This window comes from Segetibacter sp. 3557_3 (genome assembly GCF_004354985.1).
Taxonomy (GTDB): domain Bacteria; phylum Bacteroidota; class Bacteroidia; order Chitinophagales; family Chitinophagaceae; genus Segetibacter.
In genome coordinates, this window is the sequence record NZ_SMSK01000005.1 from 288,358 (window position 1) to 403,700 (window position 115,343).

The window sequence follows — 115,343 nt, forward strand, 5'->3', positions numbered from 1 at the left end:
TATCTGAAGTTGTTTATCACTTAACACCATATGCTTGTTTGAGGGAACAAAACTAAACAAACGTTTAATTAAATCAAACAATTGTTTAAAGATATCTTTTAGGTGTCGATCATCAAATAGGTTTGTGCTGCACGGCAAGTAACAAAACAGGAAGTTGGTGCGGAGCTGATAAGAGCTATTAAAGAAGATTAACGGCAATAGATTAGATGAAAGGAATAGGCAGGAAAACAAGATAGCTCCGCTGTCCCAGGCAACAGCGTGAGGCTGTTAAATGGTTGGGAATAGCCAATGCTGCACAGGAGGGCTATAAACAGGAAGCTACGGAGCTCAACATAACCCAGTCGGCGCTAAGCAATCGGTATGGATTACGGGTTTAAGCAGGCATAAGTTAGCAGTTTGTTCTTGGTATGGCTGATAAGCTTCGATTAGCCTGAAGCAAATCGTTTAACGATATCGGGAGTTCACGCCCGGATAGCATTGTTTCATGTTCAGCGGAGTGACGGCCATGTGAATGGGTTCTATAGGCAGGCTCCAAATTGCTATTGCCCGCAGGCAACAATAGCCAACCGGGATGGCAGCAGCCATGCACCTGATTGAACGATAGACCTTGCAATGCAGGTAGCCGTGCCGGTCCGATCACCTCGCCCCTACAGATTACCTGGGCCTTTTCCTGTTTAGGTCGTCGACCAGTCTTGCCGCTATTGTATCACCCTGTATCATTGCTTCCATCAGTAGCCTGGATCCCCGAACCGGGTTTCTTGCGAGATTACACCGGTCATAATAATTGGACTGGCGGAGGGTCTCCGGGTCGTTTGCATAAGTAAACAGGAACCCCGCTGTCCGCTTTGCAGGTGCATATCCCTTTGAGGCTGTTTCGAGCAAGAGATCAAACGCCTGCCTGCATGTTAATTCAGGATTGCGGTTTTTTAATGCGAGGGTGCTGTACATATACATTCCTTCAGGAACTTTCTTTTCTGCAAGCCTTTTATAAATGGTGAGTGCCTGCGACATCTTGTTACTCGCAAGGTATACTCTTGCTTCTGTAAGTTGAACGCTGGACTCATCATCAACAAGTTCAGGGTCTGGTGCAGGCGTCTGCGGGCTGTTATCAGCAATTGCCGGTTTCTGCTTGTTTACGCCAGCGTCAGACAAAAGCACATACACCAATCCGCCTATGACAATTACCACAAGCAGGGCCAACAAAACCGCACCGATAGTGATCCCCTTTTTGCGCGAGTCAGGAGGAGGGGCAACAGCGGCTGCCGATGTCTGTACATTTTGCACAGGGGTTGTTACGGAACCGGCGGTAACTGGTGCTGACTGCAGTTGTTTGCGGTAACGTTCGTTTTCGCGGAGCAAACGTTCGTTTTCCTGTTGCAGGATCTGAACCCGCTCCAGCCATTCGGATTTATTATCACCCAATATGCTGTTGCGTACCATATGAGCATGCAACTCCATGCCGTTCGGAAACCTTTTTGCCGGCTGCTTTTCAAGGCAGCGATAAATCATATTTACCAACCATTGCGGAACCTCCATCGCCTCACAGCGTTTTTCATCACTCCAGTCTTTCGGCAGTGCGGCTTTTCGCAATTGGAGGAGGTCAGGTGGCGGTGTTTCCATTTGAGCCATCCGAACCACATTGCGTGATGTTTCGCCATTGTCTTTTAAAGGAAAAGGAACACTGCCCGCCAGCAACTCGAAGAGGATAACACCAAAACTATACACATCGGTTTCAAACAGCATGACCCCCTCATTTTGTTCAGGTGCCATAAACTCTATGGCTCCTGCATGACGCATGCTTGTACGGCGCTGTTCGTCGGACATAATTGCAAGCCCGAAATCGAGGAGCACATAGTTGCCCGTACGCTTGTTGTATTTAACGTTATTGCTTTTGATATCTCCATGCCTTACACCAACCTGGTGGCAATGGGCAAGCGCGTCAGAAAGTTGCATGGCCACTTTCAAAGTTTCCTTAACGGTAAACACAGGTGGATGTGGAGGTTGAAGCAGGTCCGCAAGATCCGGTCCTTCTATAAACTCCATTTCGATATAAGGAAAGTTTCCCGACTCGGTTATGCCGGAGTTGAGGATAGTGGCAACGTGTGGATTATGGTGTTCATTAACTTTCCGGAGTTTCTGCACCTCGTTTTGAAACTGCAGGTAGTTCTTGTCGGCCGTAGTTTCACTGTGAATTGGGGTAGGTAAAATTTTGATGGCAGTAATGATCTCACCCATTCGCCTTCCCCTGTATACTGAACCCTGACCGCCAGACCGAAGCGCCCCCATGTTCTCCAGGCCTTCGGCTATTGTAAATATCTTCCCCATGGATCAAATTAAATTAAAGATAGCAGATTAAAAATCGTTCCCGCTGTGCAGAGATACGTGTAATGGTTCATGGATGGATGGGCATTGATCATCTCTTGATGCTTGTTCCCTTTTGATTCGTTCTGATAAGGATAGGAGCACCATTAAATGTGTTCAATAAGTATCCTGTTGAAAGCAGATCTATGATTTGCAGCATTGGTGTAGTGGGTATCCTAAGTATTGACTAATGTGTACGCGTATATTTCAACATTAGGTCGGGCTTTACGGAAGAACAAACCAGTGGTATTTTCGGGTTCATGCGCCAGGGATTGAAGCCCCGCCCGGATGGCCGGTCGGACGGGGCATTGTAGCAGGGGCTTGTGGCGGAGTAGTGGCGAAAAGCCCAACCTCCAGGTGGCGCACTAACGAAAACTATCTCAGCAGCAGATACAGGAATGCTTTATCGGATCGGCACAACATCACGCAACAACTTTCGTCTGACAAGGCGGGATGCTCAGCTAATTGTACGAAGACAACGTTTGTACCACTGGAACAATTGCGCAAAGGGGTGACCAGGTGAGCCTGGAAGGTTGCTGCAAAACGGCTTATCCGCAGGTGCTACTCCTCTATTTTATTCAGGTCTTTTTTTCGCAACCAGCCTTTTGAAGTCTGCCCCAGGTTGTTGGTAAAGACGACGTATACAAAATCGTTTTCTTCGTTTAACCCGTTTAGTGTTGCGTTGTTCCAATGAACGATATAAGCATTCCTGCGGGTCTCTTCCCGCGGCTGATCGTAGAAGTAAGCCTTTGAGATCACCTTGTAGCGGCCGGTAACTTCTGTTTCGACATCCGTTGTTACGGGTGGCGGCTCTGTTCGCTCAACCTTTTTTGTGTTTGTATCCGGCAGGGGTTCTGTAATCGTTTCCTGCGGACGGGTGACAGGCTTTGGCATTTCAGCTTTGGGGGTATCTGCTGGAACCGTTTCTTTCTTTTCCGGCCTCCCCATCCGATCATCGTCGTTGCGTACAGGTTCACGTCTCACCGGTTTCTGATCTTGAATACTTGCCGACCGTGCCGGCCGTTTTGCCTGGTAATAAAACTTGTATGCTGCATAGGCACCAAGACCGAGGATGGCGAGGAGCAGCAGTACAAGAATGGTTGAACCAGTTTTTTTTCCGGAAGCCGGTGCGTAATCAGGTCCGGAAGACCGCAATTCTTCCAGTTCACGATCTTTGTGATGCACGAGTGCTTTCAGGTTGTCCAACTCCTTTTCGCGTGTCTCGTATTTCTGGCGAAGTGCCAGCAGTTCCTTTTGTAGTGCTTCTTTCTCGTGGTATACGTTTTCAGTTTGCTGGTATAAATCGTCGCCGGGAACAGCCGGTTTTCTTCCTGAAAGCGAACTGTTTAAGATAACATAGTCGTGCAGTTCAATGCCATTTGCAAATCGTTCGCCTGTACCTTTCCTCAGGCAGCGATAAACCATTTGTACAATCCAGTCAGGAACATCCTTTTCATGCTGCTTTTTATCGTCACTCCAGCTTGCAGGTATCTTCATCCGGCGTAATTGCAGCAGATCCGGGGGAGGCGATTCCATATGTGCAAGTCTTACCTGGTTTCGCGCCGACTCGCCTTTATCGGTCAAAGGAAAAGGAACTGTGCCCGTAAGTAGTTCAAAGAGGATGACCCCAAAACTATACACGTCGGTCTGAAACATCATGAGCCCTTCATTTTGTTCAGGAGCCATGAACTCAATCGCCCCCGCATGACGTAGGCTGGTGCGCCTTTGTTCGTCGGACATTGCCGACAAACCAAAGTCGAGCAGGATGTAGTTGCCGGTGCGGGAATTGAACTTAACGTTGTTGCTTTTGATGTCGCCATGTTTTACACTCAGCTTATGACAATGCGCTAAAGCATTGGACAGCTGTTCGGCAACCTTGATGGTTTCTTTTATTGTGAAAACAGGATCGTGTGGAGGTTTCAGCAAGTCCTCGAGATCGGGCCCTTCGATATACTCCATTTCGATAAACGGAAAGTTGCCTGAGTCGGTAATGCCCGAACTGAGTATGCGCACAACATGCGGGTTTGGCACCTCGTTTACCTTACGGAGTTTTTGTACTTCATTCTGGAAGTCGGTGTAATTTTTATCTTCCGTGCTTTCGCTGTAAATTGGGGTTGGCAAAAGCTTGATAGCAGTAATAATTTCGCCTACTCTTCTTCCTTTATAAACAGAACCCTGCCCCCCGGTTTTCATTGCGCCCAGGTTCTCGAGTCCTTCTGTGATGGTAAACACCTTTGCCATTATTACTGGTGATTTTCAGGCTGATGTAAGGTAAATTCCAGCACTGCCGATTCACCCAACATAATCTGGTCACCTTCTTTAAGCTGGTGACCGATCTCAATCGTTTGAATCTTAGTCACATCGCCTTCGGCATCCCTGACCTTGGTTTTATTTAAAGGGGGAATGCCGCCCTCATCGGCATACAAAACGAAACCTGCCGACTCTGCATCCCACTCAATATGCGCATGTTGCCGGCTAACCGAACGGTTGCTGGCGTCGGTACTTGAGTTCGTGAAGGCGATATTGTTCTCGCGGTAAAAGCCGTCGGCAGTTTGAACCTTTTTCTCCCTGCCGATATTCAGTTTGCTTTTAACCGACCTGATGGGGTAAACATCTTTTTCTGCTATGCCATTCAGCACCCTGATGTAGGCCGTAAATTCTTTATGTGTAAGCTGCTTTTTATTCGTTGCGATAAATAATGCCGCGTCGATGTTAGGAGCAACAATGGCTTCGGCAGGCGCGGGTTCAAAAATAAACTCCAGTACCCAGGCTGCAGGAAGCGAAAGGTCGAAGTCGTCAGCAATGCGCTGAACCTCTTCGTCCCTGAAGCGATCCTGTTCAGCCGCAAAAACAGCTGATTCATAGAGGTGACGATCGGCCTCGCTACAAGTCAGGTAGAGGTAAAGTCCTTTGATATTTGCGCCTTCCCCACCCTCAACCTTTTGCAATTGTTCCTTAATAAACTGGAGCAATGCACTGCGTATGCCTTTAACATCCTCCGGCCGTTTGCTTTTGAAAATACTGAGCATGAAAAAATGAGTTGTGTTCTTTATCTAAAGTGTTGTAAAAATACCATTTAGGCGTGTCGTTAAAATTGTTTTCCAAATTGCCTCCGGTTTTTAACAAACCCCTACCGAACCGTATCCGGACCGGCCCGTTCCAAAACAGCACCGAGTGCTGCATCAGTCGGAATTTGCTTCGGGGTTTTGGCCCCGGGGATTGGAAAACCTTTGATATACCCGCGCTTCATCAACTCCGGAATAACATACAATCCAGCATACTTAACCGCTTCGCTTGATCCTTTTGCATTTTCAATCCTCACACAGGTTACAATATGACCGGGGCCATTTGCCTTTGGGGCGAAAAATACATACCACCCGTCATTGATCACCTCGCTTCTTAAAATTCTTTCCGGAGTACCGGTTTTACCTGCTACACTTATGCCCAGGCGATGCACTTTTCCAATGCTTTGCTTGATCATATACCCTTTTACGATTTCTGCATAGCGGGGCTGTTTCACAATCGGGATACCCGCAAGGATTGGCGTAGGGGTTCCACTCACATTTTGTACGTACCTGTTAGGCATCAGGGTTCCGTTGTTTGCAATACCGGCTGCAAGTCTTGCAACGGATGCGGGTGTAGCCACGAGTTCTCCCTGTCCCCACGACATACCAGAGATACCACGGCCACGGGTGCGCCGGATATTGTTTGGATTGTAGATACGCTTACTCAATGCAAATTCTGTTTTCCGCCAGGTATTGCGCCAACGTTCCTGTTGGGCCGTGTTGTTTTGCTCATAATTGTAATAATATCCACCTACCCCATGTAAAAACATTCCTGCCTTCATATAAAGGGTCCCCATCTCTTCTTCGAGGTGTTCGTCATTTGCAAGCTTGATGAAAAACGAATTATTTGAACGAACCAGTGCCCGTTCGATACCAATATTACCAGCCTCATCGGGTTCAAACCCTTTAACCCTGATCAGTTCGCCCCTGCTTATCGGGATAACCTTGTTTGCTGCCGCATCGCCCAGCTTATTAAAGGCTGCAAGTGTAGTCACGAGCTTTGCGGTACTACCAGGTTGGGTGGCAAGGGTAAACCCGATATCACTATTCACGTTCCAACCCGGCAACTTGTTCAATTGAGATTCGCTTAGTGTAAGCATATCCCAGTTGTTGATTGGAGGAAGCGGGTAAGCTGCTGAAGCAAGAACATCGCCGGTACGATCTTCCATGATTACGATGGAGGTTCTCTTCAATTTCAAAGAGTCGTCGAGGGATATTAACCGCTGAAGGCTGGTCTGGAGGGCGGCATCCATGGTTAGTTGTACGTCGCGGTTTTTTTGTTTAAACGCCATCACTTCGGGGCTGTTTATCCCAGCCAGCAGTAAAGGCGTAAGCGCCGAATAGTCGCGGCGGACCACAGTCATTTCACGCGTAGTTCTCGGGAGAAAGCGATCGTGCCGGAACCTGCTTGCACTTACCTGGAATTTTGTTACCGGTGTGGGAAAACCCCGCAGTTCAGCATCGTGTTCGTATTCGGCAAAGTAGCCGTTTGGTGAACCATTGAAAACTCCCGTATTTGCGTCACCTGTCCAGAAGAACATCTGGTCACCAAATGGATAATATCGTTCCAGTCGTTTATGTGATAATGCCTCAAGTTCGGGCTTAGAAATGCCGAGTGCAAGCAGGGAGTCCTGTTGGCTTGCAATCATTTCCGGTTTACTGGTTGCGAGTATCTTCCCTTTTCGGTCGAGCAGGTTTCCTGCCTGAAGCCGGTTGATTAAAATCGATATTCTCGGGTTGTAACTGAACATTCTGGAGCCGCTGCGGTCGGCAACCAACGCGGGCTCTACCACCCACCTGTCGTTATTCAGGAGGTACCGGCCAATGTTAACGGAGAGCAGGACAATGGCCACCAGGGCAGCCACAAGTGCCGGCATCAGGTTGCGATCCTGTTGCCGCATGATAAACTTCATTTGCGCGGGTGATCCGTGTATATGAGAGGCCGACAAAAGAATACCTGCGGCCATCATGTTACTTAAAAGCGATGACCCGCCATAGCTGATGAAAGGCAGTGCAACCCCGGAAAGCGGTAACGCACCGGTGGAACCGCCTGCTATCAACAGAAATTGTACAAACGTACCTATACCAATACCGGCGCATGCATAAAACAGGAACGGCCTGCCCGTTTGACGACCGATAATAATTGCCCGGTGTAGAAATATCAGGAACAGGATAAAGATGCACAGGATACCAGCAAGTCCAAACTCTTCACCAATGGATGGTAAAATCATATCGGTATGGGCCTCGGGGATGGTCTTTGCAAACCCTTCGCCAATACCCTGGCCGGTTGTGCCGCCCGCAGACATGGCCCACATGCCATTGGCCACCTGGTCGCCCCCAAACACCTCGTTGTTCCACGCGTTTTGCCAGATTGCTTTGCGGTCAACAAGCCGCTGTACCGGTCCGGGAAATAATTGATCCAGATAAGGCACCTGGTCGAGCAACATGAAGCCCGCCATAATTACCAGGGCCATCATAGCCGATTCGCTCAGGCGTTTCTTTTTTACCAGCATATACAACCAGGTCAGGCCGAGTGTTACACCTGTAGCGAGCCAAACGTTATCGAGAAGCCAGTTACAAGCAATATAAAGCACCACCGCACCTGCCATAGGAAAAAAGTCACCCCTGGAAAATGAGAACAGAATGATGAAGGTAAAGCAACATACCATTGCCGGTCCAAGGTCGCCGAGGATTAGAAACAACAGGATAGTAGACACGATCGCGACAAGTGCAAAGCCAAAAAAAGACCACCGCTTGTGCCAGGATGCATACTCGGAGATGAATTTTTCGTTGGTTGAAAAATAGCCCGCAAGAAAGATGATCACAACAAACTTGACGATTTCACTCGGCTGAAAACCCAACAGGTTTACCTTAACCCCGCTTCCCTCTGGACCTGTTCCAAAGAAGATGGTTAGTGCAAGCAAGCTGACTGCAACAATAGCCCAGGGCCATCCATTAGCGGCCCTTCGATCGCTTTTAAATACAAACAACCGGTAAAGGCCAGAGTCGGTTGTAAATTTCTTTAGGTCAAATAACAGTAAGATCAAAATACCGCCCATGCCTGCGGCAAAATAAGTAAGGGTATTTTTTGCCAAAAAGCGGTCGCGCAACGGATCCTGTAAACTAAACAACGTAATAAACGAAAAGCCGGTAAGGAGCATAAGTACCGGCAACAGCATTTGATCAGCAGAACGAAAGCGATAGCTGAGCAGGATATGCAACAAGAAAAAAGAACCAAAAAAAGTCGCCACGATGATCCAAAACCAACGGGTCACTTCTTCCGGGGTTCGTACGATAAAAGCCTTTTCTTTTTTCAGGTTAGAGAAGTCACGTCCAGAAAACAACCGTAGGGTTTGTGGAGCCTGCGTAAAGCTCATTACCATCTCCTGCTTTAGTTGTTGAACTCCCTGGGAAGAGCCATATTGGTATCCGGGCCGAAGCGGTAAAACTTCGAAAGATTTATCTAATGGAAGACCATTAAAGGAAAATTTGCCCTGAGCATCGGTTCGTGCGTAAGCGGTGAAACTTTCCAGTGTTCGTTTGCCAACTGAGTCAACCAGGTAAAGACGGCGGATGCCGTTGCGAAACTCCACCTTCTTATTTTCAATTTCAGAAGCCAGGTCAGTATACACGCTATCGGGTGGTACCACCAGTTGCAAACGCACCAAAACCCCAGAAACACCAACACTGGTTGCCTCACCCACAGTACCGGAAATCCTGCCCTGGCCCAGGCCTATCGATTGCGAAGCCGGCACCTGGATGGGATTACGCTTCTCTTTTTCGAACATTTCTGCATCGCTTTCGGAAAAGCCTAAAACCAGGCGCGAAACCGTAACCCTTTTTTTGAATGACTCTCCGCCACTTGCAAAGGCTTGCTCAGCCGGAATGTTGTACCGCGACTTGTTCAACTCTCCAATGTTGTCAATGTCTTCTCCCGAAGCTGCGCTACCACGCTCAACTGCAGCACTGATGAGTGCAATATCCTTTTGATCCTGGAAATAAAATCCCCTTGTCAGCAGGGAACGCATGCGCTCGCCGGGGCGGTCGGCATTCAGGTTCATAATACTGCCATCGCGTAACCTGCGCGGCACGTCTGAAAAGTCTTTCTCCAGCACCTTAAACAGCTGGAAAAAACTAAAAGCCATTACAACGGTTATCAGAGCCAGGAAAACCCGTTCTATGTTTCGATTGCCTGATTCGTTAGCAGTTAAACCCATACTTGCCCTCGTGATTATTGTGTTAGTGAGTCGGTAACGATCGGCCATTCAGAAAGATTGCCTGATACCGGTAAACCTTGTGGAAACATAAACTGGTATTGAACAGGAATACGAACGTTTTTAAATTGTACATTCTTCAGGTGAAGGCCCTTATTCTGTACCAAAACACCGACGTCAAAATTCTCCAGTGTAAGACTATCCAGCAATACATAACGGCAGGATGTGCCCAGTGTAAAAGCGGGACCGGTGTAGCTGCTATCACCAACCAGGGTTGCCCCATTTCCCATTATATGTAAGGAATCGTTGTTTATAAGTACTGAGTCGGTTATGGTCAATGGCGGTGCACCTGCAGCCGCAATCACAAAAACTTCTCCATTACTCGCGGCACCAATACTGTCTACAAAACGACGTTCCTGTTCGTTTCGGTCTTTTTTTACAATGATGTTTGAAGACTGTTGCTGGTACACCCTCTTATTGTGATAACCCTTATAGAGCAACCAGAGAAAGGCGCCAAGCAGAACCAGGCAAAGTATCGATAGGATTGGTACGGTGCTGCTTTTTTTGGGTTCGGTGATGATGGTTTCAGTAGCGCTCAGGGGTTTCAGTGAAACTTCGTCTTCTACAGGATCCTCGGTTTGCTTCAGGCTTACCGCCGGCCTGAGTGCCTCCTGCTTGACCGGCGCCTTATCGTTATGCACCAATACAACGGTAATATTATCCTTACCGCCAGCGTCGTTCGCGGCCTTGACAAGCGCTTTTCCTTTCTCTACAAGGGAGCTGTTGCTATTAAGGATGCTAATCATTTGGCCATTGCTGATCATATCCGACAGGCCATCGCTGCACAACAGGAGGTAGTCACCTGGCAGAAAGGGCGAGTCAGCTGTTTCCAGGTACTCATCGGCATTAAACTGTGCATCAAAGCCAAGTGCTTTATTGATTTCATTGCGCTTAGGGTGCCGCATTGCTGCATCCTCGGATAAACGGCCATTGTCCTCCAGGAAGCCCACGAAGGAGTGATCTTTCGTAATTTTTACCAGGGAATTATCGCGAAGCAGGTAAAGTCGCGTATCTCCCACATGACAGTAATAGAACTTGTTTTCTTTGATGTCGACCAGTGCCAGGGTAACCACACAAGCCATTTGCGCGTTGTTTGGCTCACTCTTACGTTGCTGCTGAATTTTTTCATTTGCAGCAACAAACGAGCGCTTCATAATCGCAAACACATCGTCTCCTCCCTTCTTCAAATGCTCAAGAATCATGTCGCGGGCAATACGTGCCGCCACTTCACCCCCGCTATATCCGCCGACCCCGTCGATCACGCAGGCTGCAATGAAACGTCCATTTGAAACGGGTTCAACTAGAAAAGCGTCTTCGTTGTTGCCGCGAACCTTCCCGGTATCGGTAATTCCAAAATAGTTACTCGCCATTACGATGGGATTTTTTGATATCTAAAAAGTTTGCCACCAACAGCAAAACGCAGATGATAAAAATGGCAACTGATAAGAATACGTGCATCGACATTATGCTTTAAATATGTTTATTCCAACGATCCCGTTCAGTACAATTCGCGAGTTGACCGGGAGTTCTACCCAGGTTGGTTTACCAGGCTCGCAAGCCGCCACTTCCTGCTCGTTTAAGACGGTCTTTTCGCCAAATGAAGCAAGTTGAAATTTGTTGTCCTGCTGATTGTGCCGTATTTGTAGATGCGGAGAGTTGACCCAATCGGAAGGTATCCTGAAGATATTTGTACCAGTGCGCTGTTCATCCTTACCTGATACCGTAATTTCTTCATCTTTCATCAGGTATTCAATCTTTTTACCGGCGTACTCCTTATCCGGTACAATCGTTTCCAGGCGCGCCAGCACTGCCGGTTCGGTGTTGGTAATGTTGCCTTCGTCTACAACCAGGTCTTCACGGTAAGTAACTTCATAATACCCCTCGCTATAGAACGTAAATCCGTCAAGAATGTCGGGATTGATGTCGAAGGTTTGCGCTATGCCCGTCTGCCTGGGGATGTACGTCACCCGCAGGTTTTCTTCCTTTTGCTGCGCGTTGCCGGGGAGCAGTTTGCCAATAAAGCTTTTGTCGCCCCTGGGATAGTCGGGGTGTGAAACAAAACGGAAAACCCACTTATTGCTGGACGGCTGAACCGTTTTCCCCTGTGCCCGATATCCTTTTAGAATGGTGTAAAACTGGTTGACGGACTCATGAATAATTAATCCAAAAATGCCCTTTTTATTGGCCATGAAGCCATTGTAATCCTCGGGGTTGAAACAAATGATAAACTCATGAAAAAAAACAATCCGGTTTGCAAACGACAGCTGGCCTATCGACTCCTTGAACTTTTCTATTATGTATTTATAAACATCGTCAGGGGTTAAAACAGGCACCTGTTCCCTGGTAACGGTTGCCTCCTTTTTCAGAAACCAGTCGTGCAATCCAATGCGTTGCCAAAAAGAAGTGTTACTCATTCAGTCGTCTTGTTTTGTGGATTAGGTAATATCGCGGGTTACAACAAAACTAGTCGGAACCGTCATTCCTTTTTCTTCTTTCCAAAAAGCTTGTCGAAAAATTTCTTTAGGCCACGTTTTTTTTCCTTTTCTTCCTCAGGCTTAGCTTTTTCGCTGTCTGACTTTTTAGGCAGCTTTCGCTCGGTAATCGTTGACATACCAGCGGAGTCGGTGTTTGAAACAAGATTATATACTATGGCATTGTACGACTGCCGGTGCAATTTGTTTTGGGCATAAAATCGTGTGGGCGGATTGGTGATGACCGTTCGGGAGCCGAGTAATAACGGGTCCTGGTTGCCGGGCACCCTAAGGCTGTCCCAGGTTCTGCCGGCATTTACCGAATAGTAGTAAAAGCGATTTTCGGGATTGAAATAGACGTTTTTATCAGGGTAGAAATGAACCTCTGTTTGTTCTTCACCGGGTTGGGTTGAGCAGCCTGCAGCTAATAATAAAACTGGCAAAAGCAGGCTGGCTAAACGAAATTCGGGTGACAACATAAGGGGTAAAATTTGGGTTAGAATAGTCAAAGACCATTCCAGCTGAAAAATTACCATTTCAACAGCTAAGTATAAGCAAGCGAAATCTTAAAGTTGCGGAATTGGTCACCTAGTCAGAAGAAAGCAAGCCTGGGAAGATCGATTGCAATGCGGTCGCAGGTTGACATAACTCTGCGGGAAGGCTTGTATTTGATTGGTATACCGGGCAGGTAATGCCTGTGTAAGTTGGGTGGTCCCTGGAGAATGATGAGATGGAAAAAGGGGTTGCTAAAACAAGGGTTTGACAAAACCTGCATTTACGCCGGCACTCATAAGACGCATATTTCCGATGCCAATACCGGTCAACGGGAGTTTCACATATGGCTCAACCCTGAACTGCCAGTCGCCCTGGAACTTACCACTATAACCGATACCCAAGTTGGCCATTGCCAAAAAGTTGTTGGTACTGTTCCGGTAAGTTAACCGGCGTTGCATAATCTGCCAGTTATACCGGTAGGTATAATAATAATCCTCCTTTTTCATGATGTATGAGGAAACTCCTGCGGTAACAAACCAGTTTGCCTGTGGCCGCACGATCGCATTATATCTGCCATTGAGCGAGATGTCGATCATGTTACACTTACCCCAAACATTTTCAATTTTGTAATTGGCAGGAATGGAGGTGCGCTGCTTGTCAAAGTATTCGCCGGTGCTGAAATAGGATTTTTTCTCCAGGAATGCAGACGCTTCCACCGCAAGTCGTTTGTTTATGGCATAACCGGCAACCAGGCCAATGCTAATACCCGGATCTTTTACTTTTTGAAATTCGATAAAGCTGATGTCGGTGCCAACCAGCACCCCCGCATAAAACCGTTTTGTTTTGTTTATCTCCGGCATAAGACTGTTGCCTGCGATTACAACTTCAGCAGCAGCATTGGAGTCGACCGGTACAGGGGTGTTCCCATTGTTCTGGTTGAGGATCGTGTCTGTTGCTGGTTTTGCTGCACCCGCAATTTTGTCGTCCTGCTTGATTTCGATTGGCAGGGTGTTAGCTCCGGATGGCCGGATACTTCCCTTTGCAGCCGGCAGCGCGGGTTGTTTGTTGCTATTGAGCGCCATCTGAGCCGGCAGTTTGTTGCGGGAAGACAAGGCTTGATGGTGAGGTCCCGGTTTCTGCTGTTTGATGGTGTAGGTTCGAGCGTTGTTTATTGCAGCCTTAGCGGGGGACCGGTTTGTGTTAGGGTTGACTGGTTGCGACACCGGGGTGTTTTCTGCTGGAACGGGGTTCGATTTAACTTCGGTTGTTTTCGATACCAGCTGATCAGCCCCCTTTTCACCAGGCTCCTCATTGCATAACCACGGTAATGGAAGCAAGAGCAGCAACCATAAGAAGTGAAGAAAGTTTTTGTTATTGCCTCTTTTATGACCGTTGTCGTCCTGATCACCTTCCATTCGGGTCATCACCTTATTAAAATCAGCCCCGTCGGTATTGAGGGGATAATCTTCGGCTGCCCGCCTGAATAAGTCATCTATATGGTCATCTACATGTAGCATATTTCCGCTTCACGGTCATTATTCTTTATAAAGTTCTGCAACAAAGTTCTTGCCTTGGAAAGGTTCGACTTAGACGTTCCGACTGCTATGCCCAGCCGGTTTGCGATCTCCTGGTGGGTAAACCCATCGATAACATACATATTGAATACCACCCGGTATCCCGGCGGTAGCTTCTTAATTTGCTGTACAAGCTCCTTGTATAATAGCGATTGATCCGCAGACTGGCTCTTGTCCTCTATCCAGATGCCTTCGTTGGTAATGCCGATCTCGGGTAGGAAGTTGTCTTTGCGAAGTTGATCAATAGCGGTATTGATCATGATGGTTCGCATCCATCCCATCAGGATTACCTCGAGATTGGCTGCGTTTTCATAATGAAACGTGTTCAGCTTTTTAAATACCTTAACGAAGCCGTCATTTACCACGTCTACAGCCCTGTCGTAACGGTAGATGTAGCGAAAAACGATTTTAAGGCAATAGCCATAGTAACGTTCATAAAGATGCCGCTGATCTTTTTGCACGTTTTGCATGCAGCCTGCTATGGTATGTTGCAAACTCTCCAGCTTCTAAGGGGGTTTGGGAATGAATACGTGAGGGTATGCTTTGTGGTTGCTTACCCGGGTACAAATTATTGAATTTTGAGTATTGTTGTGAGGTGGGTGTTGAGGGATTGGGTATTTAGATATTAAGGTATTGGGTATTGAGGTATTGGGTATCGGGAGGAAAGTTGATTGGTTGATAAGTGGATTGGTTGATTGATTGGGGATTGAGGTATTGAGGTATTGGGTATTTAGGTATCGGGAGGAAAGTTGATTGGTTGATAAGTTGATTGGTTGATAAGTTGAGAGGTATTGGAGGTTTTGACTTTTGGCTTTTGACTTCTGACTTTTGACTTTGCCTCCCAACTTTTGGCCTTTGACTTTTTACTTTTGATTTAATTGGGCATGATAGTACATGATGCCATGGTACTGCATTACTTTTACTTTTAGTGCATTGATTGAATAGCCATATAGAAAAAAACTGCTCATGGGTGTTATTTTAGGGGTGCTTTTCCATTTCATAGGCGGTTTCGCCTCCGGGAGTTTCTACATACCTTATAAAAAAGTTAGAGGTTGGGCATGGGAAAGCTACTGGATCATTGGTGGCCTCTTTTCATGGCTGATCGTTCCACCCCTCGCTGCTTACTTAACCATCCCCAATTTTTCTGAAATCATTTCCAGCCAGGGCTCCAGTGTGCTGGGAACCACTTACCTGTTTGGCCTGCTTTGGGGTATCGGCGGACTTACCTACGGATTAGGGGTTCGTTACCTGGGTGTTTCACTGGGTAGCAGTATCATCCTCGGCCTGTGTATGGTATTTGGCTCTATATTACCTTCCATCTATTACGATTTCTTTCCGCAGGATGGAAAAGATACGTTTACCACTTTCATGAGTACGACCTGGGGGCTTACGGTTATGGCGGGCCTAGCGGTTTGTGTGATAGGAATTATTGTTTGTGGTAAAGCCGGCACTATGAAAGAGCGCGAGATAAATGCCAGCGGAACAGATCCCCATGGTATGACCGTGGCAACCGAGTACAAATTCGGACTGGGTATCTTCGTCGCTATCGTTTCAGGTGTTTTAAGTGCTTGTTTCAATTTTGGGATTGAAGCAGGAAAACCTATGGCGGATACGGCTAACGAATTGTGGAAAGCAGCTAATCCGGCAGAAACCGGCAATTTTCTGTACCAGAACAATGTAACGTATGTTGTAGTTTTATGGGGCGGCTTAACAACCAACCTGATCTGGTGTATGATCTTAAACGCTCGCAATAAAAGCTTTGGGGATTACACCAATAAAAACACCCCGCTTTTAAGAAATTACTTCTTCTCTGCGCTTGCAGGTGCTACCTGGTTTTTACAATTTTTCTTTTACGGTATGGGGGAAAGCAAGATGGGCAATGGTGCAAGTTCATGGATACTTCACATGGCCTTTATCATCCTTATTGCCAATTGCTGGGGTCTGGCGCTGAAGGAATGGAAGGGTGTGAGCAAAAAAACGTTTTCAACAGTAGTTGCGGGTATCCTCATCATCATACTCTCTGTACTGATTGTAGGATATGGCAACTCGATCAAATAATTCATAATTTTAAAACATACCTGATATGGCAGTGAATGCATCAACAAAGTTTAAGCATGTAAGCTACTTGTGGGATGACGCCAAGGCTTCCGCGCTTGAAGGTGACGAAGTAGCCTTATTGATTTACCGGTCGAACCTGTTGGGCGCCGACTTGAGGCTCACCAACTATGGCGGTGGCAATACTTCGTGTAAAGCAATGGCGAAAGATCCATTGACCGGGGAGCAAAAAGAGATCATGTGGGTGAAGGGCTCGGGTGGCGACCTTGGAACACTAAAAAGAACCGGGCTGGCAGCTTTATACGTTGATCGTCTTCGCAGCCTTGCCAACGTATATCGGGGCATTGAACACGAAGATGAAATGGTTGAGCTTTTCAACCATTGCATTTACGACCTTCAGTCAAAAGCACCTTCTATTGATACGCCTCTTCACGGCTTCCTGCCTTTTAAACATATCGACCACCTTCACCCCGATGCTGCAATTGCAATTGCCGCTGCCAAAGACGGAAAGCGCATAACCGAAGAATTGTTCAACGGAACAATCGGTTGGGTAGAATGGCAAAAACCAGGCTTTGATCTTGGTTTGAAAATGAAGCAATGCCTTGATGCAAATCCTGGCATTCGCGGAATTATGCTGGGTAGCCATGGTTTGTTTACCTGGGGCGATACCGCTTATGAAAGCTATATGAACACGCTTGAAGTAATTGAGCGTTGTGCAGAATACCTCGAAGACAATTACGGCAAAAAAGGACCTGTTTTCGGTGGTCAGAAAATAGAGAGCCTTGCACCTGAACAACGCAGGAAACAGGCTGCTGCGCTTGCACCAATTTTACGTGGTTTCTGCTCCAGCCAAACCCGGATGATTGGTCACTTTACCGATGATGATCGGGTACTCACTTTTATCAACTCGAACGACCTGGAGCGCCTCGCGCCAATGGGTACAAGTTGTCCCGACCACTTCCTGCGTACCAAGATCAGCCCATTGGTGCTGGAACTGGAACCCAACCAGGATCTGAGCGATGTAAACAGCATTAAGCAAAGCCTGGCGCCCCACTTCGAAGCGTACCGCAAGATGTACGGCGAGTATTACAACACCTGCAAACACGATAACAGCCCTGCAATTCGCGATGCCAACCCCGTGGTGATCATCTATCCCGGTGTGGGTATGTTTACGTTTGCAAAAGACAAGCAAACTGCACGTGTTGCAAATGAATTTTACCTGAACGCCATAAACGTGATGCGCGGCGCCGAAGCGATATCCGAGTATACCTCCCTGCCCCGCCAGGAAGCATTTAACATTGAATACTGGTTATTGGAAGAGGCCAAGCTGCAACGTATGCCAAAGCCAAAAGCGCTTTCCGGCAAGATTGCACTGGTAACCGGCAGCGCCGGCGGTATTGGTAAGGCAATCGCAAAGAAATTTGCAGAAGAAGGTGCTTGTGTAATTATCAACGACATCAACACCGAAAGAATGGAAGGCGCTATGAGCGAGTTCCAAAAAACCTTTGGTCGCGACACTGCTGCCTCTACCCTGCTTGACGTTACCAACGAGCAAACCATCGAAGCCGCTTTCGAAGCAGCGGCGCTTGCTTTTGGCGGTATCGACATTATTGTGAACAATGCGGGTATCAGTACGTCGAAACCACTGCAGGATCATACCATCGCAGACTGGGATAAACTTTATGACATATTGGTAAAAGGCCAGTTCCTGGTATCTAAAGCCGGAACCAACATCTTGCGCAAACAGGCACTTGGTGGCGACATCATCAACATCGTATCAAAGAACTCTGTAGTTGCCGGGCCAAACAATGCCGGTTACGGTTCTGCCAAAGCCGCACAGGCACACCTTACCAGGTTGCTTGCAGCCGAACTTGGCGCCGATAAGATACGCGTGAACACAGTTAACCCCGATGCCGTGATTGCCGACTCAAACATTTGGGCAGGCGGATGGGCCGAGGGTCGTGCAAAAGCTTACGGCATTACCGTTGAAGAACTCCCTGCTTATTATGCCAAGCGCACGCTGATGAATGAAACCATTCTGCCGGACGATATCGCAAATGCATGCTTTGTATTCGTAGGCGGATTGCTCAACAAGTCCACCGGTAACATTTTGAATGTTGACGGTGGTGTTGCGGCCGCTTTCGTAAGATAATCTACTCCTGGTCTCCGGCCCGGGGCCGGAGACCTTAATTTTATAGCTGTCTCTATGTATCGGATTGCTTTTAAAATGCAGTTGTTTCCCGGGTACGAAGAAGAGTACAAACGGCGCCATGATGAACTGTGGCCCGAACTTGCCGACCTATTGAAAAAAACCGGCATTCACGAGTATTCGATTTTTCTTGACGAAAGCTCGCACAGCCTTTTTGGTTTTATGAAAGCAGAAGATCCTGCTGCGCTCGACGATCTTCCGAACCATGAAGTAATGCAACGTTGGTGGAAGTACATGGGTGATATCATGGCTTCAAACCCCGACAACTCTCCCGTAAGCACCCCGTTGAAAGAAGTATTTTACTTACCTTAAACATTTGACTATGCCATTTGAAAAATATAAGATCGAGGAACATAATGCCGACCTGCAGAAGGAACATAAACGCAGGTTTGAATTTGCCGCAGAGGGTGTAAAAGATCTTAAAACTGTTTTGAAGAAGCTGGAAGTATTCCAGGTAGCAATTCCGAGTTGGGCGCTTGGCACCGGCGGAACCAGGTTTGGTCGCTTTGCAGGCGCAGGTGAACCCCGAAGCCTTGAAGAAAAAATTGAAGACGTAGGTTTACTACATGCATTGAATAAATCGAGTGGTGCCATATCGCTGCATATCCCCTGGGATATTCCGGAAAACGCCAAGTCAATAAAGGCGCTTGCTGCCCAACATGGCTTACGCTTCGATGCAGTAAACTCAAATACCTTCCAGGATCAGCAAACCCAGGAGTTGAGTTACAAATACGGCTCACTTCAACACGTTGACAAAGGGGTACGAAAACAAGCTATCGAGCACAATATACAGGTGATTAAACACGGTATAGAGTTGGGCTCCGACTCATTAACGGTTTGGTTGGCGGATGGCTCCTCTTTTCCCGGCCAGCTAAACTTTCGCAAAGCCTACCAAAACACGCTTGACAGTTTAACAGAGATATACAGTGCCCTGCCGGCCGATTGGAAGTTGTTTTTAGAATATAAGGCATACGAGCCAAACTTCTATTCTACCACGGTGGCCGATTGGGGACAGTCGTATTCGATGGTAACGAAGCTTGGTAAAAAAGCCTACACCCTGGTTGACCTTGGTCACCACCTTCCTAATGCAAACATTGAGCAGATTGTAGCCCTGCTGCTAAACGAAGGAAAGCTGGGTGGCTTTCATTTTAACGACTCCAAGTACGGCGACGACGACCTTACGGTGGGCAGCATTAATCCATACCAGCTATTCCTGATCTTTTATGAACTGGTAGCCGGTATGGATGAAAAAGGCATGAACCATGCTACCGACCTGGGTTGGATGATCGACGCATCGCATAACGTAAAAGACCCGTTGGAAGATTTGTTGCAATCAGTTGACGCCATAAAAATTGCCTATGCCCAGGCCCTGCTCGTAGACGCTGATGAACTTGAAGCAGCACGCGAAGCAAATGACGTGGTAAGGGCACAGGAGATACTGCAAAATGCATATCGTACCGATGTGCGCCCATTGGTTGCGGAGTCGCGCCTGCGTGCAGGTGCAGCGCTGGAGCCATTGAAGTTGTTCCGCAAACTCGGTGTTCGCGAAGACCTGATCAAAACACGTGGAAGAAAAACAGTTGCCACCGGACTTTAACGGGCAGATGGTTACTAAACCACTGCAATGACCTGATAAATACGAATGCCGGTGACCTTTTTTTATGGAACCGGCATTTGTTTTTTGTGGATCATCGTTGCTACGCTCAGTTCAAAGGCAATGCAGTGATTGAGCAAAAACATACACCGGAGCACAATAGTGTACTTTGATATTTTCTCCGGCTTCCATTTATTATGTTATAGCGGGAAAAAGGGCAATTCTCACGTAATCGGTAGCTGGAGCAGTGTAAATGGATTGTTAGCGATTGCTGCGTATTGAACAGGAAGTACAAGGGAGTGACACAACGATGTGGACTGATGTGCAAATGCCGGTGCCATAAAAAAAACTGCATTTGTGTACCAACCGGGAAGTCGATGCCGAACCTGCTTATTGTGCCTGCACAGCAAAAAAATAACCCTAAAAAACATAGTGCAATATGGGCTTGTCGACCAACCAAAAACAAGGGGCCGCTAAATCGCAAACGCCAAACAAAGGCGAACCGGTTATTGCGATTATCGATGTGGGTAAAACAAACAAAAAACTCTTTTTGTTTGATCAGCATTATAACATTGTTTACGAAAGGTCGGCCCGCTTTACTGAAACTGTTGATGAAGACGGGGATCCCTGTGAAAACCTCGAAAGCCTTAGGCTGTCGGTATTCGACTCGATGCACGATGTGTTTACGAAGAAAGAATACGACGTAAAGGCCGTAAATTTTTCGACCTACGGCGCCAGCTTTGTATATATTGATGAGGCCGGCAGACCAGTAGCTCCACTTTACAATTACCTGAAGCCGTACCCCGAAGAACTGAAGAAGCAGTTTTATGATACCTATGGCGGGGAAGATGACTTTTCGTACCAGACGGCTTCGCCGGTGCTGGGCAACCTGAATTCGGGAATGCAACTATACCGCATTAAGTACCAGAAACCGGAGTTGTTCCAAAAAATAAAGTATGCCCTTCACCTGCCGCAATACATGAGTTACCTGATCAGCGGTAATGTGTGTTCGGATATTACAAGCATCGGCTGCCACACAAACCTTTGGAATTTTATAAAAAACGATTACCATGAATGGGTGTACAGGGAAGGGATTTCGAATAAACTGGCGCCCATATTGTCCTGCGATCATGTGAACCCTGCTGCGTTCCCCGGAAGCGATTATTGTGTAGGCGTTGGCTTGCACGATAGTTCGGCGGCCCTCATACCTTACCAGGTAAATTTTCTTGAACCATTTGTACTCATATCTACCGGAACCTGGTGCATTAGCCTGAACCCTTTTAATGATACCCCACTTACATTCGACGAACTAAGGAATGACTGCCTGTGCTATATGCACTATCGCGGTGGTCCCGTAAAAGCATCCCGGTTTTTCGGCGGCAATGAACATGAAGAACAGGTGAAACGGATCGCCGATCACTTCAACCAAAATATGCTGGCCTACCGTACGATGGAATTTGAACCGTCGATTATAACACGGCTACAGGACAAAACGGCACCGGGTACCGCTGCAAACAGGGGCAGCCTGCTGATGAAAGAATCCATCTTTGCGCAACGAAACCTGGATGATTTCGCCGACGACACGGAAGCCTACCACCAGCTCATACTTGATATTGTACACCAGCAAAAAGCTTCTACCGCGCTGGTACTTAAAGACACCCCGGTTAAAAGGTTGTTTGTTGACGGGGGCTTTAGTAAAAATGCGATCTACATGAACCTGCTGGCGCGAATGTTTCCGCAAATGGAAGTATTTGCCGCATCTATGGCGCAGGCCACGGCTGTGGGCACGGCACTATCGATACACCAGGCATGGAACAAAAATCCGTTTCCCAACAACCTGATTGAACTTAAATACTACTCTGTTGCCGGAGTAAGCATGTAATTACCACCTATACATACCGGTATATGCAAGACTTTATCTGCACCACCTGCGGTATTCAATATGAACCTGCAGACAAGGCACCTGAACATTGCCCCATATGTGAAGACGAACGACAGTATTTAAATCCTGGCGGACATAGTTTTACCAGTCTTGAACAGGTAAACCGCCAGCACAAAAACGTGATCGAGCAGGTTACGCCAACTATTTACGCGATATACTCAACCCCAACTTTCGCGATCGGCCAAAGGGCACACCTGGTGCTTACCCCCGGAGGAAACATCCTCTGGGATTGCATTACCAATATCGACAGCAGCACAATCAGCCTGATCAATGCCCTTGGTGGTATAAAGGCTATTGCTATTTCACATCCGCACTTTTATTCTACGATGGTTGAATGGAGTAAAGCCTTTAATGCCCCTTTATATATTAATGAAGCAGACCGGGTTTGGCTGGGCCGAACTGGTGAAAAAATGATTTTTTGGCAGCAAGAAGCAACCTTATGGGATGGAATCAAGCTGGTACAGTGTGGCGGTCATTTTGAAGGTTCGGCTGTAATGCACCTGCCTGGTAACGGTGGTGCCTTGTTTGCCGGCGATACCCTGCAGGTGGCCCCCGACCTGAAAACCGTATCGTTTATGTACAGCTATCCAAACCTGGTACCCCTGGCTGCACCTGCAATAAACCGGATTGAAAAATCGCTTGAAAAGCTGGAATACGAACGGGTTTATGGTGCTTTTGGCCGCTATCTCCTGCACAATGCCAAAGCTTCCGTCGCCTGGTCGATAGAACGATACCGAAAAATCTATAGCAAGGATAACTGAGGCAAGGCAGTGCTAAAAGTGCAGCACCTGGTCTCCGGCACAGTACATATCGCCACCATTCTAAAAACATTCCAACCTGAGCATCCCACAAGCATGCTGTACTGAACTTATCCACAATTACAGCTTTTTTGCTGTATTGCACACCCTGGTTTCGGGTTTCAACGTTACTACCTGGGGGCCTGCTGCTTCACCGATAACCGTAGTAGTTTTTTGAATTCCGGATTAATCTTCAGAATTAATCAAAAGCCCTGGCTGTTTCCACGGCGGTATGGGAGCGCCATAAACGCACAAGGGCGAAAGGCAATGATCAATCATGTTTTTACACCAACCCAGTTTATGATCCATTTTAGCCTGGTACAGGAGGGACGCAGAAAACTCCTGGAGATTTACAGGATGCATCAGGATGGTTTAGCTTGGCAGAGTACTATTTTCGGTAACATCTTACTACATTCCTGCACTATTTAGCAGAACCGATTGCCTTTAGTTTCAACAACTTGCCATGATTGCAAAAACGTATTTGTCAATTACTATAGCGGAGCCTCGGACAGGTAGTTCCGTTCTTAACCGCATTCCACCACTTTCTCTATTTTACCCCATACTGCGGCGTTAAAAGCAGCGTAAAGGTTATTTATATTGACCTATAATACCCGGACGGAAATTCCGAAATCAAATCTCCTTTAATGAAGCGAACACTTTTATTCAAGAATCTTCTTATTGTCACCATTGTTGCACTCGCCCTGGGAAGTTGTCGTAAGAAAGCTTTAGATGATTATTATGGCAGGCCCGAAAACCTGGAGCCACCCATTTACCAGCAACTCGCTGCCAAAGGCAATTTTCAAAACCTGCTTGCCGCCATCGATAAGGCAGGCTATAAAAACACGCTCAGCGCTGCGGGTTACTGGACACTTTTCGCTCCACACGACTCAGCTTTCCAGGTATATTTTAAAGAGAAGGGTGTTACAGGAATTGAGCAGATTGACTCAGCGGCTTGCCGGCAGATTGTGACTTATTGCCTTGTATACAACGCCTTTAAACTGGAACGCCTCGGCGATTACCAAAATTCCAGTACCGGCTGGGTGCCAAATGCCGCTTTCAAAAGAAGGACAGCAAATTATACGTTTGTTTATAATGGCAACGATACCGGCGGCAAAGCCATTAAGGTAATTTCCTCCAACCGAAATGGAACAAACTTTTATATAGAAGCCGACAACAACAATAAGTATATCCCCTACTTCGTGCCTGGCTTTATGAGTAGCAAGGGCCTGTCTGCGGCTGACTATAACTACTTTTACCCCAATACACCTTATACCGGTTTTAACGTGGTAGATGCAGCGGTTACCGAAAAAGACATCGCTGCCGAAAATGGGATAATACACGTGATCAATAAAGTAATCACTTCCCTTCCGTCTATTGATCAATACCTGGGCAGCAAACCCGAATACAGCCTGTTTAAAAGCCTGTTTGATAAGTACCTCGTACAGTATGTGCTTAATGCGGCAATGACCTCCCGTTACCAGAATACGACCGGAAGCAGTGAACCCGTTTACACAAAAGTGTATAATTCATCTCTTGCCTTTGCGCTGAACAACGAAAATTTTCTTGCTGCCAACAACGATGGCCAAACCGATTCGTACACGATTTTCGCGCCCACCAACAATGCCTTACAAGCTTATATCAGGGATGTTCTGCTCGAAAAGTACAGGAGTCTCGACGAGATGCCAATCGGCATCATCTACGATTTTCTGAATGCTCATCTTTGGCAAAGGGCGGTGTGGCCAACCAAATTCAAAACCACCTACAGCGTTTTGAATGAGGAGGCGCGTTTTGATCCTGCTGCGGACGTTGTAGATAAGAAAATACTCAGTAATGGTATCTGGTACGGCACCAACAAGGTGCAGGAAGCAAATGTATTTACCTCAGTATATGGTAAAGCTTACCTCGATCCAAACTATTCGATGATGGTCAGGTTGCTAAACTTAGAGCTACGCGGACAGGTATCCGACATTTACCGCAATTACACCATTTTCATGATTAGCAACGACATGTTCAACAGCGCGGGTTATAGCGTTGATGCAAGTGTAAGTAACGTAATTGCCGACCAGTGGCGATACACACCCCCGGCAGGTTCAACAATTCCGGCCAGCACCGGTTCTACCACCAGGAACAGGTTAACCCGTATTTTGAATATGCATGTTGTACCAAAGCTCGTGTTGAATTCTCTCCAGGGCGAAGGTGCCGTAATGACCTATGGTGGTGAGTATATTGGCTATAAGAATAACACCGTGTTTGGTGGTGGAAACATCGACTCCAACAACGTGGCGAACATAACCGAAACAAAAACCGCGAGGAACGGGCGGGTATATTACCTCAACCGGATGATGGACTTTAGTGAAAACGTCATAGGCACCCACATCGAAAGATTAGGTACACCCACCACTTCGCAATACAACTACTTCTGGCAATACCTGCGGAATTCGGGGATATGGAACAATACCACAAAGGAAATTACAGGTGTAGCCAATGGCACTTTTTACACCTTGTTCATACCAAATAATGCCGCTATCATGAATGCCGTAAGGGATGGTCTGCTTCCCGGTGTAGTGGCTACCGGCGTTCCCAATTTTGCACCTACGCTTCCCGCCGAGAGGGAGATGGTGAACAGGTTTATCTATTATCATTTTCTCGATAAGCGCACCATAGCTGCAGATGGTGAGGAAAGCGGCTCAATAAGTACGATTCTAAAAACCAACCTGGGAGATCCCGCAGCCATTTTCGTGAATAATTCCGTTGGCTCACTGCGCTTAACCGATATGAATGGCAGAAGCGCGAATGTAATCTCCGCACCGAGTACCTACCTGAGTAACCGCCTCGTTATTCACCTTACCGACAACTACTTAAAATACATCCTATAATCAAGTATAAAGCCGCTTTATGAACACCATTTTTAAAAGTATTTGTGGTTTGATTATGCTGTCGGTTGTTTGCTGCGTGCAGGTTGCAGCGCAAACACCGGGAGCTACAGATAATCGACTCATTATACGGGGCAAAATAACCGATCCCAAAACCAAAGAGCCGATACAAGGGGCATCAGTATCCGAGCAGGATGCCGACGGGCGTATACTTAAGGGTGCAGCTTCAGATATTGAAGGCAACTATATTCTAAGGGTTACCAATTCCAGGAACAAGATTTCGGTATCGTATGTAGGTTATAAAACCACTACCGTAAATATAGGTGGACGCACAACCATCAACTTTGCGCTGGACCAGGGTGGTTCAGATATGCAGGAAGTCATTGTTGTTGCGCAGCGTGGCGACGACAATGGCTTTGGAAGAGTGTTAGATAAGAACCTGACCACCGCATCACAAAGGATCGATGCCAAGGTGTTGGAAGAGATGTCTTCTTCAAGTATCGACCAGGCTTTACAGGGCCGGCTAAGCGGTGTTGACATTACGGCAACCAGCGGCGACCCCGGTGCTGCCATGAACATCCGTATCCGTGGTGTATCTTCTATCAACTCAACGGGTAACCCGCTAATCGTAGTTGATGGAATGCCATACGAAACAGAGATACCCGGCGACTTCAACTTTGGTACTGCCGATGAACAAGGCTATGCACAATTGCTGAATATTTCTCCCGCCGATATCAAAGACATTACCGTGTTGAAAGATGCAGCTGCTACGGCTGTATGGGGTAGCAAGGCTGCAAATGGTGTATTACTGATTACCACCAAGCGGGGTACGCGTGGTAAACCAAGCATCTCCTATACATTCAAAGGCTCAGGATCGTTTTTACCAGATCCGATACCGATGCTGAATGGTGACCAGTACTCTACAATGATCCCTGAAATTTTCATGAACCGGAATGGGTCAACCCTGAACACCCAAACGATCAGGGAATTTAACTACGACCCAAATGATCCTTACTGGTTTCATAACTACAGCAATAATGTAAACTGGATTGATGCCATCAGCCGTACGGGCTACCTGCAAGATCACACCCTTTCGATGAACGGTGGTGGCGAAAAGGCCCGCTACTTTGCTTCGATCGGTTACTTCGACCAGGTTGGAACAACACTTGGCACCTCGCTCCGGCGGATCAATAGCCGGATAAACCTCGATTACACCATCTCGGAAAAGATTAAAATATTTACCAGTATTGCCTATACCCATACCGACCAGGATCGTAACTATGTTAGCGATAAGGACGGTGCCATACGCGGGGTTGCTTATATCAAAATGCCAAACATGAGCATTTTCGAGTATGATAACCTGGGTAACGAGTCGCCAAATTACTTCTCGCCTTCCTCTAACATACAGGGAAACTACAGTCGTATTTATAACCCGGTAGCCATGGCAACCCAGGCCAAATACAAGGTGCTGGGCGAACGGGTCGTTCCCCGTTTCCAGGTTGATTACTCCATTTTGAAAAACGTTTTAAAAGCTACTTTCGACGTACAATTTGATATCAACAATACACAGAACAGCAGCTTCCTTCCTCAGGTTGCCACCGGCAGACCCAACACAGAAACAGTGGTAAACCGCGCTTACAACGGCGATATCGATCTTTTCAGCGTGACCACGCGGACGAACCTTGGTTATACCCCGCGTTTAAAAAACAAAAACCACGTTGTATCCGCCAACCTGAACATTTTCACCAGCGATTTCCGGTCAATCAACCAGGAGATCATGACTTCCAACACAGCCTCTTCTTTGCTGGTTGACCCTGCTGCTCCGGGACGCACGCAAAATGCCGACCTAAGGGCGCTTTCAAACGTTTCGCAAACACGTTCTGTTGGTGCGGTCATCGTTGGCCGGTATTCATTTAAAGACAAATACATGTTGGAAGCTACCCTTCGCGGGGATGGCAACTCCAAGTTTGGTCCGGCGAATAAATATGGCATGTTCCCCGGTGCTTCATTCCGGTGGCGCGTGTCGGACGAGAAGTTCCTGAGCAATTTTAAAGCGATGAACGAGTTGAGTTTCCGTGCGAGCTATGCGCTTGCCGGTAATGTACCACGCTACGACTATACCTTTTACAACACTTACAGTACATACGGCTGGAGTTACCAGGATCAAAGCGGTGTATACCCTTCCAGGATGGAACTGAGAAACCTTAAGTGGGAAACCGTTCACGGAGCAAACGTCGGTTTCAATGTAGGGTTCTTTAACAACCGTCTTCGTGCAGATGTAGACTTTTATCGAAACCGCACAAAAGACCTGTTTTTCGACAACCTTCAGATCGCTTCTTACACCGGTTTTAGTTCAGTAAATATGAACGTTGGTACAATGGATAACCAGGGTTGGGAAGTAGCTGTTTTTACCATCCCTTACAAAACCAAATCAACCACAATCGGGTTCGATTTCAACGTGTCGTCTAATCAAAACGTCATTCGCGAGATTTCAGAGTTTTACCCGGCCACAAGGGGTAACGTGGGAATAAATGGGGAGTACATGCGTTTGCTGCAGATCAATAATCCATTCGGATCTTTCTACGGTTATAGATACAAGGGTGTATATACCGATCGGGCTTCAACCGTCGCGCAGGGTTCTAATGGCAAACCGATCAGCGGTCCAAACGGCCAGACCATCTACATGCGGTTTAACTATCCTACAGTAGACTACACCTTTCAACCAGGCGATGCCATGTACGAAGACATCAATAATGATGGAAACATCAACTATATGGACGTTGTATACCTTGGAAACAGCAACCCGAAGTTAACAGGAGGATTTGGCCCGTCGTTCACCTACAAAAACTTCAAACTCTCTTCCTTCTTTAGTTTCCGTTATGGCTATGACGTAGTAAACGCCACCAAAATGCTGACGTCAAATATGCATGGATACGATAATCAGAATACATCTGTTTTGCGCCGCTGGAGAAAAGAAGGTGATGTTACAGATGTTCCGCGCGGGATCATCGGTGGTGGTTATAACTGGCTCGGAAGCGATCGTTATGTTGAAGATGCTTCCTACGTCAGGTTCCGTACAATTACCGCACGGTATACGTTCGATCCAAAAACCGCCAGCAAGTTGAAAGTTAAAAACCTGAGTGCATATGTCACTGCAGAAAACCTGTATACCTGGACGAAATATACGGGGCAGGATCCGGAAGTAAGTACCCGTGGTGCAGATCCGTTTCGTGTTGCACAGGACAATTCGATGACCCCGCCATCAAAAACATTTACACTAGGGGTGGTCGCTGGTTTCTAATATCATGGGTATCCGCACAACCAATACGAACAAAAAAAAGCGGATGATTTTTATGGTACCGGCAGTAGGTTGATAACCCGGCGGCCGCTGCCACGCCCGTCCGACCGGAGTCATCCGGGCAGGCTGGCTTGTACGACGGGTTCTTTATTGAGCAATTTAAAATACAAAGTTCAACGCTTCACGACTAGAAGCGATGATGATAAACAATCACCGATAATGAAGAAAATTTTTATAGGGGCCTTGCTCATCGGCCTTGTTGCAGGATTGGGATCCTGTAACAAATGGCTGGAGTTAAAACCACAGGATGGTATTGTAGGCAATGAGTTTTGGAACACCAAAGAACAGGTGCAGGCAGCAGTTACGGGTATATACTCGTCGATGCAGGCAAGTACAAGCGGCGACCGTGCCCTGCCTGAATATTTTTTCCTGTGGGGAGAAGCCAGGGCCGACATGGTAGCCCCGGGTTTCAGGGCCGACCAGGACGAACAGGATATGGTAAACCTCAACATGGTGGCCACAAACAAATATGTCAACTGGCGATCTTTCTACCAGACCATCAACTATTGCAATACGGTTCTCCAGTTAGCGCCAGGAGTGCTTCAGAAAGACCCTACCTTTTCCCAGGTTCAGCTCGACCAGGCGGTGGGCCAGGCACTGAGCATTCGTGCACTCATGTATTTTTATCTTGTACGTAGTTTTGGGGAAGTGCCATTGAAACTGGATGCTACATTAAGCGATCAAAATATTGTATCAATACCCAAATCATCAAGGGATACCGTACTCAACCAGATCGTTTCAGATTTAACTTCAGCAGAAACAAAACTCCCGCTTTCATACGGCAATATTACCACCGACAAGGGTCGTGTTACCCGCTTTGCGGTTAATGCAATGCTTGCTGACGTGTACCTGTGGATGGATAAGTATACCGAGGCTGTTGCGCAATGCGACAAGGTCATCAACTCGGGACAGTTCGGCCTGGTAAACGCAGCCGTCTACTTTAACAATGTTTTCTTCAACGGCAATTCCAGCGAAGGCATATTCGAGCTACAGTACGATGTTCAGCGCCTGAATCCATTCTTCAATATGCACACGCCTCAAAACCGTCGCTGGGGAGCAGCACAACACCTTACCGACGAAGTCTACGGAGTTGATGCAACCAATGCTACCCCGATTTTTGATGTCCGAGGCGATCTTACTTCTTACCGGGGCACTGATTTTACGATATGGAAATATGTTGGTGCCGATATCAACGGGGATAATGTAAGAAGCCCTGATCAGTCATTTGCAAACTGGATTTTTTACCGTTACGCAGACATCCTGTTGATGAAAGCAGAAGCCATCAATCAACTGGATCAGCCACTCGAAGCTTCCCGTATTGTTAAAACAGTACGCAACCGTGCCGTTATTGGTTTGAACACCCAGCAAAACGCGGTTGATCTGAAAACAATGGATAGCACCAGTAAAGGTGGTATGACCCTGTTTATTCTTGAAGAAAGACAACGCGAATTTGCTTTTGAGGGAAAACGTTGGTACGATGTATTGCGGCATGCAAAGCGAAACAATTACCAACAATTAAACTTATTGCTCAACATGGCAGCAGTAAGCATTTCGGGTGAGCGCAGGCAGGCTGCTTTCAACAAGCTTCGCGATAAAAACAGTCACTACTTCCCGATATATTTCTACGAGATACAGACCAACAAACTATTGGAACAAAACCCGTTCTACAAATAACTAAAAAGCTTTTCTATGATGAATAAAATAACAACCTGGATTTGCCTGTTCGCGATCGTGGTAGTTGCGGGAATTTACCTGGCTGGTTGTAAAAAGCAGGACATTACTTTTAACACAACCAACGATGTAAACATTGTTGGCTACCTCGATAAAAACATCGACTCATTTTCGCTGTTCAGGCAAATACTCGACAGAACGGAGACCAGTTCATTCCTGAATGCTTACGGAGCATACACTTGTTTTGCGCCAACAAACAGTGGGGTTACCACATGGCTTGCTTCTGTTGGTGCGCCATCGGTTGAAGCCGCTGACCTGAATACGTTGAAAGAGCTCGTAAAATTTCACCTGTTGGTTGATACCGTGGGCACGGGTTCATTCACCGATGGCAAACTACCTGTTGCAACAATGCAGGGCCAGTTTCTCATAACCGGTGTTAGTGTCGTCGGTTCACAGGCAAGCTACAGTGTTAATCGCCAGGCACTAGTAAAGCAGTCGAACATACGGGTAGGCAACGGCCTTATTCATGTAATTGACAATGTGCTGATGCCGGCAAAAGTGACGATTGCAAAACAGCTGGAAGCGAATCCTGATTATTCCATTTTTGTGCAGGCACTAAGAGAGACCGGTTATTATGATATGCTAAACACGGTGGACCAGGACACTGCGAAAAGATGGAAAACTGTAATTGCAGAAACGAATAAAGCGCTTCGCGACAGCGGAATAACTTCTTACGCAGCCCTGAAAGCACGTTATTCAAATACCGGGAACCCGGCAAACGCATTGGATAGCCTTAACCTTTATGTTGCCTACCACATCTTGGATGGCATCAAATTTCTAGGCGACATCATTACCGCTCCTTCGCACCTGACCCTGCAACCACAGGAGGTGATCAGCGTACAACTTATCAACCAGGAAGTGGTGGTTAATGAAGATGTCTTCGACGAAAAGGTAGAACCAGGAATTCTGCTCATCAGGAACACCAGTGACAACTCTGCAACAAACGGCGTATGGCATACCGCCAACGCCCATTTTGCCGCAAAATTCCGGAAGCCGACTGCCTTGTACTGGGATGTTGCCGCATTTGATGAAATCAGAAAATTAACTGCCTACTACCGGAAACAGAGCTACCCGTTTACAAAGCAAAATGAAGCAGACCGCCCGATAAAGGATATTGACTGGGAGTATAAGGACGCCAGCAGAACGCAGACGTATGAATTCTCAAGCTCAGGATCGGTTACAAACTTTGCCAATAACCAGGATGTGTTCACCATTGCTATGGGGCCCCCAAATCGTTCAGCCTGGGTCGAATTCAAAACCCCTGTTATCATAAAAGGCAGGTATAAGGTTTGGGTATGTTACAGGGTTCGTACAGGTTCGGGAACGGTATCGTCTTGTGATGTGAAGATTAACGGAGAAACAATGCAACGGCCCGTAAACTTCACCGAGTTCAGGCCCGCCGGATCAGATGCCGAACTTGAATCATTAGGATGGAAGCGTTACATTGAAAATACTTCAGGCAATTTCACCAGCCGCATGGTAGGCATCGTGGATATCAAAACCACCGAACGCCACACCTTCAGGCTTGAGCCCAAATCAGGTTCAGGAGCCGTAACCCACATTGATATGGTACACTTTATTCCAATAGACGAAAACCAGATTTTGCCGAGGTTCAGACCTGATGGCACTAAGATCTTCATGTAGTTAAAAACAAAGCTTACCGGCTGTCAGACATCAAGTTTATTTTTTTAGATCAGGTCAGCCAGGAGGGCAGAACTCATTTCAATTTCCTGATAACTGCTGCTATCGATACAGCAACATGGGGTGGGCAAATAGCCTTTGTCTTACCGGCATGAATAATAAAAATGTGATAATGCGAAGAAAATTTTTGGGTGTACTTCAGCTTATGTTGATAACGGGCCTGCTACTGCCAGGTTGTAACAAGTGGGACGACCATAATTCGCTCACAGATCCAATGGTTGGAAAAGATCTGTTTCAGCAGATCAGCGAAAATGCAGCGCTCAGCAAGTTTGCCGAATTGCTAACCAAATCGGGTTACGATAAGGTAATTGCCTCTTCTAAAACCTATACCGTGTTTGCCCCTACAAATACGGCGCTATCAACTTTAGATCCGGCAATTGTAAATGACTCCGCGAGGTTGCGCATGTTTGTAGGCAACCATATTGCCAACCAACTTTATCAGACCACAACAACCCCGGTTCGATTGCAGATGCTCAATGGCAAGTACAATAATCTCCAGGGCAAACTCCTGGAGGACGCCAACATCACCATTGCAGACCAGTATACGAAAAACGGTTACCTGCAGGTTCTTGACAAAATGCTTCCCGCACTTCCCAGTGCATGGGAGTTTCTTGAAACAAGTCCATTGGCACCGGCCAAACAAAAGGCCTACCTCCTTTCGTTGTTTCGCAACGTATTTAATCCCGCCAACGCCGTTCAGATTGGCATCAATCCTGCAACCGGGTTGCCCATTTACCAGGCGGGTACCGACTCAATCAGGACCAACATTTTCTGGCGCGACGTACACGACCTGCGCAACGAAAGCAAGCAGTATACTTTTTTTATGTTAAGCGATGCTGCATGGGATTCGGAAGAAAATAAATACAAACCCTTCTTTATTACCGGCGATGCTGACAGTACCACCCGGTTGGCCGATTCTGCAATCGTAAAGGACCTGGCTGTAGAAGGTTATTACCCGCAATCAACTTTACCAGATACACTCTTATCGAAGTTCAACGTAAAAGTAGGCATCAACAAAAGCGCTATTGTGCAAACCGTTAAAGTCAGCAATGGTATTGTTTACATCATGCGAAGTGTTGACGTCAGGCCCAAAGACAAGTTTCAGCAATATATCATCGAAGCAGAAAGTTATCGCGGATCAAGCGCAGACCGCCGCGGTAATACTTACTTCCGCGACCGGTTCAACCCGCTCACCGGCCAGCAATTCAGGGACGTGCTGGTTTTTAATCACGGCCTGGCCATGTTCAACCTCAACTATCGTTTAACCAATGTACCTGCGCTTAAGTTCAGGGCATATTGGGTTGCGCTGCACGACAACATCAATAATAACACGGCAACATTTACACAGAAGCTTGGTATCGGATCTCCAACCTCAACAGTACTGCCCTACATTACCGTAGCAGTAAACGATTACCGCGAAATTTATATTGGCGAGTTTTCTAGCACCACCTATATGCCATTTCTCAACCTGTTCCTCACTGCAGCTAACACGACTACGGCAAATACAAACCCGATCGTGTGCGATTATATCAGGCTAGAGCCTGTTTTATAACCTTTTAATTCTTTCTGAAACCCTACCAGATAATGCTTATAATACGTAGAGATATAAAAAAGTTGCTTGCAGTGTCGATGTTCGTACTTGCGTCAGGAACGGTGGCTGCTCAAAATAGAAATGCTGGTGACACCATCAAACTGGATATCGCCAGGGCAAACAAAGGAGTGCCTGTTAACGGAGTCATTAAAGATGCGGTTACACATAAAGGCCTGTCGGGTATACGTGTACAGGTAGAAGACTTCTCCGCTTCCATCACCGATTCAACCGGTCGCTTTACCCTTAACGTTCCTTCCTATACTTCAACAGTCTTAATTGAAAGTGAAGGCTACGACACCCGCAGGGTTCCCTTGAGGGGCCTCAACACGATAGATGTTGAACTTCTGGATGAAGCCCATGAATCCATTCACGAAAATGTAACGATGCCTTTTGGCCCGGTTAGTAAAACAGCGGTTACTGCAGCAGTAGGTCAGTATACCGTTGGATCCGCCTGGACCCAGCCTTCGGAATTAACCGATGCCGTGTTACAGGGCCGCATAGCGGGACTAAACGCCATCAGGCGCTCAGGAACTCCGGGGGTTGGTGCAAACCTGGTGCTGCGCGGATACAATTCGCTTTACGCTACCAACAAGCCGCTGATTGTTGTGGACAACATGATCTACGATGCGAATGAGTATGGAGAAAGTATCATCGCAAACAACTATACAAACCCATTGGCCCTGATCGATATCAAAGACATCGATAACATTACCGTGCTCAAGGATGCTTCGAGCATTTACGGCACCAAAGGAGCAAATGGAGCCATCATCGTTACCACGGCAAGAGCAAAAACCCAGGCCACTAAAATTGACTTCGCGCTTTATACCGGCTTTAATACGGCACCATCAACCCTACCGGTTATGGAAGCTGCAGATTACCGGGTTTACCTGAGCGAAATGCTGCAAAGCAAAGGTTTAACACCTGCCCAGATACAGGCTCAGCCTTATATGAATGATGATCCGAACCAGGCTAATTATGCGCGATATCACTACAATACCAACTGGCAAAAGAAAGTGCTTCAAAACAGCTTGAACCAAAACTACTTTTTAAAAGTTACCGGGGGCGATAACATTGCCACTTATGGACTAAGCATGGGTTTTACCCGTGATGAAGGCACGATAAAATCAACTGACATCACCCGCTATAATACCCGCTTTAACGCCGAGTTTAATTTTTCGAAACAGTTTACTGGTGTTGCAAACCTGTCGTTCAGTTATAACGAACAAAACCTGAAAGATCAGGGCATGTCGGATAAAACCGCTCCCCTCTTTCTTTCCCTTGTAAAAGCCCCGTTCTTGTCTGATAAGGAAGTCAACAATGAAGGAGTAGAGTCTCCCAACCTTGCTGACCGCGACACACTTGGTATCAGCAACCCGTCGTCGATTATCGACAATATGCTTGCTTACAATAAGTACTACCGGTTTATGGGAACCTTTGGTTTTAACTACCAGGTTTCAAAGTATGTAAAGGCCAGTACCCTGTTTGGTATCGTTTACGATAAAGTGCGCGAGAACTTCTTTGTTCCGCGCAAAGGAGTTGCAGAAGACACCCTGTCGAATGCCATTGCAGAAAGCAGGATGGGAACACAGGTAAAACGGCTGTTTACCCTTTACAATGATACCCGGCTGGAATACAACAGAACGTATAGCAGGATACATAAGGTTGGTGCAAGAATAGGTATGCGTTACCAGGCGAATAAGTCTGAGCAAGACTTTTCATTGGGCTTTAACTCTGCAACAGATGACCTTGTAAGCGTTCAAAACGGATTAAATGCGTTAAGGCTTGTGGGTGGCGGAATAGGTGACTGGAACTGGTTAAACGCCTATGTTGGTAGTGACTATGGCTATCGGGACAAGCTTTTCGTAAGCCTGAACGCTGCTATGGACGGATCTTCTCGCTTTGGCAAACAGGCAGTTAATGGTATTAACATCGGCGGTAATAAGTTTGCGGTAATGCCTTCTGTTGGACTCGCCTGGCTCATTTCATCCGAAAACTTTATGGCGCATTCGCCCTTTGACCTTTTGAAGCTAAGAGCCACCTATAGCATTACCGGCAATGATGATATTGGCAACTACAGCGCGAGGCAAACCTACACCGCTCAAAACCTCCTGGGCGCACAGGGCCTCGTGCGCAAAGGCATCGCTAACCCTGCTTTACAATGGGAGACCGGCAAAAAACTTAATGTTGGCCTGGACCTCGCTTTTTGGAATGAAAGGGTTAGCCTGAGTTTGGATGCTTACAAAAACGTAACCGATAATATGTTGGTTTACCAACCCCTGAATACCACAGCGGGTTTTACTAGCATCCTTACCAACCAGGGTAAGATGCAGAACACCGGTTTGGAAGCATCCTTAAACATTCGCGCGGTTAACACAAGGGATTTTAAGTGGGATGCCGGTATAAACGCTGCTACCAATAGAAACAAAATGCTTGCAATACCCGGCAACCAGTTAACTACAGAATATGCAGGGGGCACTATCCTTACACGCGTTGGCGATCCAGCCAACCAATTTTATGGTTACCAAACAAACGGGGTTTTTGCAACCGATGCTGATGCCGCTGGTTTAACAAAAAAGAACCCTGACGGATCTTTTGTTGCTTTCAGGGGTGGCGACGTTCGCTTTACAGATGTGGATGGAAACAAGATCATCGATGAAAATGATCGCGTTGTTATCGGCAATCCAATGCCCGACTTTACAGGTGGCTTTAGTAACCGTATCATGTACCGGCGCTTTGAACTTAATGCATTGTTCACCTTTAGCCAGGGCAATGATGTATACAACTACGTTCGGTACCGCCTGGAGTCGGTAAATGGTATCGAAAACCAATTGGTAAGTGTAGCAAACCGGTGGCGCGGCAGCGGACAGGTAACCAACACCCCAAGAGCAAGCTGGGGCGATCCCATGGGCAACAGCCGTTTTAGCGATCGCTGGATAGAAGACGGTTCTTACATCCGTTTAAGGAGCCTCTCGCTTCAATACAGCGTACCCATGAAGGCCGCAGGCTTCCTGAAAAGCACAACGGTTTACGCAACCGCCAACAATTTATTTACCCTTACAAAATACAAGGGTTTCGATCCTGAATTCAGTGCAACACAAAGCATTTTTTCACAAGGGATAGATACCGGCCTCGACCCATTGTACCGCACCATAACACTTGGCATCAGGCTCGGACTTTAACCATGGGTTATTCTCTCAAACGCTTTTTGAACAACTCGTGAGATTGATAATAAGAACTACTAAGTACTTGTAATATGAAGAAATTGAACATAAAGAAACTGATCGTAGCTACGCTGATGTTTGCGGGATTGGTTTCATGTAAAAAACAATTTGACTTAAAGCCCGGCATTGACCTTGATGCAAGCCAGATGTACCGGAATGTGTATGATGCGAATGGTGCGGTGATTGGCATCTATGGAAAGTTCATGGCTCTTGCCGATCGCTACGTGATACTAAATGAACTAAGGGGCGACTTGTTGCAATATACCCAGAACGCCGACGAATATCTCCGCCAGGTGAGCACACACTCGGTCAGCGCGGATAACCCTTATGCCAACCCGCGCCCTTTTTACGAGCTCATCATCAATTGCAATGATGTACTCAAAAATTTCAACATCATGCGGCAAAAGAATGCGTTGAATGAACTGGATTATAATCAACGCTATTCGGATATTGCCTGTCTTCGTTCTTTCCTGTACCTGCAATTGGGTATACACTATGGCCAGGTTCCATATGTTACGGATGCGTTAGAGACGGTTACGGATGCGAATGACATCAGTCGTTTTCCACGGCTTACATTTGATGTGCTTCTTGATAGCCTGATCAACTTTACCGACAAGATACCTTTTAAAGAAGTGTATCCTCCAGATCCTACTACTACAACCACCAGTACCTCGCTGAACTATACACTTGATGCGTACCAGACCCAACGATTTTTCATCAACAAAAAAGTGCTGCTGGGCGATTTACATTTATGGAAAGGCAATTATAGGAAGGCTGCAACCTACTACCGCGAAGTAATGGAAATAGCAACTGTAGGTACCCAGGGTGAAAACTATTACGCACAGTATAAGCTCGGCTGGTCAGGCAATGCCAACCTGTATGTAAGTTATAGCAGGGCCGGTGATGCCTCCACACTCCTGTATGCCGATGGCTGGAGAACGATGTTTGAAGCATCGGATGACCGTTTTAGCCGCGAATGGATATGGGCATTGCCATATGACAGCAAGTTTAGTCCACAGAACCCACTCATAAGATTATTCTCGCCTATTGGTGGAGATTACCTGGTAAAGCCTTCGCAATCGATTCTAGACAACTGGAACAGTCAACAACAAGTTCCTGTTGCTGTTGCAGGTGGGCTTACCGGCATACCTTACGATGCAAGGGGATTGTTAAGCGTTCGGGATATCGGTGGTCAAAAAGTGGCTATGAAATACCTGTACAATTACATCAGCCACGCTACAAATGCACCGGTAAACCCTTTGGCAAAAAATGGTAAGTGGTTTTTGTTCCGCCAAACGCATTTACACCTGCGTTTTGCAGAGGCTGCAAATCGCGAAGGCTTTCACAAGTTGACCTATGCCTTCTTGAACAACGGGGTTCCGGGCACATTTGCACCTCCGCCTCCACCGGTAACCGTTCCCGTTACCCCGGCAATTACGGATATGACAAACTGGATGAACACATTGTCCTACCCTGCACCTTATAACTTCGACGCCCGTTTTGGTGAGATACCCCGGTACAGAAGTGACTGGTATCGCCATATTGGTATCAGGCGTCGTGCCAACGTTACCGATTTCGTGGTTCCTGCCGGTGCCGACAGTTTAATCCAATTGGAGAATGGCCTCATCAATGAAGGGGCACTCGAAAATGCATTTGAAGGAACACGTTGGGCCGACCTGTTGAGGATAGCACTGAGAAGAAATGATCCGGCTTTTCTTGCCGACAAAATTTATGATAAGCTCAGGAAAGACAATGTGGGCGATGCTTCGGCAGTTCGGGCAAAACTGATGAATAAAGAAAACTGGTACCTGCCTTTTAAATTACAGTAAGGAATATAGTAGGAATAAAAACGAGCCGCCATAACCTGGCGGCTTTGTTGTTTTCTATCGTTTATTCCAGGCCATCATAACGCCAGGCGTACGTGACATTGGTTTCACTAAATACCCAATACCTCAATACCTCAATACCCAATACCTCAATACCTTACCCCCAATCAACCTATCAACCAGTCAACTTATCAACTCTCCCCCAATACCCAATACCTCAATACCTTACCCCCAATCAACCTATCAACTCTCCCCCAATACCTCAATACCCTAATACCCAATACCTAAATACCCAATACCTCAATACCAACTCCCCAATCCCCATTTTCAGGATGGAACAGGACGACGCTTGAAAAATATTATTGTTTATTCGACATCCGTATTAATTGGACGACTTACATACCTTTCATACTTCTAAAAACGATTGCCATGTGTCAGAAAATTACCCCAGCTCTTCAGCCTTTTTATAAAGCCTATACAGGAATCATTTCCGGTATCGCTAAAGCAACTCCAGCTGGCAACCCATTGCTGCCCTGGAATAATACCGATGAACCGAGCCCATCCGAATGGCTATTGAAGCTTTCGTCAAAATTAGTTTACAGCCGGGCGGACGTGGCAACCGGGGCTGCACAAAATGTTTCTGCCGGTGCCAAAAGAATGAAAGTGCTATGCAGCGCACTAGCTTATAGCTTAGTACTTGCAGCCCCATTTTGTGCCGTGGCCCAACAAAAAGCAAACGATGTTACTACTCCCCTGCACCTGCTGAAACCCGACTATGACATTCCCTATGGTGCGCCAAAAACGGAGCAGGTAAAGGCAGTACTCGATAAGGTATTTACATATCTGGATGCTACCACACCGGCACAGTTTGTCAACAGGAAAACAGGCGAGGTTGTAACCACCGGCACAAAGGCAGACACCACCTGGGCACTCAAGCAGGGCGACTTCAGGTTAACCAGCTACGAATGGGGGGTTACCTATGCCGGTATGTTGCGCACGGCCGAAACAACCGGCGATCAGCGGTATAGCAATTACACCAAACAAAGGCTGGAGTTTATTGCCGATGCTGCGCCCGCATTTAAAAGTTTGCTGGATCAATTTCCAAGAGCATCAAATGCCCTGCGCCAGCCGGTAAGTCCACATGCGCTTGACGATGCGGGCGCTATTTGTGCAGCGATGATAAAAACACTGCGTGCTGGTGGTAAGCCCAGCCTCCGGCCAGCAATCGACAATTTTATCAACTACATCAGCACAAAAGAATTCAGGCTTACAGATGGCACCCTTGCACGTAACAGGCCATTGCCCAATACCATCTGGCTCGACGATATGTTCATGAGTGTTCCGGCGCTTGCACAGGCTGGAAAGCTCACCGGTGACAGAAAGTATTACGACGACGCGGTGAAGCAGGTGCTGCAGTTTTCAAAACGCATGTTTAACAGCAGTAATGGCCTGTACATGCATGGCTGGGTTCAGGACATGCAGGTACACCCACAGTTTCACTGGGCGCGTGCCAATGGCTGGGCTTTAATGGCCATGGTTGAACTACTGGACGTACTGCCAGAAAATCACTCAGGTAGAAAGGCGGTGTTAGAGCAGTTCCAGGCACATGCAAAAGGGCTTGCTGCTTACCAATCCGGCAAGGGTTTCTGGCATCAGCTGATCGACAAAAACGATAGTTACCTGGAAACATCAGCTACTGCCATATACGCCTATTGTATCGCACGGGGAGTAAACAACAAATGGCTCGATGCAAAAGCTTATGCACCTATGGCAATACTTGCCTGGAACGCTGTTACCACAAAGGTTAACGACAAGGGCCAGGTTGAAGGTACCTGTGTTGGCACCGGGATGGGCTTTGACCCTGCATTTTATTACTACCGCCCGATAAACGTTTATGCTGCACATGGCTATGGACCCGTACTGCTGGCAGGCGCAGAAGTGATCCAGCTATTGAAGAACAACAATATGGGTATTAACGACAGTGCCCTAATGGCCGACCAGTCGAAATAAGATACTATGTTTAAGAAAAAGGTCATTGTACCCTGGATGCTGGCAATATTGTCCACTGCAGGTTTGGCACAAAGTTCCAATAACAATGCAGTTAAGGAGCTTAGCCTTACCAAAGCTGTGGCCGAACAACTCGCTGCTTATCCGCTGAAATGTGTTGTCCAGGAATACCCGAATAAACCGTCGAACATTTTGGAAAAGCCGGCCGATGCACAGGGGCCGCAACAAATGCATCCGGCTTTTTATGGGTGCTTCGACTGGCACTCATCGGTACATGGTCACTGGATGCTTGTGCGTTTATTAAAAAAATTTCCCGACCTGTCGAATGCGGCATTGATACGGCAGGTGCTGAATCAAAACCTGAGTGCGGCAAACATCGAGAAAGAACGACAATATTTTGCGCTGCCCATCAACGCTACCTATGAACGTATGTATGGCTGGGCATGGCTGCTGAAACTTGCCGAAGAGCTGCACACCTGGAATGATGCGCAGGCGAAACAATGGGAGAAAAATCTGCAGCCACTAACCGACCTGATCATAAAACGTACAGCCGCTTTTTTGCCAAAACAAACTTATCCTATCCGGCAGGGTATGCACCCCAACACCGCATTTGCACTTGCATTTGTTCACGATTATGCCAACACCACCAATAACGATACGCTCAAACGGATCGTTGAACTAAGAAGCCGCGACTACTTTTTAAAAGACACCAAAGCACCCCTGGAATGGGAGCCCAGCGGTTCAGATTTTCTGTCGCCCGCACTTGAAGAGGCTGATCTTATGCGCAGGGTATTGAGCCGGGCTGAATTTAAAACATGGATCAACAACTTCCTTCCGCGTATCGCTGAAACAAAACCTGCTAACATCTTAAAGCCAATCGCCGTTACCGACCGGACCGACTTGCAGCTGGTGCACCTCGACGGTTTAAACTTTAGCCGGGCCTGGTGTATGTTCGGTATAGCGCAGGCTTTGCCGAAAACCGATCCACTGCATAAACTTTTTGTTCAGTCGGCACACGGGCAACTCAGCGCGGCTTTTCCCAACATCGCCTCAGGTCACTATGGGGGCGAACATTGGCTGGCGTCGTTTATGTTGTACGCCCTCGATATGTCGGCGGGGGTTGGGAATTGAGGATAGTTGAGAAGTTGATTAGTTGACAGGTTGATTAGTTTGGAGTTTGGAAAGTTGATAAGTTGAGTGGTTGATAAGTTGACAAGTGGTTTTACCTATCCTCTTGTTGCTTGGCCAAAGGTTGGGTTGACGCACTTAACGCAAAGTTCCATACCCGGTATTTGCGCATAGTTTGATCAAACGAATGTTATTGCTCAAATAAATTGCATACCGCTTTTTGTAAAAAATCTTTTGGCGACCGGCAGTGGAACAACTATGAAGCTCCGGTTGTGTCACTCACTTTTACGGTAACAATTCTATTCGGCATTTGTGCGAGTGGCCTTAGTCAAACGACATTAATTTTACATTTTTAATTTTTCATTTTTACCGCTTGAAACATCTTCTACGATTGCTGCTGGTGCTGCTGGTTTCAAACCCAGCCAGTGCACAAAAGCCGCAAGTGCTTTGGTATGAACAGCCGGCAAAAGATTGGAACGAAGCCTTACCCATTGGCAATGGCCGGATTGGCGCCATGATTTTTGGCAGACCCTCGGAGGAGTTGATCCAGCTTAACGAACAAACTTTATGGACAGGCGGCCCCGTGAATCCAAACCCAAATCCTGATGCGCCGAAATATTTACAACCGGTAAGGAACGCGCTGTTTAAAGACAGTATCGGGGAAGCGGTAAAACTTTTACAGAAAATGCAGGGTCCTGATACGGAAATGTACCAGCCGCTCGGCAACCTGGTGATCCTGCAGCCGGAAGCCGCAAATACAACAAGCTATTATCGCGACCTAAACTTAAACAATGCCACTGCAACCACACGCTTCACCGCAAACGGGGTAACGTATACCCGCGAAATGTTTTCATCGTCGCCTGACCAGGTGATGGTTATCCGACTCACGGCAAGCAAAAACAATGCGCTCAATTTTAGTGTCGGTGTAGATCATCCGCTCCAATTCAGCCGCTCCTTTGCAAACAATGAGATTGTTCTAAAAGGCAAAGCAAGGATCACCAATGATGAAAGGCGGAATACAAAACCCCTTATTTACGTGGATAGTCTTGGGCAGGATGGCATGCGCTTTCAATTTAGGATTCGGGCGATAACCAGGGATGGAAAGGTTAGTACTTCCGATAGCCTGTTAGAGGTATCCAATGCTACCGAAGTGTTGTTGATGGTTTCTGCCGCAACGAGTTATAACGGCTTCAATCGCTTCCCCGACAGCGATGGCAAAAACGAGGAGCAATTGGCCATCGATTACCTTAACCGTGCAGCACTAAAGAACTATAACCAGCTACTGTCAAATCATACGAAAGACTACCAGCATTTCTTCAACCGGGTGGAGCTTTCACTTACCGATGCGCCTGCACCTGACCTGGCGACGGACAAACGCCTGGCCGCATATAAAACCGGCAGTGCTGATCGCTCGCTGGAGGAACTGTACTTCAACTTTGGCCGTTACCTGCTAATCAGCTGCTCCCGCCCGGGAGGGATCCCCGCAAACCTGCAGGGGATCTGGAATGCCGAAATACGCCCGTCGTGGAGAAGCAATTACACCACGAACATCAACGTGCAAATGAATTACTGGCCCGCGGAGCCAGCCAATCTTTCGGAGTTAACGACACCCCTTATTGAGCAAACCCGGCGATGGGCAATAAACGGAACCGCAACTGCTAAAAACTACTATAAAATGCGGGGTTGGGTGCTTCACCACAACTCCGATATCTGGGCCCAGACAAATCCTGTTGGTGAAGGCGCGGGCGATCCCAAATGGGCCAACTGGTCACTTGGGAGCCCCTGGCTGAGCCAGCACTTATACGAGCACTACCGCTTTACAGCTGATAAAAAGTACCTGCGCGAAACAGCCTACCCATTAATGAAGAGCGCGGCGGAATTCTGCCTCGATTGGCTGGTTGAGAAAGATGGTGTACTGGTTACAGCGCCATCAACTTCTCCTGAAAACGTATATGTTTTACCAAACGGAACCAAGGGCACGGTCACGATTGCATCGGCAATGGATATGCAGATTATCTGGGACCTTTTTACCAATATAATAGAGGCCGATAGCATCCTCGGCGTAGACAAGCCATTTGCCGCATTGCTTGCAAGAAAGCGGGCGCAGCTTAACCCGCTGCAGGTTGGCAGAAAGGGTAACCTGGTGGAGTGGTACCGCGACTGGGAGGATGAGGATCCGCAGCACCGGCATGTATCGCACCTCTTTGCACTTCACCCCGGGCGACAGATCTCGCCACTGATCGATCCTAAGTTTGCCGAAGCCTCCCGCAAAACACTGGAGGTGCGTGGAGACGGCGGTACGGGCTGGAGTAAAGCCTGGAAAATTAATTTCTGGGCACGGCTGCTGGATGGCGATCACAGTTACAAAATGTACCAGGAACTCTTAAAAGGATCAACCCTCAACAACCTGTTCGATACACATCCCCCATTTCAGATCGACGGAAACTTTGGCGCAACGGCGGGCATAACGGAGATGTTGCTTCAAAGTCACCTTAACCAGGTACAGCTGCTGCCCGCCCTGCCTTCGGCATGGGGCAAGGGCCAGGTAAAGGGCCTCGTTGCCCGGGGCAACTTTGTGGTTGATATCGCCTGGAACAACGGACGTCTTAGCCGTGGTTTGCTTGTTTCAAAAGCAGGCAGTAAATGTGTATTGCGAACCAATGCTCCGCTAAACATTCATGGGGCAAAGGCGAGCACCCGGCAGGTTAAATTCAACAACGAAACCCACTATATCACCACTTTCAACACCACCCCGGGGAAAAGTTATGCTTACGAAGCATTGCAATAACCGGTGATCCTTAATCTAGTATTGACAATACCGTTATCATGTTACTACGCTTTTGCTTACTCCTTGTTTCACTGAATTCATTTTGTGTCGAATCACAATCTGTTCTAAAAGCGCCGCTGAAATTTCGGTTTGGTACCGGAAAAGAACAGGCCGGCTACCTTACCGTAAATGCGAACACCCGCTATACACCAGAAAAAGGTTACGGTATTGATCGGAATACCGGCATCATCGATGCTGCAGGCTTTGCAACCAGCGATAAGCCGTTCTACTTTTCGGTAAAACTGCCGGAAGGGAACTACGATGTAAAGGTTACGGTTGGTGATAAAAAAGGCGCATCTGACGCAGCGATCCGTGCGGAGTGCAGGCGAATGATGGTGAACCGGATTCAAACAAAAGCGGGTGAAAGTAAGACCGTTCACTTCACCCTTCATATCCGCGACTCTATCATCAGGGGTACTAACGGCAGCAGTAAAGTAAGACTAAAGCAACGCGAGATCAACTACCTGCATTGGGATGATAAACTTACCCTTGAGTTCAACGGGGAGGCACCTAAGGTCTCTGCCATCGAAATATTACCAGCTGCGAAAGATGTAATAACCGTATTCCTGGCAGGGAACTCCACCGAAGTTGACCAGGCAGAGGAACCCTACACCGCCTGGGGACAAATGATCCCGGCTTTTTTTGTACCGGGTAAAATAGCGGTTGCAAATTATGCGGAGTCCGGTGAGTCGCTCAGCAGCTTCATCAGCGCAAGGAGATTTGAAAAGCAGCTCAGCCTCATGAAAGCGGGCGACTATGCTTTTGTTCAATTTGGGCACAACGATATGAAGCAGAAGGGCCCCGGGATTGGCGCCTTTACCTCGTACAAAAGGGACCTTAAATATTTTATTGCAGAGGTGAAGAAAAAAGGGGGGATACCTGTTCTGGTTACTTCTATGAACCGCCGATCATTTGATAGTACCGGGAAGATCAACCATACCCTTGGTGATTATCCCGAGGCAGTGCGGCAAACCGCCAAAGAAGAAGGGGTTGCGCTGATCGACCTGAATGCCATGAGTAAAGTGGCTTACGAGGCCTGGGGACCGGTTGAGTCCATCAAGGCGTTTGTTTATTTTTCGGCTGGCGATTATCCCGGAGCCACAAAGGACGTTAAAGACGATACCCACTTTTCGCCATTCGGTGCATACGAAATTGCCAAACTAATGGTTACCGGTATACGGCAGAATGTTCCCGCGCTCGCAAAATTAATCAAGCCGGGTACCCCGCAGTTTAACCCGGCTAAACCCGGTACACTGGAAGCATTCTACTGGCCGCGAAGTCCATCATTGGCTTCAATAAAACCGGATGGAAATTAGGCGGATGTTCAGACGAGGAATGCCCTGACTGAACTGGTTTGGGATTGGGCGAATGTGGCGCGAACAGGTTCGTTTTCCAGGTTATCAAAATGATATGATTATCCAGCAACTCGCCGGGGCGGCGTGCCGCCCCACGGCCATGTTGGGCGTAATGCGGGGTTTAAACTGGTAGGAACGGGATTGCCCTGGGTTATTTTTAAAAATGCGCGGTATGGTTCAATATATCGCAGCTGGTGCAAGAATGCAACCCGGTTCCAAAGAAGTACAGCCATTAAGGAAAAGGACATCGGAAAGACATCGATGATAAAACGCCAACAGCTATTTCAGCATTCGCTTAACTGGCTTTAGCTTACCATCGATTGTTGAGGGATCGTATTGTAAACCGAGTATCTCTGTAATCAGCGGGTACACATTTACGTTCTCAAAGGGCTTAACCGTTTTGCCGTTTTTGAATGCCGGTCCCCAGGCTATAAAGGTCGCGTGCATATCCTTAAACGCCGGATCGAGCCCATGTTTTCCGGGTGTAACACGGTTGGTACCAAAGCGAAAAACCCTGGGATGTTTAGGGATCATGATCATATCCCCAACCCGGTTGAAGCGATCATTGGATCGTGAATAATGCCACCGGGAGGGAATGTTTTCTGCAAGGTATACGTCATAGTCAACAGCTTCCTGCTTAAGCGCATGGTAAGTTGGTAGTATACTGGTACGATCCTTTGCATATAGGTGTACGAGTACGTCGCCATTAGGCACATAAAACTTTGTGGTGTCAATTGCTTTCGGAAATGGAATGGTATTAATCGTATCAACAGTAGTCATACCGTGGTCTGAAAGAAAAATATAGTTCACAGGTAACTTCAACGCGTCTACCGCTTTCACCAGTTTGCCGATCGCTGAGTCCACCCCAAGCACAGCTTCTTTGGCCTGTACCGACTCGGGCCCAAAGGAATGCTCAACATGATCCGGCTCGGGCAGGTAAAAGGTAATAAAATGCGGCCGTTTGTCTTCAGGCAGTTGCAACCAATCCTTTAAAATTTCCACCCGGGTGTCTATGTCAATCTTTTCGTTGTACGTGTAATAATACGTCGGCCGTACACCCTGGATGGCTGCTTCAGAAGCAACCCAGTAAAAACTCGCGGATAGCATTTGCTGTTTTTCTGCGAGCACCCAGAGTGGGGTTCCGGCGTACCAGGAACTGTCGCCGACAGCATTCTTGTTGGACATGCTATACCGGGCGCGGCGGCTGGTATCGTAAAACGAGTTGTCTACAAGCCCATGGTGAGCAGGATACAATCCCGTAACAATGCTGTAGTGGTTTGGAAAAGTAAGCGAAGGAAAGGACGGCAACATATAAGGGGCCGACACACCTTGTTGTTTAAAACGCAGCAGGTTTTGCGCCTGGTACTTTTCCGCCATGTCGGCCCGGAAACCATCTGAAGAGATCAGGATAACATATGGCTTTTGCTGTTGTGTTATACTGTTAGTCCGGCCCGGAATAATTTGTTGTACGGTATCCTGTCCCAGAGCCCCGGTGAAAACAATCATGCACAGCATTATCGCAGGCGAACTACCTTTCAATGTCATCTTATACTTAGCTTTAAGGCAAAGCTATTTCAATAAGCCGAGATGCAGTGGATGAGTTGATTGGTTGATCTGTTGATAAGTTGATTAGTTGATAGGTTGATAGGTTGATTGGTTTGATTGGTTGATTGGTTGATTGATCAGTTGATAAGTTGATAAGTTGATTGGTTGATAAGTTGATGGTTGATCAATTGCTTGGTTGATAGATTAGCAAGATGACAGCTACCAATTAAGAATACCGACCTCCTTTTTAATTTTACATTTTTACTTTTGACTTATTCTCTCCTGTCCGGGCCATTCCGGCGGATCAACACCAATCAGGTGTTTTACAAAGAAGTCGCGTCGTTTGTGTTCGCCGTAATCACCACCCATTGAATGCCCCATACCAGGCACCATCAGGAAGTCGTAATGTTTGTTGCTTTTGATAAGCGCATTCATCAATTGCATGCTCGACGAAGGATCCACATTATCATCAAGCTCTCCCAGGATAAGCAGCAATTGCCCCTTTAGCTTATGCGCATTGGTTACATTTGAACTGGCTTCGTATTGCGGGCCGATCGGGTATCCCATCCAGAGTTCATTCCACCACATCTTGTCCATCCGGTTATCGTGGCAACCGGATGATGATACCGCTACTTTGTAAAAGTCAGGGTGAAACAACAACGCACCAGCCGAGTTCTGCCCACCTGCCGAATTGCCAAATATGCCAACCCGGCTAAGGTCCATATACGGGTACTTCTTTGCAGCTGCTTTCATCCATAAGATCCGATCGGGGAAACCGCCGTCTTTCAGGTTCTGGTAACAAACATCATGGAAGGCTTTCGAACGGTTTGACGTGCCCATTCCATCGATCTGCACAACGATAAAGCCCAGCTCGACAAGTTGGTGCAGGTCGCCACGCGAATCAGTTGCAAAACTTTTTGGTACAAAGGCGCTTTGCGGACCAGCATAAATGTATTCGATAACCGGGTATGTCTTGCCAGGATCAAAGTTGGCGGGCCGGATGATCATACCCCAGATATCCGTTTTACCATCCCGTCCTTTGCTCGTAAATACCTCCGGCATTTTCCAGCCGGTAGCCAGCAATCCCCTGATGTCAGACTTTTCCAGCTCCATGATTACCTTACCGTCGACAGCGCTTTTCAGTACCGTTACTGCCGGCTGATCAATCCTTGACCAGCTATCCACCAGGTAAGTGTAGTCATCTGAAAACGAAGCAAGGTGATTGCCGTTTTCAGGGGTTAACGCTACAAGTCCTTTGCCATCGAACCCCACACGGAAATACTGCACCAGGTAAGGGTCCTGCCCTGCTTCGCGCCCACTTGCAGCAAAAAAAATGGTTCGGTTTTTCTCATCTACTTTCACCACATTCCGCACCACCCATTCACCATTGGTAACCTGGTTTTTTACCTTTCCCGTCGTGCCATCGTACAGGTACAGGTGGTTCCAGCCGTCCCGCTCCGACATCCAGATGATTTCTTTTCCATCTTCAACGTCATACCTGAATTTCTTACCGCTGTATTCAAAAAAGGTTTTGCTCTGTTCTCCAATCAATTCTTTGGGCGATCCGTTGCCGCTTACTTCGATAACCTTAAATACCTGGTGGCCGCGTTGGTTGTATTCAACAGTAAAACCGCGGCTGTCTTTGCGCCAAACCGGGTTGCTCAGGCTGTACTGGTTTGCAATGAGGGATGGGTCAATAGTGAATTGTTTACGGCTTACCACATCAAAAAGCACCGGTTGTTTTTGTGGTAAAGCATCGCCAGGTTTCAGGTAGTTGCGCGTATGTAACTTAGGTTGAAACTGGTCCGCGGGCGACGACTCAATCAGGTACACGAGATGTGGCTTATTTGGACGGACCCTATTAACGGCAAGCTTTTTTGAGTCGGGCGACCAGGCGATATAGGCCGCATAATATTCCCCTTCAGAACCGTCGAAGCTAAGCGGGTACTCCTCTTTTTTATCGGCCGACTGTACATAAACGTTGTAATTTTTTATGTAAGCCGACCACTTGCCATCCGGTGACTTGATGGGACGGCTACTCATATCGTCCTGGCCATCGCCCCAATACCTTGCGGCTACCTGGCTCACCGGCACCTTGCTCTTCTCGGTGAGTTTTGCTGTTGCCGGCTCGTAACGCCAAACGATATCACCCGATGTAAATTCAATAGCGTTACCACCATCGGTATAGGTAATGTTCAAAAACGGAAGTGCATAAGGGTCTACCTTTTTACTTGTAGCAGTAGTCAGGGCCGCTGCGAGTTTCGCCTGGTCAAAAGCAGGCTGGCGGCTGTGTTTAACGGCGTCAACCAGCATATATTCTTTTCCCCGTGGTGTTTGGGTAAGGTACCAGAACCGTGGTTCTTTTTCCATCCACTGAAAGCGGTCGGGCGCGTACAAAATTTTATCCTTTACCTGCTCCTTGATGTAATCAGCACGCGCGTAGTCGGCCTGGGTACCCTGAGCCATGTTCGGGAGCGGACATGTGAGGCAAATCGCTGCGACGCATGCTACTGAAGCAGCCATCTGGCGTAGCATGGAAAAAGATTGCACGAGTATTTTCATTTGAATAGGTGTATGTAGTAGCGTGGGGTAATAACTCAAACAGCAATTTAGCAATTACCCGGCGAGCAGCATTTGCAATTCTTCACCGGGATGCGGATGAAATTAACGAATACGGATTGCGGATTGGCGGATTGCGGATGGGCGGATGAATGGAACACGGATGAAGGGGATTGAACGGATTTATAGGCGTATTGCGGATTGCGGATTGGCGAGTTGAATGGAACACGGATGAAGGGGATTGAACGGATTGCGGATGGGCGGATTGCGGATTGCGAATTGGCGGATTGCGGATTGTTGGATGGATAGATGTTAAACGGAACAGGGATGACGGATCGCAGATCAGGTAATGGATCCAAATAGCAAACAGGTCTTGAGATCACAATTCGTACACTGGTTGTTAAGAGCATTCTCTTTCCTTATTACCCAATACCTCAATACCCAATACCTCAATACCTTATTACCTAATACCTTAATACCTTATTACCTCAGTACCCAACACCTCAATACCCAATACCTCAATACCCAATCCCAAAATACCGTGTGCCCTATTCCTGCTACAGTTGCCTGATGAATTCCTCTGGTTGATCCGGTGTTAGTATGATCTTCTTCTGGTTCCCGGCAATAATCATTACTGCCCGGTCGCAACGTGTTGCATACCATATCATTGCTCCAATACCGGTGTGGTAAAATTTACCGTAATACCCAAATAAGCCCCCAACTCCAAACGTACGGATGGAATATTTCAAACGGCCGTTTTCCAGCAATTCACACGACTGGATCGTGTCTATTTCAATTGCGACCCTGCCTGCAGGCCGATGTATAATCACCTGCCCATTTGATATTTCGTAGTTGACCGGGTGGTACAAATACGAAAACAGGTATACCAGGGCAACGATAAACGCCGGCATAAAAAGTACTATAGTGCCCTTAACGATAAATGCCCCTAAACCAATCACTATCAAAATTAAAAATCCAATCGTTATCGTCGTTGTAACCGTTCTGACAAGCCTGTCTGGTGTTGCCTTAAAAATCATCTTATGTGTCGTTATCCTGCCCTTTAAAAACCTAATGCATAGGGATTGTTCCCGCCGATGAAATTAATAAAGAAACTGTAACACCCGCCTGGGTACCCCCTCCATTTCACTTTTTATGTAGCCTCTTTCTCGCATCAGCAATGCAGTTATTTAGAAAGTTTATTCCCGTTATTTAACCGGAGATAAAAAAAGGCCGTCCCAAAAGAGACAGCCCGTTTACTAATAACACAACCCAAAAGTTTTAATAACCCGGATTTTGTTTCAGGTTAGGATTCTTAATGATTTCATTTTCATGGATAGGAAATAATTGGCGTGTTGCAGCAGCAGGCCGGTGATTGAACCAGATCTTGGTACTGAAAACACCAAAGCGGATAATATCCTGCCGACGACGGCCCTCCGCTGCAAACTCCCAGCCCAGTTCATCCAGGAAGCGTCCAAATGGTATGTCTGCCCCACCTTGTAATTCTGAAATGCTGCCATTGGTGTTGTAATAACCGTACTGGTAGGAACTTCCCATTTGTAACTGGGCACCCGTAACCTTAGCTTTTGCACTATTGTTACGGAACGCCCTTTCCCTCACCTGTGATACGATGTCAGCAGCTTCATCCGCCTTACCTGTTCTTAGCAGCGACTCCGCCTTCATCATCAGCACATCTGCATAACGAACCAAAGGATAATCCACACTCAACGCAGCCCTTGCACCTTGTTTGATTTCATATTTAGCCATACGATAACCCTGGTCACTTCCCGACAAGGCGATACCATTAAGGTGCTTGGTATAGTTAATGGCGACTGCCCCAGTCGTGGCATTTATTTGTGGGCCCCAGATCCAGGTGTCTTTTAAACGACTGTCATCAGGATCATAGGTGTTTATAAACTGGGGTACTGCTGCACTTCCACCCCAGGGTTGGGCCGACATACTAAACACGGCCTGCTGAACGGGATCGAGTGACTTCATGTGCATATTGAATTCGGTTGCCAAAATTTCGTCGTACGGTACCGCAAGTATCAGCTCTTTTGAATTCTGGTTTTCTGTTCTGAAAGGCGATTTATAATCCGGCTCAAGTATGTATCTCCCAGGCGCAGCGGCGATAATGTCGTTACACTCTGCTATACATTTGTCCCACTGTGGTGTACCGGTGTATACCCCGGCATTAAGGTAAACCTTCGCAAGAATTCCTTTAGCCGCCCACCTGTTGAACCTTCCATAAGTCAGCTTGTCTGCTTTGTCACTTAACAGGGGAATGTTATCTGTAAATTCTTTTACTACAAAGTCGTATACCTGCTGCCGGGTACTTTGTTTTGGCAGGCTCACGTCTTGATAATCTGTAACAATTGGAACATTTCCATGATTATCAAGCAACATATAGTAGTAATACGCCCTGGCTGCTTTCATTTCAGCCACCAGGTTCTCTTTACCAGTCGACACAGGAATTGCACCTGACTCGATCTGGAAAATCAACCTGTTTGCCAGGTTAATGCCACGATAGCTCGCTGCCCACAGGTTATTGGGCTGGCTTTGAACCGGGTTCCACTTGTGCTCATGCATACGCTGGTAGGTACCACCATCGAACCAGCCATTCGGACGAACCGGGGTCACAATAATGTCGGCCGATTCCTCTTGCAGGTCAAAGTTGCCATGCCATGATGCATGCATTGGCCTCAGGTTGGTATAAACGGGTGCAATAAGTGAAGGGATGTCCTTTTCAGTAGGCACAAACTGGTCCGCCGGAATACGATCGTAGATGGTTTCATCCAGCTTTGTGCAACCGCCAAATACAACAACAAGAACGGAAAGTGCAGTGATAGATAATATATTCTTTTTCATATGGGAAAACTTAGAAGTTAATGTTGGTTCCAAAAGTGAATGTACGGGTAGTTGGATATTTATCCCTTTCATCCAATCCAGGTGAAAGGCCAACCCGGTTTACTTCAGGATCTACGCCTTTGTAACCAGTAAACGTATAAAGATTTAAACCCGCAACGTAAACCCTTGCACCCTTAAACAATTTACTGTTTTTTACATTAAAAGTATAGCCAAGACTAACGTTATCCAGTTTTACGTGATCACCCTGTTCCATGTAGTAAGACACATAGGCTAGATCAGCATAGATTGGCGTTTTACCATAAACGGGATCAAACGCGGTTTTCAGCATATTATACTGGTTGATTTTTGGGTTTTCATAAAACATCCTTTGGAAGTTCATGATCTGGTAACCCAGTGCGCCCCTGAGATTGATGTTCAAATCCCACTTCCTGTAAGTGAAGGTATTGTTCATACCCACAATGTATTTGGGAACACCATTCCCAAGGATTTGTTTGTCTGAAGGGGTAGAGTTTCTGAGCGACTTCGGTTTGCCATCAGAACCTTCGATGATCCAGGTGGAGTCTGCTGCAATATCGATCGTTTTATACCCAAAGAAACTACCGATTGGCTCCCCGATATAATTGCGGTGTGTGCTTTCCTGAATTGGTTCACCTGTACCACCGGCAGTAAAGAAGGTAAGCACGCTTGAACCCGGAGGTCCGGTTAAGGAAACCAGTTTGTTGCTGTTGGCAGCAAACGTGAGTGTAGTGTGCCAATTGAAATCTTTCGATTTAACCGGGTTGATATTGAGCAACACCTCAAGGCCTTTGTTGCTCATTGTACCAGCGTTCCACCAGATGGTAGGGAACAAGTACGGCGGCACGGGCACGCTGAATTGGTAGAGCATGTCCTTTGTATCTCTGCGGTAATAATCTACGCTACCACTGATCCTATTCTTAAGCACGGAGAAATCAACACCAAAGTTCCACTCCAGCTTTTTCTCCCAGCGAAGTTCGGGGTTGGGGTTGCTGCCAGGCTGAATGGACTGGATGAAAATACCGTTGTATAACATCCTCCCTCCAAGATTGTAAAGGTCGGGCGAGAGGTAAGAACTATTGGGTATCGTACCGGTAATACCGTATCCAACACGCAGTTTCAGGTCGTTAACGAAATCTACATTTTTCATGAAGTCTTCGCGGTTTATTCTCCAACCCGCAGAAATGGCCGGGAACTGACCCCATTTGTGGTTTTTACCAAACTTCGATGAACCCTCATGGCGCATACTCGCCATCAGCATATATTTCTCTTTGAACGAATAGTTTACCCGGCCAAAGAAACCGATCAACTTCCAGTCTTCTTTGTCGCTGTTCATACCAATACTGCCATAAGGGGCATTGGTGTTCAGGTAAGCAAGCGCGTCACCTGATTCAAGCCTGTTCCATCCGAAGAGGTCTGAAGTGAAATTTGAGTTGTTTGCACTAAAGCCCTCGTCAACGGAATACTGGTAACTGTAACCACCCAATACAGAAAAGCGGTGGTCGTTCATGGTCCGGCTGTAATCCGTAGTAAATTCAAGCAGCTGGTCGCGGCTTAAACTCGCTGACCTGGATGCGGTACCAGGCCTGTTTGCATCAACTGAAGTACGGTGGTTAAACGTTTCGTAATACCCGGTCAGGCCATTGTTTTTTACATCGGAGACAAGGAGTTTGAAATTGAGGTCTTTTAGCGGCGTGAAGGTAACACTACCGTTTAAACGCATTTCCGAGCCCTTGTTTTCAGATTCAGTTTCCTCAATCCGCCTTAGAGGGTTGTCGTACATATAAACACTTCTTTCGTACCATGCGCCGGTTGGTGTTTTGATCGGCTCTGTTGGGTTCCGGATCAGGGCCTGCCTGTAGGTATTGTTATAACTCAGGTCGAAAGCTTTTCTTGAACGGTTTATGGCGTTGAAATTAAACTTGAGCTTATTGTCGAACATCGCATGATTAATGTCGAGCCGGCCGACCACCTGGCTGTTATCAGACCTTAAGAAAATGCCCTGCCAGGTACGATAGTTTAATGATGCCGTATAACTGGTTTGGGCATTTCCGCCTTGCAGGGTTAGGTTATGCGTGTGGCTGATTGGCGTACGTGTAATTTCATCAAACCAGTCGGTGGTTGCACCAAATTCGTCGTTTGTACCGGATAGGTTTGAATAGCCGGGCGCATTGGGATTGATATTCTGGTTAAAACCCCTGACGCCTTCGCTGATCAGCCTGCGGTAATCGTCGGCATTTAAAAACTCCATTTTCCTGGCAATCTGCTGAACACTCACGTACCCTGTATAGTTCATCGTGGCGGGGCGATTTCCACCCCTCCGCTTTTTAGTCGTAATCAGGATAACACCATTGGTACCACGTGTACCATAAATAGCAGCTGCCGAACCGTCTTTAAGCACATCAATTGACTCGATGTCTTCAGGCGGTACGGTATTTAAACCTCCCGGCACACCGTCGATCAGGATTAGTGGTGTAGAGGAACCATTGATACTGTTTGCACCGCGTAAAGAGATCTGGGTATTGGCATTGGGATTACCACTGGTTGTAGCCACCGAAATACCCGCAACCTTTCCCTGGATCAACTGGGCAGCATCCCTGGCAAAACCCTGGGTAAAATCCTCCGCCTTAACACTGGCGACGGCACTGGTTACTTCTCCCCTTTTTTGGGTTCCATAACCAACCACCACCACTTCATCCAGGTTCGCAGGACCCGACTTGAGGCTGATCTCAACCGATGTTTTGCCGGAGACATCTACTTCCATGGTAGACATACCTACATAACTGACTTCGAGTGAGCGGGTTTGTGCGGGCAAACTAATGGAGAACTTACCAGCTGCATCTGATGTGGTGGCAATTGTAGATCCTTTACCATTGATGGTTGCCCCGCTAAGCGGCTCACCGGCAGCGTTTCTGACAACCCCCGTAATCGTTTTGTTTTGCGCACTTAGGTGCTGAAGTGAGAGAAAGAGGAAAGCAAGCAATAATGTAAGAACTTTATTCATACCTGTGTTTTTAGTAAACAATTTTCGTTAGTCAGCTAAAATTACCACCAAATGAATCTGTAGTGCCCAACGATATTAGCATGATGTAAGCAAATTTTAACCAGTGATGAAAAGTCAAAAGTCAAAAGTCAAAAGTCAAAACCTCCTCAGGAGAGTCGTACCCATTTTTCAGCGTGTGATCAGGCATTCAACCGGTATCAGATTTACGATATATCCCTGACTGTACTTAATGTTTCAACAAAAAGAGTTGATACCCACCTACCGATCAACCTACCGGCATGCTTACCTGGCACAGTTAATACCAAGCGACTCAACTAACCAGGTTATCAAGCTTTCCGATACGTCCTACAACCCGTCAATACCGCTTTAACTAGATTGTCAACCAAATCAACTTTCTTCTGATACCTAAATGCCGAATACCTCAATACCCTACTACCAATCTCCGCCGATGCTATGAAAACAGCTTTTGAACGGAGCGTCGCAACCGGAGCTGCCCGGTGGCTGAATGCTGGCGACCAAAAAAATGAAAGATGTAAAATGTAAAAGTAGAAAATTGAGTTCGACCTTTATTCCTATGTACAGTCATGAATCGTGCAGCATTCAAGGGAACATTAACGTTCACCTCACCGGGCCATCAATACTTAGTCTGCCTTTAGTTATGCCGATAACCACTTACGTCTCACATCTCATCTCTCATAACTCATTACTATTTGCTAATGTCATCACTGTCCAGATATCTTATCCGTCTTCCTTCTAATCATCCCTCCTTGCTTAAAATCAGCTAAGTATCAGTGAAGAATTGAAAACTGACTTGCGCAAGGGCATCGTAGTTTTAGTGTTTTACAATTATAGAACGACGGTAAAAAAAGCAGTACTTACACAAACGCGATTGCCGATAAACAAAGTTGGAAGAACAGCAGCAGTCGAGCAGACGATCTTACATTTGTTTTGTACCAGCGCAATTTTTACATACAACAACATCAATATGAAACGAATTTTGGTAGCCGGGTTGGTTTTGATCAGTTTAGGAGGACAGGCGCAAAAGCAGTTACAGGCAACAACCGCGAAGGAAAGGTTTGCAGGAGAAGATAAAAGAAAACAGCTCGAAGCGGCTTCAGTGCTTAACAACGTCAACTTTCGAAACGTTGGCCCAACGGTGATGAGTGGCCGCGTGGTAGACCTTGATGCGAACCCCGATAACCCTGTTGAATTTTATGTTGCTTACGCCAGCGGTGGACTTTGGTATACCAAAAATAATGGCCAGTCGTTTATCCCGGTCTCCGACAACCTGCCGCATACTTTTATGGGCGATGTGGCGGTAAACTGGAAAGAGCGGATCGTTTGGCTTGGCACGGGTGAGTCCAACGCACAACGATCGTCGAATGCCGGCACCGGTATGTACAAGACGCGCGACAATGGTAAAAACTGGGAATATATCGGTTTGCCCGAATCACATCACATCGGCAAAGTTGAACTTCACCCTACCGATGCAAACATCGCCTGGGTTGCCGTTGTTGGTCACCTTTATTCACCCAACCGGGAACGTGGCATTTACCGCACCGAAGATGGCGGCAAAAGCTGGCAGCAGACCCTCTACATCGATGATAAAACCGGCGCGATTGACGTAATTGTTGACCCCGTAAATCCGAATAATGTTTATGCAAGCATGTGGTTCAAAACCCGGGCTGCATGGAACCTGGTGGAGTGCGGAAAAACCTCCGGGATTTATAAAAGCACTGATGGCGGTAAAACATTCAAACTGTCTAGCACCACACAAAGCGGCTTTCCTACGGGCGAAGGCGTTGGCCGGATAGGTTTGACCATATACCCGAAGCAACCCAACATTTTATACGCTGTTGTCGACAACAATTTCAACCGGCCCGATACGGCAAAAAACAAATCTGCAGTAAGCGATACGCTCTACACGATCAAAGACCTGACCGGGCTCACCAAAGAAAAGTTTGCTGCGCTTGATGAAAGAAAGCTGAATGCCTTTTTAAAGTCGCGTATGCTTGCGATGCATACCGCTGCCGATTTGAAAGCAAAGGTTGCAGCAGGCACTTTTAAGCCAACCGTTATCGAGGATTACTTTGGTGATGGTGGCGATGCAATTGAAGCGATCTCGAATACCCCGATCATCGGTGCCGAAGTGTACCGCAGCGACGATGCCGGCGCAACCTGGAAGAAGACGCATAAGAACTACCTGGACAATATGTTTTTTACCTATGGTTATGTGTTTGCGCGCATATGGGTGTCACCAACCAATCCTGACAAGGTGGTAACCATCAGCGTTCCGCTCATGATGTCTGAGGATGGTGGAAAAACTTTCAGGGATATCGCCAAGTCAAATGTGCACGTGGATCATCATGCTGCATGGTTCGACCCTAAAGACGATAACCACATCATCAATGGCAACGACGGCGGACTCAACATTACGTACGACAATGGCGAAAACTGGTTTAAGGCAAATACACCCGCCGTTGGCCAGTTTTACTCTATCACCACCGACAATGCAAAACCATACAACATCTACGGTGGTCTGCAGGACAATGGGGTATGGTACGGACCGTCAACTTACCGCGCAGGTTTCGACTGGTATGCAAATGGCAACTATCCCTACAAAAGCATTGGCGGCGGCGATGGCATGATGGTTCAGGTGGATACCCGCGACAACAACACCTTTTATACGGGCTCACAATTTGGTGCCTACTTCAGGTCTTCTCTTGATGGCACCAAACCGCGGCTTAGTCTTCGTCCTTCGCACCAGCTAGGCGACAGACCCCTGCGTTTCAACTGGGAAACACCCATCTGGTTATCCCGGCACAACCCCGATGTGCTTTACCTTGGCACCAACCGCTTTTACCGTTCTTTAAATAAAGGCGAAAACCTGCAACCATTATCTGCAGATCTTACCAGTGGTTTTGTAGCGGGGGATGTGCCTTATGGTACGCTCACGACCATTCATGAGTCGCCACTTAAATTCGGATTGATCTACGTGGGTTCGGATGATGGCAACATACACGTGTCAAAAGATGGCGGTTATACCTTTACAAAAATCTCCACCAACCTGCCCCAAAAACTATGGGTCACCCAGGTTACCGCTTCGGGCTTTAAAGAAGGAAGGGTATATGCTTCGCTCAGCGGACTCCGTTACGACAACTTTCAACCTTACCTTTTTGTAAGTGAAGACTATGGCAGTACCTGGAAACAATTTGGCCAGGAGCTACCCATGGAACCGGTGAACGTGATTAAAGAAGATCCGAAAAATGAAAACATCCTGTACGTAGGTTCGGATAATGGGTTTTATGTGTCGTTCGACCGGGGCCAGGCGTTTATGGCCTGGGCGGGTGGGTTGCCCCGTGTGCCGGTGCACGATATTGCCATACAGGATCGGGATAACGAGGTTGTTTTGGGTACCCATGGCCGATCGGTCTATGTTGCAAAAATCGACCTGTTGCAAAAGCTTACACCAGCAACGATGCGTGAAAAGCTCGAGGTGATGGATGTTGTGGCACCGCTGCTGCAGCCCAGTACCGAACGGCGCCGTCGCTTCAACCAGGGACCTTCTGCAGCCGTCGAGATCGCCTACTTCGTTCCAGATAAAGAAGTTGTAACCGTTAACATCCTTTCGGCTAAAGGCACTACACTTGCAACCTTCAAAGACACCGCACAAAAAGGCATTAACACTGCCCGGTACGATATGCGCATGAACAGTGGCGGAGCTGCTGCACTCGAAAAAGAAACGGGTAAAAAGCCTGCTTCTGGAAGCCTGCCCGCTGGTGATTATACTGCGGAGATCGTACTCGCCGACGGCACTAAGAAGACAAAAAGCTTCTCCCTGAAAGAAGCACCACGTGGAGAGTTCCAGGAGCCGAATGCGGAGTTTTAGGATTATGTTGAATGTTGTGTGCTAAATGTTGAATGAGGAGAAAAGTTAAGAATTATGAATTAAGAGTTATGAGTGGATTGTGTTATGTTGAATGTTGTATGCTAAATATTCAATCGAGAGAAGACTGTTGAGAGCTATGAATCAAGAGTTATGAGTGGATTTTGTTATGTTGAATGTTGTAGCAAAGGTTGAATGAGGAGAAGAGTTAAGAATTAAAAATTAACGGTTATGAGTGGATTGTGTTATGTTGAATGTTGTATGCTAAATGTTGAATCGGGCGAACAGTTATGAATTATGAGTCAATGTCGTTTACTTAAGCAAATACTTATGGACCCAGCCGAAAACTTTCTATTAAACATCGTTGCGTCGCACTCTTGTACAATAGTAGTAGCCTGGGCCTAACAAGTTGTTTGTGGGCTTAATTAAACGATGTTAAATTATGAGTGGGTTGTGTTATGTTGAGTTAGAGAGCCGTTGAACGTTATGAATTATGAGTTAAGTGTAGCTGGTGTTATGTTAAATGTTATCGCATAGAGTTTTGTAGTTCACCACAACTCTGAAGCGTTGCATAAACTGAATAGATTATTGAGATTCACGAAATATGCGTAACGGCGATCAGATTCTAGCGTTGGCGGTAAGCATGTATTCATATTGCTTACACTCACAAGATTTAAATAACATCCAAAAGATTTTCGGGTTGTTGTTCCGTAGAATAATGCATAATAAATGCCGCTATAAAGCCATGAACATGCAACCCGGTTTTGACTTTTGACTTCTGACTTTTTGCCTTTTGCCTTTTGACTTTGCATTCTTCGTTTTGCATTTTACATTTTACATTTTCTCTCCTCAAAACCCTATACCCAGTACCTTAATACCATTATACCCAATACCCACATGCAACGACTCACCTTCCTACTCGCCTGCCTCTTACTTGCCTGCACGGGCATTGCACAGATTGAAAAAGCCCCTGAGCGAAAAGAAGGCGAGGGTCCATATGACCAGTTGATCATTCGTGGGGTTACCCTGATCAACAGTACCGGCGCTCCCCCACTCGGGCCGGTTGATATCGTGGTAGAAAAGAACCGGATCACCCAGGTTGTAAACGTTGGTGTTCCGGGTGTCACCATCAACGAAAGCAAACGACCAAAACTAAACCCGGGTGGCAAAGAATTACAGGCGGAGGGCATGTTCCTCCTGCCCGGATTTGTAGACATGCACGGGCACATCGGCGGTAAGGAACAGGGCACACCGGCAGAATACGTTTTCAAACTCTGGATGGCCCATGGGATCACTACCATCCGTGATCCCCTATCCGGCAACGGGCTCGACTGGACACTCGATCAAAAGAAAAAGAGTGAACAAAACCTGATCACTGCACCAAGAATTAAGGCTTACACCAACTTCGGCATGGGCAGTAAAACCCCGATCAGCACTGCCGAACAAGCCAGGGAATGGGTGCGCGACAATGCTAAAAAGGGTTCCGACGGCATCAAGTTTTTTGGCGCCTCACCCGAGGTTATGCTTGCTGCCCTGCAGGAAAACAAACGGCTTGGCCTGCGTTCCGCCTGCCACCACGCCCAACTAAATGTTGGTCGCTGGAATGCCCTCAACAGTGCTTATGCCGGGCTGACCACAATGGAACACTGGTATGGCCTGCCCGAAGCGATGTTTGAAAACCAAACGATTCAAAACTACCAGCCAGATTATAATTACGCCAATGAACAGGATCGCTTTGGTGAAGCAGGAAAGCTCTGGCAACAGGCTGCCAAACGGGGTTCCGACAAATGGAACAAACTGATGGATACCCTGATTAAACTCGACTTTACCATCGACCCCACATTTGTTGCCTACGAAGCAAACCGCGATCTCATGCGCGCCATGAACCTCGAGTGGCACAAAGAATATACCCTACCTTCCGTATGGAAATTCTATCATCCCAGCAGAACCGCGCATGGCTCTTACTGGCACTCCTGGGGATCAACACAGGAGATCAACTGGAAACAGAATTACCGCCTGTGGATGGACTTCGTTAACGATTATAAAAACAAAGGCGGACGTGTTACCGTTGGTACGGACGCAGCCTTCATTTATAACCTGTATGGTTTTGATTACCCCCGGGAGATGGAATTGCTGCAGGAAGCAGGTTTTCATCCGCTGGAAGTAATCAAGGCTGCAACGCTAAACGGCGCCCAGGCGCTGGGCATGGAAAACCTGATCGGCTCTGTTGAAGTTGGTAAGCTGGCGGACTTTGTTATCTTGGATCAAAACCCCTTGCTCGACTTTAAAGTCCTGTATGGTATAGGCGCTATAAGGCTAACAGAAGACAACAAGGTCGTACGGGTAGGCGGCGTGAAGTACACCATCAAAGACGGAATCATTTACGATGCTAAAAAACTACTCGCCGATGTAAAAAAGATGGTTGCAGACGAAAAGGCGAAAACCGGGTTTAAGATTACCATACCCGGAGCAGAGTGACGCTTTCTTATGTTGGATGTTGTATGGTAAGAAAAGTTATAAGTTATGAAGTCAGGGGTATGAGTGGTTTAAGGTTATGTTGAATGTTGTATGATAATTTTTGCATGGGAAAACAGGTACGCATTATGTATTCGTTTGCTGGGGGGGGTTGTCTTTAGATGTATCTACTCAACCCTGAAGGGGTTGAATTTGAATAGCTCCGGATGTAATCCGGGGAAACCATAAGAGCAACAACCAACAACCCTGAAGGGGTTGAATATTGAACCTAAATCATTCGAATGCCATTCCGACAAAGGAGGAATCCCGGACAAAACATTTCAATTGCGATGAGATCCCTACCAGCTTTACATTTTTAATTTTTAATTTTTAATTTCAATTATCCTCCCTCCCCTTGAAAAAGCATAGACGAAAACTTGCTGTGTTACTCATCATTTGCATGAGTACACTCTTTTTTTCGCAATGCCTTAACCGGCAGTCGGAAGTTAATGATGTCCGGTCAAATGGTTATGCCGGTTCGGAAACCTGTGTAAGTTGCCACCGGAATTTTACAGCGTCTTATGCTGCAACGGCACACCACAACTCCACCTCACCTGCCTCCAAACAAACCATTAAAGGCAGTTTTGAAACCGACTCAAATGTTTATGCTTATAAGCCCAATTTAAAGGTGCAGATGGAAGAACGCGACAGCCGTTTGTTACAGGTGGCTTACCTTGACGGCCGGGAAAAACAATCGGCTCCTTTCGATATTGTTGTTGGTTCGGGCAGAAAAGCACAAACTTTTTTGTATTGGATCGACGACCAGATCTACCAATTACCGGTATCGTATTTTGTGAAGGCCAGAGCCTGGGTGAACAGTCCAAACTACCCGGCAGACAAAGTCCGGTTCGACAGAAATGTACCCATTGGTTGCTTTGAATGCCATGGCTCTTATATCAAGAGAACCTCCGTTGAAGTGGTGAACAACAGGCTCAGCGATCACTTCGACAAGAACTCCATCCTCTATGGCATTGACTGCGAAAGGTGCCATGGTCCCGCAGCAAAACACGTAGCTTACCAGCAACAGCACCCCGACGAGAAAAAAGCAAAATACATTGCCAGCTTTGCATCGCTTTCAAGAGAAGATCAGCTCAACATGTGCTCCGTTTGTCATTCGGGCTTACACGACACCAAACAAACAACATTCTTTTTTCGCCCGGGCGCAAAGCTTTCGGCATTTATTCACCCCGATACCACAACGGTAAGTCTTGCGGACATCGATGTTCATGGCAACCAGCTTCAACTCTTAAAATCAAGTGAGTGCTTTATCAAAAGCAATACCCTCAACTGCTCCACTTGCCACAACACGCACGTAAACGAGCGCGACGATCCCGCGTTGTTTTCAAAGCGCTGTATGAGTTGCCATCAACCTGACCAGGATCACTTTTGTAAAATGGCAGAAAAAGTGGGCCCGTCGATTGTGAACAACTGTATCGATTGCCATATGCCGACAAAGGAATCTAAACTAATTACCCTCCGTTCACAGGGACAAACCAAACCTACACCCAACCTTGTTCGCACGCATTATATTGCCGTTTACCCCGACGAAACAAAACGATTCTTAAAGGATCGTGACCGATAATATCCGGTCGCCCATTTCGAGTTTATTAACTACGTCCATACCTGCTACCACTTCGCCCCACACCGTATATCCGTAATCGTTCCATGGTGTTGGTCGCAACATGATGGACCAATGTGAAGTCTCTGTGTCACGGCCCGATGAAGCCATGTTTACCGTTCTTTCGCCATGCGGGCGAAAGTTATACTCCGAACGTATTTTAACACTGGTAAGACTATCAAAAGGGGGTGATGGGGTGCCGCCGGTTTGATTAACAAAATTCGGTATCACGCGATAAAACATCAATTCATTGATCGCACCCGATTTTACGAGGTGAAGAAAGTGGGTTACCGTAAAAGGGGCTTCCTCCACAAACAAGCGGATCGTATAATTTCCACGGTCGGTTGCGATCCGTATTTTCTGGTCAACAGGAATAGCAACGATTTCTTTCCAATCAAATGTTTTGTAAACAGGTTTCGGCGCACTTGTCTGCCGTTCGGGTTCTCTTTTAAAACCAGCCCGGTAGGCTGCCAATGCATTATCCAAATCAGCAACAACAGTTTGGTATGGATCACTGGCCCACCTGGCGCGTGCAGTCTTTAAAAAGGTGCTGTCTTTTACAACCTGGGCCAGACGTTCGCCGGAGTTCGCCAGCGACTTTGCAGCCAGACTTACCAGGTATTTATTAGACGACTGGATAGCTGTTACCAGGAATTTTGCGTATCGCGTTATGGAGTCAGGTGGTAGATTGCTGCCAGCGTACAACCTCCTGATCGGGTTGAAAAGTGCCTGGCTAACCTCGCGATCTGTTTCCGTATATGCAGCCGTAGTTAGATAGGAATAGTTGGTTGGATCTGTTGCAAGCGCAGTTGCCAGTAGTATTTTCTCATGCCTAAGTTTCGATGCGGAATAGCTTTTTTTCATCAACTCGCTTACAGGCTTTTTATCTGTGGCAACTGCAAACGCGGCTTCCAATAGGATCGTTCTTACCCGCCAGTTTTTCTCATTACTGGCATGATCCATCAATGCTTGTGCCTGTTCAGCGACTTTGTTAGCCGTAAAATATTCGGCAGCGGTAATCCGAACACTGATGTGTTCGTTGGAGGCTAACTTTTGAAATGCAAGTTGCGTTACTTCGGGAGTATTGTATTGCTTTAGTACCGCAAGTGCATCAACCCGAACCCGGTAATCCTTTGCTGTATCTGCTACTGCAATCAGGGCTCGTTGCGCTGCTCCTGTCTTTACGTTTCTTAGTGCCCGTAATATGCCCATACGAACATTGGCAGATGGGTCATGTAGCACTACATCAATGATGGCTTTTTCGTAACCTGCAACAGGAGCAGCAGAGAAGTAATACGCTGCTGCATGACGGACCGCCTCTGGTTGTTGTGGCAATAAAAATGCCCCCATGATCTCGTCCCCGGTTTTATGATATGCTTTCCTGATCGCAGCACGATACAAGGCCCGGGCAAGTCCTTCTTTATCCTCCTGGCCAACCGGTTTATAGCTGCATAAAAAGTTCACCGCTTCGGTATTGGCACACCTGCCCAGTGCTTCCAGCTCAACACGTTTAACTTTTACAGACTGCTCACTCCCGATCGCCGTAATCAGTCCTGAAACCGTAAGAGGTGTTTTCATTTGTCCCAACGCAAAGGCTGCATTTATCCTGACGTCTGCGTTGGCATCGTTTAACAGCAATAAAAGATCTGGGATGGCTGTACTATCCTGTATTGAACTGAATTGTAGGGCTGCCTCTTTGCGATACACCGGGTTATTATGCTTGAAGTACGCCACAACAGCGTTGGTTAAACGATTGTATCCATGCGAATAAATCTGCTGCAATATGGGATCACGAAATTTGTTTACGGCACGCTTTTGAGCAACAGCCGGCAGCGACAAGCTGGTAAGACTAAGAAGAAGGAAAATGTTATTCATAAGAAGATTTATAATGCAAAATGTAAAAGTCAGGTATCATCGCGAACTGGATCAGCCATGGTACTTCATTCCACATTCGTTATGTAATCACCAATACATGTCTCATAGTAACCGCAACCATAAACCACAACTCTTGAACGAGCGTCGCCCGTCCGGGTGGGCAAGCAAGAATTGACATGGAACAAATGGCGGCAACTAAAAATGCGAAGGTGAACTTAGAAGTCAACTGGCATTAGGAAATAGCCGGATCTTGATCTCATTCATCGTCTTGCATCCATGCTCTCATTATTCAACCCCTTCAGGGTTGTGGAGAACAGATTTGATTTGTTTCCCGGATTTCATCCGGGGCTATTTACATGCAACCCCTTCAGGGTTGAACTTCCAAGTAAAATACCATCATCTACGACTGCCTATTCTTTTAACGAAAGCCCCTACTCTGTATCGGTTTATAAAGCGCAACAGATTTTTCTTGTAACAATTATCATATAACATTCAACACCACATAATCCACTTTTAATGCTTAACGCAGAACTCTTAACTGTTCTCATACAACATTCAACATAGCATAAACTACTCTTAATTTTTACCTCATAACTCATAACTGTATTCATACAACATTTAGCATACAACATTCAACATAGAATAACCCACCCTTAATTCTGAATTCATAACTCTTAACTGTATTCGTACAACATTCAACATAACTAAAACTACTCTCAATTCTTCACTCATAACTCTTAACTGTATTCATTCAACATTTAGCATACAACATCTAACATAAAATAAACTACTCTCAATTCTTAACTCATAATTCTTAAGTCCCTACAGCTTCACTTCCATCTTCTCCCCTTTGTATTCCACCCATCGCGTTGGCGTATTCTGGCGCTGACCAGCTATCAATTGAACATTGAATGCGCGGTTGATCTTTTGTCCCCTTGTGTTTGCAGGTTCAATGGTCAGCAACCTGGTTTGATCGTTCCACGCAAAATGAATGGTTGACCCTGGCAGCTTTTCATAATCGAGTGTGTTGCCATCGTCTTCATACAATTCGTAAGTTCCATTTGCACCTGCATATACGCGCAAGGTTGCCGTGTCAGTCGTGGGCTCGTCAACGTATTGCCGTACCGGGTCCATCGGAATGATCGAGCCCGCCACAACGTACAGCGGCATCGTCGACAATTCCACATACCGGGATATCCATTGGTTGCCCTGGTACTTGCGGTTGGACCAGAAGTCGTACCAGGCGCCTTCGGGCAGGTATACTTCTTTCATCGTCCTCCCTTTTTCAGTCACTGGCGCAACCAGGAAGTTGCGTCCCCACAGGTACTGCGACCTAATCCTTAGTGCTACACTATCATCCGGATAATGCATCCATAGGGGTCGCATCAGCGGCAGGCTCTTGTCGTAGTTTTCCCTTGCTGCAGTATAGTTATACGGCAGTAACTGGTAACGCAGCTCAAGAAACTTTTTGCAAATGGGTTCTACCTGTGGATTGTACAACTGGGTGGTATCAAGACCTGCACCCGGACTTAGCGAAACTTCGTTTGGCCCGATGGCGCGGTTGCTCCATCCCCATGGATGGTGCAGCTTCCACTGCCTGCCATGCGATCGAAAGAGGGGTGAAAACGTTGCAAACTGGAACCAACGGGTATAGAGTTCGCCTGTGAATTCCCGTGTTGCCACGAAGCCACCGATATCACTGCCCCAATATGGTGATACGCCAAGCCCGGCGTTCAAACCGAGTTGCACGTGTGCATCAAGTGTTGACCAAAGTGAAAAGCAATCGCCCGACCAGTTCCAGCTGCCATAGCGATGCATGCCCGCATAACCGGTGCGGTGTAAAGCAAATGGACGAAGGTTGGGCTTGTCCATCAACTGGCCCTCGCGATAAATCATATGCCTTGTAAGGCGCGAAGCAATGGGCAATTCGTCGCCGTCGTCGGGCCACCAGCCATCAATTTTTTTATTCACCGGTTGATGCCATCGCCAGTAATTAAAGGCATAATCCCGGCCCGTATCTGTTGCAGAAGGTGCCATCACTCCATGGAGTGTTCGCGGGGTATTGTTAACGTGCAGGATAACTTTGAAGTGCTGCTCCTGCAATTGTTTTATCATCTGGTCAGGCTTATCAAAAGTCTTTGGGTTAAAGTCCATGTTTGCATGCCCCATGTTCCAGCCTGTTGGAGCGTAACCCGTGCCGAGATAGATCATGACATCAGCGGGTATTTTTTTGTCGCGGAATGTTTTTGCTTCCTGCAGTATACTATCGGGGCTCTCGAGCGTACGATGGCTTTGCATATAACCTAGTGCCCATTTGGGTGGCATAGGAGCCTTGCCGGTCAACCGGGTGTAATGTTGCATGATCGCAGGAGTAGAGTCGTTGTAGCTGATAAAGACATCAAGCGGCAGTGCCTTTTCCGTGGGCAGCGCCGGACTGGGGCGGGGTATGAAGTGGCCGGTTGTACCGGTTCGTAAATCAAATGCGGCTTTGTAAGGAAGGTGGAAAAACAAGGACCATTTTTCAACCGGGTTGATGAGTAGCGGAATGGGTATTCTTGACCCATAAATCTGGGATTCGTTTGCAGGCACCCCTTCCTGCATTTCGTCGTACGTGCCCCTGCGATCATATCGTTGTCCACCCGAGCCGAGCCCGTATAGCGGTCCATTACCGGATGTGAAATGAACGTTGCCATTAGCAGTGTCGATGGCAAACTGTTGAAACAATTTTCCCCGTTTAAAAAAAGACAGCTTAAGTGGTGATGGAGAAAAGGTGACACTGATGTTCTGCAATTTGAACTGCCGTGCTGCACTTAACTGGGTTGTTTTTACGTCCGGCGTTTGCCAGCGGTCTTCAATTACCAGGTCTGTTGTTAATGGTTCGGGTTGTTTTGCCGCGTTTAATGGAAGCAACGTAAACCGTACCGTGTTTGGTGAAACCGAAGTCAGCGAAAGTTGTACCGGCTGACCAGCAACAGTGATTTGCCGCTGCGCATCAACATTCCCTATACCGCAAGAAAGCAGCACCAGCCCCAAAATCGTAAATGGCAACTTGAGTCGATAGGATTTTTTCATAACGAGGTATTTGTGCAGCAAGCAAAGCGGACCATTGCTAAAAGTAATTATTGCATGGTTGATTACGGGCTGAATAGGACTAACCATTTTTAAGCAACAGTAGCCTGATTTTAACCATAACAAGGGTCCTGTCATCCCGACTGGGAAGGAGTCTGATCGCAATAAAATGTTTGTCAGGGATTCCTTCTTAGTCGGAACGACAGAAGTTTACGTCTCATCTCCCATCACTCATCTCTCATCACTCTCAACGGGATTCCTCTTCGCCGGAATGACAAAAAGTTCACGTCTCATCTCCCATCACTCATCTCTCATAACTCTCAACGGGATTCCTCTTCGTCGCAATGACAAAAAGTTCACGTCTCATCTCCCATCACTCATTTCTCATCACCATCAACGGGATTCCTCTTCGTCGCAATGACAAAAAGTTCACGTCTCATCACTCATCTCTCATATCTCATCACTAGTAACGGGATCCCCCGTGCCTCGGAATGACCGCCGTTCCCGGGAAAAAATCCATAATTTCATCGGCTAAAATGATTGCATGAAACTTTCCTATTTATCATACCTGCTGGTGGCTATTGTAGCTTCGTGCAGCTTCAAAACGGGTCCGACACGGGCACAGGCCAAAGCCGGTAAAACCGACATTGTTACCGGTGCAGAAAAAACAAACGAATACCTCCCTTACCTCAAGGGAAAACGCGTTGGCATACTTGCAAATCCCACTACCATCATCGGTACAAGACACCTGGTGGACAGCATGCTCGCAACAGGGATCAATATTGTAAAAGTGTTTGGCCCCGAACACGGTTTCAGGGGTCGCGCAAGTGCGGGTGTTCGGGTAAGCGATGAAAAGGACTCCGCAACAGGCGTAAAGGTGATCTCGCTTTACGGGCCTAAACGCAAGCCCAGCAAAGAAGACCTGGCCGATGTCGACGTCATGATCTTCGACGTACAGGATGTAGGCTGCCGGTTTTATACTTACATCAATGTGCTTAGCTATATCATGGAGTCGTGCGCAGAAAATAATAAGGAACTCATTGTTCTCGACCGTCCAAATCCAAACGGCTACCTGGTCGACGGACCCATACTCGACATGCGATTGAAGTCGGGTATCGGCATTTTCCCCATTCCTATCGCACACGGAATGACCATCGCCGAGTTTGCGCAGATGATCAACGGCGAGGGATGGCTGCCCAATAAAATGACCTGTAAACTCAGGATCGTTAAGCTGGCCAACTACAACCACGATAAACCATATACCCTTCCGGTAAAACCATCCCCAAACCTGAATACGCAACAAAGCATCATGCTGTACCCTTCTACCTGCCTGTTTGAAGGCACGATCCTGAACCATGGCCGGGGCACGCAGTTTCCATTTACCGTTTTAGGCAGTCCATTGCTGAAAGACAAATACGCGTTTTCGTATACACCCGTAAGCATACCCGGCATGAGCGAAACACCCCTGCATATGAACCAGGTTTGTTACGGGCTCGACTTAAGAGACTACGACATCTCAAAACTGCGCGCGTCAAAAAGAATCAACATACAATGGATGATCGACCTGTATAATGCTTACCCGATTAAGGAAAAGTTTTTTGACCGTACACAAAGCAAAGAGATGGGCAACATAGACGGACTTGCAGGAAGCTCCGAATTCAGGCAGCAAATCATGTCGGGTAAATCGGTTAAAGAAATCCAGGACTCGTGGGAGCCCGGTCTGTCGCAATACAAAACCATGCGGAAGAAGTACATGCTTTACGACTAGTCGGGATTATTTTGGATGTTATATGTTGAATGTTGAATTGGTGCGGTTACATTTAGAAGCATTTTTTTGGACCGAACCTTAGGATTTCTATTGAACATCGTTGCGTCGCACTCGTGTACGGCAGTTTCGTTGCGCAGCGATGCATGACCATCAAAGCTTATAACGGCCTTGAATGTTGATGCGGGTCCATAAGAAAGAGAAATGAAGGTTAAGACACGAGGAAAGATCTTTTTAATGCATGCACAAGGTGAGGAATACTGATCAGTTGATAGCTAATATGTTTATCTTCTAATACCGAAGTAGTCAAGCTATACTATAGCGTTTAACATGCAGCTGCCTTTAGGTAATCAACTCAAGGACCATGTTTGAAGTGCCGTGACTCATTTTGCCTCGCATTCATTTAACATTCAGCATACAACATTCAACATAACCACTACTCCCCTTCCGGTACGAGCACCGCGACCCATCCACCGCCTGGCATCAGGTTCATCGTGATGTTGTCGCCACGTTGCACGGCTTGAGAACTGATCGTATAATCCGCCGCATGGTTGTCGGCATTGATCCCATCAGCAACAACACGCATATTGTACTTCCTGTTGTCGAGAAACGACAGGGCTGCTGTAACATCCCGCTTTTCAAAATCAGTCATTGCACCAATATACCAGCGCGCGCCGTGTTTACGGGCGACAGCTACGTATTGCCCGGCCTTTGCCTGAAGCGCAATGGTGGTATCCCAGGTAGTAGGTATGCCGGAGATAAAACGGGTAAAGGTGCTATCCTGTAAATAATTCGACGGGTTGTCGCAGAGCATCTGTAAAGGGCTCTCATACACCACGTACATGGCAGCCTGGTGCGCCCTTGTACCCATGCTCATCGGCTCGGTGTATACAATGCGAAAATTTTCCTTTGATGCATTAATCATCGCGCCGGGCGTATAGTCCATTGGTCCTGCGGTCATACGCGTGAATGGGAGCGTAACATTGTGTTTTGGGGTGATGTTGGCTTCCCACTTGTTGTTTTCCGCACCACGCACGCCTTCATACGAAATCACGTTCGGGTACTTGCGGTTTAAACCAACAGGTTTGTAAGCGCCATGCAGGTCGAGCAGCAACTTTCTTTTGGCAGTAGCCACTGCTGCCCGCTCGTAAAAGTTCACCATGTACTGATCTGCCCTTGCCATGAAGTCGACCTTGGTTCCTTTTACACCCCATTTTACAAACTGGTCGAGGATGTTGTCCATATCCTTATCCAGCGGGTTCCATAAACTCCAGAGTATGATGCCTACGTTTTTTGTATTGCCGTAACGAACAAGTTCCGGTATGTCAATCTCAGGTCTTGCTTGCAGCACATTGGTCGTTGTGAGCGACCAACCTTCGTCGAGTATGACGTACTCGAGACCAAATTTGGATGCGAAGTCGATATAGTATTTATAGGTTTCGGTATTAAGGCCGGCTTTAAAGTTCACACCATAAATGTTGTTGGCATTCCACCAATCCCAGGCGACTTTACCGGGTTTGATCCAGGAAACATCGGTTAACACAGACGGTGTTGCGAGTTTATAGGTCAGGTTATTTTCAAGGATCTTCTTATCGTCGTTGGTGATGCTTACGGTACGCCAGGGAAAGGTGCGGGTACCTGCAGTTTCAGCAATAAAGTCTTCAAGGGCAGTAATGGTATTGGAACGGTCGCCACGTGGGCGCATGGATTTGATCACCTTTGGAAAACCGGCCGTAACTCCGTTGCCACTTGTTCCAAACAGGAACATGTTGGGATAGTCATACAGGTCTGCTTCACTGATCAGCACTCTTGTTCCCGAAGGAGCAGTAAGCAACATGGGGAGGTTGCCATGTTGCCGGTTGTTAAATGCAGCAATGGTGCTGTCCTTAAAAAGGTTTTCAAAGTGGGATTGAAACGCGGTGTCGGTTTCTGTTGGCCAGAACACCTGGAAGTTGTCGCTGAAGTTGTAGTTACAGGTTTCTGATACCACCTTGATCTTTGGTTCCCTGAAGCGGGTTTCAAAGCGGTACACAGCACCATCATCGTAAGCACGAAAGCGGATGCTATAATCTTCTTTAAAGGTTAACAACAGCTCGTTGTATTGCGACCTGATGTTCCGGCTTTTTACCGGCACAACAGCGGTGATCATTTCGTTTTTAGAGGACCTCTTTTCCTGCTGCACTTTTGCGCCGGCTGCAGGTATTACAGCATTGGAAAGCACCATGCTGATCTCACCGGGCTTGAGCAACACATTGCCATCATAAGCAACCGACCAGGTTAGCTTATTACCTGTACTTACGGTGATTTCCGTGTGTTTGTCGGGCGACTGGAGCCGGTAATCTTTGGCCGAAACGCCTGAAGTAAATATCAGCAATACAAGAGCAGCAATTAGTTTTTGCATGAAGGTTTGGTTGGTAGTATGATTGGTGGTGATAAGCAAATCAAAGTCTATGAAGAAACAAAAATCAAATCAATTTTTGTGACGACGCCGACATTAAGATGCCCGTTTAAAATTGGATACAGGTCAATTCAATGTGTATTGATTCAACAAAGTTGCGTAATGAACCTACAGTACAAGAGTGCGACCCGCCAACGCGTTGGGGGCAAGCTGCAACGATGACGAGCAATGACCAAATGCCGGGAGCCACAAGAAAGTCACCCATAGCATTGGATCCCAGGTTCGGTCTGCCATTGCGTCTATTCTCCTGATCATTACCATGTTTTTTGTTTCGTTATTCAACCCCTTCAGGGTTGTAAAAACGATATGGTATTCGTACCCCGGATTTCATCCGGGGCTATTTAAAGGCAACCCCTCCGGGGTTGAAAAACAAAGCACGTTTCGCAAACTACCTTTACACATTTCATTTACTTCAAGAGCCAACGAGGTACCATTCACACAATACAACAGCAAAACACGGTAACTCATAACACTTAATTCATTACTCTTAACTTCTCTCTTCATTTAGCATACAACATAGATTTTATCGCCCTCCCCCGGGGTTGAAAAACATCCAGCCCTAATCAATAATAACGTCTGTCATCTTCTTTATTCAACCCCTTCAGGATTGTAAAAACGATATGGTATTCGTACCCCGGATTTCATCCGGCGCTATTTAAGGGCAACCCCATCGGGGTTGAAAAACATCCAGCCTGACCAACAAAAACGTCTGCCGTTTTTTTCATTCAACCCCTTCAGGGTTGCAAAAACGATATGGTATTTGTACCCCGGATTTCATCCGGCGCTATTTAAAGGCAACCCCTCCGGGGTTGAAAAACAAAGCACGTTTCGCAAACTACCTTTACACATTTCATTTACTTCAAGGGCCAACGAGGTACCATTCACACAATACAACAGCAAAACACGGTAACTCATAACACTTAATTCATAACTCTTAGCTTCTCTCTTCATTTAGCATACAACATAGATTTTATCGCCCTCCCCCGGGGTTGAAAAACATCCAGCCCTAATCAACTATAACGTCTGTCATCTCTTTTATTCAAATCCTTCAGGGTCGTAAAAACGATGTGGTATTCGTACCCCGGATTTCATCCGGCGCTATTTAAGGGCAACCCCATCGGGGTTGAAAAACATCCAGCCCTAATCAATAATAACGTCTGTCATCTTCTTTATTCAACCCCTTCAGGATTGTAAAAACGATATGATATTCGTACCCCGGATTCATCCGCGGCTATTTAAGGGCAACCCCTTCAGGGTTGAAAAACCAAACCACGAATTCGCAAACGATCTCTACACATTTCATTTACTTCAAGAGCCAACGAGGTACCATTCACACAATACAACAGCAAAACACGGGCAACTCATATGGCTTAATCGATAACTCAGAACTGTTCCCGCAACACCACGTTAAATTCATAATTCTTAATTCATAACTCATAATTTCTCTCTTCATTCAACATTTATCATACAACATCTAACATAATCCTTCTACCTTCCTCCGCCCGGGCAATGCTCCCTTAAGAATGATGTATACAATTGTTGCAGATGGCTATACGTGCCTTCACCTTCCCTGATGCCGTGGGTACGGTTTGGATAACTCATCATCTGGAATTGTTTGCCATGTTTTACCAGTTCGTTGATGAGCATTTCTGTACCCTGGTAGTGAACATTATCGTCGCCGGTGCCATGAATCACCAGCAGGTTGCCCCGAAGATTTTTTGCATGGGTGATGGGTGATCCTTTTACGTAATCCTGCATGGTCTCTTTCGGTAGCCCCATATACCTTTCCTGGTAGATGTTATCGTACAATAACTGGTTGGCAACTGGCGCAATGGCAATACCGGTCTTATAAATTTCAGGGTATTGAAACAACAGGTTGAGGGTGGTAGAACCGCCACCACTCCATCCTGAAACCGCGATGCGACTGGTATCAACCCAGGGCCACTGCATGATCTTTTTTGCACCCATTGCCTGGTCGCGGATATTTACCGCACCGATGTTGCGATAAATGGCTTTGCGCCATGCAGCACCTTTTGGTGATGGTGTACCCCGACCATCAAGGCTGATGTAGATATAACCATCGCCCGCAAAGTCGCCGGCGTACAAACCGTTATTGCCACCACCTGCAACATCTTTTACAGTAGCACTCGCAGGCTCGGCATATACCGTAAACAATACAGGATACTTTTTTGTGCTGTCGAAATTTTTAGGCTTTACCATCCAGCCATCGAGTGTGATATTGTCGTCGGTTGTTACCTGGAACATTTCGACGTTTGGGGCACCACTTGCACCAGCGCCACTCCGGCGGGTGGTTGCGGCAGCGTTGGTCTTGAATGCCTCATGCGAAGGCAGCCGGACCCAATCAGAAGCCCTTTCGTTTTTGATGTTGCTAAACGTGTGGGTAGCGAACTGACCATCGGGCGAAATGGAGTAATTGTGTGTACCCTTCTGTGCTGCGGGCGACAATAACTCCGCCTGCCCGCTTCCGGTTAAAGCAATACGATACAGGTAGGATTGGGTAGCGTTATCAGGCGAAGCCATAAAATAGGCATAACCACCTTTTTCGTCGATGGCCTGCATACTAATGATATCGTATTTGCCATTGGTGATCAGGGTTTCTTTTCCATTGCGGTCGAGCTTGTACAAATGTCGCCAGCCGTCTTTTTCGGAGACCCATAAAAACGTCTTTCCGCCCTCAAGCCATTCCCAACCGTCATTGGGATCTATCCATGCGTTGTTGGTTTCCGTATAGATTGGTTTAGCGACCCCTGTAGCAGCGTTACAGAAAAAGATTTTGGCTTCGTTTTGTTTGCGATTGAGTTGTTCCAATACCAACTCGGTATTGTTTGCGGCCCATTCCATACGTGGAATATAATGCTGTCTTGGATCACCCGGAACCGCCATCCACTTTGTTTTAGCGGAAGCAACGTTTACCACGCCCACCTTGCAAGGTGATGGATCTTCGCCCGCCTTGGGGTACTCAACAGGTACGGTAAAAGAGTAAACGGAATCGGTATTATTGATCAGCAGAAAGTTCCTGATTTTGCGCGCATCGATCTGCCAGTACGCAATGTTTTTACTATCGGGGCTCCAACGAAAGCCGTCGCGGCAATCGAACTCTTCTTCATACGCCCAGTCAAAAGTTCCATTGATCAAGCGGTCAGTTCCATCGGTGGTAAGGGCTGTAATCTTGTTTGTTGCAAGGTCCTCGACGAAGATGTTGTGACCACTAACATACGCTGCCTTTTTACTATCCGGCGAAATTTTTGCAAACATCAAAGATGATTCGGGTTTGCCTTTCCCCAGTTGTTTCAGCGAGCCGGAGGCAATATCGAGCACCCAGTAATCACCCCGGGTGTCTTGCCGCCATACGCGTTTGGTGTTGGTATAAATAAGTACTTTCTTCTTATCGGCACTAAATGAAAAACTCCGCACCGCAAGGGCATCTTTCTGCCCGGCCGGCACCAGTTTGCTATTTTCGAGCACGACCTTTTTTGTTAAGGCGGGAAGTTCGTACTGTACAATATCGTTCGACTCAATGGCATAATAACTGTTACCGTCGTCGGCCCAGTTGACGCCACGCTGGGCGTTAAGTATGCCGATAGAAAACACCAGGTTTACAACAACTACTAATCGCAAAAAACGGCTCATGTTAATCATAATATTTTATTGTCTTGCAAGGCAATTTACAGGAAATACCCGCATTGCACAGTGGGTTTAGTGCAATCATTTACGGCACCCAACATGCTATGGTTTAGGCTGCACCTCTCCTGCGGTTACGTAATACATCTTTTCTATAGCTGCTTTTTCGAATAATGCTTTTTGCTGTGTATTTACCGCTTGGTTCTTCCACTCATCGGTCGGTACAATTCTTAGCGCAGCTCCTGTGCCGTTTAATTGCAAGGGAAGGTTGAAACCCTTTACGCAATTGCTATAACGGTAGAAAACTTTTTTACCATCATTACTGAAATAGAAATCGAACTTAGGAATTTGGATCGTTCTCAGGTACTGGTCGTAAACCTTGCTGTAATTGAACCCGGCCTGTTTTGAGATATAATCCTCTACCTGTGCAGAAGTGACGGTTTGGTGATAAAAAGTTTTGTTAAGTCCACGAAGGATCTGCCTGAACTTTTCGTCGTTGTTCAGGCCATGCCTGATGCTGTGCAGCATATTACTGGGCTTGGGGTACATGTCGCCGCTGCCCTGGTCGTTAACATTGTAGTTTGGTATTACCGGGCGATCGTTGCGTATACCCCTGCGTATGCCTGCGTTATAAGCATTAGCCGCATCAACTCCAAAGATGCGATCAATAAAGAGGGTCTCGCTGTAGTTGGTAAAGCCTTCGTGTACCCACATGTCGGCGAGGTCGTTGGTTGTAATGTTATTGCCAAACCATTCGTGCCCGCTTTCATGTATGATGATGAAATCCCATTTCATGCCCCAGCCTGTTCCTGATCCATCCCTGCCGCGATACCCGGGTTTATAATGATTGCCATAAGATACCGCACTCTGGTGCTCCATACCGGTATGAGAAGTTTCGATCAGCTGGTAACCGTCTTCATAAAACGGGTAAGGACCAAACCAGTGTTCAAAACTGTTAAACATGTTGTGCACCTCGGGTGGCATGTACGACTTCGCCAAATCGAGGTTATAATCCAATACCCAATAGTTGATGTCGAGGTTACCCTTTTCGCCCTTGTAAACTTCCTTCCAATTGGCATACTTGCCAATGTATGGAATGATACAGTAATTACTAATTGGGTTTACAACGGCCCATTTGTAGGTTGCCGTACCATCGCTATTTACCTGCTTCGATTGCAGCCTGCCGTTGGCAATGGCCACAAGGGTATCGGGAACGATCATGGTGAGCGAAGCACCATTATCGGGTTCATCGCTTTGGTGATCTTTACAAGGGTACCAAATTGAAGCTCCAAGGCCCTGGCAGGTAACCGTCATCCATGGGCGTCCAAGTGAGTCTTTGGTAAACGTCCATCCACCATCCCACGGCGCTCTGATGGCCTCATGCGGGTTACCGGAGAAATACACATCTACCCTATTTTCAGAACCCTTCTGTTGCTTAGGCGCCTGTACATGCCAAACATCACCGTCTTTCTTGAATTCAAGTTTACGGCCGCCATTAAACAGCACGCTGTCGATATGTAATGGTTCCTGCAGGTCGACCTGCATAAAAGCCGGGTAGCTATCGCTGGTGACCTTATAAGTAATCGAGTTTTTTCCGGTAGTTGCCTTTGCCAGGTAATCGGGTTTAACCGTTATGTCGTACCTCAAAACATTCCACCATGCCCGCTCAGGTGTAATGGTGCCGCGAAGGGTGTCGGCCCTTGTAAAAACTTTCTTTTTACCGGCCACCTGGGCAGAACAGATGTTGGCGGCCAGTATACAAAAGCCTGCAAAAACAATAATTTTTTTCATAACTGGTATCTTTTAGTAGCGCTGCCTAACTGGTTGCACCGATTTCTTCCACGCCTTTCCGGGAACAACCTGCCGTGCAGCCCAGCTGTATGATTGCCCTCTTTCAACGGGTAGGTACTAGCGGCAAAATCCTGTCTGACCAGCTAAATGAGCCTGCTTTGTATTTCTTCCGGCAGCATTCCCGTGGTCCGGTTTTAATATGTACCCTACGTGCAGTATCCTGTACGAACTTAAAAACTTATTGGCGCTTGGGCTAAGCTGTTATTAATGGATTACTTACCAAATTTAACCCAACAACTAAAGCTGCTGAAATTAGCTGCTAACTTCGAAAAGAATAGCAGTGACAAGGCAAATCTTGTTTTAAATTTCAAAATAACATTCATATGCAATACCGATCATTCCAGGGAACAGCGATAGCTGAAATAGGTTTAGGAACATGGCAATTGGGCAGTGCAGACTGGGGGGTAGTAAACCACGAAGAGGCATATGCTATCCTGAAGAGCTATACCGATGCAGGCGGCAATTTTATTGACACCGCTGATGTTTACGGGATGGGGATCAGCGAAAAAGTAATTGGCGAATTCCTGAAGCAGAACAAAACCGAAGTTTTTGTAGCCAGCAAACTGGGGCGACGGGGTGATGGCAATAACGGCTGGCCGCAGAACTTTGATTACGATACAATGAAGCGTCACGTGGAGGACTCATTGGCACACCTTGATATCTCCCAACTGTTCCTGGAGCAACTTCACTGCATTCCTACCGACGAACTCAGATCGGGAAAAGTGTTTGACCACCTGAGAAAACTGCAGGATCAAAAGCTTATTAAACATTGGGGGGTAAGCGTAGAAACCACTGAGGAAGCGCTGATCTGTCTTGACCAGGAAGGGGTAGCATCGCTCCAAATTATTTTTAACCTGTTTCGACAGCACATTGCTGATGAAATCTTTGCCAAAGCGAAAGAAAAAGGTATAGCGCTTATTGTGCGCGTACCACTTGCAAGCGGGCTACTGACGGGCAAGTTCAACGAGCAAACCCGATTTGCGGCCAAAGACCACCGGAACTTTAATGCAAAGGGAGAAGCCTTTAATGCAGGCGAAACGTTTTCGGGGATTGATTTCAATGAAGGGGTGAGGCTTTCCAACGAAATCAAAAGCCTGCTTCCTGATGATCGTATGGCCCAGTGGGCACTCAGGTGGATCCTCGACCATCCTGAAGTAACTACGGTTATCCCTGGTGCATCAAAGGTATCACAGGTGCAAAGCAACGTTGCCGCTTCCGGCTTGCAGTCATTATCGGAGGAAATTCATAACAACTTACGCCGGTTGTACGATCAGCAGATTAAACCCATCATACGCGGACACTACTAATAATTAACCGATTTGTGTTATCAAAAATGGCCGTCCTTTTGAGACGGCCATTTTGTTAAGACACTTAAATACAAGATCGTTAGATAGGGTTAACCTTTAGTTTTTAAGCGTAAGACGGTTATGGAATATTTTGGAAAGATATAGTTTATCTGTTTAGCCGTCAACAAGTTAAGTGGCTTTTTTTTTGGAACATAACCGGTTGGCGAAGCAAATGAGTTCTCTACATTTAACGAATCTGTTTGCAGACTTATTGCTGCACCCGTTCCAGCCGGCGTAACCGGCCCATCAAAATTGATTGCGGTGTTGTAAGCTTCGTCGGAAGCATTTACCACCTTGATTATGAGATCGCCGGTCTCTTTGTCTCGCCCGGCAATACCAAGAATTTTCTTGGGCTCGGTATAGCTCATCAGGAGTTTGCCATCCAGGTAACAGTCTACTTTATCGAACCCAACTTCAAGGGTGATGTCGTACCAGCGCCCGATTTCGATCGGCTTGGGTAACCGTCGTTGGGCAGTAATATCGGTGACAGCCTCGTCATTGACCATTTCAAAAACGCAGTTGGCGTTTACATACGAGCCGATATGTGCCCGCATATGTTGACGGGGTCCCTGTACCGCAAACGGAATGATAAAGGCATTTGTTCCGGAAAGCTTGCGTGCTTTTAGCTTTAGGGTATACGTCTCGAAATTCCTGCCTTTTAAGATCATCAGCCGTTGTGCACCCTGGGCAGTCTGAGCCATCGCACTATCCTGAACTTTCCAGGTTCCGCGAATGGCTTGCCATTCTTCAGGTTTTTTAATGAAATCACTTTTATAAACCAGGGATCCCTTTTCGTAAACTTCGATGTCCTTGTATTCGGTTTGTGTATCCCATGTTGCGAGTCCGACACTTCCCCCGTTCCGGGCTTTTGGCTTTTCCGCTTCAAGCACCTTCAACGTCGTTACCAGGTTTTCGTCAGAACGATGCTCATTCATCATCCTGATGGTATAATACGATATCCTTGCAAAGCTCTTGTCCGCGTCGAAGTTGATGAGGTTCACCGGCCAATGCCGTGTATTTACATTTTCAAACAAGGGAGCATAACTCGACATTTTCACGAGGTCGCCATTGTTCTCCATACCCATGATATAAGCAGCATCATTCAGCGCAGCCAGCATGTTGCCCCGGCCCACGCCGGCATTGGTTGCGTATTCACCAACATATACTTCGTAATCGCCGCGTTTATAACGATCAAAATGATCATAGTTGTTAAATGCCCAATAAGCTGCTTTGTAGGCATGCTCATCGGCAATATCGGTGACTTTTATGCTATCGAGTGTGCGACGATTAAGATCGCCTATTCCCATACTTGAGATAATTTTCATCTCCGGGTATTTCCGTTTAATCGCCTCATGAAAACGGTTGTAGCGACGAGCATAAAAAGGACCATGCTGTTCGTTTCCCACTTCAAGGTACTTCAGAGGAAATGGTTTTGGATGCCCGTTAGCCGCCCGTACTTTACCCCACTTAGAAGTAACCGGGCCCACCGCGTACTCAATTGCGTCTAACACATCATCAATTACGGGTTGAAGGTTTTCATCGGGAATGAAAGTACCGGTTCTGAATTGACAGGAAACTCCTGCATTAAAGACATAAAGCGCGGAGGAGCCGATGTCTTCACAAAACTGCAGGTACTCGTGGTAGCCAAAGCCATCACTGGACCAGTATCCCCAGACACTAAACGTACCGGGCCTTTTTTCAACCGGACCGATAGATGTTTTCCAGTTTGGCGCACTTTCTACATTAATGCCTTCAACATAGCAGCCGCCGGGCCATCTTACAAAGGCCGGCTTCAAATCAGCCAGGTATTGGGCCAGGTCTTTACGCAATCCGTTTGGCCGGTTCTTAAAAGTATTCTTCGGAAAAAGGGAAACAAAATCAAGGCGCAAATGCCCGGTTGATCCAAACGTAAACGCAAATCGCGCTTTACCATCTGTAGCAGTGGGCGTCAGCTTGCAACTGTACTTCTTCCAGCCAGGTCCCAAACTTTTAAAAGTGTACGTGGCTATCCTGGTTCCCGTAGATGAAAGCAGCCCAACGGTAAGCGGACCTTTGTAAGTATCTGCATCAGCATAAAAGGAAAGGTTGTACTCCTCGCCTTTAATTGCATTGATTCCCCAAAACCCATCGTTTACCAGGTTATTTTTTTCAGGATCAAGCGAGCGTATATTTAAAACTAGGGCGTTCGGCGTTGCTTCATTTAAAGGCTTTTCCGTTGAAAGCGCCAGCTCTATACCCGCCTGCGCACCAGTATCGAGGCTCCAATAAGGCCACGGGGTTTTTACCGGCCATGGCATACGCCAGTCGCTTGCTTTTCCGTTGAGGTTATAGTGTGGATGTTTGTTGGGGTTGCCATTGAGGAAACCATTTTCAACCACAGCCCCGGGGGGCACCCTGCTTTCCTCGAAACCGCGATTTTGGATCAGTTCCCCATACAATCCTCCTTCACCGCCATGACTAATTTCTTCGAAGAAAATGCCGTGCAGGTTTGGGTCAACCGTATTCTTTACAGCCGCCGTATTGATCTGCATAACGGCGCGTTGCTGGGCACTGATTGTTTGTAAAGCCCCCACGATTATGCCTGCACTAACCAGGCATAACCATCTCTTGGAATTCATAGCCATTTTCGTAGTTGGGGAAATATTATTTCACGATCCACTCGTGAACACCGGCTGACTGTTTTTCAGGTAACTGAACTTCTATGCGTAGTGCAGTGGTGGTTACCGGCTCAAACTTTACCGTGTTGTATTTATCTTTTGCAATTTCATAATCGGTGCTGTTTTTAACCGGCACCCAGTTCTCCCCTTCCTTATACAATACCTTCCATGAGGCAGGAATGCGACATCCGCCAAACGGACCGTCATCAAACCAATACACGGATGATTCTGAAACCTTCTCGGCTTTTTCAAAATCGTATTGAATCCATTCCTTCGTATTATTCTTCGGCCACCAATGCAGGTACACCGCAGAATTGTCGATGGAGTTCCGGGGCTCGTATTGATCGTTCAGCGCAGTGAACATACGTTGGTTGCGAATAGAAGAAGAAACCTTGCTGCGCGATGCGATTGTTGGTGCTGGCTTAGGTCGCGCAGCCGATTCCATATAAGGTATCCAAACAACCATTTCGCCTGCACCACGGTTATTCCATGAGTAATATGGTATTGCGGTTACCTGTTGTTCGGTTTTCAACAGCCCATCGCTGTTGAGCTGTCGACGGGTGGAATTGCCCTGTGCCGATAATAGCAGTACCCCGTTCAAAAGGTCTTTATTGAAATCTTCTTTGATCTGGGCCTTATCGCTAACAACAATGTTTTGAACGGTTTTGTCGAGGTTATCAGGTCCTTCAAGACAATAAACCAGCGGCCCTTTTTGCAACGCAAAACGTCCCTTATCATCTTCCACCTTATCGTGGGCAAGTACTTTTTCAACCTCCATGGGAAGGTTTACCTCCAACTTGTCGCCCTTGTTCCAGCTTCGGTTGAAAACCGCATAACCTTTTTCCATTTTATACTGAACGGGCTTGCCGTTTAGCGTAATGACGATAGGCTTTTCACTGTTGTCGGCGAAACGATAAAGGTCGCCCGGTACGGCTTCCTGTTTTGCCCATCCCGGGATACGAACGCGCAAGGCAAAGGTTGATTTCTTTTGGGGATCAACTGCAATGAGGACCTTACCGTTCCATGGGTACTCCGTTTCCTGGTTGATTGCAACCTTGCCTGCAGGAAGGTTAATGTCTGCTTTGTTCGACACAAACAGGTTTACATAAAGGTCGTTATTGTTCTGGGCGTATACATACCCTGGTATCGAGGGCATGAAACGGGTTACATTGGAAACACAGCAGGCGCAGGCAAACCATGCACCGCGCTGGTGTTGCCCCATGGAGGCAAGTGGATTGGGGTAAAAGAAATGCGTACCATCCTGCGAGATACCCGAGAGCAGCCCATTGTATAGTACCCGCTCCATAACGTCGATGTATTTGGAATCCCCATGCATCAGGAACATCCTGCTGTTCCAATACACATTCGCGATTGAAGCACAAGTTTCGGCATAGGCCGACATATTGGGCAGTTGGTATGCCGCTCCGAACGCTTCACCCGCGCCGGTAGCACCGATACCACCTGTCAGGTACATCTTCTTTTGAACTACATCTTCCCATATATCATCGATCGCCTTAAGGTATTTTTTGTCGCCGGTTAACGCCGCAACATCCGCCATACCCGTGTACATATAAGCGGCGCGCACAGCATGACCCACGGCTTCGTGCTGGTCGGTAACGGGTTTGTGCGACTGGCTGTATTGTGCGCCTTTAATGTTGCCGTTGCCACGAACGTCGAGAAAGAATTTTGCAAGATCGAGGTATTCCTTTTTTCCTGTCACACGGTACATGCGTGCGAGCCCCATTTCTACCACCTGGTGACCCGGAAAATACTGCGCTTTTCCCGGACCAAAATCTTTCACCAGCAGGTCGGCATTTTTAATCGCGATATTGAGCATGTTCTTTTTACCGGTAGCAATGTAGTGTGCAACCGCAGCTTCGTAAAGGTGCCCTGCATTGTACAATTCGTGGCTGAGGTCGGGATCATTCACCCAGCGTTTTTCATGTATCCACGGATGAAGTTTATCCGGCTTCATTGTACGAAAAGTGTACAGGTAGCCATCCGGTTCCTGTGCATCGCCAATTAAGGTGATGAGGGTATCCAATGACCTTTGAAGACCGGGATTGTCTTTTACCTGTAGTGCGTATGAAGCCCCTTCTATCAGTTTATAAACGTCGGTATCGTCGAACGGAAATTCGGTGATTTTGCCGGGCGGCATTTTCCCGGCTGCTTTTTTAAAGTTGTCGAGCCGGCCCGTTTCCCTGCATTTTTGCAGCACATAGGGAATCGTGATATTGGTGTTCGTCTGGATTTTAGGCTCCCAAAAATGATCGTGCAGGTGAACTTTGGTAAAAGCAACCGGCTGAATGGGGTAGTCTTTATTTTGCGCCTGCAATGCTGGCGATAAAGCGGCAAGTACAATCGTGCCCACAATGGCTTTACATCTTTTCATAAACTATAATTTCTTACTCTAGAATTGGCTAACGCTAAACGTAATTGGTTTTTATGGTGACGGTCATCTGTTCTTTGGGCTTCATCGTTGCTACGTCCGCCCGGCTACCCATTCGGACGGGCTCGGTTCAAACGCAGTTTCTTAGTGCAGCGGGAAATTGCCCCCGAAAATTAGTGCTAAGAATTTGAAAGAATTACAACATTAAAGAATACATAACCGAATTGGTATTTCATCGCAGCCCTATTTACCAGTAATTGGCCAAAACCGTATATTTTCCTGATCTAAACCCGTGTGCCCATTAACCCTATGCGGTACAAGAGTGCGACGCAAGGATGTTCAACAGGAAAGCTTAAGCCTGGTCCAAAAAAAGTTCCGAGATAAGATAATCGTGCGTACTTGTGTTTATGCTGGTGATTCACCTTATTTTCTTGCAACAAAATTCATTCTCATCGTAATTACATAGGTACCTTTTACAGCATCATCGCCAGGTGCGGGCCATAACCGGAAAGTGATAACGGGATTCATATTAAGGTTGATATCGGTTGCTGCTGCCCGAACCCTGTAATAAAATACATACGAGTAAAGACCGCCTGAAACGTTTACCTGGGGATACAAGGGAAAAGTAGGCAAGTTGGGCGGATAACGGAATACAAGCGCCGTATCGGTTTTTTCTTCAGGATAAAACGGGGCATAGGTTCTGAAGTCAGGACGGTCTGCTCTTGGAACAACTTCACCTGCTTTGGGGTTAAAGGGCGTACCATTCTTATCAACATACCTGATTATGACTTTATTTTCGGTAGTGTTCGTTCTAACTATCGTAGTAGTAAAATTGGTTTGGCCGGTAGTTGTTTCTGAAGTCGTTGGAGAAGTTGTTACCGAGGAGGAAATAAGTTCATATGAATTGGCGGGGTTAATAATTCTAATAACACCAGCATTTAATACTTCGCGTTTGCCGGCGATATTAGATACCTCGATGTCAAACTCGTAAGTACCGGTGTCGATAGAATTTGTTGCGGGTGTAACTTCCAACCTACCGCCAATTGGGTTCACGGCAAAGCTGGGGTACATGGCTTTACTGATTTTAGCCGCGACCTGTTCGAGCGTTGTATCCTGCTGGTTGATTTCACCTTTGTAAATAGCTATCTCATATTTCTTTAACAGGATTGAGTCAGCATTTTGTTTTGTATAAAAGTTCCTGGTGCCCAGTAATTTTACATAGATCGGGTTTGTTGAACCGTCTACCAGGAGTGCCGCCGAAGTTGTAACCCTACCCCTTGCTGCGTTTAGTGTTTTAGGGCTGTAGACAATCACTTTGCTCAGGTAGCCCGCATCTGGTTTCTTACAACCAACGGTACCGGCAGCAACCACAAGGGCAAAAGATATAATTTTAAAGATTTTCATTCGTTGACGTTTAAGAACTTAAAAACTGGATGATCAAAATCTTGCAAAAGTGTGTTGGTTGCTTAAGACATGCAAAACCTGGTCGTACGCAGGATCTTTTGATGTAGATGATGGAAGGATTCCTGATGTTTGACACAAGACTTTAACATCAGCTTCGTTTGGCGGGGGAGTAACACCCGGGACATCCAAAGTACCCCTTACGTTTGTATAATATAATCCAAATGCCGGTGTCTGAGTCCAGCTTCTCAAGCCGCCGTCAGCATTGAGTTCCGCTATGGTAAACATCCTTTTTGATATACCACACTTAGTGTTACCCCTGCTTGTTGCTTCTTTTACCTCTGGTTCCATAACGGCATCAGCAAGCGTATACCTTTCATTGAAGAAATATTGCCGGACGGAATCGGCAGTCATGTCCTTGTACAGGCTATCCAGGGAATACACTTTAGACTCATCGGAAAGCCGTAGAATGCTCTGCCTGATGTCCATATACCTTCTGATTGAATAGTCGGTTACAGCAAAGACCGTTTTAGACGACATCAGTTCGTCCTGGAGTTTAAACCGGTCAATCACCAATAAAAAGGTGTCGAATAACTTGTATTGATTAGACTTCAGGTAATCATAAGTGTTCAATGGCGTCTGGGCACTGTGCAAACCTCCGTCGGTTAAATAATCGTTCTTTTTGCAAGAAACTGCGACAAATGCAGCACAGAACAGAAGCAGGAAAATTTTTATATTATGTGTCATGGAGTATACTTTGGAGTTTACATTTTATCTGCCCAGTAAGGCGTTTGTGTCAATAGTGGATTTTGGATGATCAGGGAAGGATCAATGGGCCAGATGTACTTGCCCTGAGCAAATTCCGATGACGTGATACGGGGTGTTGAGCCTGATCCAAACTTGAAAATGTTTTTCTTTTTAGCTAACCTGACAAGATCATAATAACGATGGCCCTCCAAAAACAATTCCCTGCCGCGTTCATCAATGATCGCCTCGAAAAGATCAGCATTGGTAGCAGTAGAAGCGCCAAGGCCGGCAATGTTGCGGATTTCGTCGAGAATTACCCTTGCCCCGCCGGGGTTTCCAAGCGCCTCAAGGGCTTCGGCTCTGAGTAACTTAATATCAGCAAGGCGAAACACCACTATATTGTGCAAAACGACCGGTGAGGTATTGTTTACCGCGGTATACGTAACATTATCATTGAGGTATTTTAACACGACGGGGTCGGTCGTATTCATCAACGCAAAGCCTCTTCTTGCCCGAAGATCGTTGGTTGTATCTGTGTAATAACGGGTCAACAGATTGACGGGATCCAGTGGCATTTGGGTATTACCCGTGTTGCTCAGCAAGTATGGAGACTTTGAGGTGCGTGTGCCAATTCCGGTAGCATAACCTTCATTGGTTTTATTCTGTGAAATCTCGAAGATCCCTTCAATACTCTGCCCCTTGAAGATTGTGGTAAAATTCGAACGGGGAACAAAAGCATACCCTCCTTTTAAAATCACGGAGTCAGTAGCGGGCGCAGCTTTGTCGTAAGCACCACGCCATGCATGAATGTGTGCTAATAATGCGAAGGCAGCGCCACGTGTTGCCCGTACCGCTCTTTCCGCAGCAACGGACGTCCAGGTAAGCATTGGCATTGCGGTTTCAATGTCCTTGATCGCCTGATCAAGTACCTGGTTTGCCGGAGTGCGTGGAAGCGGTTGCCCCAACACAGGATCTGCAACGGTTTCAAGTACAAGGGGCACATCGCCCCAGATCCTTAAAATGTAGAAGTAAGTAAATGCGCGTAAGAAATATGCCTCTCCTAATATTCTTTGCTGGGCTGCCGCAGGATTCGATGAAGTATAGGCACTTAGTGGTATGGTAGGTACAAATTTCAGCACCCGGTTTGCCTGGTCGATAACCCGGTAGAAATTATCCCAGCGACGAACCCTGTACATCATTCTACTGTCGTTGGTTGCGGCGGTAGATGAAACAGATATCTGCAGGTTCATCTGGTTAATGTTTGCATAATCTTGCTGGTTTAAGGGCTGGGTCGCTGAGAACTGGTCGGTAGGCAGATCACCCCACGCATAATGTCCGACACCTTCAGGATAGTTAATGGCCGTTCTTAACAGAGCGTATGCACCGGTTATTGCAGAATTTGCCTCTGCTTCATCCTTCCAGAAATTAGCATCGGTCATAGTGTTTCTTGGCTCTTTATCGAGCAGCTTCTTACAGGAGCTCCCGAAAACCATTGACAAACTCAACAAAAATATGGTCGTATATCTTTTCATATTAGTACTGCTTAAGCTTCTTGTTGATTAGAAATTAATTTCGAGGCCCAATGTCATCTTCCGGGGTAAAGGATAATCGTTCCCGTTTGAATAACCATCAGGAGAAACCGGTTCAGGATCCGGAACCGTGGCGTTTGAATAAACCCAGATATTGTCAATTGAACCGTATAGCCTTACCTGTTTCATTTTAATGCGATTAGAGATCGCTGGCGGCAAAGTATAGCCAAGCATGATATTCTTCAGCCTGAAGAATCCTGCATCCTCAACGTAGAATGATTGCGCAATATGCCATTTATCGACATTGTTCACGAGCAAACCTGGATATTGTGCATCGGTTACACCCGGGAACCAGAATTGGGCACCGCGAAAATCTGATGAAACGGCAGAGGTTGGTCCCCAGCGCACGTATGGGTTGGTGTTACCCGCATCCTGCATCTTATCAGAAACATAGCCGTTCCACAATTTACGGCCGGTAATAAAGTTGCAGAGCACCTGTAAACTGAAGCCTTTGTAGTTCAGGCTATTGATAAATCCACCTGATAACCTGGTGTTCGGATCGCCCATGTAAATCCTGTCAAAATCATTGATCTGGTAGTCGCCATTAATATCGCGACGGGCCGGGTCGCCTGGTGAAAATGAAGGATTGGTGTTTATGGTAATCCTGCGTCCTGTTAATGGATCTACGGGAATGTCACTCATGCTATTATAGATCCCCGGCACGTCCCAAACATAGAACTGGAACGCTGGTTGACCAATAGTAAGCACCCGCCGTAACCACGGCTGTCCAAATCCGAAGTCGCGGTTGTCGTAAGGGAGTTTAACGATGAAGTTCTGGTTGTATGCAAGGTTTAAAGTGGTGGTCCACTTAACTCTTGATTGACGCGCCAGGTTTTGGGTTGTTAACGTTAATTCAACACCCCTGTTGCGAACGTCAACGTAGTTGTTTCTCGCCTGTACAAAGCCTGTTGTCACCTGTACCGGAACGTCAAAAACGAGGTTTTTGTTATCTCTTGAATAGGCATCCGCAGTGATACTGATCCGGTCTTTAAACAAGTTGAGGTCAACACCAATGTTGGTTTGGGGAGCGCTCTCCCACGATATGCCGGGAACCGCAGCGGTAGCACCATAGTCTGGGTAAGCTGATGTAACCCCATTGTAGGTAAGATTTGCACCACCGCCCGCACCGGTTGATGAACCATTGTACCCGGAATTGTTAGTTAAAGCGATATACCGGCCATAGTACGAAATAGGGTCACGTCCGGTAATACCGAAGCTTGCACGAAATTTCAGGAAGTTAACCACCTTAGCTAATGGTTGGAAAAATTTCTCATCAGAAACTACCCAAAGAGCTGAAACTGCCGGAAAGCTTCCCCAACGATCATCAGCACTGAAACGTGATGACGCTTCCCTTCTGAAGCTCAGGTCCAAACCATATTTACCTTTGTAATCATAGTGTACCCGGGAGAAATAGTAAAAACGTCCTCTTTCTTCCATATTGCTGTTACCGCTAAGGTTTGGTCCTGAGGGAACACCTCGCACAACCACAATTGAATTAGCTGCAATATTATTTCCGCGCAGGAAGGTGCTGTTATTTACAGCTTCTTCTGCACCCTGGCCCAGGAGAATACTTGTATTATGATCGTTCTTAATTGTCTTATTATAGGTAACGAAGTTTTCATTTTCCCAACGTCGGCTGTTTGAAACGCTGCTGGTTGCATCATTTCTCAGGTTAGGATTTACTGACCTGTGTTCAAGGTAATCGCGCCGGTTGATATTAAAGTTGTATGACATTGAACTGGTCAGAATAAGGTTGTCGGTAAACTTATAAATCGCGCGGGTATTACCATTTAAAGCGGTAGAGCGGTCGTCGTCATACACCTGGTCGTTGCGACCTGTATAGTTCATCATGTCTTTCTCAGACAATTGCCAGAAAGAGGAAGGGAAACCCCATACATTGAAGGGATACCTTGAAAAACCGGTATTGCCCGGACCATGTTTTGTTTTCTGAAAATTCAGGAAGAGGTCGGTTGTAATTTCAAGCTTATCGGTTGGCTTTGCCGAGATAAACAAGCGGGGCGCTGTTCTCTGGAAATCGTAACCGCGCATAACCCCGTCTTCGTAGTACCGACTGAACGACAACCTGTACCCGAACTTATCAGTGGCTTGCGCAATGCTTGCCTCAACGTTATTGATCATGGCGTTTTTGAGGAACAAGCCCTGCCAGTCGACGTTATTATTGAAAGCAGGATTTAAACTATCGGTAAGTAGCTGGCTAAGATTCTGCATCCCGGCGTAACTACCATATTGTGTAAGGATATCCATCTTTTGCTGTCTTTCGGCTGCCCCAACAATCATAGGTTTCATCCTTGGCTTGGTACTTATGCCTACGTAAGAGCTCACCCTGATCTGCGGAACCCCACCTTTTGGCCTCTTGGTTCTTACGATGATTACCCCGTTACCGGCACGTGAACCATAGATTGCAGAAGCAGATGCGTCTTTTAATATGTCGATGGACTCGATATCATTTGGGTTGATGGATGCGAGCGGGTTCATTGCGGGGCCTGCATTGCGCTGATCACTTACGTCGAATACGATACCGTCGATCACGTAAAGGGGTGCACTAATTGCATTTGGATCGGTAACAGCAGAACTACCCCGGATATTTACGATGTTATTGGCACCCGGCTCTCCGGAGATGTTCAACACGTTAAGTCCGGCGACACGCCCCTGAAGCATCTGGTCAAATGTTGGATAGGGCATGTTTTCTATATCCTTACCTTTTACGGTAGATATGGCTGCACTGGTGGTTCTTCGTTGTACACTCTGGTAGCCAATTACCACCACATCATCCATTGCCTTGTTTGATTCTTCAAGCGAAATATCAATGGCCTTATCGTTACTTACTTTTACTTCCGACGAAGCGTAGCCCACAAACGTAACGACCAAGGTAGCATTGGGTTGAGCGGCTATAGCAAATTTACCCTCTGCATCAGTTGTGGTACTTGCTTTACCATTCTTTACCTGCACGGTAGCGCCTTCAATCGGCCTGCTTTGCTTGTCGAGCACCCGCCCTGTTATTTTGCCCTGGGCAAGCGCGGAAAAGGAAGACAAAATGCTTGCTACAACAATCAGGACTTGTAGCAGGTGTCGTGAAAATAGGTGACCTCTTTTTGTCATTGCATTTAATTTAGAGTTGATGGTGGGGCAAAGTAATCTGCTGTACCAACTGCGTACAGGGTGGTGCTTTGGTAGCTGATAGACACACCAGGAAAGTCGTCCGGCTATCACAAACATTGGACGTATTAAAGCCTCTTTTTACCGGGAATTGTTGGAGCTTGTAAAGCGCAACTATACACCTGTATAATAGGACTTTACCGATTTGTTAACTTTTATAAAATTATTGGGGTTATATCAATCTCTCTTTGCAATATTTAACCGGTTGTGAACAGATTGTATCCATGCAGGTGACGGATTGTCAATTCTCATGGGCGCGTTAGGCACCACCACTTTGATAACACCTAATTCCTGTTCACCTCGCCTTATCCGCCTGAATGGAAAGTCGCAAAAACGTGGCCCCAACTGAATTATATAGACTAATACGCTGAATGGCAGCAGGGTACAACCGCCCAACCTCTATGTATGCCCGGTCTTTGTGAATGGTTAGCTGGGTATTATACAGCGGGTAAGTTGTGGATACATTTTTCAACAATTCCTATTAGCATATCAACAAATTCCCAGGATTGCGACATTTGGTCAGGTGATTGCTATGAAGGAGCCTTCTATTTTTGCTAGACAAACACCGATAAACGGGTACCTTCCACCTGTAAAAAACCTGAACAAGCAAGCACATTTTCTTTCCCGGAAAGCTTTAATGCAGATGTTTAATTTTTTATTAACGAATTTGATCATATGGCATTGATATTGCATTCTCGTGTGCGCCAACCATTTCCCGAATACTCAACCTTTCACCACGCAATTATGCGAAAACTTTACAACCGGCTCGGTATCAGCATTGTGACTTTTATGTGCGCAATCTTGCTGATTACCAGTTCCTCTGTTGCTCAACAAAACACCGCACCATTTTACATTATCCTGGGTGAGTCAAACGCAGGTTGGACACCCATTAACCTGATGTCGCCTCAGCAGGCAGCCGTTTACGCCGGCACTGTGCCCCGCACAACCATTTGGAACCCCGGGCGGGGCGGTTTTAGCGCTAAGCTCGAGCCTATGAATGTAGGAGTGAATACGATGTGCGAAAACTTTGCAGATCCTACACAGTTTGGCCCCGAAGCTTCTTTCTTTAAAGCATTACAGGACCAATTGCCAAGGCAGCGATTCATATATAAGCAGGGACAGGCCAACTCATCCCTCCTGATTGACTGGAAACCCGTTCCGCTATACACGGGAGGAGACGGCACCAGGTTTTCACAATTATCACAATGGCTCCCAATGGCCGTGGCCCAGGCAACACAACAGGGTTATAAACTTGACCTCAGGGGTGTTATCTGGATTGCCGGAGAAAATGACGCCAAGATCGGCCGCCAGGAGCAGGCAAGTGCTTATCTGAAAGGTTTATATGATTTCTTTAATGGTTTCGATGCTTTATGGCAGGGCATCGTTCGTCAATACAACCTTCCCAATACATCATACAAAAAAGTAATTGGTCGCTTATACGCGCCGGGAGAGTCATTTCCCTACCGAAACCTGGTTCGACAAGCACAAATGGATTACTGCGCTGTTCCTGCAAACAATGCTTTGTGGATCGATACCGATCGCTATCCCCTATTTGACTATGCGCACTATGATGCAACAGGGATGATCCAGTATGGATGGGACATCTTTAATGCCCACCGTTTTGAGACTTCTCCGGATTTATCCAACCTTGTATTAAGCCAGGGCACACTAAGCCCTTCTTTCAACCCTTCTATATCAGCGTATACCGCGCAGGTCCCTTCACAAGTTGCGAGTATTTCAGTTTCGCCAACACTGGCTGATCCCACATCATCTGTAGCTGTAAATGGCTTACCTGTCGGAAGCGGCAATTCTTCGGCTCCGATTCAATTGAATCCCGGCTATAATACCATAAATGTAACGGTAACTGCCCAGGATGGTTCCACCAAAAATTACACAATTACTGTCGAAAAAGCGGCGGCACCGATATCTTCCAACAACAACCTTTCGAACCTGCTAACCAGTGCTGGCGCACTTTCGCCCGCGTTTAGTGCAGGTATACTTTCCTACACCATAAATGTTGGAAGTAATGTAAGCGCAATTTCAATTACTCCAACTGCTGAGGACCCTGCTGCAACAATCAGGGTTGAAGGCATGGGAGTTGCAAACGGAGGAACTACAGCGCCAATCGTGCTTAATACTGGCGCCAATACCATTACAACCGTAGTCACCGCGGCCGACCAGTCCATGAAAGGATATACCATTACCGTAAACAAGGCCGCACCAGTATCATCCAACAACAACCTCTCGAACCTGTTCACCAGCGCAGGCGGACTTTCGCCGGCATTTAATGCAGGTACACTTGCCTACACCATAAATGTTGGCAGTGAGGTAGCCACGATTGCTATAACCCCAACAGCTGAGGATCCTTCAGCAACGATCAGGGTTGAAGGCATGGGGGTTGCCAGCGGAGGCACTTCAGCACCAATAGTGCTCAACACCGGTACCAATACCATTACAACCGTGGTAACTGCGTCGGACCAGGCTATGAAAGGTTATACGATTACCGTAATTAAGGCCGCACCAGCATCATCGAACAATAACCTTTCTAATCTGACAACGAGTGCAGGCGGAGTATCTCCGGCGTTTAACGCAGGAATAACCGACTATACCCTTAATGTTGGAAATAATGTTGCGTCAATTTCGGTAACCCCAACGGTGGAAGATCCCGGGGCAACAATCACCATTGATGGCAGCCCCGTGGCAAGCGGAGGAACTTCAGCTCCCATCAACCTAAATACCGGCAATACTACCATCTCGATTGTTATCACCGCTCCCGACCAGTCGTTAAAAGGTTACGCAATCATCGTCAACAGGGCAGCACCGGCATCATCGAACAATAACCTTTCTAATCTCACAACCAGTGCAGGCGGAGTATCTCCGGCGTTTAACGCAGGAATAACCGACTATACCCTTAATGTTGGAAGCAATGTTGGATCCATCTCGGTAACCCCGACCGTTGAAGATCCCGGGGCAACAATCACCGTTGATGGCAGCCCCGTGGCAAGTGGAGGAACTTCAGCTCCCATCAACCTAAATACCGGCAATACCACCATCTCGATTGTAATCACCGCTCCCGACCAGTCGTTAAAAGGTTACGCAATCATCGTCAACAGGGCAGCACCGGCATCATCAAACAATAACCTTTCTAATCTGACAACGAGTGCAGGCGGAGTATCTCCGGCATTTAACGCAGGAATAACCGACTATACCCTCAATGTTGGAAGCAATGTTGGATCCATCTCGGTAACCCCGACCGTTGAAGATCCCGGGGCAACAATCACCGTTGATGGCAGCCCCGTGGCAAGTGGAGGAACTTCAGCTCCAATTAATCTAAATACCGGCAATACCACGATTTCGATTGTTATCACTGCTCCGGACCAGTCGTTAAAAGGTTACGCAATCATCGTTAACAGGGCAGCACCGGCATCATCAAATAATAATCTTTCTAATCTTACAACGAGTGCAGGCGGAGTATCTCCGGCATTTAACGCAGGAATAACCGACTATACCCTCAATGTTGGAAGCAATGTTAGATCCATTTCGGTAACCCCAACCGTGGAAGATCCCGGGGCAACAATTACTGTTGATGGCAACCGGGTAGCAAGCGGAGGAACGTCAGCTCCCATCAACCTAAATACCGGCAATACCACGATTTCGATTGTGGTGACCGCGCCAGACCAGTCTACAAAAGGTTATGCTATCACCGTTAACAAGGCAGCAGTTGTAAATGCCAACAACAACCTTTCAAACCTGGCAGTAAGTGCAGGTAGTCTGTCGCCCGCCTTTAGCAGCGGAACAACTGCTTATAATGTAAGTGTTGGCAGCAGTACTGGTTCTATTACCATTACACCAACCGCGGAAGATCCGGCAGCAATGATAACTGTTGATGGCATTGGGATCGCAAGCGGAGGCACATCAGCCCCCATTACCCTGAGTCCCGGTAATAGAACAATCAATATCGTAGTGACAGCGCAGGATCAATCTGTAAAAACCTATTCCGTTACCGTCAACAAAGCCGCTGTTGTAAGCTCAAACAACAACCTCTCTAACCTGGTGCTTAGTGCAGGTAGTGTATCGCCTTCGTTCAGCAGCGGAACAACAGGTTACAATGTAAGCGTTGGAAGTAGCACCGGTTCTATTACCCTTACACCAACCGCGGAAGATCCGGCAGCGACGATCACCATCGACGGTACTCCTATTGCAAGCGGAGGCACATCAGCCCCCATTACCCTGAATACCGGTAATAGAACAATCAATATCGTAGTGACAGCGCAGGATCAATCTGTAAAAACCTATTCCGTTACCGTTAACAAAGCCGCTGTTGTAAGCTCAAACAACAACCTCTCTAACCTGGTGCTTAGTACAGGTAGTCTTTCGCCAGCTTTCAGCAGCGGAACAACAGGTTATAATGTAAGCGTTGGAAGTACCACTGGTTCCATTACCCTTACACCAACAGCGGAAGACCCGGCAGCAACGATCACCATCGACGGTACTCCTATTGCAAGCGGAGGCACATCAGCCCCCATTACTCTGAATACCGGTAATAGAACAATCAATATTGTGGTGACAGCGCAGGATCAATCTATAAAAACCTATTCCGTTACTGTCAACAAAGCCGCTGTTGTAAGCTCAAACAACAACCTCTCTAACCTGGTGCTTAGTACAGGTAGTCTTTCGCCATCTTTCAGCAGCGGAACAACAAGTTATAATGTAAGCATTGGCAGCAGCACTGGTTCTATTACTCTTACACCAACCGCAGAAGACCCGGCAGCAACGATAACTGTTGATGGCATTGGGGTCGCAAGTGGAGCCACATCAGCCCCCATTACCCTGAATACCGGCAATAGAACAATCAATATCATAGTGACAGCGCAGGATCAATCTGTAAAAACCTATTCCGTTACCGTTAACAAAGCCGCCGTTGTCAGCTCGAACAACAACCTCTCGAACCTGGTGCTTAGTGCAGGTAGTCTGTCGCCCTCGTTCAGCAGCGGAACAACAAGTTATAATGTAAGCGTTAGCAGCAGTACCACTTCTATGACAATCATCCCGACTGCTGAAGATGCAGCCGCAAGAATAACCGTTGATGGTAATCCCGTTGCAAGCGGAGGCACATCAGCCCCCATCAACCTGAATACCGGCAATAACACGATTACCATTGCTGTAACTGCACAGGATCAATCGGTAAAAACCTACACGGTGCGGGTGTCCAGGACGGCTGATCTCAGCAATAATAACAACCTGGTTAACGTGCTCCTTAGTGCGGGAACATTGTCGCCTTCATTCGCCGCGGCACAAACAAGTTATACGGCTGGTGTTGGAAGCAGCGTAGCGTCAATCACCGTTACGCCAACTGCGGAACATCCACGTGCAAAGATCACGGTAAACGGGTCGCTGGTTTCAAGCGGATCGGCATCCGGACCTATTACGCTCAACACCGGTAATAACACGATCAACATTGTAGTTACTGCCGAAGACCTTTCGACGAAGTCTTATACAATTATCGTGAACAAGGCTACGCCACTTTCGTCGAATAACAACCTGTTGAACATTACCTTAAGCCAGGGTGTTCTTTCACCATCGTTTTCGACTTCAGTACTACTCTATACGGCTTCGGTTCCCGCTACTGTATCAACATTAAGTGTAACAGCTTTAACGCAGGATGCTAACGCAAGCATGACCATAAATGCTTTGGGCCTCGTTAGTGGAAATGCATCTGCCCCAATAAACCTGCTGCCGGGCGCCAACGTTATCACCATTATTGTTACAGCACAGGATCTGAGCATCCGTACTTATGTAATTACGGTTATGAGAGCAATCGTGCAAATGGGTGCGACAATCCCTGACATGTATGCGGTTAATCCGGGTGGAAGTGCAAATACCATATACCTCGGTTACGGGCCCTCTACCTTAACACTCACGGCACAGCCAAATGGCGGCCTTGGCGGAAACACCTATAAATGGTCCACAGGTGCAACTACCCAATCAATAGTGGTTAATCCAAGTAAAGAAGGCACATACAACTACACCGTCACGGTAAGAGACAACTTCGGCAACACTGCTACCGCAGTTAAAAGCATAAAGGTCATCGACATTACCTGTGGAAACAACAAGGTTGCAATTTGTAAATTCGCAAACGGCAACTCCGGCGTTAGCAACAGCCTGTGCCTGTCGTCAAATGCCGTAGAAATGCAGCTTGGTAATGGGGCAATGCTCGGCGCCTGTCCCGGCCAGCCAATTGACCGCATAAACATCGGGGCCCAGATCTCAGGATTGCCAACAAGTGTAACAGGCAATGCTGTTCAGGAGTTCAACAACAATAGCGTATCGGTAAGGTCGTACCCCAATCCGAGTACCGGAATGATTACCGTATACCTCGATCAAATGGATGTGAAAACAGCCGAAATCCAGATCGTTGATAAGAATGGAACAATCGTCGCCCGGAAAAAATGGAACGGGTCTAAATCAGGCAACACTTTCGACCTGACTAACCAGGCATCCGGAATGTACCTGGTCAAGGTGATTACCAACCGGGGGGTTGAAGTGAGTAAAATTTCGCTGCAACACTAGCAGGGCAGTTGAATACCGGATCGCTTCTTTAAGGTGTGATTCTTATCTAAATAAAAAAGGGTGTGGCAAACTATAATGGTTTGCTACACCCTTTTTTTTGGCGTAAGTTTTAAGCTCTTTTAAGTGCCTTCAAAACGGTTTTGATACAATTGAAGGATCTTACCTTAGGCTTCTTGCTTTCAGGCCAGGCGATATAACCGCCATCTTTTGTCTTACCGGTAATTCCCGACTGTTGCTCAGGCTTAGGAGTAGCGATAAACCCACCCCTTGGATGATAGCCTGAAATCGTGTGAACGGGTTTCGTTCTCTTATATAATGTGTTCATGTGATAATCTTTTTTGGGTACTGGATAACTATTGTTTAATGCTTGATGCAAGCAGGGTTGTACCAAAACCCATCAGCGCGATAACCGAAAAAGCTACTTGCATACCTGATAGTTGAGAAATGAAGCCGATAACCGGTGGTCCTATCAGAAACCCAAGGAAACTGATGGACGAAACTGCTGCAAGAGCCGCACTGGTTGACATCGTTCCGTTTTTAGCGGCAAGACCATAAACAATGGGCACTACCGACGAAACACCAAATCCAACCAATAGAAAACCAACAGTAGCGGTTACAAATCCAGGCAGTAAGATGGCAATCATCAGACCTCCTGCTATCATAATCCCGCTGGTCTGCAGCATCCGTTTCACATTGAAGCGGGTAACCAGCCAGTCACCAACAAACCTTCCGGTAGCCATTGTACAGGTAAAAGCCACGTAGCCAACAGTAACCAGCGATACCGGCGCGTTTACAACCTTCTCAAAATATACTCCGCTCCAGTCTGCCATTGCACCCTCGCAAAGCATACAGCAGAAAGCGATCAGGCCCAATATAAGGATCTGTTTATCCGGCCGGGTAAACAGGCGGCCACTGCTACCATCCTGCTCATCCGTGGGTAAAGCATATTTAAATGCAACAAACACCATCAATGCGCTGGCTGTAGCAATAATGATAAAGTGAACAAGTGGACTTATTCCGTTAGAAATAAAGAAAGTGCCTGTTACTGCACCGGTAAACCCGGCAAGACTCCATAGTCCATGAAATGAGGCCATTATCGAACGGCCATATAACTTTTCAACTCCTACAGCCTGTGTATTCATAGCGATGTTCATGAGGTTCGCCCATAAGCCAAACAGAAACAAGCCAATCACTAACTGCCAGGTTGCTGTTGAATAACCAAGCAATATCAGGGTTGTGGGATACAGCAGCGCTGCGGTTATAACTACGTTACGGCTGCTGAACCTCGAAATCAGCCATGCCGATAACGGCAGGCTGATCATTTGGCCAACTGGTAAAGCAAATAATACCACTCCCAAACCGGCGTCACTTAAACCCAAACTGTTTTTTACATCCGGTATCCGGCTTGCCCATGTTGAAAAGGTAAGCCCGGCAATAAAGAAAAAAATACTAACCGCGATCCGGTTCACGCGGTAACTAAATGGTAATGCGATGTTCATAATAATACTTTAAAAACCCCTGGTAGCTTCCTTCCAGGTATAAAAATTGCCTGCTACGGAATACATAGCAGGCAATCGTATATTCGTTTAATCCGCTCCGGCTTAGCCGGAACATCCGTTTTCATATGATTTTAAGAGCCGTTATCAAATAATTCTAACCGCTTTCCCGGCTTCAAGAATAACCGGAACTTCCCGTAAATGATCAGAGGATACAAAAACAAGCGAAATATCCTGATCGTTAACAATTGCTTGTACACTATCCACCACCTCGGTGTCTGGAAAAGTGTGTTGAAGGTGAGTTGGTGCCGCCTTGGTGGAATGCACCTTTTTCCAGTGAAACTTTTCAATTTCGTTGTGAACAGAAGTTGCAAAAAACTCCTCTTTCATACTACAGCCAATTACTCCTGCTGTGATGTTAGTAACCATACTCAAAGTTTTAATTCAATAAAAAACCAGCCACAAAGTTATAAAAACTTGTTTAATCGATTAAACATAATCGAAAACTGTGCCAACACATCATTCCAATTATGAAGGACACTGACCTGATCCATGAGCAAACCGGGCTAAAGCATCTACGATCAACATTTTACGGCTGCCTCTTTGGTCGGTTATCAAAGCCCTACATTTGTCAGAAAGTTAACTTGACCTGAAGATTACTGCCAGATGAAGAAGAAAACCTCGTTAAAAGATATCGCTGAGCGCGTAGGAGTTTCTACAGCCCTGGTTTCTTATGTCTTAAACAACCAGAAAGAAGGAAGGATCGGCAAGATAGTTTCCGAGAAGATCAGGAAAGTTGCGCTGGAGTTAAACTATCGTACCAATCATGTTGCCCGAAGTCTTAAAACAAATAAAACCTTTACCATAGGATTGATTGTGGCGGATATTTCAAACGCTTTCTCCGCCAGCCTGACCCGCATTATTGAAGATGCTGCCGAACGCAGCAACTATACGGTGCTTTTTGGAAGTTCAGATGAAAACACCGCCCGTTCTACCAAACTCATCGACATCCTTTTAAACCACCAGGTAGATGGCTTCATCATTTCACCGACGGAGCACTCAGAAGGTGAAATTGTGTATTTGCAGGAAAATGAAGTTCCTTTTGTCATGATCGACAGGTTCTATCCTGATGTTGCCGCAAGCTATGTTGGTATCGACAACCATAAAGCCGCCTTCACCGCAGTTGCCCACCTGTTGGAAAACGGATGGCGCCGGGTTGGCATAATCACCTACGATACTCCGCTCTACCATCTGCAGGAACGTACCAGGGGATACCTGAGCGCACTCAACCAACATGGGATCATCGTAAATCAGGATTGGATAAAGAAAGTTGGGGTTTATACAACTGGAAACGAAGTTCACCTTGCACTCGATCAGCTGCTTCACCTACCCGAACCCGTTGATGCAATAGTGTTTGCATCAAATACCATTTCTACTTTCGGACTTAAATACCTGAACACTTCTCAGGTACGCGTTCCCGATAATGTGGCGATCGTTTCATTCGACGAGTCCGACGCCTCAGAACTTTTCTATGCGCCACTTACACACATCCGGCAGCCACTCAAAGAGATGGGAGAACTTGCAACAAAAATCCTGCTCGATAGCATCGAGAAAAATGGGGGCATACAACAATTCAGGCTCGAAGGCACACTCGTAGTACGAAAATCGTCCATAAGGCAAGACCAATAAAACTCCTCGCAAATGGTGATTGTTCGAGGAAATGGCGCCCTGTTCCATCTAAATATACCGACAAGGATTTTTGGGCAGCATACCCCTAGTACGTCCCGGGGCTTTGGTCGCGGCTATCCGTTGCTACTCCGCCGCAGGCCTACGCACAGCGCCTTCAGCGGGGTATCCACTTCTATCCGCCTGCCTTCAACAGGCTAACTTTTCCGGGCTAAAATCAGCGGTGAAGCAAGTTCCACCCGCCGCTAACCCAACAACGTTTTGTATTAAGGGAAAACGACAATATCAAGAGGAGCGATTAGCTCACTTGTGTACGAGATGCTCACCTTGAAAATTCCTGTAGCAATTCTTTTTCCTTTTTACTTAGGCTGCTCATCCCCTTTGTGTGGATCTTTTCAAGCACCTGGTCCAACTCTTCCTGCTTGTTGCGCTTACGCATGTTATACTTGTCTTCAACCGTGAGTTGCCGGCGTTTACGAAAAAAAAGATTGTCGACCAGGAGGAGCGAAGGTCTTTTTACGATGATATAAAGGAAGACAATCGCGGGAACCGTCAAAATGAGTATCGTTGGGAGATTATTGGACAGTGCCGAAGGATGCAGCAGAATAGCGACCAGCATACCGGCTAGTGCACCTCCCAGGTGAGCGTCGTGGCCGATATTGTTAGACCGGGAGCGGATGCCATAAATGGAAAAAAGGATAAAGGCTAAACCAAAAAGCCACCCCGGCAATGAGATCGGAAGCAAAAACAATCCCATCTTCATACCCGGAAACAGGGCGATAGAACTAAACATAATACCGAAAACAGCCCCGGATGCACCTACGGATCCATAAGAACTGTCGTTTTTATGGATTAACAGGCTGATCAGGTTCCCTCCAACAAGCCCCGCGGTATATAAAATCAATACCTCCCCGGTTCCAAGTGAAGCTTCGAGCGAAAGGCTAAAGAAGTACAAAGCCAGCATATTGAAGATCAGGTGCATCCAACCCACGTGCAAGAAGCCGGAGGTAAAAAGGCGCTTGTAGTCTTTATAAACCGTTACCTGTTCCACCTCGAAACGGTATTTAAAGAAAAATGAAGTATCCTTAAATCCCCGGTAGGAGAAGAAAACGTTGGTTACAATCAGAAGAAATGTCAGCACTCCAGGCGTATTCATTGAAGTAGTCGTTCTTTTTCACCTGAAGTTATCAAAATAATCAGATTGGAATGACAGATTATAAGAGTTAGTAAATATTTAAGCAAAGCTAATGTGGTGTTTACGGAAAACATAGCAGCTTTCCGAACTTGCGTTTGTTTTAAAAGAAAGTACGCATTGCCGCCAAATTGCCGGATTGTACGCAGGACCTTATATGTAAAAGCGTATTCACCCTCGCCTTCCTAATTCAATTAAGTCTCTGTGCCTTTTACGAACCATTGGAGCGGGGTGATCAAAGTTGTTCAAGGTATATCCTGCTCAATAGTCCGCCCAGGATGATGTTGAGGAGGTAGTTCTGGTCATTACCCGGACCATTCGACTTCACGGTCCCATCCATGTTTACGTCTTCTACTGAATACTGGTCCGACAACACGAGGCTTAGCGAACCTCCTAGCTTTGCATTTAGAATCCGGTCCTGGTCATTCTGCGGCCCATTATACTTCACATTGTTGTTGCTGTTTGCGTTTCCGGCGCGCATCGCCCACACCTGTCCTACCTGTACAGTTGATGTATAGTCCTGACTTTGAAATGCTTTTTCAGAACCGATAGTAAAATCAAAAACGCCATTACGCGAGGTAAAGTCAACAGGGGTAGACGAACGAATGCCCAGGTGGTTACGGTGGCGGATTGCAACATAATATATGCCCGGGGAAATACCCTCGAAAGTTATAGCAGCATCGGTGCCATTGATATCAACCAGGGTGCCATCGCGTTTTACAAAAGCGGCTCTTGTAGCAAGCACTGTTGACGGGCTAGAGCCCCCCCTGATTTCTACCAACACCCAGTCTACAATTTCCGGGTGGGCTTCATAAAAAGCTGATGTTACTTTTTCGCGGCCGGCATATTTGAACCAAATTCCATTGTACGGGTGATGTCGGGCTGCTTTGCCGAGGATACCCGACGTATTTAAAATGTTGTTCATTGTGCCGGAAGAAGGGTTATAACTCCCTTGCAGGTAAACCTTACCACTAAACGTAACCCGGTTAGCCGCATTACTGATCTTATATACCGATAGGCGGTTTGTTGGCCATGTTGAAGTGAAAACTTCAGGTATTCCATCCGCGTCAACATCTCCAACAGCGATATTCGACCAAAAGCCCGGGAAAATGATTGCCGGCGAATAGGATTGGTTGTTTATCAAACCTGGCGTTGCAGTATTTCTGAATACAACCATTCTCGAGGTGGTGCTTACCGCCATATCAGGTTTGCTGTCGCCATCAAGATCCCCGAGTGCCAAAGCCCAAACGTCATAAGGCGTATCAAAGTCAACTCCTGGTGCAAACGATTCAGCGGTAATACTTCCCGGTGTTGCCCTATTGTGCGCAATCGCTATTCTGCCGGCCGAGTTGCCGTCCGGCGCCGTGTATGGATCCCTGATAACCGCAAGGTCCAGCTTCCCATCTCCATCAACATCGCCTACTTCAAATGTTTTTACCCCGGTCATATTCAGGTCAACCAGTGGGGCAAAAGAAGAAGCGGTTATTACACCGGGTATAGCTTTATTCCGGAATACGAAAATACGATTGGTATGTGCTATGATGTCGGGCTTGTTGTCGCCATCAACATCAGCTATTCTAACGGTAGCTAAACCCACATCGTTCGGGTTCAATCCTTGCAAGCTTACCCTTGGCGCAAACGAAGTAGTATTGATCACCCCCGGGGTTGCAAGATTGTGAAACACCGATACAAAATACGGGCTTATGGTTACCAGTTCAGGTTTACCGTCACCATCAATATCACCACTGGTTACCGAAATAACATATTGATCAGTACTAAACTCAACCTTCGGAGCAAACGATGTATTGGTTATGCCCTGCGACACCGATGTGTTTCGGAGCACGGAAACCGTAGAGGTTGCATAATTAGGAACTATAATGTCAAGTTTGCCATCACCGTCGACATCAGACAGGAGAACAGTACCCGCATTGATGCTGGTACTTACCGGGAAACTTACGGGTTGCTCAAATGAAGCTGGCCCAATTGATGTGGCCCCGGGGTTGGAGATGTTCCGGAGTACGACGACCTCACCGTTTCCAAGGGAGACCACTTCAGGTTTGCCATCGCCATCAAGGTCACCAATGGCAATCGAGCGTAACGAAGGACTTAGCAGTTCTACACCCGGCTGGTAGAAAGTAGTGGGTATTCCTGTAGCAAACGGATTGATGAAAGTAGTTACGAAGAACTGTGCAGAATAGCCTGTTAGCCCATTAGCCCGGTTTAGGACACTTATTGGTTTGTACGTGGCGCCTGCAGGCACCGTTACCGTCAGGCTTGTAGGCGATGCACTGGTAACGGTAGCCTGCACTGCACCGAAGTATACCACGTTTGCTGAAGGCAGGTTATTAAAATGCTGTCCGGTTATGGTCACGGTAGTTCCAACCGGGGCGGCGCCGGGTGAAAACGACAGGATAATAGGCGGTTCTGCTGTTGTCCGGTGTGAGATTTCTACCTCTTTACCAGCCGCTGCACTGTTGGTGGTGCCGTCGTTTACAACAAAAGTAACGGTGCGGCTCTGGTGGCCGGGACTAGTCGAATTGTTGTTATAGGCTACCGAACGTAGTGCTGCCTGCCACTGGGCAAGTGTTGCTGTAGCTTGTTCAGACACCAGGTTGAGTACCCCTGTTGCAGGATTGTAACTACCCGAAATATTACCGGTTTGCGCAGAGGGTGTAAATAAAAGGAAATCTTCCCCGGCAACAAAGTTGTTGCTGATGCTGACAGCAGCTGTCGAAAGTGCTTCGTTGTCGAGGTCTGACACTACAAGTGCATTGTCGACAATCACTGCAGTTGCCGGCGAGCCGGGAACGAAATTGGTTTGCCCCGTTGAAGTGGTAAGTACCGGATCGTCGTTTACAGAAGTTATCGCAACCACTACCTGCGGACCAAAAATAGAAGCTCCCCTTGCTATAAAGCCATTTACCGAAACCATCCAGTGTGCGTTGGCAGGCTTATCCGAGGTTACTCCAAATGAGAGACTTCGCAAGGCACTTTGCCACTCTGCCAGGGTTGCAGTATTTCCCGCAGAAGCCAATTTCAGAAAAGGCGTTTCATCAGTTCCGATGATATTTCCCATTGTGGCCCCATCATTTACGAAGCGGAGTTCCTGGTCAAATACGGGGGTACCCGAAAAAAGTGGCGAAGCATGAACAGTTAAAAAAGTTATTGCGTCATCGCCATCGGGATCACTAACGGTTAATGTCGGAAATACCGAGATAAATTGTGTTGGTGCATTGTTGCCTTCAATAATAGAAAGGTTGCCAGCGGAACCGGCTAACACAGGAGCAGCATTATAATTGGGAACTGTTATTTCTTTTGTTGCGATATTACTGTTGGTTGTTCCATCATTAACAACGAAACTTAAGGTGCGGTTTTGCGTGTTGGGCTCTACACTGAAATTCTGGTAAAATACTGACCGTAACACATTTTGCCATTGCCCGAGCGTTGCCGTTGCCCCGGGAGATTGCAAACTAAGCATACCCGTCGCAACATTGTAAGTGCCTACGATATTGCCATGAAGGACAGCACTGTTGTTTACAAAATTGAGCCTGTCCTGTCCTGACACGAAATTCGTGGTGAAGCTTACCTGTGCAGATGATAGGGTAAGATTATCTGCATCCAAAACCAGGAGTGATGTATCGATTGCAGGGGAGCGTTTGGTATCGGTAACACCTGGCGAAGTGATGATTTCGGGGGAAACACCGCTGGTGGTACCCGGCGTCGTACTTAACATTTTCCACTTATTAGCAGCTACCGCATAAGTATGGTTTTGGCGAATGGATATCGATTCACTTTTCCAAACACCAGCCAGGTCACCAGCAGCGGCAACAGGCTTCCGGTGCTCCTTAAACCTCTCCGACCCGCGCTGTGCTTTCAGGTTAACAAGAAAAATAAAGGAGATACAAAGAACAAGTAAAATTTTGCGTTTCATACAAGAGATATTTTCAGAGCGGACGAAGGTCTTTGTGATTTAGGGGTTGGTTTGGCGTGAGTAAATCTACTTACCGGAGTTCCGGCATTTTAATAATGGCTATCGCGGGTTGACCCTCATATTATTTTTGACGTTCCTTCTGGCTGAGAAGCTTGGTGTCATTATTCGGGTTTAAGACGTCATATTGATCCATTTGAAAAACTATCCTCTTTAGTAAATGATCAAAGGTTCGTTTTAACGAGACCTGGCGAAGTTGCCCATGCGAAAACCTAAACGGGCCTGCTTCTCACAAGTTTCAATACCTGCCAATGCACAAGCCCGTTCCTTCTACTTTTTGAGCCTATAAGCCATGCCAATAAGATGTTTCATTACTTAAAGCAGCGCATGCACAGGGCAATTATCAGGTGATTTCTTCTTCTCTGGGGAGAGTTTCTAGTTTTTCCGAAGATATTTGGATGGCACAGTAAAGCAGTCAATCTTTCCTTGAAGCTAATAAAATTCACGTAATGATTCCAAACTTTTCTTCGGGCGGTTTGACAGGTAGTGTTTGGTATTTACTTTACGAAAAGAGATCGCCGATTTATAAAGTGCAGCTTGGCAATTGACGCCTGTTTGTGCCCCGCCAAGTTCGAATGTACTTGAAGGCAGTTGAAATTAAAACAGCTGACCAGGAAGTCCCCTTCACTTCACTTTTTGGAAAAGGTATTCGTTCCGCTTAATCCAATTTTGCGCTCCGTCAAAACGAACCCATTTTGATTTTGAAAAATCAGCGCTGCTGATTAAGTATATGTGGCGGATTGTTGCTTTGTTATTTTCATTGCCATCTCTGCCCTCAATTTGGGTCATCACCTCCAGGCGACCATCCCGGAGCTTCTTTTTCGATGTTACGTCCTCGTCCGCAAATCGTTTTCCCTCCTTCGAAAGCAGGAGGGTATCTATTGAATTTGCCTGGGGTTCATACGGGTAAATATTATAAAATAGAAAGGTATTACTCCTGTCGCCTTTAAGCACTTTTAAGTTGGCCTCCATGCTAAATGGCTTGTTTGTGCTATAGCCAAGGTAAGTAAGTGTACCCTTCCAGTCTCCAATCAACTTCGTCAAATCTTTTGGGGAGACCCTCGGTTCAATCTGTGCAATCACATCTAAACAAGAAAGCAGGCCCACTATCAAGAAGGTAAGTGATTTCATTTTCCAGGTTTTATGGTTTACTTATCAAAAGGTAAAATCGTAAAGTTGAGTTTGCAGTAGCATCTCCTTACTTACAAACAAATCAAAGTCTTACTCAATAGACTAAAAGGCTCTGACCACTTTCAACCATTGCTATCTGCCATATACAATAAAACACAGAGGCTTGTTTGCCTAAGTCGGGTATTTCTGCGGGTCCCTGGCAAGGTCGACAATCGGTTTGATTCACTATAGTGTTAAGAACGCAGAAATTCAAATTCTTAAAGGCCACGATAATCATTTAAATATCGACTTGCTTAATAATGGGCGTGGCCGGACTTTAGATCAAACCGTGAGTAGAATGCTGTTCAAAAATAGATCACGATCAAAAATTACGGTTGGGATAAATTGTTACTAACGCGTCCTAATCGGTATACAGATGATGGGACGGGTTTCAAGGCTTGAAGAGGCGAAATAAAATAATTACCATCTAATGGCGTTGATCCTGTAATGATCCGTTCAACTTTCGAAGTTGAGATCCGGAACAAATGAGATCAATAGTAATCCGTGTTGGTTAATCTTACGAATAGCATAGGTGGCCATGCCAGCGAACCTTACAACCACCCGATCCCCGAACACCGGGGTTAGGTTGTGTCTTCAAACCTTAAACTGCACCGTTGCAGGTATGATTTTTAGATTGTCTAGGGTATGCGTTTTGGATATGCCTGTATAAACCTCAGCCTTGCCGCGGACAAGGTAAAAGTGAACCGTTCTACGATTAAGCGGATTTTTCTGGAGAAAGGAATAGCCTATACTTCAACACTCGCCCTCGCTAACATAACCGACTTTGAAAAGGTTATCGATTGGAACACCAGAAATAAAATACTGATGTACCGGATGAGTTCCGACATGATCCCCTGGATGAGTGAATATGAGATAGAAGAACTACCCGATTACGAAACGATCAGGAAAATACTTGCCCGCTGTGGAGAAAAGGTGGCTAAAACCGGCCAGCGTTTGACATACCACCCCGGTCCATTCAATATACTTGCTGCCAACTCAGACCAGGTCGTGACCAATACCACAAAAGAGCTCCGGCAACATGCAGAAATAATGGACCTCCTTGATCTTCCCAGGACCCCGTTTGCAAAAATCAATATTCATGTCGGTGGCGCCTATGGAGATAAAATTTCGGCACTTGCCCGGTTTGCAGAAAATTTTACAAAACTGCCGGACAATGTAAGATCAAGGCTCACCGTTGAAAACGACGACAAAGCAAACATGTTTAGTGTACAGGATTTATTATGGTTGCACAACCAGGTAAACATCCCTGTCGTGTTCGACTACTTTCACCACGGTTTTTGCACCGGCGGACTAACAGAAGAAGAAGCATTCAGGGCAGCAATAAAAACATGGCCGGCGGATATTACCCCGGTGGTGCACTTTTCAAGTCCTAAGAAAAAATATGAAGACCCTGCTGCTCTTGCAACCGCGCATGCCGACTACCTCTACAGCCATGTAAACCGTTACAACCACGAGGTAGACGTTATGTTCGAAGCAAAATCGAAGGAGGCTGCAGTGATCAGGTACCTAAAAGAATACCGGGTTAAGGGATATAAATAGTTATTGGATCATTTGAGTAGACCTGCTTTAGATTATTTGAATTATTGATTGTTATGGAAAAGAAAAAGCTCTTTTTGTTCGATATAATGCCGCTGTTATACCGGGCGCACTTCGCCACCATGGGTAAGCGCTTTGCTACAACCACCGGAATAGATACACGCACAACCCTGGTATTTTTTAATTATATATTCCAGGTATTAACCGAAGAAAGACCAGATGCAGTTGCTGCTGCACTCGACTCCAGGCCTGTTCAGAGAGAAGGTGTTTCATCAATTTACAAGGCCAATCGCGAGAAAATGCCCGGTGAGATTTATGGCGCATTTCCATACGCATTACAATTGCTGGATTCACTGAACATTCCCATACTGAAAGAAGAAGGACATGAGGCTGACGACATCATTGCGTCTATGGCAAAAACGGGAAAGAATCTTGGCTACCAGGTCTTCATTGTAAGCCCGGATAAAGATTTTGCACAGCTTGTTAACGAGGAGGTATTTCTTTTCAGGCCAGCTTATAAAGGAGCTACAATGGAAACACTTGATATAGCAGGTGTAACCAATAAATACGGGGTGCCGCCGGCACAAATTGCAGACTACCTTGCTTTAAGGGGCGACAGCGTAGATAATATCATCGGTGTAAAAGGTATTGGCGACAAAACAGCCGCAACTCTGTTAGCCGAATACCACTCGATAGAACAACTGCTGGAAAATGCGCATAAGATAAAACCTGAAAAAATCAGGGAAGCAATTGTAGCTTATAAAGACGAATTGATCGAAAACAAGCGGCTTGCTATTCTGACCGGGGATCTTGAGGTGGAAATCGACCCGGAAACAATAAAAGCGCAAAAACCAGATACGGAAAAACTGTTGCCATTACTTGACGAATTACAATTTTACAAGATTAAGGAGCGGCTGGAGAAACTGGAATTTATTACCAGTAACCACCCTCCTGAAGTCAAAGCTGACGAGACATCCTTTGACGTTGTGCTGCTTTCCTTAGAGCGCCTTTTGCAAGAGCTGGTTGCGGACCGAACCATCGCTCTCGCCTATTCCTCAGAAAGTCCCGCACAAATACTCGTACTCCAGGAAGGATTGGACCAGGTTTTCAATGTCTCGCTAAAAGATGACGATGGCTGGAAAACGTTAATCCGTTTTGTGGATGATGTCGCCTCCGACAAATTGGGCTGGTTTATGAAGCCCCTGTTGAAAAAAATAAACCAGTTAGGCATACGACTAAAAACCCGGTGGATCGACCTGTCACTCGCTGCCTACCTGCTCGAACCGGATGCAAAAATCGAATGGGTTTATATTAGAGACAAATACCAGTTGACCCAACCAGGTCTACCTGCTGCGTATTCCCAGTATCACTACCTGCCGTCGTTATTTGCGGCGGAACAAATGATCCTCGACAAGATCCGGTCAATGGATCTCTCGCGATTATTTTTCGAAATTGAGTTGCCACTACAATCGGTATTGGCGGCGATGGAGGTGCATGGTATTAACCTCGATGTAAAGGCGCTATCAGAGATCGACAAGCTACTGACAACACAACTTAGTGCACTGGAAAAACAGCTTTATGAAATGGCCGGTACAAAGTTTAATATTGGCTCCCCTTCAAAAACGGCCGAAGTACTTCAACAGGTTTGTAATATCACAGAATTAAAGAAAACAAAAACAGGCCAGATTTCAACAGCTGAACCATTTCTTGCAGAGCTCGCACCGAAATACCCTTTTATTGCAGATCTTCTGAACTACCGGAAACTTAATAAGATTATCACCACTTACGTGCATGCATTACCAAAATACGTTGATCGCAGCACAGGTAAAATGCATCCCAACTTTCAGCAACTTGTTGCAGGAACCGGCCGATTGAGCTGTAGTGAACCCAACCTTCAAAACTTACCCATCAGGAGCGAGGCAGGCCGCGAGGTAAGAAAAGCAATCATCCCTTCAGGACCGGGGTACAGCATACTTAGCATCGACTATAACCAGGTAGAACTTCGGTTGCTGGCTGCGCTCAGTAACGATGAGGTTATGATAAGTGCTTTCCGACACGGTAAAGACATACACACCACCACGGCAAGTAAAGTGTTTCATGTTGAGGAAAGTGCAGTAACGAAAGACATGCGCAGCAAAGCGAAGGGTGTAAACTTCGGAATTGCGTATGGTATTACTCCCTGGGGACTTGCAAAAAGTATTAAGGTTTCGCAGAAAGAAGCAGGTGAAATCATTGACGCATACTTCCAGGAGTTCTCCTCAGTGAAGACGTACCTTGAGCGGTCAGTAATCGAAAGCCGCGAACGCGGGTTTTCACAAACAGCCTATGGCAGGATCAGGTATATCGAAGGAATAGACTCGCGTAACGGCACCACTCGCAAAATAGCTGAGCGCATAGCCGTGAACGCACCACTGCAGGGTCTTGCTGCAGATATTATTAAGGAAGCAATGGTTGCAATACAAGGATTAATTACTGAGCGAGGGCTAAAGTCTCAGATGATCTTACAGGTTCATGACGAACTTGTGTTTGATGCCGCGGACGATGAACTTGAGTTTTTGATTCCCGAATTAATCGACATAATGGAGAACAAGGCTGGCTTTGAGGTTCCATTAAAAGTGCAGGTTACCGTTGGTAAAAACTGGCTCGATCAGTCACCATATCAGCAAAGAACCCATTGTTAATGCTCGACGTGTTGCAATCAGAAACCTTCTACCATTTGCTTCAGCGATATGGCATTGTTAAATGCGTCGCCCATCGTATTGTTGAAGTACGCATAAACATCTTTTCCATCGTTTAGCAAGTTTGTAATATGCCTTGATTGCTGGTGCAAAAAATCATCGCTATAGCTGTCGCGGTAATTACCTGTTGGACCATGAAAACGATAATAAGCAAAAGGTGCATCTTTATTTGGTGTGAGCCATTTCGACTTTGGCATATCGTGTAATACCAGGGATGCACCACAATCATCCAACATGCTATTTGTCTCACTATTGTACCAGCTTTCACTTCTGAATTCTACTGCCTTCCGCCATTGGTTCTTGTTGTCCTTTCCTGTGATCAACATTAAAAGTTTCTTTATTTCAGCAAAGTATTCGAAAGTTATACTTGCCGGAAACTGTATGAGCAAACAAGTGTTGTTGCTATCCGGCTGATCCAATACTTCAAAAAAGGCTTCCAGGTGTTCCGCTGAGTAACTGAGCTTTTTAGCATGGGTAATATCCCGCCAAAGTTTAAAGGTAAATTGAAAAGCATCCGGCACCTCGGCGATCCACCGCTGTAGCGTAGCTTTTCTTGGTAGCTTATAAAACGTGCTGTTAATTTCGAGGGTATCAAAGAAAGAAGCATAATAGGTAAGCCTGCTTGATTGCTGGTATTCTGGAGGAAACAATTGCTTTGGTGTTGGAACCACAACTCCGCTGGTGCCCACACGAAATTTCGGGTGATCCTTGTTCATCTATTGTTTTCGTAAAGCTACTGCTTTCCCTTATCAGCATGCAACACGAAGTGCAGGGTACGAAAGAAATGTGCCTATTCGCTTATTTCCACTATGAGGATTCTTGACCTATTGCGCAAGTAAGACGTTATAGTTAAAGCAAACTTTTTACGGCTGGTTGCAGGTACTGTTCTATCTCTGTAACAGGAATAAACAAGTTTATTTCACCAAGGGCATATGGGCCAATTTCGTATGGCACATAGTTAAAAACAAGACCTTTAGATGTAAGGTAAAAGTTTTGGTTTGGCTTGATTGTTTTTTCTAATAAGCCGCCCTGAACCAGCGACTCTCCAGCCTTAAGGTGATAACGTTGCCGGAAACTTTTTTCCAACAGACTACTCAATGCCTTCATGCCCTGAGTATTGATGACGTCCGCCAACAGGAGTTGTTTATTATTTACAAGGTCGATACAAATATAACTGGTGCCATAATTGCCATGTACACCGCCTGCATAGGAATAACTGCTTGAAGCAAGTGTGAGGATCCCCGGACCTGCATGCGCCACCATTATTGTTTTGCTCTCATCCACCATATAATTTGTTGGCAGCTCTTTTATCTCGGCATCTTTTACATTTTGGTTGTCTTTAAGGTATGCGGCGAAAAAAGCTCTTTTACTACTTAAGAACAAACCACCAATCTCTTCATTTCCGTTATTTTTTATGTCGAATGCCTTCCTGATCATCTTCTTCAGATAAAGATCACTGGCTGTCTCGCCACCCGGCCAAACTGCAGCAGCAAAGTAGGTGGCAGCTGGTCTATCCGCAAGCGTAAGCTTAGGACGAAGCGGAACAACACCGGCGGTATAAATATAATCGAACCGCACTGGGGCAGTTGCCTCTTCCGCAATAAATGTTAGTGGTTTTGCATTCTCCTTTTTCTTCCAATCACCCGTCAATTGTTTGCCGGAAAACGACAATACAAACTCCTCGTTATTTTCAGGTTCACCAAAACCGATAAGCTTTAATTTACCTTTGGTCGAGCTATCATCGCCCGAGATATTAATTGGCCGTTGCTGCTGGTCGTAATAGTAATACCCATTGTATGTGTGACCAGATTTATGCAGGTGCATGGTTACGGGATAACGATCGATTTTTCCAGTAAACATTTTATACCAACTAAGGGTACCTGCCTGTGTTTGTTCCCGTTTATAATCGCCGGCAAGGCTTGCTCCACCACCGCAAAACCACATCAGCTTAAGCCGGTCGTCGAAGTTGCTGGTGAATACTTTTGCAATTTCTTTTTCTACACTAATCGTCATGGTTGCCTGCAGCTCCGGTTTAACTTTACCGAGGTCAACCTCAAGGTGTCCGTTGTTGTAAACCCCGTTTCCGTTAAACGTACAACCCTGCTTCGCCCCACCATATGTTATTGCAACATTATAACCATTATCGGGATTACGCTTAATTGTAAGCCTTTGCCAGTACCCATCCCCTGTTCTGGAAATATACGAACCGGGATATAGTTGCTGAGCTGCTGATCGGTTTGCTGTTGTTCCGGTTGGCTCACTTGCATGTTGAACACCTGTACTACCAGAGGTGCCGTTACCTGCAAGTGACTGCGCGGAGATCGCTGTGTTGGTCAGCGTTAACAACGCAATGAGCCAGAGAAAAAACAAATTTTTCATTGTACTATCTTTTTAAGGCATCATGATTTCGGAGGGCTAGTATAACAATCTTCCAAAATCATAAAGCCAGTATTGTTGCTGAACCAGTTTTCAATGGGTAATAATTATTCAGATCACTTTTGCCCCTGTGGCATAATCCA

General features: G+C 46.7%; 60 protein-coding genes and 1 pseudogene (1 of these 61 running past the window's edge). 26 read left to right on the top strand and 35 right to left on the bottom strand.

The window, feature by feature from the left end:
- The 10 genes from EXU57_RS10770 to EXU57_RS10815 all read right to left on the bottom strand — a co-directional run.
- Window positions 1-30, bottom strand: partial view of a TetR/AcrR family transcriptional regulator gene (locus EXU57_RS10770; RefSeq protein ID WP_133268207.1) — the start only. It extends 600 nt beyond the left edge of the window; the window shows 30 of its 630 coding nt (coding positions 1-30); the start codon lies at window positions 28-30; the stop codon falls past the left edge of the window.
- A gap of 624 nt (window positions 31-654) precedes the next feature.
- Complete coding sequence (locus tag EXU57_RS10775) at window positions 655-2,325, bottom strand: serine/threonine protein kinase (RefSeq protein WP_133268208.1); 1,671 nt, start codon at window positions 2,323-2,325, stop codon at window positions 655-657.
- Window positions 2,326-2,922: 597 nt separating this feature from the next.
- Window positions 2,923-4,602, bottom strand: coding sequence for a serine/threonine protein kinase (locus EXU57_RS10780; protein ID WP_133268209.1), 1,680 nt, complete (start codon window positions 4,600-4,602; stop codon window positions 2,923-2,925).
- 2 nt (window positions 4,603-4,604) lie between these two features.
- Window positions 4,605-5,390 carry an FHA domain-containing protein gene (locus EXU57_RS10785; protein WP_133268210.1) on the bottom strand — a complete coding sequence of 262 codons (786 nt, stop codon included), beginning with the start codon at window positions 5,388-5,390 and terminating at the stop codon, window positions 4,605-4,607.
- A gap of 101 nt (window positions 5,391-5,491) precedes the next feature.
- Entirely contained in the window at window positions 5,492-9,691 is a 4,200-nt protein-coding gene (locus EXU57_RS10790) for an FtsW/RodA/SpoVE family cell cycle protein (RefSeq protein WP_243745567.1), read from the bottom strand.
- Window positions 9,658-11,070: a PP2C family protein-serine/threonine phosphatase gene (locus tag EXU57_RS10795; protein WP_133268211.1), complete on the bottom strand. Its 1,413-nt coding sequence runs from the start codon at window positions 11,068-11,070 to the stop codon at window positions 9,658-9,660. The genes EXU57_RS10790 and EXU57_RS10795 overlap by 34 nt, the downstream gene beginning before the upstream one ends.
- Before the next feature lie 93 nt (window positions 11,071-11,163).
- Window positions 11,164-12,114 carry a hypothetical protein gene (locus EXU57_RS10800; RefSeq protein ID WP_133268212.1) on the bottom strand — a complete coding sequence of 317 codons (951 nt, stop codon included), beginning with the start codon at window positions 12,112-12,114 and terminating at the stop codon, window positions 11,164-11,166.
- Window positions 12,115-12,176: 62 nt separating this feature from the next.
- Entirely contained in the window at window positions 12,177-12,650 is a 474-nt protein-coding gene (locus EXU57_RS10805; RefSeq protein WP_133268213.1) for a hypothetical protein, read from the bottom strand.
- A 267-nt stretch (window positions 12,651-12,917) separates the two neighbouring features.
- Window positions 12,918-14,183, bottom strand: a complete 1,266-nt coding sequence (locus tag EXU57_RS10810) for a hypothetical protein (protein ID WP_133268214.1) — start codon at window positions 14,181-14,183, stop codon at window positions 12,918-12,920.
- On the bottom strand, window positions 14,171-14,710 hold the full coding sequence (locus tag EXU57_RS10815) for an RNA polymerase sigma factor (protein ID WP_133268215.1): 540 nt from the start codon (window positions 14,708-14,710) through the stop codon (window positions 14,171-14,173). Before EXU57_RS10815 ends, EXU57_RS10810 begins: the two co-directional genes overlap by 13 nt.
- Before the next feature lie 496 nt (window positions 14,711-15,206).
- Between EXU57_RS10815 and rhaT the strand changes: the two genes are divergently transcribed.
- The 17 genes from rhaT (at window position 15,207) to EXU57_RS10900 (ending at window position 46,416) form a co-directional block, all read left to right on the top strand.
- Window positions 15,207-16,298 carry an L-rhamnose/proton symporter RhaT gene (gene rhaT, locus EXU57_RS10820; protein ID WP_133268216.1) on the top strand — a complete coding sequence of 364 codons (1,092 nt, stop codon included), beginning with the start codon at window positions 15,207-15,209 and terminating at the stop codon, window positions 16,296-16,298.
- A gap of 25 nt (window positions 16,299-16,323) precedes the next feature.
- The gene (locus EXU57_RS10825) at window positions 16,324-18,447 is read left to right on the top strand and encodes a bifunctional aldolase/short-chain dehydrogenase (protein ID WP_207955458.1); all 2,124 of its coding nucleotides are present in this window, start codon (window positions 16,324-16,326) and stop codon (window positions 18,445-18,447) included.
- 54 nt (window positions 18,448-18,501) lie between these two features.
- Window positions 18,502-18,816 (top strand): L-rhamnose mutarotase, encoded by a 315-nt coding sequence (gene rhaM / locus EXU57_RS10830; protein ID WP_133268217.1) that lies wholly within the window; start codon window positions 18,502-18,504, stop codon window positions 18,814-18,816.
- 10 nt (window positions 18,817-18,826) lie between these two features.
- A complete protein-coding gene (locus tag EXU57_RS10835; RefSeq protein ID WP_133268218.1) occupies window positions 18,827-20,101 on the top strand; it encodes a TIM barrel protein in 1,275 nt (424 codons plus the stop codon).
- A gap of 436 nt (window positions 20,102-20,537) precedes the next feature.
- Window positions 20,538-21,980 carry an FGGY-family carbohydrate kinase gene (locus EXU57_RS10840; RefSeq protein ID WP_133268219.1) on the top strand — a complete coding sequence of 481 codons (1,443 nt, stop codon included), beginning with the start codon at window positions 20,538-20,540 and terminating at the stop codon, window positions 21,978-21,980.
- A 23-nt stretch (window positions 21,981-22,003) separates the two neighbouring features.
- Complete coding sequence (locus EXU57_RS10845) at window positions 22,004-22,801, top strand: MBL fold metallo-hydrolase (protein ID WP_133268220.1); 798 nt, start codon at window positions 22,004-22,006, stop codon at window positions 22,799-22,801.
- Between the two features lie 680 nt (window positions 22,802-23,481).
- Window positions 23,482-25,713, top strand: coding sequence for a fasciclin domain-containing protein (locus EXU57_RS10850; RefSeq protein WP_133268221.1), 2,232 nt, complete (start codon window positions 23,482-23,484; stop codon window positions 25,711-25,713).
- Between the two features lie 19 nt (window positions 25,714-25,732).
- Entirely contained in the window at window positions 25,733-29,011 is a 3,279-nt protein-coding gene (locus EXU57_RS10855; protein WP_133268222.1) for a SusC/RagA family TonB-linked outer membrane protein, read from the top strand.
- Between the two features lie 216 nt (window positions 29,012-29,227).
- Window positions 29,228-30,742 (top strand): RagB/SusD family nutrient uptake outer membrane protein, encoded by a 1,515-nt coding sequence (locus tag EXU57_RS10860; protein ID WP_133268223.1) that lies wholly within the window; start codon window positions 29,228-29,230, stop codon window positions 30,740-30,742.
- A 15-nt stretch (window positions 30,743-30,757) separates the two neighbouring features.
- Window positions 30,758-32,443 (top strand): fasciclin domain-containing protein, encoded by a 1,686-nt coding sequence (locus tag EXU57_RS10865; protein WP_133268224.1) that lies wholly within the window; start codon window positions 30,758-30,760, stop codon window positions 32,441-32,443.
- A 169-nt stretch (window positions 32,444-32,612) separates the two neighbouring features.
- Window positions 32,613-34,052 carry a fasciclin domain-containing protein gene (locus EXU57_RS10870; RefSeq protein WP_165958103.1) on the top strand — a complete coding sequence of 480 codons (1,440 nt, stop codon included), beginning with the start codon at window positions 32,613-32,615 and terminating at the stop codon, window positions 34,050-34,052.
- A gap of 32 nt (window positions 34,053-34,084) precedes the next feature.
- Window positions 34,085-37,270, top strand: a complete 3,186-nt coding sequence (locus EXU57_RS10875; protein WP_133268226.1) for a SusC/RagA family TonB-linked outer membrane protein — start codon at window positions 34,085-34,087, stop codon at window positions 37,268-37,270.
- Between the two features lie 74 nt (window positions 37,271-37,344).
- A complete protein-coding gene (locus tag EXU57_RS10880; RefSeq protein ID WP_133268227.1) occupies window positions 37,345-39,141 on the top strand; it encodes a RagB/SusD family protein in 1,797 nt (598 codons plus the stop codon).
- A gap of 426 nt (window positions 39,142-39,567) precedes the next feature.
- Entirely contained in the window at window positions 39,568-41,148 is a 1,581-nt protein-coding gene (locus EXU57_RS10885; protein WP_243745568.1) for a glycoside hydrolase family 105 protein, read from the top strand.
- Between the two features lie 6 nt (window positions 41,149-41,154).
- Window positions 41,155-42,276 carry a DUF2891 domain-containing protein gene (locus EXU57_RS10890; protein WP_133268228.1) on the top strand — a complete coding sequence of 374 codons (1,122 nt, stop codon included), beginning with the start codon at window positions 41,155-41,157 and terminating at the stop codon, window positions 42,274-42,276.
- A 370-nt stretch (window positions 42,277-42,646) separates the two neighbouring features.
- Window positions 42,647-45,061 carry a glycosyl hydrolase family 95 catalytic domain-containing protein gene (locus tag EXU57_RS10895; protein ID WP_133268229.1) on the top strand — a complete coding sequence of 805 codons (2,415 nt, stop codon included), beginning with the start codon at window positions 42,647-42,649 and terminating at the stop codon, window positions 45,059-45,061.
- 38 nt (window positions 45,062-45,099) lie between these two features.
- Window positions 45,100-46,416: a rhamnogalacturonan acetylesterase gene (locus EXU57_RS10900; protein ID WP_133268230.1), complete on the top strand. Its 1,317-nt coding sequence runs from the start codon at window positions 45,100-45,102 to the stop codon at window positions 46,414-46,416.
- A 318-nt stretch (window positions 46,417-46,734) separates the two neighbouring features.
- Here EXU57_RS10900 and EXU57_RS10905 read toward each other — a convergent pair whose 3' ends face one another.
- The 5 genes from EXU57_RS10905 to EXU57_RS10925 form a co-directional block, all read right to left on the bottom strand.
- The gene (locus EXU57_RS10905; RefSeq protein ID WP_243745569.1) at window positions 46,735-47,961 is read right to left on the bottom strand and encodes an ectonucleotide pyrophosphatase/phosphodiesterase; all 1,227 of its coding nucleotides are present in this window, start codon (window positions 47,959-47,961) and stop codon (window positions 46,735-46,737) included.
- A 300-nt stretch (window positions 47,962-48,261) separates the two neighbouring features.
- Window positions 48,262-50,562, bottom strand: a complete 2,301-nt coding sequence (locus EXU57_RS10910; protein ID WP_133268232.1) for a S9 family peptidase — start codon at window positions 50,560-50,562, stop codon at window positions 48,262-48,264.
- A gap of 554 nt (window positions 50,563-51,116) precedes the next feature.
- A complete protein-coding gene (locus EXU57_RS10915; protein ID WP_133268233.1) occupies window positions 51,117-51,596 on the bottom strand; it encodes a PH domain-containing protein in 480 nt (159 codons plus the stop codon).
- 241 nt (window positions 51,597-51,837) lie between these two features.
- The gene (locus EXU57_RS10920; protein ID WP_133268234.1) at window positions 51,838-53,424 is read right to left on the bottom strand and encodes a RagB/SusD family nutrient uptake outer membrane protein; all 1,587 of its coding nucleotides are present in this window, start codon (window positions 53,422-53,424) and stop codon (window positions 51,838-51,840) included.
- 10 nt (window positions 53,425-53,434) lie between these two features.
- Window positions 53,435-56,443 carry a SusC/RagA family TonB-linked outer membrane protein gene (locus EXU57_RS10925; protein ID WP_133268235.1) on the bottom strand — a complete coding sequence of 1,003 codons (3,009 nt, stop codon included), beginning with the start codon at window positions 56,441-56,443 and terminating at the stop codon, window positions 53,435-53,437.
- 985 nt (window positions 56,444-57,428) lie between these two features.
- Here EXU57_RS10925 and EXU57_RS10930 point away from each other — a divergent pair.
- Window positions 57,429-60,332, top strand: coding sequence for a WD40/YVTN/BNR-like repeat-containing protein (locus tag EXU57_RS10930; RefSeq protein WP_133268236.1), 2,904 nt, complete (start codon window positions 57,429-57,431; stop codon window positions 60,330-60,332).
- Window positions 60,333-61,002: 670 nt separating this feature from the next.
- Here EXU57_RS10930 and EXU57_RS25085 read toward each other — a convergent pair.
- Entirely contained in the window at window positions 61,003-61,155 is a 153-nt protein-coding gene (locus EXU57_RS25085) for a hypothetical protein (RefSeq protein ID WP_165958104.1), read from the bottom strand.
- A gap of 71 nt (window positions 61,156-61,226) precedes the next feature.
- Between EXU57_RS25085 and EXU57_RS10935 the strand changes: the two genes are divergently transcribed.
- Both EXU57_RS10935 and EXU57_RS10940 read left to right on the top strand, forming a co-directional pair.
- Window positions 61,227-62,807, top strand: coding sequence for an amidohydrolase family protein (locus EXU57_RS10935; protein ID WP_133268237.1), 1,581 nt, complete (start codon window positions 61,227-61,229; stop codon window positions 62,805-62,807).
- Between the two features lie 436 nt (window positions 62,808-63,243).
- Window positions 63,244-64,425: a hypothetical protein gene (locus EXU57_RS10940; protein WP_133268238.1), complete on the top strand. Its 1,182-nt coding sequence runs from the start codon at window positions 63,244-63,246 to the stop codon at window positions 64,423-64,425.
- Here EXU57_RS10940 and EXU57_RS10945 read toward each other — a convergent pair.
- Window positions 64,405-66,336, bottom strand: a complete 1,932-nt coding sequence (locus tag EXU57_RS10945) for a peptidylprolyl isomerase (RefSeq protein WP_133268239.1) — start codon at window positions 66,334-66,336, stop codon at window positions 64,405-64,407. The two genes, EXU57_RS10940 and EXU57_RS10945, sit on opposite strands and share 21 nt — an antisense overlap.
- A gap of 822 nt (window positions 66,337-67,158) precedes the next feature.
- Window positions 67,159-69,408 carry a TIM-barrel domain-containing protein gene (locus EXU57_RS10950; protein ID WP_165958105.1) on the bottom strand — a complete coding sequence of 750 codons (2,250 nt, stop codon included), beginning with the start codon at window positions 69,406-69,408 and terminating at the stop codon, window positions 67,159-67,161.
- A gap of 541 nt (window positions 69,409-69,949) precedes the next feature.
- Between EXU57_RS10950 and EXU57_RS10955 the strand changes: the two genes are divergently transcribed.
- Window positions 69,950-71,173 carry an exo-beta-N-acetylmuramidase NamZ domain-containing protein gene (locus EXU57_RS10955; RefSeq protein ID WP_133268241.1) on the top strand — a complete coding sequence of 408 codons (1,224 nt, stop codon included), beginning with the start codon at window positions 69,950-69,952 and terminating at the stop codon, window positions 71,171-71,173.
- Between the two features lie 433 nt (window positions 71,174-71,606).
- On the opposite strand, the gene EXU57_RS10960 is transcribed toward EXU57_RS10955, so the two are convergent.
- The 3 genes from EXU57_RS10960 to EXU57_RS10970 form a co-directional block, all read right to left on the bottom strand.
- Entirely contained in the window at window positions 71,607-73,571 is a 1,965-nt protein-coding gene (locus EXU57_RS10960; protein ID WP_133268242.1) for a glycoside hydrolase family 97 protein, read from the bottom strand.
- Between the two features lie 1,545 nt (window positions 73,572-75,116).
- Entirely contained in the window at window positions 75,117-77,279 is a 2,163-nt protein-coding gene (locus tag EXU57_RS10965) for a S9 family peptidase (RefSeq protein WP_207955459.1), read from the bottom strand.
- A 96-nt stretch (window positions 77,280-77,375) separates the two neighbouring features.
- Window positions 77,376-79,061, bottom strand: coding sequence for a M1 family metallopeptidase (locus EXU57_RS10970; RefSeq protein WP_133268244.1), 1,686 nt, complete (start codon window positions 79,059-79,061; stop codon window positions 77,376-77,378).
- A 383-nt stretch (window positions 79,062-79,444) separates the two neighbouring features.
- Here EXU57_RS10970 and EXU57_RS10975 point away from each other — a divergent pair, with 383 nt between their 5' ends.
- Complete coding sequence (locus tag EXU57_RS10975) at window positions 79,445-80,428, top strand: aldo/keto reductase (RefSeq protein WP_133268245.1); 984 nt, start codon at window positions 79,445-79,447, stop codon at window positions 80,426-80,428.
- An 89-nt stretch (window positions 80,429-80,517) separates the two neighbouring features.
- On the opposite strand, the gene EXU57_RS10980 is transcribed toward EXU57_RS10975, so the two are convergent.
- The 6 genes from EXU57_RS10980 to EXU57_RS11005 all read right to left on the bottom strand — a co-directional run bounded on the left by EXU57_RS10980 (window position 80,518) and on the right by EXU57_RS11005 (window position 92,370).
- Complete coding sequence (locus tag EXU57_RS10980; protein ID WP_165958106.1) at window positions 80,518-83,085, bottom strand: alpha-L-arabinofuranosidase C-terminal domain-containing protein; 2,568 nt, start codon at window positions 83,083-83,085, stop codon at window positions 80,518-80,520.
- 25 nt (window positions 83,086-83,110) lie between these two features.
- The gene (locus EXU57_RS10985; protein ID WP_133268247.1) at window positions 83,111-85,516 is read right to left on the bottom strand and encodes a beta-L-arabinofuranosidase domain-containing protein; all 2,406 of its coding nucleotides are present in this window, start codon (window positions 85,514-85,516) and stop codon (window positions 83,111-83,113) included.
- A 420-nt stretch (window positions 85,517-85,936) separates the two neighbouring features.
- A complete protein-coding gene (locus tag EXU57_RS10990; protein ID WP_133268248.1) occupies window positions 85,937-86,917 on the bottom strand; it encodes a hypothetical protein in 981 nt (326 codons plus the stop codon).
- 33 nt (window positions 86,918-86,950) lie between these two features.
- A complete protein-coding gene (locus EXU57_RS10995; RefSeq protein WP_133268249.1) occupies window positions 86,951-87,661 on the bottom strand; it encodes a hypothetical protein in 711 nt (236 codons plus the stop codon).
- A 17-nt stretch (window positions 87,662-87,678) separates the two neighbouring features.
- Window positions 87,679-89,193 (bottom strand): RagB/SusD family nutrient uptake outer membrane protein, encoded by a 1,515-nt coding sequence (locus EXU57_RS11000; RefSeq protein WP_133268250.1) that lies wholly within the window; start codon window positions 89,191-89,193, stop codon window positions 87,679-87,681.
- A gap of 27 nt (window positions 89,194-89,220) precedes the next feature.
- Complete coding sequence (locus EXU57_RS11005) at window positions 89,221-92,370, bottom strand: SusC/RagA family TonB-linked outer membrane protein (RefSeq protein ID WP_165958107.1); 3,150 nt, start codon at window positions 92,368-92,370, stop codon at window positions 89,221-89,223.
- 801 nt (window positions 92,371-93,171) lie between these two features.
- On the opposite strand from EXU57_RS11005, the gene EXU57_RS11010 reads away from it, so the two are divergent.
- Window positions 93,172-98,997 carry a cadherin-like beta sandwich domain-containing protein gene (locus tag EXU57_RS11010; RefSeq protein ID WP_165958108.1) on the top strand — a complete coding sequence of 1,942 codons (5,826 nt, stop codon included), beginning with the start codon at window positions 93,172-93,174 and terminating at the stop codon, window positions 98,995-98,997.
- A gap of 109 nt (window positions 98,998-99,106) precedes the next feature.
- On the opposite strand, the gene EXU57_RS11015 is transcribed toward EXU57_RS11010, so the two are convergent.
- The 3 genes from EXU57_RS11015 to EXU57_RS11025 all read right to left on the bottom strand — a co-directional run bounded on the left by EXU57_RS11015 (window position 99,107) and on the right by EXU57_RS11025 (window position 100,922).
- A complete protein-coding gene (locus EXU57_RS11015) occupies window positions 99,107-99,322 on the bottom strand; it encodes a hypothetical protein (protein ID WP_133268253.1) in 216 nt (71 codons plus the stop codon).
- A 28-nt stretch (window positions 99,323-99,350) separates the two neighbouring features.
- Complete coding sequence (locus EXU57_RS11020; RefSeq protein WP_133268254.1) at window positions 99,351-100,496, bottom strand: MFS transporter; 1,146 nt, start codon at window positions 100,494-100,496, stop codon at window positions 99,351-99,353.
- A 144-nt stretch (window positions 100,497-100,640) separates the two neighbouring features.
- Window positions 100,641-100,922: a hypothetical protein gene (locus EXU57_RS11025; RefSeq protein WP_133268255.1), complete on the bottom strand. Its 282-nt coding sequence runs from the start codon at window positions 100,920-100,922 to the stop codon at window positions 100,641-100,643.
- A gap of 237 nt (window positions 100,923-101,159) precedes the next feature.
- Between EXU57_RS11025 and EXU57_RS11030 the strand changes: the two genes are divergently transcribed.
- A complete protein-coding gene (locus tag EXU57_RS11030) occupies window positions 101,160-102,182 on the top strand; it encodes a LacI family DNA-binding transcriptional regulator (RefSeq protein ID WP_133268256.1) in 1,023 nt (340 codons plus the stop codon).
- A 319-nt stretch (window positions 102,183-102,501) separates the two neighbouring features.
- On the opposite strand, the gene EXU57_RS11035 is transcribed toward EXU57_RS11030, so the two are convergent.
- The 3 genes and pseudogenes from EXU57_RS11035 to EXU57_RS11045 form a co-directional block, all read right to left on the bottom strand.
- Window positions 102,502-103,335 carry a rhomboid family protein gene (locus EXU57_RS11035; RefSeq protein ID WP_133268257.1) on the bottom strand — a complete coding sequence of 278 codons (834 nt, stop codon included), beginning with the start codon at window positions 103,333-103,335 and terminating at the stop codon, window positions 102,502-102,504.
- A gap of 1,090 nt (window positions 103,336-104,425) precedes the next feature.
- Window positions 104,426-107,302 (bottom strand): annotated as a pseudogene (locus tag EXU57_RS11040) (FG-GAP-like repeat-containing protein); the annotation flags it as partial.
- 681 nt (window positions 107,303-107,983) lie between these two features.
- The gene (locus EXU57_RS11045) at window positions 107,984-108,490 is read right to left on the bottom strand and encodes a hypothetical protein (protein ID WP_133268259.1); all 507 of its coding nucleotides are present in this window, start codon (window positions 108,488-108,490) and stop codon (window positions 107,984-107,986) included.
- Between the two features lie 684 nt (window positions 108,491-109,174).
- Between EXU57_RS11045 and uvsE the strand changes: the two genes are divergently transcribed.
- Both uvsE and polA read left to right on the top strand, forming a co-directional pair.
- Window positions 109,175-110,089 carry a UV DNA damage repair endonuclease UvsE gene (gene uvsE / locus EXU57_RS11050; RefSeq protein ID WP_133268260.1) on the top strand — a complete coding sequence of 305 codons (915 nt, stop codon included), beginning with the start codon at window positions 109,175-109,177 and terminating at the stop codon, window positions 110,087-110,089.
- Between the two features lie 53 nt (window positions 110,090-110,142).
- Window positions 110,143-112,767: a DNA polymerase I gene (gene polA, locus EXU57_RS11055; RefSeq protein ID WP_133268261.1), complete on the top strand. Its 2,625-nt coding sequence runs from the start codon at window positions 110,143-110,145 to the stop codon at window positions 112,765-112,767.
- Window positions 112,768-112,784: 17 nt separating this feature from the next.
- Here polA and EXU57_RS11060 read toward each other — a convergent pair whose 3' ends face one another.
- Entirely contained in the window at window positions 112,785-113,540 is a 756-nt protein-coding gene (locus EXU57_RS11060; protein WP_133268262.1) for a DUF72 domain-containing protein, read from the bottom strand.
- A 133-nt stretch (window positions 113,541-113,673) separates the two neighbouring features.
- Window positions 113,674-115,203, bottom strand: a complete 1,530-nt coding sequence (locus EXU57_RS11065; RefSeq protein WP_133268263.1) for a DUF3298 and DUF4163 domain-containing protein — start codon at window positions 115,201-115,203, stop codon at window positions 113,674-113,676.
- Between the last annotated feature and the right edge of the window lie 140 nt (window positions 115,204-115,343).

What these genes read in the sequence shown, in the direction of transcription:
- EXU57_RS10775 (WP_133268208.1), bottom strand. Translation starts at nt 2,325, where the DNA reads ATGGGGAAGATATTTACAATAGCCGAAGGCCTGGAGAACATGGGGGCG.
- EXU57_RS10780 (WP_133268209.1), bottom strand. Translation starts at nt 4,602, where the DNA reads ATGGCAAAGGTGTTTACCATCACAGAAGGACTCGAGAACCTGGGCGCA.
- EXU57_RS10785 (WP_133268210.1), bottom strand. Translation starts at nt 5,390, where the DNA reads ATGCTCAGTATTTTCAAAAGCAAACGGCCGGAGGATGTTAAAGGCATA.
- EXU57_RS10790 (WP_243745567.1), bottom strand. Translation starts at nt 9,691, where the DNA reads ATGGCCGATCGTTACCGACTCACTAACACAATAATCACGAGGGCAAGT.
- EXU57_RS10795 (WP_133268211.1), bottom strand. Translation starts at nt 11,070, where the DNA reads ATGGCGAGTAACTATTTTGGAATTACCGATACCGGGAAGGTTCGCGGC.
- EXU57_RS10800 (WP_133268212.1), bottom strand. Translation starts at nt 12,114, where the DNA reads ATGAGTAACACTTCTTTTTGGCAACGCATTGGATTGCACGACTGGTTT.
- EXU57_RS10805 (WP_133268213.1), bottom strand. Translation starts at nt 12,650, where the DNA reads ATGTTGTCACCCGAATTTCGTTTAGCCAGCCTGCTTTTGCCAGTTTTA.
- EXU57_RS10810 (WP_133268214.1), bottom strand. Translation starts at nt 14,183, where the DNA reads ATGCTACATGTAGATGACCATATAGATGACTTATTCAGGCGGGCAGCC.
- EXU57_RS10815 (WP_133268215.1), bottom strand. Translation starts at nt 14,710, where the DNA reads ATGCAAAACGTGCAAAAAGATCAGCGGCATCTTTATGAACGTTACTAT.
- rhaT (WP_133268216.1), top strand. Translation starts at nt 15,207, where the DNA reads ATGGGTGTTATTTTAGGGGTGCTTTTCCATTTCATAGGCGGTTTCGCC.
- EXU57_RS10825 (WP_207955458.1), top strand. Translation starts at nt 16,324, where the DNA reads ATGGCAGTGAATGCATCAACAAAGTTTAAGCATGTAAGCTACTTGTGG.
- rhaM (WP_133268217.1), top strand. Translation starts at nt 18,502, where the DNA reads ATGTATCGGATTGCTTTTAAAATGCAGTTGTTTCCCGGGTACGAAGAA.
- EXU57_RS10835 (WP_133268218.1), top strand. Translation starts at nt 18,827, where the DNA reads ATGCCATTTGAAAAATATAAGATCGAGGAACATAATGCCGACCTGCAG.
- EXU57_RS10840 (WP_133268219.1), top strand. Translation starts at nt 20,538, where the DNA reads ATGGGCTTGTCGACCAACCAAAAACAAGGGGCCGCTAAATCGCAAACG.
- EXU57_RS10845 (WP_133268220.1), top strand. Translation starts at nt 22,004, where the DNA reads ATGCAAGACTTTATCTGCACCACCTGCGGTATTCAATATGAACCTGCA.
- EXU57_RS10850 (WP_133268221.1), top strand. Translation starts at nt 23,482, where the DNA reads ATGAAGCGAACACTTTTATTCAAGAATCTTCTTATTGTCACCATTGTT.
- EXU57_RS10855 (WP_133268222.1), top strand. Translation starts at nt 25,733, where the DNA reads ATGAACACCATTTTTAAAAGTATTTGTGGTTTGATTATGCTGTCGGTT.
- EXU57_RS10860 (WP_133268223.1), top strand. Translation starts at nt 29,228, where the DNA reads ATGAAGAAAATTTTTATAGGGGCCTTGCTCATCGGCCTTGTTGCAGGA.
- EXU57_RS10865 (WP_133268224.1), top strand. Translation starts at nt 30,758, where the DNA reads ATGATGAATAAAATAACAACCTGGATTTGCCTGTTCGCGATCGTGGTA.
- EXU57_RS10870 (WP_165958103.1), top strand. Translation starts at nt 32,613, where the DNA reads ATGCGAAGAAAATTTTTGGGTGTACTTCAGCTTATGTTGATAACGGGC.
- EXU57_RS10875 (WP_133268226.1), top strand. Translation starts at nt 34,085, where the DNA reads ATGCTTATAATACGTAGAGATATAAAAAAGTTGCTTGCAGTGTCGATG.
- EXU57_RS10880 (WP_133268227.1), top strand. Translation starts at nt 37,345, where the DNA reads ATGAAGAAATTGAACATAAAGAAACTGATCGTAGCTACGCTGATGTTT.
- EXU57_RS10885 (WP_243745568.1), top strand. Translation starts at nt 39,568, where the DNA reads ATGTGTCAGAAAATTACCCCAGCTCTTCAGCCTTTTTATAAAGCCTAT.
- EXU57_RS10890 (WP_133268228.1), top strand. Translation starts at nt 41,155, where the DNA reads ATGTTTAAGAAAAAGGTCATTGTACCCTGGATGCTGGCAATATTGTCC.
- EXU57_RS10900 (WP_133268230.1), top strand. Translation starts at nt 45,100, where the DNA reads ATGTTACTACGCTTTTGCTTACTCCTTGTTTCACTGAATTCATTTTGT.
- EXU57_RS10905 (WP_243745569.1), bottom strand. Translation starts at nt 47,961, where the DNA reads ATGATTGTTTTCACCGGGGCTCTGGGACAGGATACCGTACAACAAATT.
- EXU57_RS10910 (WP_133268232.1), bottom strand. Translation starts at nt 50,562, where the DNA reads ATGAAAATACTCGTGCAATCTTTTTCCATGCTACGCCAGATGGCTGCT.
- EXU57_RS10915 (WP_133268233.1), bottom strand. Translation starts at nt 51,596, where the DNA reads ATGATTTTTAAGGCAACACCAGACAGGCTTGTCAGAACGGTTACAACG.
- EXU57_RS10920 (WP_133268234.1), bottom strand. Translation starts at nt 53,424, where the DNA reads ATGAAAAAGAATATATTATCTATCACTGCACTTTCCGTTCTTGTTGTT.
- EXU57_RS10925 (WP_133268235.1), bottom strand. Translation starts at nt 56,443, where the DNA reads ATGAATAAAGTTCTTACATTATTGCTTGCTTTCCTCTTTCTCTCACTT.
- EXU57_RS10930 (WP_133268236.1), top strand. Translation starts at nt 57,429, where the DNA reads ATGAAACGAATTTTGGTAGCCGGGTTGGTTTTGATCAGTTTAGGAGGA.
- EXU57_RS25085 (WP_165958104.1), bottom strand. Translation starts at nt 61,155, where the DNA reads ATGCAAAACGAAGAATGCAAAGTCAAAAGGCAAAAGGCAAAAAGTCAG.
- EXU57_RS10935 (WP_133268237.1), top strand. Translation starts at nt 61,227, where the DNA reads ATGCAACGACTCACCTTCCTACTCGCCTGCCTCTTACTTGCCTGCACG.
- EXU57_RS10940 (WP_133268238.1), top strand. Translation starts at nt 63,244, where the DNA reads ATGAGTACACTCTTTTTTTCGCAATGCCTTAACCGGCAGTCGGAAGTT.
- EXU57_RS10945 (WP_133268239.1), bottom strand. Translation starts at nt 66,336, where the DNA reads ATGAATAACATTTTCCTTCTTCTTAGTCTTACCAGCTTGTCGCTGCCG.
- EXU57_RS10950 (WP_165958105.1), bottom strand. Translation starts at nt 69,408, where the DNA reads ATGAAAAAATCCTATCGACTCAAGTTGCCATTTACGATTTTGGGGCTG.
- EXU57_RS10955 (WP_133268241.1), top strand. Translation starts at nt 69,950, where the DNA reads ATGAAACTTTCCTATTTATCATACCTGCTGGTGGCTATTGTAGCTTCG.
- EXU57_RS10960 (WP_133268242.1), bottom strand. Translation starts at nt 73,571, where the DNA reads ATGCAAAAACTAATTGCTGCTCTTGTATTGCTGATATTTACTTCAGGC.
- EXU57_RS10965 (WP_207955459.1), bottom strand. Translation starts at nt 77,279, where the DNA reads ATGAGCCGTTTTTTGCGATTAGTAGTTGTTGTAAACCTGGTGTTTTCT.
- EXU57_RS10970 (WP_133268244.1), bottom strand. Translation starts at nt 79,061, where the DNA reads ATGAAAAAAATTATTGTTTTTGCAGGCTTTTGTATACTGGCCGCCAAC.
- EXU57_RS10975 (WP_133268245.1), top strand. Translation starts at nt 79,445, where the DNA reads ATGCAATACCGATCATTCCAGGGAACAGCGATAGCTGAAATAGGTTTA.
- EXU57_RS10980 (WP_165958106.1), bottom strand. Translation starts at nt 83,085, where the DNA reads ATGAATTCCAAGAGATGGTTATGCCTGGTTAGTGCAGGCATAATCGTG.
- EXU57_RS10985 (WP_133268247.1), bottom strand. Translation starts at nt 85,516, where the DNA reads ATGAAAAGATGTAAAGCCATTGTGGGCACGATTGTACTTGCCGCTTTA.
- EXU57_RS10990 (WP_133268248.1), bottom strand. Translation starts at nt 86,917, where the DNA reads ATGAAAATCTTTAAAATTATATCTTTTGCCCTTGTGGTTGCTGCCGGT.
- EXU57_RS10995 (WP_133268249.1), bottom strand. Translation starts at nt 87,661, where the DNA reads ATGACACATAATATAAAAATTTTCCTGCTTCTGTTCTGTGCTGCATTT.
- EXU57_RS11000 (WP_133268250.1), bottom strand. Translation starts at nt 89,193, where the DNA reads ATGAAAAGATATACGACCATATTTTTGTTGAGTTTGTCAATGGTTTTC.
- EXU57_RS11005 (WP_165958107.1), bottom strand. Translation starts at nt 92,370, where the DNA reads ATGACAAAAAGAGGTCACCTATTTTCACGACACCTGCTACAAGTCCTG.
- EXU57_RS11010 (WP_165958108.1), top strand. Translation starts at nt 93,172, where the DNA reads ATGCGAAAACTTTACAACCGGCTCGGTATCAGCATTGTGACTTTTATG.
- EXU57_RS11015 (WP_133268253.1), bottom strand. Translation starts at nt 99,322, where the DNA reads ATGAACACATTATATAAGAGAACGAAACCCGTTCACACGATTTCAGGC.
- EXU57_RS11020 (WP_133268254.1), bottom strand. Translation starts at nt 100,496, where the DNA reads ATGAACATCGCATTACCATTTAGTTACCGCGTGAACCGGATCGCGGTT.
- EXU57_RS11025 (WP_133268255.1), bottom strand. Translation starts at nt 100,922, where the DNA reads ATGGTTACTAACATCACAGCAGGAGTAATTGGCTGTAGTATGAAAGAG.
- EXU57_RS11030 (WP_133268256.1), top strand. Translation starts at nt 101,160, where the DNA reads ATGAAGAAGAAAACCTCGTTAAAAGATATCGCTGAGCGCGTAGGAGTT.
- EXU57_RS11035 (WP_133268257.1), bottom strand. Translation starts at nt 103,335, where the DNA reads ATGAATACGCCTGGAGTGCTGACATTTCTTCTGATTGTAACCAACGTT.
- EXU57_RS11045 (WP_133268259.1), bottom strand. Translation starts at nt 108,490, where the DNA reads ATGAAATCACTTACCTTCTTGATAGTGGGCCTGCTTTCTTGTTTAGAT.
- uvsE (WP_133268260.1), top strand. Translation starts at nt 109,175, where the DNA reads ATGCGTTTTGGATATGCCTGTATAAACCTCAGCCTTGCCGCGGACAAG.
- polA (WP_133268261.1), top strand. Translation starts at nt 110,143, where the DNA reads ATGGAAAAGAAAAAGCTCTTTTTGTTCGATATAATGCCGCTGTTATAC.
- EXU57_RS11060 (WP_133268262.1), bottom strand. Translation starts at nt 113,540, where the DNA reads ATGAACAAGGATCACCCGAAATTTCGTGTGGGCACCAGCGGAGTTGTG.
- EXU57_RS11065 (WP_133268263.1), bottom strand. Translation starts at nt 115,203, where the DNA reads ATGAAAAATTTGTTTTTTCTCTGGCTCATTGCGTTGTTAACGCTGACC.